General features: G+C 58.5%; 85 protein-coding genes, 3 tRNA genes and 1 pseudogene. 55 read left to right on the forward strand and 34 right to left on the reverse strand.

Annotated elements, in window-relative coordinates:
• Nucleotides 1–365 precede the first annotated feature (365 nt).
• Complete coding sequence (htpX, locus tag G1C94_RS02095) at nucleotides 366–1,313, forward strand: zinc metalloprotease HtpX (RefSeq protein ID WP_172144227.1); 948 nt, start codon at nucleotides 366–368, stop codon at nucleotides 1,311–1,313.
• 112 nt (nucleotides 1,314–1,425) lie between these two features.
• A tRNA-Gly gene (locus tag G1C94_RS02100) sits at nucleotides 1,426–1,499 on the forward strand.
• Between the two features lie 138 nt (nucleotides 1,500–1,637).
• Here the strand turns inward: G1C94_RS02100 and G1C94_RS02105 are convergent.
• Nucleotides 1,638–2,741: a site-specific integrase gene (locus tag G1C94_RS02105; RefSeq protein ID WP_163191188.1), complete on the reverse strand. Its 1,104-nt coding sequence runs from the start codon at nucleotides 2,739–2,741 to the stop codon at nucleotides 1,638–1,640.
• Between the two features lie 43 nt (nucleotides 2,742–2,784).
• Nucleotides 2,785–3,477 (reverse strand): hypothetical protein, encoded by a 693-nt coding sequence (locus G1C94_RS02110; protein ID WP_172144229.1) that lies wholly within the window; start codon nucleotides 3,475–3,477, stop codon nucleotides 2,785–2,787.
• A gap of 132 nt (nucleotides 3,478–3,609) precedes the next feature.
• On the opposite strand from G1C94_RS02110, the gene G1C94_RS02115 reads away from it, so the two are divergent.
• From G1C94_RS02115 to G1C94_RS02125, 3 genes are all read left to right on the forward strand, one after another.
• Nucleotides 3,610–3,819, forward strand: coding sequence for a helix-turn-helix transcriptional regulator (locus G1C94_RS02115; protein WP_003842966.1), 210 nt, complete (start codon nucleotides 3,610–3,612; stop codon nucleotides 3,817–3,819).
• Nucleotides 3,820–3,931: 112 nt separating this feature from the next.
• The gene (locus G1C94_RS02120; protein ID WP_003842965.1) at nucleotides 3,932–5,377 is read left to right on the forward strand and encodes a hypothetical protein; all 1,446 of its coding nucleotides are present in this window, start codon (nucleotides 3,932–3,934) and stop codon (nucleotides 5,375–5,377) included.
• A 404-nt stretch (nucleotides 5,378–5,781) separates the two neighbouring features.
• Nucleotides 5,782–6,723 (forward strand): Abi family protein, encoded by a 942-nt coding sequence (locus tag G1C94_RS02125; RefSeq protein WP_172144231.1) that lies wholly within the window; start codon nucleotides 5,782–5,784, stop codon nucleotides 6,721–6,723.
• A gap of 441 nt (nucleotides 6,724–7,164) precedes the next feature.
• On the opposite strand, the gene G1C94_RS02130 is transcribed toward G1C94_RS02125, so the two are convergent.
• The 3 genes from G1C94_RS02130 to G1C94_RS02140 form a co-directional block, all read right to left on the reverse strand.
• Complete coding sequence (locus G1C94_RS02130; RefSeq protein ID WP_172144233.1) at nucleotides 7,165–9,069, reverse strand: ABC transporter permease; 1,905 nt, start codon at nucleotides 9,067–9,069, stop codon at nucleotides 7,165–7,167.
• Between the two features lie 14 nt (nucleotides 9,070–9,083).
• Complete coding sequence (locus tag G1C94_RS02135; protein ID WP_253902276.1) at nucleotides 9,084–11,834, reverse strand: MMPL family transporter; 2,751 nt, start codon at nucleotides 11,832–11,834, stop codon at nucleotides 9,084–9,086.
• Nucleotides 11,835–12,024: 190 nt separating this feature from the next.
• Entirely contained in the window at nucleotides 12,025–13,305 is a 1,281-nt protein-coding gene (locus G1C94_RS02140) for an NADH:flavin oxidoreductase/NADH oxidase family protein (RefSeq protein ID WP_229059211.1), read from the reverse strand.
• 278 nt (nucleotides 13,306–13,583) lie between these two features.
• Between G1C94_RS02140 and G1C94_RS02145 the strand changes: the two genes are divergently transcribed.
• Together G1C94_RS02145 and G1C94_RS02150 are read left to right on the forward strand one after the other, a co-directional pair.
• Entirely contained in the window at nucleotides 13,584–14,351 is a 768-nt protein-coding gene (locus G1C94_RS02145) for an SDR family NAD(P)-dependent oxidoreductase (RefSeq protein ID WP_003842960.1), read from the forward strand.
• Nucleotides 14,352–14,411: 60 nt separating this feature from the next.
• On the forward strand, nucleotides 14,412–15,014 hold the full coding sequence (locus tag G1C94_RS02150; protein ID WP_003838009.1) for a TetR/AcrR family transcriptional regulator: 603 nt from the start codon (nucleotides 14,412–14,414) through the stop codon (nucleotides 15,012–15,014).
• Nucleotide 15,015: 1 nt separating this feature from the next.
• Here G1C94_RS02150 and G1C94_RS02155 read toward each other — a convergent pair whose 3' ends face one another.
• On the reverse strand, nucleotides 15,016–15,435 hold the full coding sequence (locus G1C94_RS02155; protein ID WP_003838007.1) for a DUF2442 domain-containing protein: 420 nt from the start codon (nucleotides 15,433–15,435) through the stop codon (nucleotides 15,016–15,018).
• A 25-nt stretch (nucleotides 15,436–15,460) separates the two neighbouring features.
• Complete coding sequence (locus tag G1C94_RS07950) at nucleotides 15,461–15,682, reverse strand: type II toxin-antitoxin system YafQ family toxin (protein WP_206689635.1); 222 nt, start codon at nucleotides 15,680–15,682, stop codon at nucleotides 15,461–15,463.
• Nucleotides 15,683–15,802: 120 nt separating this feature from the next.
• On the opposite strand from G1C94_RS07950, the gene G1C94_RS02165 reads away from it, so the two are divergent.
• From G1C94_RS02165 to G1C94_RS07740, 5 genes and pseudogenes are all read left to right on the forward strand, one after another.
• Nucleotides 15,803–15,964, forward strand: coding sequence for a hypothetical protein (locus G1C94_RS02165; protein WP_003838005.1), 162 nt, complete (start codon nucleotides 15,803–15,805; stop codon nucleotides 15,962–15,964).
• A gap of 518 nt (nucleotides 15,965–16,482) precedes the next feature.
• A complete protein-coding gene (mobC, locus tag G1C94_RS02170) occupies nucleotides 16,483–16,827 on the forward strand; it encodes a plasmid mobilization relaxosome protein MobC (RefSeq protein ID WP_172144237.1) in 345 nt (114 codons plus the stop codon).
• Entirely contained in the window at nucleotides 16,827–18,716 is a 1,890-nt protein-coding gene (locus G1C94_RS02175) for a relaxase/mobilization nuclease domain-containing protein (RefSeq protein WP_172144239.1), read from the forward strand. The genes mobC and G1C94_RS02175 overlap by 1 nt, the downstream gene beginning before the upstream one ends.
• On the forward strand, nucleotides 18,601–19,419 hold the full coding sequence (locus G1C94_RS07735) for a hypothetical protein (RefSeq protein WP_228369725.1): 819 nt from the start codon (nucleotides 18,601–18,603) through the stop codon (nucleotides 19,417–19,419). Before G1C94_RS02175 ends, G1C94_RS07735 begins: the two co-directional genes overlap by 116 nt.
• Nucleotides 19,420–19,640: 221 nt before the next feature.
• Nucleotides 19,641–19,811 (forward strand): annotated as a pseudogene (locus G1C94_RS07740) (restriction endonuclease subunit S); the annotation flags it as partial.
• A gap of 63 nt (nucleotides 19,812–19,874) precedes the next feature.
• On the opposite strand, the gene G1C94_RS02185 reads toward G1C94_RS07740, so the two are convergent.
• Nucleotides 19,875–20,447 (reverse strand): PIN domain-containing protein, encoded by a 573-nt coding sequence (locus G1C94_RS02185; protein WP_172144241.1) that lies wholly within the window; start codon nucleotides 20,445–20,447, stop codon nucleotides 19,875–19,877.
• A gap of 14 nt (nucleotides 20,448–20,461) precedes the next feature.
• Nucleotides 20,462–20,875: a helix-turn-helix domain-containing protein gene (locus tag G1C94_RS02190; RefSeq protein ID WP_172144243.1), complete on the reverse strand. Its 414-nt coding sequence runs from the start codon at nucleotides 20,873–20,875 to the stop codon at nucleotides 20,462–20,464.
• A 511-nt stretch (nucleotides 20,876–21,386) separates the two neighbouring features.
• Here G1C94_RS02190 and G1C94_RS02195 point away from each other — a divergent pair.
• From G1C94_RS02195 to G1C94_RS02220, 6 genes are all read left to right on the forward strand, one after another.
• The gene (locus G1C94_RS02195; RefSeq protein ID WP_172144334.1) at nucleotides 21,387–22,340 is read left to right on the forward strand and encodes an Abi family protein; all 954 of its coding nucleotides are present in this window, start codon (nucleotides 21,387–21,389) and stop codon (nucleotides 22,338–22,340) included.
• Nucleotides 22,341–22,558: 218 nt separating this feature from the next.
• Complete coding sequence (locus G1C94_RS02200) at nucleotides 22,559–23,653, forward strand: LacI family DNA-binding transcriptional regulator (protein WP_172144245.1); 1,095 nt, start codon at nucleotides 22,559–22,561, stop codon at nucleotides 23,651–23,653.
• 252 nt (nucleotides 23,654–23,905) lie between these two features.
• Nucleotides 23,906–24,862: a nucleoside hydrolase gene (locus G1C94_RS02205; RefSeq protein WP_172144247.1), complete on the forward strand. Its 957-nt coding sequence runs from the start codon at nucleotides 23,906–23,908 to the stop codon at nucleotides 24,860–24,862.
• Nucleotides 24,863–24,955: 93 nt separating this feature from the next.
• Entirely contained in the window at nucleotides 24,956–26,395 is a 1,440-nt protein-coding gene (locus tag G1C94_RS02210) for an MFS transporter (protein WP_172144249.1), read from the forward strand.
• 138 nt (nucleotides 26,396–26,533) lie between these two features.
• A complete protein-coding gene (locus G1C94_RS02215) occupies nucleotides 26,534–27,511 on the forward strand; it encodes a ribokinase (protein ID WP_172144251.1) in 978 nt (325 codons plus the stop codon).
• A 145-nt stretch (nucleotides 27,512–27,656) separates the two neighbouring features.
• Complete coding sequence (locus tag G1C94_RS02220; RefSeq protein WP_172144253.1) at nucleotides 27,657–28,313, forward strand: GntR family transcriptional regulator; 657 nt, start codon at nucleotides 27,657–27,659, stop codon at nucleotides 28,311–28,313.
• A gap of 14 nt (nucleotides 28,314–28,327) precedes the next feature.
• On the opposite strand, the gene G1C94_RS02225 is transcribed toward G1C94_RS02220, so the two are convergent.
• The gene (locus G1C94_RS02225) at nucleotides 28,328–29,305 is read right to left on the reverse strand and encodes a DUF4862 family protein (protein WP_335341201.1); all 978 of its coding nucleotides are present in this window, start codon (nucleotides 29,303–29,305) and stop codon (nucleotides 28,328–28,330) included.
• Between the two features lie 154 nt (nucleotides 29,306–29,459).
• Here G1C94_RS02225 and G1C94_RS02230 point away from each other — a divergent pair, with 154 nt between their 5' ends.
• The 6 genes from G1C94_RS02230 (at nucleotide 29,460) to rbsK (ending at nucleotide 35,123) form a co-directional block, all read left to right on the forward strand.
• The gene (locus G1C94_RS02230; RefSeq protein ID WP_172144257.1) at nucleotides 29,460–30,326 is read left to right on the forward strand and encodes a dihydrodipicolinate synthase family protein; all 867 of its coding nucleotides are present in this window, start codon (nucleotides 29,460–29,462) and stop codon (nucleotides 30,324–30,326) included.
• 81 nt (nucleotides 30,327–30,407) lie between these two features.
• Nucleotides 30,408–31,889, forward strand: coding sequence for an MFS transporter (locus G1C94_RS02235; RefSeq protein WP_172144259.1), 1,482 nt, complete (start codon nucleotides 30,408–30,410; stop codon nucleotides 31,887–31,889).
• Entirely contained in the window at nucleotides 31,890–33,020 is a 1,131-nt protein-coding gene (locus G1C94_RS02240; protein ID WP_172144261.1) for a sialidase family protein, read from the forward strand.
• Complete coding sequence (locus G1C94_RS02245) at nucleotides 33,014–33,433, forward strand: RbsD/FucU family protein (RefSeq protein WP_172144263.1); 420 nt, start codon at nucleotides 33,014–33,016, stop codon at nucleotides 33,431–33,433. Before G1C94_RS02240 ends, G1C94_RS02245 begins: the two co-directional genes overlap by 7 nt.
• Before the next feature lie 105 nt (nucleotides 33,434–33,538).
• The gene (locus tag G1C94_RS02250; protein ID WP_172144265.1) at nucleotides 33,539–34,174 is read left to right on the forward strand and encodes a KpsF/GutQ family sugar-phosphate isomerase; all 636 of its coding nucleotides are present in this window, start codon (nucleotides 33,539–33,541) and stop codon (nucleotides 34,172–34,174) included.
• A gap of 1 nt (nucleotide 34,175) precedes the next feature.
• Nucleotides 34,176–35,123 (forward strand): ribokinase, encoded by a 948-nt coding sequence (rbsK, locus tag G1C94_RS02255; protein WP_172144267.1) that lies wholly within the window; start codon nucleotides 34,176–34,178, stop codon nucleotides 35,121–35,123.
• Between the two features lie 309 nt (nucleotides 35,124–35,432).
• On the opposite strand, the gene G1C94_RS02260 is transcribed toward rbsK, so the two are convergent.
• Both G1C94_RS02260 and G1C94_RS07665 read right to left on the reverse strand, forming a co-directional pair.
• Nucleotides 35,433–35,711 (reverse strand): helix-turn-helix domain-containing protein, encoded by a 279-nt coding sequence (locus G1C94_RS02260; RefSeq protein WP_172144269.1) that lies wholly within the window; start codon nucleotides 35,709–35,711, stop codon nucleotides 35,433–35,435.
• 5 nt (nucleotides 35,712–35,716) lie between these two features.
• Complete coding sequence (locus G1C94_RS07665) at nucleotides 35,717–35,914, reverse strand: type II toxin-antitoxin system RelE/ParE family toxin (RefSeq protein ID WP_216656786.1); 198 nt, start codon at nucleotides 35,912–35,914, stop codon at nucleotides 35,717–35,719.
• A gap of 456 nt (nucleotides 35,915–36,370) precedes the next feature.
• On the opposite strand from G1C94_RS07665, the gene G1C94_RS02270 reads away from it, so the two are divergent.
• The 5 genes from G1C94_RS02270 to G1C94_RS02290 all read left to right on the forward strand — a co-directional run bounded on the left by G1C94_RS02270 (nucleotide 36,371) and on the right by G1C94_RS02290 (nucleotide 42,564).
• Nucleotides 36,371–37,423, forward strand: a complete 1,053-nt coding sequence (locus G1C94_RS02270; protein ID WP_172144271.1) for a LacI family DNA-binding transcriptional regulator — start codon at nucleotides 36,371–36,373, stop codon at nucleotides 37,421–37,423.
• A gap of 215 nt (nucleotides 37,424–37,638) precedes the next feature.
• Entirely contained in the window at nucleotides 37,639–38,853 is a 1,215-nt protein-coding gene (locus G1C94_RS02275) for an anhydro-N-acetylmuramic acid kinase (RefSeq protein WP_172144273.1), read from the forward strand.
• 81 nt (nucleotides 38,854–38,934) lie between these two features.
• Nucleotides 38,935–40,455 (forward strand): sugar ABC transporter ATP-binding protein, encoded by a 1,521-nt coding sequence (locus G1C94_RS02280; protein ID WP_172144275.1) that lies wholly within the window; start codon nucleotides 38,935–38,937, stop codon nucleotides 40,453–40,455.
• A 42-nt stretch (nucleotides 40,456–40,497) separates the two neighbouring features.
• Nucleotides 40,498–41,475, forward strand: a complete 978-nt coding sequence (locus G1C94_RS02285; RefSeq protein WP_253902277.1) for an ABC transporter permease — start codon at nucleotides 40,498–40,500, stop codon at nucleotides 41,473–41,475.
• A 105-nt stretch (nucleotides 41,476–41,580) separates the two neighbouring features.
• Entirely contained in the window at nucleotides 41,581–42,564 is a 984-nt protein-coding gene (locus G1C94_RS02290; RefSeq protein ID WP_172144279.1) for an ABC transporter substrate-binding protein, read from the forward strand.
• A 139-nt stretch (nucleotides 42,565–42,703) separates the two neighbouring features.
• Here G1C94_RS02290 and G1C94_RS02295 read toward each other — a convergent pair whose 3' ends face one another.
• The 3 genes from G1C94_RS02295 to G1C94_RS02305 form a co-directional block, all read right to left on the reverse strand.
• Nucleotides 42,704–43,915 carry a polysaccharide deacetylase family protein gene (locus tag G1C94_RS02295; protein ID WP_172144281.1) on the reverse strand — a complete coding sequence of 404 codons (1,212 nt, stop codon included), beginning with the start codon at nucleotides 43,913–43,915 and terminating at the stop codon, nucleotides 42,704–42,706.
• Between the two features lie 297 nt (nucleotides 43,916–44,212).
• Nucleotides 44,213–46,507 carry a YhgE/Pip domain-containing protein gene (locus G1C94_RS02300; protein WP_172144282.1) on the reverse strand — a complete coding sequence of 765 codons (2,295 nt, stop codon included), beginning with the start codon at nucleotides 46,505–46,507 and terminating at the stop codon, nucleotides 44,213–44,215.
• On the reverse strand, nucleotides 46,504–49,224 hold the full coding sequence (locus G1C94_RS02305) for a YhgE/Pip domain-containing protein (protein WP_172144283.1): 2,721 nt from the start codon (nucleotides 49,222–49,224) through the stop codon (nucleotides 46,504–46,506). The genes G1C94_RS02300 and G1C94_RS02305 overlap by 4 nt, the downstream gene beginning before the upstream one ends.
• Nucleotides 49,225–49,703: 479 nt before the next feature.
• On the opposite strand from G1C94_RS02305, the gene fbaA reads away from it, so the two are divergent.
• The 4 genes from fbaA (at nucleotide 49,704) to G1C94_RS02325 (ending at nucleotide 53,762) form a co-directional block, all read left to right on the forward strand.
• Entirely contained in the window at nucleotides 49,704–50,771 is a 1,068-nt protein-coding gene (fbaA, locus tag G1C94_RS02310; RefSeq protein WP_172144284.1) for a class II fructose-bisphosphate aldolase, read from the forward strand.
• Between the two features lie 73 nt (nucleotides 50,772–50,844).
• The gene (locus G1C94_RS02315; RefSeq protein WP_172144285.1) at nucleotides 50,845–52,131 is read left to right on the forward strand and encodes an adenylosuccinate synthase; all 1,287 of its coding nucleotides are present in this window, start codon (nucleotides 50,845–50,847) and stop codon (nucleotides 52,129–52,131) included.
• An 81-nt stretch (nucleotides 52,132–52,212) separates the two neighbouring features.
• On the forward strand, nucleotides 52,213–53,394 hold the full coding sequence (locus G1C94_RS02320) for a fluoride efflux transporter FluC (RefSeq protein ID WP_172144286.1): 1,182 nt from the start codon (nucleotides 52,213–52,215) through the stop codon (nucleotides 53,392–53,394).
• A complete protein-coding gene (locus G1C94_RS02325; protein WP_172144336.1) occupies nucleotides 53,394–53,762 on the forward strand; it encodes a fluoride efflux transporter FluC in 369 nt (122 codons plus the stop codon). Before G1C94_RS02320 ends, G1C94_RS02325 begins: the two co-directional genes overlap by 1 nt.
• Before the next feature lie 81 nt (nucleotides 53,763–53,843).
• Here G1C94_RS02325 and G1C94_RS02330 read toward each other — a convergent pair whose 3' ends face one another.
• From G1C94_RS02330 to G1C94_RS02355, 6 genes are all read right to left on the reverse strand, one after another.
• Nucleotides 53,844–57,062, reverse strand: coding sequence for a DUF3427 domain-containing protein (locus G1C94_RS02330; protein WP_417852143.1), 3,219 nt, complete (start codon nucleotides 57,060–57,062; stop codon nucleotides 53,844–53,846).
• A 7-nt stretch (nucleotides 57,063–57,069) separates the two neighbouring features.
• On the reverse strand, nucleotides 57,070–57,495 hold the full coding sequence (locus G1C94_RS02335; protein WP_172144287.1) for a (deoxy)nucleoside triphosphate pyrophosphohydrolase: 426 nt from the start codon (nucleotides 57,493–57,495) through the stop codon (nucleotides 57,070–57,072).
• Between the two features lie 318 nt (nucleotides 57,496–57,813).
• Nucleotides 57,814–59,100 carry an AbiH family protein gene (locus G1C94_RS02340; protein ID WP_172144288.1) on the reverse strand — a complete coding sequence of 429 codons (1,287 nt, stop codon included), beginning with the start codon at nucleotides 59,098–59,100 and terminating at the stop codon, nucleotides 57,814–57,816.
• A 357-nt stretch (nucleotides 59,101–59,457) separates the two neighbouring features.
• A complete protein-coding gene (locus tag G1C94_RS02345; protein WP_417852144.1) occupies nucleotides 59,458–59,844 on the reverse strand; it encodes a cupin domain-containing protein in 387 nt (128 codons plus the stop codon).
• 67 nt (nucleotides 59,845–59,911) lie between these two features.
• Nucleotides 59,912–60,832: a class I SAM-dependent methyltransferase gene (locus G1C94_RS02350; RefSeq protein ID WP_335341203.1), complete on the reverse strand. Its 921-nt coding sequence runs from the start codon at nucleotides 60,830–60,832 to the stop codon at nucleotides 59,912–59,914.
• 476 nt (nucleotides 60,833–61,308) lie between these two features.
• A tRNA-Ser gene (locus tag G1C94_RS02355) sits at nucleotides 61,309–61,396 on the reverse strand.
• A 284-nt stretch (nucleotides 61,397–61,680) separates the two neighbouring features.
• Here G1C94_RS02355 and G1C94_RS02360 point away from each other — a divergent pair.
• Both G1C94_RS02360 and G1C94_RS02365 read left to right on the forward strand, forming a co-directional pair.
• Nucleotides 61,681–63,822 (forward strand): DUF6541 family protein, encoded by a 2,142-nt coding sequence (locus tag G1C94_RS02360; protein ID WP_172144289.1) that lies wholly within the window; start codon nucleotides 61,681–61,683, stop codon nucleotides 63,820–63,822.
• Between the two features lie 94 nt (nucleotides 63,823–63,916).
• A complete protein-coding gene (locus G1C94_RS02365; RefSeq protein WP_172144290.1) occupies nucleotides 63,917–65,005 on the forward strand; it encodes a glycosyltransferase in 1,089 nt (362 codons plus the stop codon).
• Between the two features lie 225 nt (nucleotides 65,006–65,230).
• On the opposite strand, the gene dapD is transcribed toward G1C94_RS02365, so the two are convergent.
• Both dapD and G1C94_RS02375 read right to left on the reverse strand, forming a co-directional pair.
• Nucleotides 65,231–66,253: a 2,3,4,5-tetrahydropyridine-2,6-dicarboxylate N-succinyltransferase gene (gene dapD, locus G1C94_RS02370; RefSeq protein ID WP_172144291.1), complete on the reverse strand. Its 1,023-nt coding sequence runs from the start codon at nucleotides 66,251–66,253 to the stop codon at nucleotides 65,231–65,233.
• A gap of 90 nt (nucleotides 66,254–66,343) precedes the next feature.
• On the reverse strand, nucleotides 66,344–66,991 hold the full coding sequence (locus G1C94_RS02375; RefSeq protein ID WP_172144293.1) for an alpha/beta hydrolase: 648 nt from the start codon (nucleotides 66,989–66,991) through the stop codon (nucleotides 66,344–66,346).
• A gap of 197 nt (nucleotides 66,992–67,188) precedes the next feature.
• Between G1C94_RS02375 and G1C94_RS02380 the strand changes: the two genes are divergently transcribed.
• The 4 genes from G1C94_RS02380 (at nucleotide 67,189) to G1C94_RS02395 (ending at nucleotide 70,270) form a co-directional block, all read left to right on the forward strand.
• Nucleotides 67,189–67,845, forward strand: coding sequence for an amino acid ABC transporter permease (locus G1C94_RS02380; RefSeq protein WP_172144294.1), 657 nt, complete (start codon nucleotides 67,189–67,191; stop codon nucleotides 67,843–67,845).
• Nucleotides 67,832–68,506, forward strand: a complete 675-nt coding sequence (locus G1C94_RS02385; RefSeq protein ID WP_172144295.1) for an amino acid ABC transporter permease — start codon at nucleotides 67,832–67,834, stop codon at nucleotides 68,504–68,506. Before G1C94_RS02380 ends, G1C94_RS02385 begins: the two co-directional genes overlap by 14 nt.
• Entirely contained in the window at nucleotides 68,499–69,311 is an 813-nt protein-coding gene (locus G1C94_RS02390) for an amino acid ABC transporter ATP-binding protein (RefSeq protein WP_172144296.1), read from the forward strand. The genes G1C94_RS02385 and G1C94_RS02390 overlap by 8 nt, the downstream gene beginning before the upstream one ends.
• A 62-nt stretch (nucleotides 69,312–69,373) precedes the next feature.
• A complete protein-coding gene (locus G1C94_RS02395; protein ID WP_172144297.1) occupies nucleotides 69,374–70,270 on the forward strand; it encodes a cysteine ABC transporter substrate-binding protein in 897 nt (298 codons plus the stop codon).
• A gap of 82 nt (nucleotides 70,271–70,352) precedes the next feature.
• Here the strand turns inward: G1C94_RS02395 and lacZ are convergent, their stop codons facing one another.
• The 3 genes from lacZ to murI all read right to left on the reverse strand — a co-directional run bounded on the left by lacZ (nucleotide 70,353) and on the right by murI (nucleotide 75,375).
• Nucleotides 70,353–73,439: a beta-galactosidase, LacZ type gene (lacZ, locus tag G1C94_RS02400; RefSeq protein ID WP_253902278.1), complete on the reverse strand. Its 3,087-nt coding sequence runs from the start codon at nucleotides 73,437–73,439 to the stop codon at nucleotides 70,353–70,355.
• 224 nt (nucleotides 73,440–73,663) lie between these two features.
• Nucleotides 73,664–74,524: a patatin-like phospholipase family protein gene (locus G1C94_RS02405; protein WP_172144298.1), complete on the reverse strand. Its 861-nt coding sequence runs from the start codon at nucleotides 74,522–74,524 to the stop codon at nucleotides 73,664–73,666.
• Nucleotides 74,525–74,598: 74 nt separating this feature from the next.
• Nucleotides 74,599–75,375 carry a glutamate racemase gene (gene murI, locus G1C94_RS02410; protein ID WP_172144299.1) on the reverse strand — a complete coding sequence of 259 codons (777 nt, stop codon included), beginning with the start codon at nucleotides 75,373–75,375 and terminating at the stop codon, nucleotides 74,599–74,601.
• 206 nt (nucleotides 75,376–75,581) lie between these two features.
• On the opposite strand from murI, the gene dapF reads away from it, so the two are divergent.
• Nucleotides 75,582–76,487 (forward strand): diaminopimelate epimerase, encoded by a 906-nt coding sequence (dapF, locus tag G1C94_RS02415; RefSeq protein WP_172144300.1) that lies wholly within the window; start codon nucleotides 75,582–75,584, stop codon nucleotides 76,485–76,487.
• 2 nt (nucleotides 76,488–76,489) lie between these two features.
• Here the strand turns inward: dapF and G1C94_RS02420 are convergent, their stop codons facing one another.
• Nucleotides 76,490–77,140, reverse strand: coding sequence for a vitamin K epoxide reductase family protein (locus tag G1C94_RS02420; protein WP_172144301.1), 651 nt, complete (start codon nucleotides 77,138–77,140; stop codon nucleotides 76,490–76,492).
• Nucleotides 77,141–77,210: 70 nt separating this feature from the next.
• Between G1C94_RS02420 and G1C94_RS02425 the strand changes: the two genes are divergently transcribed.
• The gene (locus tag G1C94_RS02425; protein WP_172144302.1) at nucleotides 77,211–78,092 is read left to right on the forward strand and encodes a PHP domain-containing protein; all 882 of its coding nucleotides are present in this window, start codon (nucleotides 77,211–77,213) and stop codon (nucleotides 78,090–78,092) included.
• A gap of 43 nt (nucleotides 78,093–78,135) precedes the next feature.
• Here G1C94_RS02425 and G1C94_RS02430 read toward each other — a convergent pair whose 3' ends face one another.
• Complete coding sequence (locus G1C94_RS02430; RefSeq protein WP_172144303.1) at nucleotides 78,136–78,360, reverse strand: DUF3107 domain-containing protein; 225 nt, start codon at nucleotides 78,358–78,360, stop codon at nucleotides 78,136–78,138.
• A 70-nt stretch (nucleotides 78,361–78,430) separates the two neighbouring features.
• Nucleotides 78,431–79,882 (reverse strand): phosphotransferase, encoded by a 1,452-nt coding sequence (locus tag G1C94_RS02435; protein ID WP_172144346.1) that lies wholly within the window; start codon nucleotides 79,880–79,882, stop codon nucleotides 78,431–78,433.
• A gap of 120 nt (nucleotides 79,883–80,002) precedes the next feature.
• Here G1C94_RS02435 and G1C94_RS02440 point away from each other — a divergent pair, with 120 nt between their 5' ends.
• Nucleotides 80,003–81,514, forward strand: coding sequence for an ATP-dependent helicase (locus G1C94_RS02440; protein WP_172144304.1), 1,512 nt, complete (start codon nucleotides 80,003–80,005; stop codon nucleotides 81,512–81,514).
• Between the two features lie 12 nt (nucleotides 81,515–81,526).
• Here the strand turns inward: G1C94_RS02440 and G1C94_RS02445 are convergent, their stop codons facing one another.
• The gene (locus G1C94_RS02445) at nucleotides 81,527–83,107 is read right to left on the reverse strand and encodes a zinc-dependent metalloprotease (protein ID WP_172144306.1); all 1,581 of its coding nucleotides are present in this window, start codon (nucleotides 83,105–83,107) and stop codon (nucleotides 81,527–81,529) included.
• Nucleotides 83,108–83,224: 117 nt separating this feature from the next.
• On the opposite strand from G1C94_RS02445, the gene G1C94_RS02450 reads away from it, so the two are divergent.
• From G1C94_RS02450 to G1C94_RS02465, 4 genes are all read left to right on the forward strand, one after another.
• Nucleotides 83,225–84,070 carry a S16 family serine protease gene (locus G1C94_RS02450; RefSeq protein WP_253902279.1) on the forward strand — a complete coding sequence of 282 codons (846 nt, stop codon included), beginning with the start codon at nucleotides 83,225–83,227 and terminating at the stop codon, nucleotides 84,068–84,070.
• 81 nt (nucleotides 84,071–84,151) lie between these two features.
• Complete coding sequence (locus tag G1C94_RS02455) at nucleotides 84,152–84,352, forward strand: hypothetical protein (protein WP_172144310.1); 201 nt, start codon at nucleotides 84,152–84,154, stop codon at nucleotides 84,350–84,352.
• Nucleotides 84,324–84,494, forward strand: coding sequence for a hypothetical protein (locus G1C94_RS02460; RefSeq protein ID WP_172144312.1), 171 nt, complete (start codon nucleotides 84,324–84,326; stop codon nucleotides 84,492–84,494). The genes G1C94_RS02455 and G1C94_RS02460 overlap by 29 nt, the downstream gene beginning before the upstream one ends.
• 53 nt (nucleotides 84,495–84,547) lie before the next feature.
• Nucleotides 84,548–84,964, forward strand: coding sequence for a DUF3052 domain-containing protein (locus tag G1C94_RS02465; protein ID WP_172144314.1), 417 nt, complete (start codon nucleotides 84,548–84,550; stop codon nucleotides 84,962–84,964).
• Nucleotides 84,965–84,979: 15 nt separating this feature from the next.
• On the opposite strand, the gene G1C94_RS02470 is transcribed toward G1C94_RS02465, so the two are convergent.
• Nucleotides 84,980–85,053: transfer RNA gene (locus G1C94_RS02470), tRNA-Val, on the reverse strand.
• A 126-nt stretch (nucleotides 85,054–85,179) separates the two neighbouring features.
• Between G1C94_RS02470 and G1C94_RS02475 the strand changes: the two genes are divergently transcribed.
• From G1C94_RS02475 to G1C94_RS02510, 8 genes are all read left to right on the forward strand, one after another.
• Nucleotides 85,180–86,598: a DivIVA domain-containing protein gene (locus G1C94_RS02475; RefSeq protein ID WP_172144316.1), complete on the forward strand. Its 1,419-nt coding sequence runs from the start codon at nucleotides 85,180–85,182 to the stop codon at nucleotides 86,596–86,598.
• On the forward strand, nucleotides 86,595–87,782 hold the full coding sequence (dxr, locus tag G1C94_RS02480) for a 1-deoxy-D-xylulose-5-phosphate reductoisomerase (protein WP_172144318.1): 1,188 nt from the start codon (nucleotides 86,595–86,597) through the stop codon (nucleotides 87,780–87,782). Before G1C94_RS02475 ends, dxr begins: the two co-directional genes overlap by 4 nt.
• Before the next feature lie 70 nt (nucleotides 87,783–87,852).
• A complete protein-coding gene (ispG, locus tag G1C94_RS02485; RefSeq protein ID WP_172144320.1) occupies nucleotides 87,853–89,040 on the forward strand; it encodes a flavodoxin-dependent (E)-4-hydroxy-3-methylbut-2-enyl-diphosphate synthase in 1,188 nt (395 codons plus the stop codon).
• Nucleotides 89,041–89,252: 212 nt separating this feature from the next.
• On the forward strand, nucleotides 89,253–91,016 hold the full coding sequence (locus G1C94_RS02490; RefSeq protein WP_253902283.1) for an alpha/beta hydrolase family protein: 1,764 nt from the start codon (nucleotides 89,253–89,255) through the stop codon (nucleotides 91,014–91,016).
• A gap of 12 nt (nucleotides 91,017–91,028) precedes the next feature.
• Entirely contained in the window at nucleotides 91,029–91,745 is a 717-nt protein-coding gene (recO, locus tag G1C94_RS02495; protein WP_172144322.1) for a DNA repair protein RecO, read from the forward strand.
• 30 nt (nucleotides 91,746–91,775) lie between these two features.
• Complete coding sequence (locus G1C94_RS02500; protein WP_172144324.1) at nucleotides 91,776–92,561, forward strand: isoprenyl transferase; 786 nt, start codon at nucleotides 91,776–91,778, stop codon at nucleotides 92,559–92,561.
• An 83-nt stretch (nucleotides 92,562–92,644) separates the two neighbouring features.
• A complete protein-coding gene (locus G1C94_RS02505; protein ID WP_172144326.1) occupies nucleotides 92,645–93,025 on the forward strand; it encodes a type II toxin-antitoxin system RelB/DinJ family antitoxin in 381 nt (126 codons plus the stop codon).
• Nucleotides 92,961–93,515: a hypothetical protein gene (locus G1C94_RS02510; protein WP_172144328.1), complete on the forward strand. Its 555-nt coding sequence runs from the start codon at nucleotides 92,961–92,963 to the stop codon at nucleotides 93,513–93,515. The genes G1C94_RS02505 and G1C94_RS02510 overlap by 65 nt, the downstream gene beginning before the upstream one ends.
• A 14-nt stretch (nucleotides 93,516–93,529) precedes the next feature.
• Here the strand turns inward: G1C94_RS02510 and G1C94_RS02515 are convergent, their stop codons facing one another.
• The 3 genes from G1C94_RS02515 to G1C94_RS07745 all read right to left on the reverse strand — a co-directional run bounded on the left by G1C94_RS02515 (nucleotide 93,530) and on the right by G1C94_RS07745 (nucleotide 96,277).
• A complete protein-coding gene (locus tag G1C94_RS02515) occupies nucleotides 93,530–94,624 on the reverse strand; it encodes an ABC transporter substrate-binding protein (protein ID WP_172144330.1) in 1,095 nt (364 codons plus the stop codon).
• A gap of 192 nt (nucleotides 94,625–94,816) precedes the next feature.
• On the reverse strand, nucleotides 94,817–95,674 hold the full coding sequence (locus G1C94_RS02520; RefSeq protein ID WP_253902280.1) for an ABC transporter permease: 858 nt from the start codon (nucleotides 95,672–95,674) through the stop codon (nucleotides 94,817–94,819).
• Between the two features lie 204 nt (nucleotides 95,675–95,878).
• Nucleotides 95,879–96,277 carry a hypothetical protein gene (locus G1C94_RS07745; protein ID WP_253902281.1) on the reverse strand — a complete coding sequence of 133 codons (399 nt, stop codon included), beginning with the start codon at nucleotides 96,275–96,277 and terminating at the stop codon, nucleotides 95,879–95,881.
• 1,226 nt (nucleotides 96,278–97,503) lie between these two features.
• Between G1C94_RS07745 and G1C94_RS02530 the strand changes: the two genes are divergently transcribed.
• Nucleotides 97,504–102,745: InlB B-repeat-containing protein (locus tag G1C94_RS02530; protein ID WP_172144332.1), on the forward strand; the 5,242-nt coding region annotated here is incomplete at its 3' end.

The raw sequence follows: 102,745 nt of genomic DNA on the forward strand, positions 1-102,745 counted from the left end.
GATGTTGTTGCCTTGGCGCAATGGCACAGAGGCCACGGGAATGGCCTGTTTTCGTTATATGGCGTTGCCCTTTGATGTCGGTACGAACAGTCCACTGGACTGTTCGTCTGGAGGGTGTCGAACACGGCGACATCCGCTCCCAAGACACGTACATTGCTTATTTGACCTGCTTTCCCGTTGTCTTGGTTACCGGTATGCACCCGAGAACAGGTTGCTTTGGGCACTGTGCCAAATCCCGTGTTTGGGGTTGCGCGCTCGCGACGCTATCGCTGCTCGCTGTTACGAACAGACCACTGGGCTGTTTATCAACGCACCGCACTGTGCGTCCAGCAATTATTCAGAGTGAGACCTTAGGCTTGAGCTTCATGAATGCCAAAGTAAAGGTGCATGGCCACTTCAACGGTCTGAAAACAACGCTGCTGTTTGCGTTGATGTGGGGCATCGTCATGCTCATTTGGTGGGCCACAGGTGCCCAGCGCAGCACCCTGAGCATTTACATCGTCATCGGCCTGGCCACCACGTTTGGCTCCTATTGGTTCTCCGACAAACTCGCCATCGCCTCGATGGGAGCGCGTGAGGTGAGCGAGCAGGAAGCCCCGCAGATTTACCAGATCGTGCGCGAACTGTCGGCCAAGGCCGGCAAGCCCATGCCGCGCATCTACATCGCCCCCACCGAAAGCCCCAACGCTTTCGCCACCGGGCGCAACGAACGCCATGCCGCGGTGTGCTGCACGCAAGGAATCCTGCAAATCTTGAACGGCCGCGAGCTGCGAGGCGTGCTCGGCCACGAGCTCATGCATGTCTATAACCATGATATTCTCACCTCGGCCATCGCCTCCGCCATGGCCACCGTCATCACTTATCTGGGCTACTCGCTGATGTATTTCGGCGGCGGCAACTCGCGCAATCGCGACAGCGCTTCCAGCGGCCTCGGGCTGATCGGCGTGCTGCTGAGCATGGTGCTGGCACCCATCGGCGCCTCCCTGATACAGATGGCGATTTCCCGCACGCGCGAATACGACGCCGACGAGGACGGCAGCAGGCTCACCGAAGATCCGGAGGCACTCGCCTCCGCGCTCAACAAGATCACGGCCGGCGCCCAAGCCGCGCCTTTGGCGAAAACCGCCGGCACGCAGTCCGTCTCGTCCATGATGATCGCCAACCCGTTCTCGGCCGAGGGCTTCTCGCGCCTGTTCTCCACGCACCCTCCCACCGCCGACCGCATCTCCCGCCTGATGACGATGGCGCAGGAAATGCATGGCGCTCAAGTCGCTTCCGGGGCCGGCGCGCCCGCCCAAGTTCCCTTGGCATGAGCGCGCCGCCGTCGTTCGTCACTTATAGGCAGACCTGTGAAATGACCACGCCGGAACGCGAGGGCGGAGTTTCTGCTACACTGTTGCCTCGCGTCCAAAAGACGCAACCTTCGCGGATGTAGTTCATCGGTAGAACGACAGCTTCCCAAGCTGTAGAGGCGGGTTCGACTCCCGTCATCCGCTCCATTTGCCTCAACGGTGAGGTGCTAAAACCCAATCATTCCAACGTTTTTCAATTTTGTGGATACCTGCTCAATCACTGGTTTTTTCCTGAAATGTTGTCACCGTGTTGTCACGGAGGGGGTCTGAAGAGCGGTATTCAGCTCAGCGAACATTCCCGGAGTTCGAGGTCTTCGCGGCTGCGATCTTGCTGCTGATGGATGTAGCCACATCGTCAAGATCGGTGTCAAATAGGTCTGCATAGGTATCTAAGGTCATGGCCGCGTTCTTGTGCCCCAGCATGCGCTGGACAGCCTTGACATTGGCTCCGGAGCTGATGGCAATGGAAGCCGCCGTGTGGCGAAGATCGTGGCAGGTCAGTGTGGGAACACCGGAATCGCGCAATGCTCTTGCATACCAGCCGTGATTTTTCGCGGATTGCTCGCGGAGATGTCCTCCGGATGGTGCGGTAAACACTAAATCCTCAGGTCCCTTGCCTTCGCACTGTTCTTTGATGGCGGACATTACTTGATCGGGAACGGGAACGTCCCGTACCTCCCAAGTTTTGGGGGCACCTTCGAAGTGCTTCTTGCCGGAACGGACCCAGCTCAACCGCACCCTGAGGCGATTGTTCTGGGTGTCCACATGCTTGACGCGCAATGCTGCCGCTTCGCCCCATCGAAGGCCGCAGAAGCCCAGCGTCAAAATAAGGGCTTGGTAAGTACCCGCTGCATGGGCAAGGTCAATAACCTGTGCGGGCGTGAGGTAAGTGCGTTCCTTCCGTTGTTTCCTTGGGAGTTGGCATCCGTCTGCCGGATTGCGTCGTATACTGCCGTCTCGAACGGCAAGATCCAGCACTCCTTTGAGCACTCCGTGGGCGCGAATGGTGATTGTCGCTGATCGCTTTTTTGCAAGTTCGCTGACCCAAGTCTGTATCTCGCTGTGTCTGATGGATGCGATTTCCCGATTTCCCCAAGCGTTGCACACATGCACTCTCCATGAGCACTCAAGATCGGCGTAATACTTGGGTTTGACGACGTTTTTCTTGCCTTTGAGCCAGGTGTCTGCGAATTGGCAGACCAGCGTTTTGCCGGCGTTTGGGTCGATGTAATCGTTGTCTGCGATATACGTCGTCATGCGGGCCAGATAATCCTGCGCATCTTTCCGCCGTCGAAAGCCTCGTTTGGTGCGCTGGGAATGATCCGGATCGCGGTAGGTGACTCGGTACCGCTTATCGCCGGACTTGGTGTTATAGGGGTATATGGGCATGGTTGGGTTGTCTCCTCCGGCGATTACCGAAGGAGACAACCCCCTATTCCAAAAGCTTCTTCAAAGAGATGTCGGGGGTGGTGTCGATTTCGGTTTCGTCGTGAACGGTAATGGGGGATGGGAGCTTCGCGGAAACTGATTCTGGAACGCGCTCTTTCATGAGTGTCAGCCAGTGCGAGGCTGTACGCAGGGGTATGTCGAAGACCTCTGTCAATCGTTTCGTTGCGGGGCCCTTGTTGAGCTGGGTGACCGAATAAACACGCGAAGCCCATTTCAGGGTGTCGGGTGTGGGACCTTGCTTGCGGAGCGCCGGGAAGTTCACTTTGCGTAGCACTTCATCTTCCCAGCTCGGCAGCGGGCCGAAGATATCGGTTCCGTTTTCCGTGATCTCATAGGACCACAGTGGCGGATGGTAGGAGCGAATAATCTGCTCGATGGGCAGGCGCGCGATGTCCCTGATTTTGAGTTCTCGTGTGGTGCCGATTTCGCAGTTGCGCAGCACGATTCGCTGCTCTTCATCGCTGTATCCCATGTGCAGGCGGATGTCGTATTTTCCGATGCGATCCTCCATCGCGCGGATGCAGTAATCGGCTCTGACTGCGATCCCAGGGGCGATGGAGACGAACGCTGTCCGATCCATTCGATCGAAATCCGTGAAGACGATGAATTTCCATTTGTCTATATCGAGGGCATAAGTCGCGTCTTCGTATAACGGGTTTGCCTCTTCCATGCTCATGGCAGCAAGTATTACATGAGCGACAATCACCTTGCAATAGCAATATTGACAACATAGAGGCAATAATATGCTACAATCACAGCGTTGGCAAATATGTCAACAAATAGGCAAGTCAATTGAAGGGAATCTGTAATGAGCACAGCAGTAATTGGATCTGAGCCGTACATCAGCGATGATGATGTGGTGTCTCGTATGCCCGGCATGACCAAGGGGAACCTTGCGCAGCTCCGTTATACAGGTAAAGGGCCTAAGTTCTACAAGCCTTCACCGCGCGTAGTGCTCTACAAGTGGAGTGATGTACAGGCTTGGATCGAGGGTCACGCACAGATGAGAACACGATGAGAGCCGAGACGAATAAGGGTCGCGTCAATTCCGCTTGGCGCGACCCAAAGAATCCATATTCATACGCGCCGCTGCTTAAAACTGGCGCAAGATAAGGTTGAAGGACTCTTACATGCTTCATTATAGCGATCTGCGCCCAGAGAAGGGCGAATTCATTGGAGACGGGATAGCCAGAACGGCCGGTGGAATCCCCTACAATCCAGAAGCCGATGTCAATGCGTCATTCCCTGACGATGCGTTCTGGAATTCAAGGACGAGTCTGTGTGAAATCAAGGATTACGCGGTCAGCAGGCTTGTGTCTCCCATTGCGGTACTTGCCGTGACGATTGCCCGCATCATGGTGGCGGCACCTCCTCACATGGTTCTGCCGCCATTCGTCGGTGCGGATTACGGTTCGCTGAACTTCGGTGTGGTGATCCTCGGCAAGCCGGGTTCCGGCAAGGATGCGGCATTCGGAGCGGCGAGGAAGCTAGTGCCTGACATTCGGGACGCTCCGGTGACTAGTGTGGCGAGCGGCCAAGCCATCAGCGCGCTGTTCGGGCAGCGCGTGCAGGAGGGCAACAGATTCAAGCTGGAATGCAAGTCTCCCCGCGCCATGATCAGGTATTCCGAAGCATCCAATTTCAAGGCGTTGTCAAGCGCGAAGGAGAGCAATCTCCAAGCGGAGGTGCTGTCACTGTTCTCCGGCCAGCAAATCGGTGACTACACCAAAAACAAGGAGCTGGCAGTGACTATCCCGGAGCACGGATACAGGGCAGTCGTAGTGATTTCGGCACAGCCATCGATGATGGGCATGTTCGAGGCCGGTGTCGGCGTGGGATTCCAACAGCGGTTCCTTTACGTCTCCGCATATGATGACAGACTCAGCGTCCGTCCTATCGGCGAAGAGCCGGTGGAGCTTTCCTCGTTGACTAAGTTCCCGTACGATACGAAGGCGTTGCCCGCAGACTATCCCATCGAGCAAATGAACAGGCTCTACGAGTGCGGCAGCTACGTCAAGGCCAATGAGGCTACACCGGAATCCAGCCATCTGCGGATGTACCCCATGCGGATGCCTCCCATTGTGAGGAATGAGATCATCGCTGATAAGCAGCGGGTCAACAGGGAGCGCGGAGGTGACCCGCGCAGAGCGCACAGCATGTTTCTGCGCGAAAAGCTGGCGGTGGGGCTCCGTCTGCTTGAAGACCCGCGATCGTCCGAGACCACTCAGGAGGATTGGGAACTCGCGGGCAGAATGATGCAGTACTCGCGTGCATGCTACGAGGAGAATCTGCGGGAATTCGAAGACGAGAACCTTACTCGCCGTGCGGACTTCAAGGAGCAGGACGAACTGGCGCGCGAACGGGTTGACATTCGCTCCCGTTGCGCGACAGAGGAGCGCATTGTCGATATCCTGTCCGCTTCGAGCCAGCCATCTGTATCCAAAGGAGAATTAAGCCGAGCCCTGTCGAAACGGCAGAAAGTCTACATGGATGACGCGTTGGAAAATCTGATGACTTCAGGAAAGATCAAACATAGAAAAGGTGTGAAAGGCGGACACTGGTACTCGCTCATCTGACTCAACCAAGCAGCCTACCGACCTACCCGCCTACTCACTACTGCCATAAGGGTTTTCGTCGCCTACTCACGCAATCTACCAACCTACCTAAGAAAACCTCAAGTAGGTCGGTAGGCCAAGTTGGTAGGCGGTCGAATCCCAATGATTCCAAAGGGTAGGTCGGTAGGTTGGTAGGTTTTGGGGTATGAGTGACTTATTGATGAGCAATGTGTCTGGAATCGCAGCGGCGGTATTTCAAAGAGTCATGGGATGATTGTTTTCCAACAGCATCACGACACGCATCGTCGCACAATAGTCATTCCCGTGATAAACTTTTCATGCGATAAAGCTGGGCAGTGTCCAGTTCGTAAAAACCGCTTCCGGAATTCCGGGGCGGTTTTTGCGCATCTAGGCGGGAGAACACGATGCACAAGCCATTCATGCCAGTAGCCGATCAAGTGAGACTACTGGCGTCCCGTGACCTGGCAACGGATTCCCGCACCTCATGGGTGCTTGAACGAGAAGGCTACTATTCCGTCGTCAACGGATACAAGACACCTTTTCTGGATAAGGAAAAGACGGAAGCAGCTGGTGATGACCGCTATCGCGACGATGCTTCGTTCAATGACATCTACAAGCTATACGTGTTCGACCGCAATCTGCGGTTCCTGTTCTTCAGGATGACCACCTTGGCCGAGGCTATCCTGAAAACGGTTTGCTCACATGAGTTCACGAAACTGAACCCGAATGAAAAGAACCCCTACCTGAACATTGCGAACTACGCCAGCAGCGGGACAGCGCACGAAAAAGCAATAAAGCTTATACCCCGACTGGAGAAAATTCTGCACCTGAACATGCAATCGGGGTACGCGGACAAGAAGAACTATCTCCGTCATTGCCTGGAGCGGCATGATGGCGAAGTCCCGATGTGGGTGCTGGCCAACGATCTGACGCTCGGGCAGATGTATTGGTTCTTCCAATCCCAGAAGACAGAAGCGCGAGCCAACATCGCACGCAGCTTCACCGCATTGTACGCGGACTCGCACAAGCATGAAATAGAAATCACGTCTCAGCGGCTCGACAAAATCTACCGCAGAATCAAGGACTATCGCAACATCTGCGCGCATGACGAACGCCTGTACTGCGCCCACCCACACGACTCGAACATTACGGTCTTCCAGCTCGCCAAGGATTTGCAATTCGTGACGGACAAGCAACGGTACCTTGAATTCCTGCAAGGATTTGATTCACTGCTGATGCACCTACGAGAAGACATCCCCCATTACCTTGATGCCGTATGCGTTGAGATTGGACTGCACTATCCGGATGAACTGCACTTGTTCATGCAGCAAATACGCGAAAAATAAGCCAGCATGCCGCATATTGCAGTGATTCTACGCCAATTGCCCTGCCGATCATTCCTGAATTTTGCAGCCAAGCCAACCGAGGACATCTCCTGTAGCTGACGGATACCAATCCGTATCAGACCCTCGACCGCATTGCGCAATTGGCAAAATTGGTGGGAGCAATGACGCTCCCACCAGTCATGAATCAGCCTAATCGGCTACATCGTAGTATTGGACACTTGCTTTGGCCGTTGCGGCATCCACGTTGAAGAATGCTTCAAATTACACGGTTTCGCCTTTATTCCAGCTGTTGGCATAAGCGGAGGTCTCAGACTTGACGTTGTCGGCGTCACACTTACTTACGACAAACCTCGATAGTGAGACAGCTTGCTGTCAATTGTGTTTTCTATAGAGTCATGATGGAGTATCAGATCAATATTTCACGATTTGCGGTATCCATAGTCAGAAGGTCTGAGATGGCAATCGCAGCTGATTCGGATTCAGCGTGCGTCGTCGTGCAGTCAGGGCAACACAGGCAAGGAATCCGACGACCCACCATGTCAATAGGGTCAGCAGTGGCTGCGTGATGCTGCCACTTCCGGTTATGGCCGTTCGTAGCATCATGTTGGCGGCGTGTGTGGGCAGCATGGACGCCAAGGAGGCCAATGGTGCGGGGATAGTGGAGACGATACCCGTAAGCAGTGTCAGTGCCATCAGCATCATGGACAGCAATCGCCCGAGGCTGCCGAAACTGCCGATCAGCGCCTGGTTGATGGCATTGAATGCCATTGCGCACACCAGTGCCATGATCATCAGAAAAGCGCCATGCTGGATGTCGAGCCTCAAGCCTGCCCACGCAATGGCGCTTGCAAGCAAAGCGCCGATTGACGCTGCGGCCGTTCCAGGGAACATGCCTGTAGCCACTAGTTTCCATGTGGATTCCCTCGAAGTGAGTATGTCGGCGGAGATTGGGCGGGCAATCACATACACCGCAAGCGACAGGCCCCATAGGGCCAGTGCCAGCAGCAGGGTGGCGGCCAGCAATCCGGAAGGGATGCTGGAGATGATGGACCGGGTGGGTTGGGCGATAGTGGAGGCCAGCCGCTCGCGCGCCTCTTTGCTGAAGGTAGGCACCTGCTTCACTCCGTTAGTAAGACCTGAAGACAAGGTATCCGCGCCTTCCTGCAGTTTCTTTGTACCGTCGGAAAGCTGTGCTGCGCCATCGTTGATAGCGGTGGCTCCATCGGACAGCTGGACGATGCCTTGATTGAGTTGGCTTGCGCCATCGGCCACGGATTTCGCGCCGTCGGCCACTTGGCGTGAACCTTGCGCGAGTTGGTTGATGGAGCTTTGCGCATGCTGGATCTGTGCGATGGCTTGAGCTTTAGCCGCATCGATCCGTTCGGCTGGCTCCGTGGCCTGACTGAGGGCTTGGTCAAGTTTGTCGCAGTAGGCTTGCGGCGTGTTGTTGGCGGCGCATTGCCCGACCAATTCTTGCATCTGCTGGAGCGCTGCTACGGCCGAAGGGGCTTGTTCGAGCAGAGAGGATGCTTGCTGGGCTATCGGGGAGACGGTGCTTGCCAGCTGTTCGTTGCCTTGCGCCACTTGTTCCGCGCCCTGGGCGACCTGTTGTGCTCCCGATTCCAGTTGCGAACCGCCTTGCTTGAGCGTTGTCGTGCCATCAACCAATTGCTTGGTGGCATCATGCAACTGGTTCGCACCGTCATGCAACGTGTTGATACCGCTGCCGAGCTGGTTCGCGCCATCGGCGGCTGTTGACAGGGATTCGTGCATGGTGTTGGACCCATCGTAGACGCTGCCAAGATAGGTGCGAATAATCAGTTGATCCAGATTGTTTTTCGCGCGTTCGGCGGCCGCGCGCGCGAATTGCGGGTCGTTGACGCCGGTGGTGTTGAAGGTTTCCATATGCACCAAACCGTTGGAAACACTGCTGGTGTCTCCGGTGAGACTGGCCTGCATGGTGTCGACGATACGTTTGGAGAAATCATTCGGTATGGTCACCGTAATGGCATAGCTGCCGTTGTCTAAACCGTTTCGGGCATCATCGGCGTCGGTGAGTGTCCAGTCGTAGTCGGAGTCGTTGTTGTGAAGCAGTTCGGACGCAAGCTGCCTGCCAAGCGGCAGCGTTTGCCCGTTGAGTTCAACCGGTTCGTCATTGTTGACCACGGCCGCTTTGGCAGTAGCCGGATGATTGCTGGTGCCGTGGAAAGCGAAAAGCCCGAGCGAAAGCATGAACACGGGTATCAGGATGATTGCTGCCCAGAGTCGCCAGGTGATGGTGCGGGGCGTCCAGGTGCGTGCCGTCGGTGTGATGGAGTCTCGCAGGCGCTGTGTGAAGAAAAGCATGGGTGTCCTTGTGCTCATTGTTCGACGTGTGTGGAGGTGGTGATGGGTGAGTTGATGAACCGGGCGAAGCGCGTGATGTGGCTTTCCGGACGGTCAAATTGGTCGGTTCGCTCGCTGTCTCGGGTTCTAGAGGAAAGGCGCAATATTGTTAGCGGCATGCCATGCAGGATGTCGCCCAGCGTAGAAAGATTCCGGCAAGAGAGCACGTAGGTGGTCTCGCCACGCTTGCTGATTGCGTCGCGCAGCTGGGCCCGGGCGTCGGGCTGCAGCACCATATCGGCATCGTTCAACATGATCAACCGTGTGCCATCATTCGTGGCCTGTCGCATATCCTCCAATGGATCCGCCGCATTGGCACAGCTGATGAGTGCTACGTTGGAACGTATCTCGCGCATGTGCTGAGGCAAGGTGCATCCTATGACCTTCAGGTCGCCTCGGAACGTGGTGACCCTGCCCGCGAGAGTGTAAAGCAGTGCGGACTTGCCTGAAACGCCGGAATCCTCGACCACCAGCACTTCGCCGGGTTTGATATGCAAGTCGATGTGCTCATACAGAGCGTTTCCGTTCATATCATCCAGCGTGAGATCATGTGCGCTGAGCACCTCGGTACTGTCGGGAGTAGGCCAGTCACGCAGACGAAGCTCACGCTCCAATCCGTCGCCTTCCGCATCGAACACCGGTAGACGGCGGTCTACCCAAGCGGGCAGATGCCAGGCACGTTTGCCCAACAGAGCCAATACTGCGGGCACCAAGGTCAGACGGACAACGAACGCATCGACGAACACACCCACCGCAAGTGAAAAGGCGATAGGCTTGATGGTGGCGGACCCCTCGGGGATGAACGCCGCAAACACCGACAGCATGATGGTTGCCGCGGCCACGACCACGGTGCTTGCCGAAGCAAATCCTTCCTCGACGGCCGCCTTCGCATCACCATGATGGGCATAATGCTCTCGGATACGGGAGACGAGGAACACCTCATAATCCATGGCCAGGCCGAACAACACGCCCATAAGGATGATCGGCAGGAAGCTGATCACCGGTCCCACCCGCTGCACACGGATCAATTCCGCTCCATGGCCAAGTTGGAACACCCAGGTGGTGACACCGAAAGCGGCAAGCACGCTAAGCAGATAGCCTGCGGTCGCTTTCAGCGGCACCCATATCGAGCGGAACACCATAGCCAGCAATATCAGCGACAAGCCAACCACCAGCAGGCCGAATGGCAATAGAGCTGCCCCTAGTTTCGATGACACATCAATAGCAACGGCGGTGATGCCGGTCACCGCGGTTTCAGTGTCGTATGTGTCCAAGAAATACTGATATTTACCGCGTAACTCGCGCACAAGCTGTTCGGTTGCGGCGTCGGAGGGACCGGTTTCGGGAACGATCTGGATGATGCCGGTGTCGCCCTTCGGATTGGGAGTGGCCAACGGCACCGCTTTGACTCCGGGCAAGCGCCGAATATCGTCGGCGATGCGGTTGACCAAGCCGATTGGATCTGTGGATTGGATGATATCGGCCGTGAGAATCAACGGTCCGTTGAATCCCGGACCGAAATGCTCGGCCACGGCATCGTAGGCATCGCGTGCGGGAGTGCCGACCTCTTCCACGGAATTGTCAGGCAACGCCAAACGCAGGTTCGCTGCAGGCAGAGCCAGAGCACTCAAGGCCACGGTGATGACGACGACCACAGCCAGTGGCTTGGCGGTCACCAACCGTACCCACGTGCGCGCAATGCGATGGTCGTGGCTCTTACGATTCGTGAGGCTACGGCGGCTAGTCTTGACATTGGCACGCTTCCGTGGAATCAGGCGCTTGCCAGCGAAACCAAGTAGCGCAGGCACCAAGGTTTCGGCCACGGTCACTGCCACCAGCACGCCGAACGCGGCCGCGACACCCATGGTGGTCAGGAACGGTATCCCCGCCACGAACAAACCCAGCAGCGCGATAATCACCGTCAAACCGGCGAAAATCACCGCCGAACCTGCCGTGGCTACGGAACGGGCAATGGACTCCTCCACCTCCAGTCCATCGGAGAGCTGGTCACGGTGACGGGATATCAGGAACAAGGCGTAATCGATGCCTACGGCAAGGCCAATCATCACCGCCAGCATCGGTGCCGTGGACGAGATGGTGAACCACGAGGTCATTGTGTAGATGGTCGCGACGCCCACACCCACACCGACCACAGCAGTGAACAACGGCAATACCGCGGCGACCAGCGAGCCGAACATCATCAACAGCACGATAAGCGCGAACGCCAAACCCAACGCTTCAGTCGGTGACAACGACGGAATGGCATTGCTGTACGCGGCCCCGCCGCAATACGTGACCGCCCCATCCATAAGCGCATCCTGCAACGCTTTGGCATCACTGGCAATCTTCGACTTCACCTGCGAATCAAGCTCGTTGAACGGCACCTCGAACTGAATGGCGATGATCGCTGCACGTCCGTCCTCGGATACAGCGTCCTGCACCGTCTCCGAAAACGGATCGGCGGCAAGCGCCACCTGCCGATAACCGCCTATCCTCTTCGCCACAACGCCTATGGCATTGCGCGACTCAGTGGTGTCAATGCGTTGGCTTTCCGGCGCTACCGCTACGATTTGCGCCGAAGTGCCGGAAACTTCGGGAAACACATGGCCCAAGTGATCCAGCGCGTCCTGGGATTGCGAACCCGGTATGGAGAACTCGTCGTTGGTGCCATGCGCCAGCGTCGCCATACCGGCAACGGCCAACACCAACGCCAGTAGCCACGCCATCAATACGCGGCCACGTCGGCGCACCATTAATTGCCCAAGTTTGTACAGCGAAAACGACATGGTTTGGTGTTGCCCTCTCAAGTAGTGCAGAATCTACGGTTCCGAAGTGTTGAACGGTCTGGGTTTGGCGAATGATTGACGGTTATGAACAGGCTGATTTGAGTAGTATTGCCGACTGATCACGGTTGATTCAGTTGCGGTTCTTGCGGCGGCGTGGCGAGAGCGCGGCGGGCCCGTGTTGTTTGAGTGCGAACAGGAGCGCGCGCATGCCGCCGATATTCGGATCCGGGTTCTTGCCGGTGCCGATGCGGTTCATCTGCAGCTCGAACCAGCTGATGACCAGCACGCCGTTGAACGCCTTGTCGAGCGACTTGACGCCGGTGGTGATCCACGGCAGCTTGAAACGGTTGGTCGGCTCGATGTCGCCGTCGAGGATGTGCTGGGGCATGTCGGGCTGCAGGACCAGTGGCCGGGCGATGCCGATCATGTCGGTGATGCCCTGTTCGAGCGCGTCCTCCATATCTGCGGGCGTGCGGAAACCGCCGGTCAGGCACACGACGGTGCCGTGCAGATCGAGTTGCTTGACGCGGGTGGCGAAGTCGGAGAAGTACACGCCTCGGGCGCTGTCCTCCTTGTCACCGGTATTGGTGGAGAAGGTCGGTTTCTCCAGCGTGCCGCCGGAGATCTCGACCAGGTCGACACCGAGATCAGCGAGACGCTGGATGACGGTCAGGGATTCGTCCTCGGAGAAGCCTCCTTCTTGTCCATCCGACGAGTTGAGTTTGACCGCCACGGGGAAATCGCTTCCGACCGCTTCGCGCACGGCTTGGTAGGTTTCGACGAGGAACCGCATGCGGTTGTCGAGGCTGCCGCCGTACTCGTCGGTGCGCTGGTTGTCGAGCGGGGAAAGGAACTGGTTGATCAGGTAGCCGTGCGCGCCATGCAGCTGCACGCCGGTAAACCCGGCCTGCTTGGCCAATCGTGCGGCGGTGGCAAAGCGCTGCTGGATGTCGTGGATCTGCGCGCGGTCGAGTTCTCGTGGTTCGGCGAAGAACTTGCCGTATTCACCTTCCAACTTGCCCGCGCTGGGAGCCCATGGATGCGGGTTGATGGTGGCTGGGGACTGACGGCCGGGATGGTTGAGCTGCATCCAGCACTGCATGCCGTTCACCGTGCCTGCTTCGGCCCACGAGCGAAATGGGGCAAGGTTGCTATCGTCTTCCAATGCCACGTTGCCGGGTTCTCCCAACTGGGTGTGGTCGACCATCACGTTGCCGGTCATCAGCACGCCCGCGCCGCCCTCGGCCCACTGCCGGTACAAAGCGGCGAAACGCTCGGTCGGCGCGTGATCGCGGTCCGCCATGGCCTCGTGCATGGCGGACTTGAAGAAACGGTTCTTGATGTGAACGCCGCAACGCAGTTCGATCGGCTGTGCGAGATGGGTGGGGCGGGTGGTGTTCTGCTTGTCCATGACGGTTCCTTTACGCTGATGCTGCATAGTGTGATATCAGCGCGCATATGCGCTGCTTGCTCAAGGCTAAGCATGGACATCAGCCCATGACTGAGACGGTTTGCTGAAAATGTCCACCGATATGCAGGCGGCGATTTGTGTGTGATTTCGAGCTGCGAGTGTCCGTTATCGTGGACACCGATGGACAGCTGTCCACGCAGTGCCGGTGCTTGTCGAATAAGGCGGCGTTTTGTCGCGGACAGAGCATTCGGTGGTTTTGAAACAAGAAGGAGCATGCGATGACTGTGGCGGTAATCAGCGGCACGACGTCCGGGTTGGGGCGTGAGTTCGTGGATGCGGTGATGGGGGAATGCCCCGAGATTGACGAGATCTGGATGATCGCCAGACGGCAAGACCGGCTGGAGTCCATCGCCGCCGAATACCCGCGCATGCGGTTCGTATGCCTGCCGTTCGACCTGAGCCAGGACGACGGTTACGCAGGACTGGAGAAGGAGTTGGAGGCGCGCAAGCCGGACATCGGTGTGGTGGTCGCCAATGCGGGCGTCGCCAGCGCCGGATTGGTGGAGGAGTCCGAGCCGGACGCATTGGAGCGTATGATCCGCCTCAATGCCATTGGATCGACGATGCTGATCCGCCTGTGCCTGCCGTACATGCGTCGTGGCTCGTTCGTCATCCAGGTGTCGTCGGTGTCAGCGTTCGCGCCGAACCCGAACCTCACGGTGTATTCGGCCACCAAGGCGTATGCGTCGTTCTTCGCCGCTGGCCTGCGCGAGGAATTGAAGCCGCGCGGCATCAACGTGCTGCGGCTGAACCCGGGCAATATGCGCACCGGCATGCAATCCGGCGTGGCCTCTCACCCGGACGCGGCCCATGGCAGCACCGCCGCCAAGCTGCCGTTCGTCGACATGGCCAGGTTCGCTCGCATCGCGTTGCGCAAAGCCCGCGCCGGCTGCGCCTCATACACCATGCATCCTGTGTACAAGGCGTACCGGGTGCTCGCCAAACTGGTGCCGATGCGACTGCTGACGCCATTCTCATGGGGCTGACGGCAATCGGACTGTCGGAAAGAACTGTGAGACGACTAAGGGAACGGATAGGCTGGAATCATGAAGGCGGATGAACAACGTGCAGGCACTCGCGCGGGGCGGCGAATCCTCAACGGCATGGCGGACGCGCTGCTCGAACTGGTGGGCGAGCAGTCGTTCGAACAGGTCAGGGTGAACGCGATCTGCGAGCGAGCCGACTACCCGCGGGCAACGTTCTACAATTACTTCGCCGACAAATACGACCTGCTCAACCATTGCTGGGCGCGGTTCGCCGCCTCGATGGAACCCCGGGATTTCGAAGGGACCAGGGACGGGTTCCACACGCTGTTCGACAGGTTCGCGGATCTATTCGATCGTAACGCCGAACTGATGAGGAAGATATTCGCGCACAACGGACTCGACGGGGCGTTGATGCGCAGCCTGACCGCGTATTTCATCGCTCGCATACGTGAATCATTCCGTGCCAACCACTGCTACCACCTCGAAGTGGCTGGAGGGTTGCCGCAGGACCTGCTGGCCGATTTCTGCGCGAACACGATGCTGCTGATCGTGCGCTGGACATTCCTGAGCGCCACCCCCATCAGCCGCGACCAAGCGCATGCCCTGATCGACCAGCTCATCATCAACACCGAAACCAGCGGAACTGCCACAACGAAACAGTGAATCATGCTGCTGCAATCGGCAATGTCAGGCCTGTGATACAAGCGATTGCCGGGTCTTTGGAATGTTGTTGATCAGTGAACGAGTTCGCGTTGCATGGGCGTAGTTGTATGGGCGTATTGGCGGAGCTGGTGTCCGTGATGGTGTCGTAGGGGTAGGTCAGGTTGTAGAGGTTGTTGGTGTCGATGTCGATGCTGCTGTCCCATGTGAGGATGGCGTGGTCAATGGCGAAATCGTCGAAAACCGTTTGATCGCGCAGCGGTTCGTAGACGGGTTTTCCGAAGAGATTGGTGCCGTCGAAGACACGGGTCTCTCCGTTAGAGAAGGTGACGAGCATCATCCAGTCGTTGGTCGCTCGTGCGTTCACGACCTTGAGTTCGGGCGTTATCTCGCCTACGATCATGATTCCGTTGAGTTCATACATGCCGGTCCCCTTCCTTGAGCTGGTTTCAGGACAGCGGATCCACGCGATTGAATGGCTTGCTGGGGAGTGTGGGCCTATATTGTCTTGCGAGGCGTGCTCCTGTAGTTCCTGATGTTTTTGCATCGACTGTTTTGAAGAGAGCGTCATGACTGCCGGTGCGCATGAGCACTAGTGCGACGGTGTCGTTGTCGCGAAAATACACGACGAGACGGTCTGCTCGGACATGGAATTCGCAGATCCCTGCCATTGTCCGGTGAGAGTGTGGTCACGGTATTCACGTCTCCGTCTGGAATACGACGCCGAAAACCGCGTCAACACCGGACGAGACAACAAGTGAAATCGCAGGCATTGATCGCGCTCACCTTCAATGACGAACAAACAACGGTTTCGCGCTCACTTACTTACGACAAACCTCGGTTGGCCCGAATACGTCGAAGCGGCGTATGGCGTGACGCAGTCGTGCAGGACGGGCGACGAGCGCTTGCAGATTCTGTTCGACCGATACGCGGAGATGGCCGAACAGGAATAGGCAATCGCTTTCGGCTCTCACTCATTCAACCAGTCGGATAAGGGAAGCGCCACGGAAATTTTTCTCGTGGCGCTTCCCTTGTTTTTCAAGGCCTAATGTAACCTTTCGCCTGTTTCGTGGGTCTTGTCTAAATCAGTTTCCTCCAAATGGCCTTAGCGTCGATAGTGCGATGTGAACCAGCCTCACGCCAAGCCCGGAGCGGGTCCGCGTCGCAATCGTCATGCCGGATGAAACATGAAAGGACAGGCACATGAACAACATCGCCAAGAGTTTGCTCAAGGCCGTGCACGATGGCTCCCAGTTCGTGGATGCGAATATGGGAGTAGCAAGCGACGCATGTGTGGCCACACTTGCTCGCCCCGCGGGGCCGGGGCGGCTTGACGGGAGACCCGTTCCCCTTGGTCGGCGGAGCCTCCGGACCGCTTTCGCGGCTGGAAAAACGATGCGCTTCGCTTCTCGTGTGGAGGTGTCCGGTGGGTTGGCGTGACAATCGCAGGCGCAGCATCTGCAGGAAGATCATGTTCACGCCGGAGGAATGGGAGCAGGCCAGACGAGTCCACGAGCGCTGGTCGAGGAACATTCCGGTGTACAGGAGGTGGGGCGATTTCGCCCGGCAGACGCTCATGCACGGCGGGCTGATGAACGTTTCGGTGACGCTGGCGAGCGATCCGGAGGCGTTCAAGGCTGAGCTGCACCGCATCGGCGTGAACGTGAACCAGGTCGCCAGGATCGCGAACCTGACCGGCACGGTGGACGCGGAGCAGGTGCGTGAGCTGCGGGATCTGCTGGCCTCGATCGACAGGAGGGTGGCGGAGATGGAGCGCGAGAAGGCCCGGATCGACGCTGCGCAGGGGTTGTACTGATGGCCGTGGTCAAGCTTGGGAGCAAGGTCAAGACGAATCTTCCGGCTACGATCCGCTACGTCATCAACCCCGCGAAGAACGATGACGGCAGGCTCGTGTACGCGAGCTACAGCGGCGAGAAGCGTGACGCGGACGTGCTGGCGGAGCCGATGATCCACGACTTGGAGCGCTGCGCGAACGGGTTGCGGAGGGACGGCGTGCTCGCCCTGCACTTGAAGCATTCGTTCAGCCCGGACGAGCGGGTGACGGCGGGGCAGGTGCACGAGCTGGGCGTGATGCTGGCCGAGGCGATCACGGGCGGCGACTACAAGTACGTGGTCTGCACGCACGTGGACCGGCACCATTTGCACAACCACATCGTCATCTGCGCGGCGAACCGCAGGACGGGAAGGAAGATGCGCCTGACCCGCAGAAGCATCGACCGGTGGCGTGCGATCAGCGACGAACTGTGCCGCCGCGAGGGCCTGGGCATACTGGAGAACCCGAACGTGGAAACCGCCATGAAACATGCGGAACTGGTCGCGGCGATGCGGCATACGCCCGGCCAGGATGACAGTCCGCTGCCCGGAACCGGAGCGAGGACGGTTGCGTCCAACGGTCTTGGCGTGGGCATGAACGAGTTGTACGCGGCGGCGAAGGGCGGGGGAGTCAAGGAGCGGATGCGCATCCTGATCGACCTCGACGCCGCCAGGGCGGGCAACATCGCCGAACTGTCGCGCCTGCTCGACTCGCACGGCATAAGTTTGGCGATGCGCGGCGGCGAGGCGACGTTCATGGACCAGGCCACGGGGCGCAGGTTCCGCGGATCCCGTTTGGGTCCGGCGTACTCGCTCGACCAGATCGGGGCGAGGCTTTCGAATGGTGGGAGCATGCTGCACCTGACGTTCAACAACAAGCTCGTCGCCACCGAGAACGAGCGCACGGTAAGCGTGTGGCTGCCCGGTTCCAAACGCCAACGGAAGGTCAACCTGCCCGTGAATATGCTGCACCGGGACGGCGGCACGTGGCATCTGCTCGTGCCGGAAACGTTCACCGGCATGCTCACGGACAGGTCGAACAGGTATGCGGCACGCTTCACCGCGACCACGTTGGCGGATGCATTCGGCCGTCCGGAACGGCGCATCGAACCCCTGACGGCAACGCCCCGCACGCGGATTGTGCGCTACGCGTCCAGCGAGGCGCAGCGCCGCTACTACCAGTCGCAGGCCAGGAAACTCGACGAACTGGCGATGATGGTGGAGGGATTGAACGCGGCGTGCAGGATCCAACGCGCGGGCGGCTGCGACCTCGCCAAGGGATTGAGGGACCTGAACAACCGTGCGGACTGGGCGCGGGGCGAACTGCGCGCCGCCGTCATCGCGTTGAACGACGCGATCGACAACAACGACACCGACCTCATAGTCGAGACCCGCGAGGAGATCGAACGCCGCGAACAGGCATTGCTCGAATGCCAGCGCGAACTCGACAAGATTCGGATCGCGGCCCGTCTCGCCGGAATCACACCGCCCGAACAGACGAACAAGGAACAGCATCATGAACCAGACAGCAAGGAACACCAGTATGGAAACCGATCCGATGGGCGACATGTTCTCCCAAATGTTCGACCGGATGAAACCACAGGAACCAGCGAACACGACCCCGACCATGGGAACCGACATGATCCGGCTGGAAGCGGAGAACAGGGAACTCGAACGGCAGATCGCGGAGCTGCGGGACGGGAATTCGACGCTCTCATCCGAGAATCGAGAGCTTCGATCAACGAATCAGAGGCTCTTGTCAGCGAATCGGACGCTCAGGAAACAACTCTCCGAACTCAACGAGACGAGCAGGCTGCTCGAAGAAACCAAACGGAGGGAACACGATTGCGCAGAAAAGGAAGAGCATTGTAGGCGCATCCTCAACCGCGAAGCCACACTCAAGCAGGATGAAGCGCGCCTCGAAAGCGACCGGGCGAAACTCGACGGCGAACGGAAACGACTGCGGGAAAACATCGCCGAACAGGTCAGACAACAGGCCGAACAGGAACAGGAGCGACTCCGAAACGATGCCGACAGGCAGCGCGGGAAAGACAGGCGCGTCCTGTTCGCCCTGTGCGTGGGCGTGTGCGCGTCCGTGATTCCCCTGCTTGTCATCATCATGCAGGGCAGGTGGCATGCCCTCATGGCTTCGCTGCCGGAATGGGTCCATGCGCGCGGCCAACAGCTTTCCGCGATCGGGAAATGGTTCAACAGCACCGGCACGTGGATCGGTGGAATCATCCCGCAGGGTTGGTGGAACGGGCCGCTCACCCTTTTAGTCATGCTAGTGATCTTCGTCATCGTATGCGGCATACCGCTATTGGTCGTCATCGTCTACGCGGCGGCAAGCAAAGCGGCGGTCATGTACTGGTGGCGGGAACAGACGATGGGCGTGCACATCATCCTCTGGACGCTGCTCATGCTCATATGCCTCGTGGTCGCGGATCGCCTCGCCACGATCCCCGACAGCCCGATGCGATGGCCCACCTGGTGGATCCTGCTCGCCGCTATCACGCATCCGGTCTACCTGCTGGCAATCGCACCCAGAATCAGCCAATTCATCAAAGGTGACTAATAATGAGCGGCAACCATGAGTGTGCGGCAGCGTGTGTGTGCTGCATGTTGAGAGGGCGCAAAATGAGTTGTTCTTAAATTGTTGTCACCATGTTGTCATATAGGTCTGCGATAAGCCAGAGAAAGCCGCTAAATCACTGGAATTTAGCGGCTTTCTGGCTTTGGTCAGGTAGGGTTCGACTCCCGTCATCCGCTCCATTCCCCTCGCCGGCGAGGCCACGAATCCCAGTACCGCCTTTAGAAGAGCAATGAAGAATTGTCTCTATCCTCGATTGTTTCGACAAGCTCACTAACGACTTGTCTTCCGGCTTGCCCGCGGAGATTGAGGTGCGGCGTAAGCAGTACGAGTGCTACCGGGATTGGCTGCTGTCGTTCGACGAGCTTGTCGTATGACATTCTTCGGTTCCGGTTTCGTTGTTGGGTTCCTCGGGGATGTTTCCTATGTTGTAGAGCTCCTCAGTTGGCGTTCGTGGCGAGTAGGTTTTCCAGTTTGTCGGAGAACGTGCAGAGCCGCAGCGCTCTGAGGTGATCGATTTCTTCACGTATGGTGCGCGGCGGGTTGTCCTTGCTGGAAATAACATCGTCTATCGCGTCTAACATGCCGTTCTGGTTGTGTTCCAGCATGGTGCACAGAAAATCGTCTGGGTGGATAGCCTGGATCGAGTATTGGCGGAGATAATCCGATGGAAAATCCTTGAGGTTGTAGGTGACGATGTAGTCAGCATCAGCGACTAAGGCGGCGGCGAGCGCGTGCCTGTCGTCCGGGTCAGGCAGTTCAAGCAGTGCCTCGCGCGGTTCCCATCCGTATGCGCAGTGTGTGGGGTTCATGGAGCGTATCGCGTTCAGGAAGCGTTTCACTTGGATTGGGTTGCGGCGCTGACGTTCAACCAATGTGCGGTGTACCTCGTCGAGGATGCGTTCGGACCATACGGCGTCGATGAGATTATGCTCGTCCAATGTGAGCAGGATGTCAAGCAGCCAGACGGGCGGGAACACGTTGGCATCCAATAGGGCCACCGGTTTGGTCATGTTTCGCCTTTCCGTCAGTCGAACTGGGCGACGTAGGAGGCCAGCTCGTCGTCGTTCATCGCAATCTCCTGCGCCGCCTGCCGCATGGCGGACAGGGAGGCTTGCATGCGTTCGCGTTCCAGTCGTTGGTAGTCCATGACGTCGACCACGTCGACCATGCGTCGGCCGGTTTCGCCGTTGCGGGTGAAGGGCAATCGGCCGGAGTCGAGGATACGTGCAACGGTGCGGGGGGAGCAGTTCAGGAGTTTCGCTGCTTGCCCGGTGGTGACCATTCGATGGCGTCCCATGACACCCAGCGCCGCGTTCAATGCCGCCTCGAAGGCCTCACCGCTTAGTTCCGTCACCTCGCCGTCGGCGGCGACTAGGGCGCGGTTTCCCATCGTGACCGTGGTGCCCTTGGTGTGCGGATGCTCCAATACTGCGCTCATAGCTGCCTCCAAAGTTAGCGCTTGTTTCTCCTCATCGTACCAAAAACTGACAAAACCGACAAAGGAAGTTTTGTCAGCTTTATATATCGATTGGCTATTCTGTCCGAATCTATGGTTGTCTTCCCTGAATCTATGGTTGCGTTGTCTGAATCTGTTGTCTCGCCTGGGCCTCGTCCCTCTCTTGTCATTTCGACCGAGCGAAGCGAGTGGAGAAATCCTTTCGCCAATATGCGCCGTCACCGCCAAGATTTCTCGACTTTGGCCTTACGGCCTTCGCTCGAAATGACAGTGAACGGGACGACACTCGAAATAACGAAAGGGGCTGTCTTTCTGGGGCGTAACAGCCTCGGCATCCCCCGCAATCGTAGGTTTTCAAGGGTTTTCGCATGACATCATCTGGACTGGTGTGCAATATCTTGATATGGCTGCACTCAACGGGCTATGGACGCGAATAATATGGCTGGAAACAGGGCACGCCGCAGACTTTTCAAAACGGGAGGAAATGATTATTATGGCGGATAACAGCAGCTCCCTAAGCCTACTTACAGTGCTCAAACCTGGGGGCTCTTCTCATATCGGAGCGGAACTCAAGCCTGCGAAAACCATTGACCAGATGATTGACCTGATGGCGGATCGCGGTCTGATAATCACGGATGAAGCGAAACTGCGGCAGGCGCTCTTTGATTGCAATTACTACCGTCTCTCGGGCTATTTCCGTTCCTTCCAGCTAAACCCCGCAGGTGGTGATAACAGGTACAAGCCGGGAATACGAGATGTTGATTTCCTTGTTCCCTATGCAATGGATGAAGTATTGCGGAATATCATTCTCAAGGGAACCGCAAAGGTGGAACTTTCCATACGTTCAAGGTTTGCGTACTTGCTGGCATCCAATGGCGGTGCTTATACGTATATGAGTCCCGAATCCTACAAGAACGTGTGCAACAAACGCGGTGAGCTCCTGCGCGACAATCTGTTGCGCAGCATGAGCAAATGGATGGACATGTCCAACGAAGTGTGCATACGCCATTACCGGCGTAGCGGAAGGGCTGTGCCTGTGTGGGCAGCCGTTGAGACGTTTCCATTCGATACGCTTTCTCGAATGATCTCCCTGCATGCGGATGCCAAGACGCTCAGGGAATTGTACAAATCGGTTGGGTTGCATACCAATCTGCGTACTTCCTCCGAGGTTATTCATGCCATGGTCTATCTGCGCAATCTGTGTTCGCATCATGCCAGGCTGTGGCATAGGGAGATGGTTATCCCTTCACCTATGACGCGGGACATGCGAACCGCGTTTACTGATTTCAAATACGGGAAGAAATCCGTGGCATCGTCACTGCTCGCGCTCATGTACCTTGTGCAGAATATCGAAGGTGGAGATGAGTATGCCATGGAGATACAGCATTTCCTCGATGCGAACGATGCGTACGCAGCTGGAATCGCAACGGCTTTGCACTGGGAATAAATCACAGAGCATCGAAGACAAGACCCGACTGGTTCAGGAAGATGCCATCCAGGTGTTGCGACGATCACTGGAACCCGCGTACGCGTTGTCTGATTGGGAATGCAACATCCCCTCGGGCTGGTTTCTGGTTCATCTCCAATCTGGCGGGTGTCGCTCTTTCAATTAGACAATGCGCGCGATGATTTTATGCTAGAAGGGAGATGTTCTAAGGGGGTAGCATGGTACGGCGCGCAACGCTGAAAGATGTGGCGCAGGCCGCGGGAGTGTCGGTGGCCACTGTGTCGCTGGTGCTTAACGAGCGTCCGGCGCGCGTGTCGAAGGAAAAGCGCGAGCTGATTGCCAAAGCGGCCGCGGAGCTGCATTACGTGCCCAATCAGAGCGCGCGCAGCCTGGTGACCGAGCAATCGAAGCTCGTGGCGCTGATTGTGCCTGACATTGAGAATCTGTTCTTCGCCGCGCTGTCGAAATGTGTGGAAAACGAATGCGCCGCGCAAGGCTATTCGCTGGTCGTGGCCAATTCCGACGATTCGCGTGCCATTGAACATGATCTGATGGTTCGACTCGCTTCCCGAGGCATCGATGACATGATGCTGATTCCCGCGCGTGAATCCTGTGCTGCCGAAGATGAGTTGCGAGCCGACGTGGAACAGATGGTCTGCCCGGTGGTGCTCATCGACCGACTCGTGCAGAATGGTTGGTGCGATGCCGTCGGATTCGACAACTATATGGGCGGTCGTCTTGCCGCGCAGTATCTGTTGAAAGGCGGTCACCAACGCATCGGCATCGTGACGGGTGATATTGCGGAATCGAGTGCGCTTGACCGCAAACGCGGGTTTGTGGATGCCCTCGAGCAGGCTGGGAGGCATTTCGATTCCTCGCTGTGTGTTGCCGGCGATTACCGTTTCGATAGCGGTTATTATGCGGCTGATCACATCATCGATGGCGGTGCCACGGCTGTGTTCTGCTGTAACGATGTGATGGCTCTGGGGTTCCGTCAACGTCTTGTTGAGCGCGGGCTGCAGGTGCCGCAGGATATGCAGATGATCGGCTATGACAATATCCTCAAGCGATTCGGCCTTGCCTTGCACATGGCCACCGTCGAACAAAGCGTCGCCGATCTGGCAAGAGCCTGCTGGCAGACGTTCCTCTCCCGCACTGACGCCACCATTGGCCGCACCGGCGCAAAGAGCAAGAGCGATCCCGACTCCACGAGCGCTGAAAACGAGGGGGAGCGCCTTTGGCTGTGCCATCCGCGAGTCCAGTTGCTCACCCCGAAACTGGTTCAGGCCACTTGCGCCGAAGCTCGCGCGTAGCGCCTTCCTCTGGCGAGTTGGGCCGTGACGCAAACGCCGAAACTCCCACACAGGGAAGAGTCTTTCGTCAGTGGCAAGCCAAACGACACGCAAGTAGATCAGACGTTTTGACCTTTATGATAAAACGCTTTATCATAAACCTGACAGCAAGGTCGAGGATGTGCTCGATTGTTTGTGCGCAACAAAACTGACGATAATGGGACGTGTGGTGACGGACCGTCGGCAGGCCTGTCAATGAAGAAAGGCATAAGTATGAAGAAGTTGATTCTGGACCTGGACACCGGTGTTGACGACGCCCTGGCCATCTCTTACGCTCTGGGAAGCCCGGAGGTCGAACTCATCGGCATCACCGGCACCTATGGCAACGTGCTCGTCGAGCAGGGCGTGCGCAATGCGCTGGCCGTAACGGACCTGCTCGGCCACCCGGAAGTCAAGGTCTACCAAGGTCTGCCGCACTCCAGCACCACCGATCACTTCGAAGTGCTGCCGATCTCCGCGTTCATCCACGGCAACAACGGCATCGGCGATGTGGACATCCCCGACTCCAATCGTTCCATCGAAACCGAATCCGCGGTCGACTTCATCATCGACGCCGTCAAAACCTACGGCAAGGATCTCGTCTATGTGCCGACCGGCCCGATGACCAACATTGCGGCGGCTCTCAAGAAGGCGCCGGAAATCAAGGATGAGATCGGCGAAATCGTGCTCATGGGCGGTGCGCTGACAGTTCCGGGCAACGTGAACGCATGGACCGAAGCCAACATCTCGCAGGACCCGGATGCGGCGGATTATCTCTTCCGTTCCGGCGCGCCCGTGACCATGATCGGCCTCGATGTGACCCTGCAGACCCTGCTCACGTACAAGGAAACCCAGCAGTGGCGCGACCTCGGCACCAAGGCCGGCGCGTTCCTCGCCGACATGACCGACTACTACATCAAAGCCTACGAGACCACCGCGCCGCACCTCGGCGGTTGCGGTCTGCACGATCCGCTCGCCGTAGGCGTGGCGGTCGACCCGACGCTCGTGACCATGCTCGACATCAATATGAAGGTCGACGTCGAAGGCCCGACCCGCGGCCGCACCATCGGCGATGAAACCCGGCTCAACGACGCGAACAAGACCATGAAGGTGGCCGTGGGCGTGGACGTGCCGAGGTTCCTGAACGAGTTCATGACGCGTATTTCGGGGCTCGCCAAGAACGCGAAATGAGCATGCGCGCTCTAAGCGGCACGTTCTTTTCCATACTTTCCATATCGAATATGAAACATGAAATTTGAAATTTGAAATTTGAAAGAGATTGATATGACCAGTGACAACACAAAAGCGGCCATCGATCCATTCGACGATCCGGTCAGCAGCAACAAGATGGCCATCCGCGCCCTGATTCCGCTACTCATCACGTTCGTGCTCGGCACCCTGTGTCTGCAAGGGTTCAACCTTGTGTTCCAGCAGGTGGGCGCTGATGTGGGCGCGCCGAACCAGGCCTCCCTGATCACCGCATTCCCGAGCATTGTGCTCGGCATCGTGTGCTTCATCTACGGTTCGCTGGGCGACTTCGTCTCCTTGCGCCGCCTCGTGACGGTCGGCCTCGTCACCCTGTTCGTGGGCTCGCTGTTCGGCTTCATCGCCAACTTCTTCTTCACCGCCAATCTGTGGACCGTCATCATCGCGCGTGTGCTGCAGACCGCCGGCGAACAGGTGGCAGGCTCCGCCTTCCTGGTGGTCGCCACCAAATATCTGCGCAACGATTTGAAGGTGATCTTCTTCGGCCTGTTCACCGCCGCATACCAGCTGTCCGCTTCCATCGGCGTGTTCGCGGCCGGCATGCTGAGCTCCATCGCATGGCAGTATCTGTTCCTGATTCCGGCGGTGACCATCCTGTTCCTGCCGATTCTGCTCAAGACCCTGCCGGCCAAGAGCGGCAATGGCGAGAAGGTCGACGCGCTCGGCTTTGTGATTTTCGGCTTCGCCACCGCGTTCTTGACCCTGTTCTTCTCGTACATGGCATGGTGGATGCTCGTGGTGTCCATATTGCTGTATGTGGTGTTCGGCGTGTACATCAACAAGGCCGCCAACCCGTTCATCACCCCCGCATTCTTCAAGAACACCCGCTGGCTGCGCGCAATCAGTCTGATCCTCGTGTTCTACTTCGTGAACTATGCATTGTCGCCCATCTTCAACGCCATCGGCACCACACTGTATGGCATGTCCACCACGCAGGTGTCGCTGTACATCGTGTGGGCGTACGTGGTCGCCGCTGTCGTGGGCACTTGCTCCGGCTTGATCGTCGGTAAGATCGGCATCAGGAACGGGATTGTGACCGCCGGCGCTCTTATGTTCGTCGGCTGGACGGGCGCTGCATTCTGCGTGAACTCCGGCTTCCTGGTGCTCACCCTGTTCGCTTGCGTATTCTACGCCGGCTGCGGTTTGATGTATTCGCCGGTCGTCTCCACCGTATTGGGCACCATCGAAAAAGACGAGTCCGGCCGTGGCGTGGGCATGAACGATCTGGCCATGAACGTCTCGCCGTCCATCGGCATCGCCATCATCGGCAGTCTGCTCGGCTCCAACGCGATGGCCGGTTCCTCCATCGTCGGCACCACCGGCGATGCCGCGGGCTTCTCCAACCTGCTGCTCATCGGTTCCGCCGTCGCGCTGCTGGGCCTGATCGTGTTCTTCGCATTCAAGAAGAAGATCTACGAGGGCAACCACGCGCTGGAAGCCGAGAAGGCCGGGGAATAAGTTTCACGGAAGGTTTCACGGGCGGCTTGCCGCATCGACTGAGCGAGCCGCCCGTGGGCGCACTGGAATGTCAATAATCGAAAATCATTAGAAAACCATTGGAAAATCATGGAGCAACCACATCACAAGGAGGCAAAGGTGAGCGCGTCTGAAGTACTCTCTGCATTGGATCGAATCCACGGCACGGTGTCGGTGGTCGGCTCCATGAACGCGGACTACACCGTCACTGCGCAACGACTGCCCGGGCCGGGGGAGACCATCACCGGCGGCCCGCTGCAGTTGCTGCCGGGTGGCAAGTCAGGCAATCAGGCGGCTGCGGCCGCACGTATCGGTGCCGTTGTGCAGATGTTCGGCGCAGTCGGTTCCGACGCCAATGCCGAGTTCCTGCTCGGCGCGCTGGCCGAGGCGGGCGTGAACACCACGCATGTGCGCCGCGTGCTCGGGCCAAGCGGAACCACTGTGATCACCGTGGATGCAGCCGGCGAGAACGCCATCGTGTACTCTCCCGGGTCCAACGCGCAGGTGACCGTGGACTACGTGGAATCCGTGCGTGAGGCGCTGCTGCGTTCTTCCGTGCTCGGCCTGTGCCTTGAAAGCCCGATCGAGACGGTGACCGCCGCCGCGCGCATCTGCCATGAGGCGGGCGTGAAGGTACTGCTCAACGATTCGCCGTTCACGCCGTCGCTGCCGGCCGAGTTGGTGGCCGCCTGTGACATTCTGCTCGTCAACGAGCATGAAATGGCGCAGCTGCTCGGCATCGACGAGCCCGAAGACGATGACTGGGATACCCTCGACTGGGGTCATGTTCTGGCCGAAATGCGCTCGTTCGGTTTCGAGCAGGCGGTGGTGACGCTGGGAGGTGACGGTTCCGTGGTGCTTGACGCCACTGCCGAAGAGCCGATCCAGCGCATCGCGCCGGTTCATGTGAAGGCCGTCGACACTACTGGTTGTGGCGATTCCTTCATGGGCACCGTGTTGGCTGGTCTCGCTTCGAATATGTCGCTTTCCGAATCCGCGCAGCTTGCCGCGTACGTGTCCGCCTACGCGGCTATGGGCTACGGCGCGCAGGCGTCCTACGGTACCGCCGCGCAGATTCGCGAGGCGTTCGCCGGATAGGCGATTGGTGCCGTGGCACCACCATCTCCCAGTCAAGTGAGAGGAAACGCGGAACGAGGATCAGGTCACATCCGTATTCCTATAATTCAAGCAGAGATGTGAAGCGATTACCGAATATTGCTCAACTATGCTTAAAGGAGCGGATATGGCAACTCCACTGCGCATGCGTTTGCTGGGACAGCAAATCGTTGATGATTTGCGCCGACGAATCATCCACGGTGACATAGCACACGGGGCGCGTTTGGTGGAGACGGAAATAGCCGATGAATATGAAGTCAGTCGCGGGCCTGTGCGCGATGCTTTGACCCTGCTGGCAACTGAAGGCTTGGTGTATAAGGGGCGCCAAGGCTATATTGTTCGCGGGCTTGGCGAGCAGGATGTGCGCGATATGTATGAAGTGCGCGTAGCCTTCGAGGAAATCGCAGTCGAGCATATCGTCAGTAGCGACGCATCTGTGTCGTGGGAGGGCATGGAATCTGCTTTGGCTGGTATGGAATCGGCGCTGGGCCAAGATGATATCGGTGCGTATGCGCAGTCGGATTTGACTTTTCACGACGAGCTTATCAAAGACTCCGGCAATCAGCGCATGATTGGATTCTGGCATACGCTGATGCCCACATTTTCGGTGATGCTGGAAGTCACCAATGCGCAAGATGTTGATTTGACGCCGTCCTTTGACGACCATGTCGCCATCTTGCAATCCTTGCGCAAGGGCACGTCGGTGGATGTGCAAACGCTGGTGAACCGTCATCTCGATGGTTCATTGCGTCGCATGATGCGTGCGTTGCAGCAGCAAAACTAGCGCATTGCTTAGCATTACTCCTTGTGCTCTTTGCGCAGAGCACTGGCCGTTTGCAGCCCGCGCAATGCGTATTCAAGATAGGCATAACGGCGCTCCAAGGGGGCATCGTCAGGGCGTATCGCCATTTTGACACCGTCATATAGCAGAGGGTTATTCACTGCGCGACGGGTGAGCGAGAGCCGCTCGTTCGTCAGGGCGGAGGTGGGTTCTCCGAAGCGCTGTTCGGCTTGCATCGGCGCATGGGTGTCGCTCCATGCCGACCCGTACGGACCGCTGATGGCTGAGGTTCCTGAATACATCAGGCCACCAAGCACACCACGCTCGTCGCAATAACGTATGTGTTCGGGCACCGCATCGGGATCGCGTAATTCAATGGCGCTGCGAGCCCAATTAACGGTGAGGGCCAATGTGGTTGCAGTGGTGGCGCGCAGCTCATCGATCAGTCGGACTTCCTCATGCAGCGGCAAAAACCCCTTGACGGCTTTATGGTTTGGCACTGCGGCATCACAGTGTTCGATAACCAGTGCCGCGCCCGCCCAGTCCCATTGGACCATTGTCGCCATTGATTCATATAAAGCCTCGATGCTCCCTCCCGATGGAGCGCTGTGGATTTCCACAGCTGCGATGGTGAGCGGCGAGGAGCTATGCAACCAATAAATGGTTTCGGCCACGTGGCGCATCATCGTTAACGCTTCGCGCCGGCCTTGCGCGTTGGTGGAAGCCAGCCCGAACTCAGGGTTGGAGCCGATGCGTTCCATGGTTGCGGTAACCATAGTGAACACATGTCGGGAATCTGCGGGCAGCAACGGCCATAACCACGCGCAGTCGCCGTATTGCGCGGACAGGAAAGGAATCTCCAGCCCGGTGCATAATCCGGAGCGCATTATCGATGTGATTAGTGTCTGGCGATGCTCGTTGTTGCCGTCATCCATGGCATAGGTGCCAACCACTCGTGTGCCGGTAGGGGAGTCCAGTGGGGGTCGCTTCATCATGCTCCTTTGCAGTAAGAGGCTCAAGTCGCGAAGAGGCTCAAGCCGTGTCACTGATTTGTCAGTATAGCAAGTCTCATGCTATAGTGTTAAATGTTAACAGTAAACAATGTGGTTGTAATCAGGCATTGTTAACCAGAACAAAGGAGTTGCCAGAATGTCAGTCAGACCGGAAATTATCACCGCGTCCGTCACGGCGTTTGATGCCGATGGGGAATTAAGTCGCGAGGAAAACACGAAGTTTCTTCGCCGCATCGAGCCCTATGTGGACGGTGTGCTGTGCGCAGGCACCAATGGTGAGTTCCCCGCGCTAAGCGCCAAGGAACGAATTGCGCTGTTCGACTGGACTCTGCAGGTATTCGGTTGCGAACGCACCATTGTGCATGTTGGCGCTCCCTCGGCTTATCAAGCGTTGGAGCTGGCCAAGCAGGCTGCGGAATTGGGTGCCACGCGCTTTGCGGCCATCACGCCTTATTATCTGCGCGCTTCGGCTTACGGTGTGCTGGAGTATTATCGCAAGCTGCGCGATGCGGTGGAAGGCGAGCTGTATGCCTATATATTCCCCGATGTCGCTGGCACTGATGTGTCGGCCGTTACCCTGAGCAAGCTGGCCGAGCTGGGCATCGATGGAGTCAAATTGTCCGGAGCGGCCTCCACAAGGATAGAGGAATATCGCCAGGCGGCACCGAATATGCCCTTGTGGTCCGGCAATGACGCCGATTTGCCTCATGTGCTTGCCGCAGGTGGGCGCGGAGTGGTTTCCGGCGTATCCGGTGTGGCGCCCCAGGCGTGGGCCGCTTTGCGCGATGCCTTTATCGCTGACGACGAGGAGGCCCAAGAGGCGGCCCAGCGTAACGTGCAAGCCTTGGTAAAAGTGCTTGGGCCAAGTATCGCCAATCTCAAATATGCGCTGAACGAACTTGGCATTGCTATGGGAGCATGCCGCATGTCAATTGACGAACCTGACGAAACAGTAAAGGAGGCGATTGCGCATCTGCTGCACAACACGAACATCGAACGGTAAAACCGTATAAAATGCTCCATCCCGAAAGAACAGAGGCGGGATGGAGCGACTCACCATCGTCATTCGAATTAGGAGGATCGAATGAATAGGACAATAAGTGAAGCAACAGCTTCAAGCGATAAGCTTAGCCCCAGTCAAAGAAAATACCTATCCAAGGTTACGATTTCCAGCTTCATCGGCAATACCTTGGAGTACTACGACTACTTTGTATATGGCACGGCATCGGCTATTGCCTTCCCCAGCGTGTTCTTCGCGCACCAAAGTACATTTGTGGCCGCGCTGTCGTCGTTTGCCACTTTTGCGGTGGGATTCTTGGCCCGACCTCTTGGCGGTTTGTTCTTCGGCAGCCGCGGAGATAAAAGCGGCCGTAAATCCACGCTGATTTTGACTCTGCTGATTATGGGTACGGGCACTTTCCTTATTGGCTGTATTCCTTCAGTGGAAACCATTGGTATAGCGGCACCGATTTTGCTTATCGTGCTTAGACTGGTCCAAGGTTTCGCAGTCGGCGGCGAATGGGGCGGTTCGATGCTTATCGTGCTGGAGTCCGCACCCAAGAGATCACGCGGTTTCTGGTCAGCGTGGCCGCAAACCGGCGGCTTCTCTTCGCAGATTATCATCACCTTGATTTTCGCTTGGGTTTACACCCTGCCTGAGGACGCGATGTTGAGCTGGGGTTGGCGCGTGCCGTTCTGGGCTTCCGCATTGGTGATGGTTATGGGTCTGTGGATGCGTCGCTCCTTGGAAGAAAGCCCTGTGTTCACGCAGACCATGGCAGCCAAGGAGAAGGAAGGCCGCAATCGTTCGCTGACCGTTGAGAACCTGGAGGCCACGATGGCTGCGCGTGACGAGCAGGCTCAGACCGCCGCCAAGCCTGCTGCCCAACCTGCTGCCAAGTCCGCCGCCAAGCCCGCGGAGAAGGAACATGGCCCCCTCTACAAGGTGTTCGTTGAAGATTGGCGTGATCTGCTGCGCATTTTAGGACTGCGTTTTGCCGAGTCCCTGCCCTACTTCCTGCTGTGCACCTTCGCGTTGTCCTATGGTCCGCAACATTTGGGCATTCCGAAAGATTGGCTCAACTGGGCTATTCTCATCATGTCGGTGTTGGCATTCCCGGCGCACGGCTTCTTCTCCTGGCTGTCCGATCGCATTGGGCGTCGTCCGGTGTATATGATCGGCACCGTGGTGGTGTTCCTCACCGCGTTCCCATTCTTCCTGATACTGCAAACGGGATCTTTTGGGCTTATCGTATTGGGCTATATCATCGTGCTGAACTTGGGGCATAACGCCATCAACGCTGTGCAGCCGTCGTTCTTCTCCGAGCTGTTCCCCGCCGATCGCCGGTATTCCGGTGCTGCGAGTGGTCGTGAAATCGCCTCGATTCTCACGGGCGGCCTGACGCCGTTTATCGCCACATGGTTGGCCGGTGCCAACGGCGAGCATTGGTACTATGTTGCCGCATACGTGATGATCGGTGCCGTTATCACTGCTATCGCCGTTTGGCTCTCGCCTGAAACGTACCGCAGGGATCTGTATGCCATTGGCAAGGAAAGTGAGCGGTAAATGAGCTCTGTGTGTGATCGCTATATGGTGTCTGGCAGCGGGCAGCGCTGGAAGCAATGCCACGCCTCCACCCTAGTGCAGGACCCTTCCAGCGGCATTATCACTGTTGCTTGGTTCGCCGGTGAACGCGAAGGTGCGCAGGATAATGCAATCTGGATGACACGCGGTACGATCGGGGGATCGTGGGACGAGCCCAAGGTTGTGCTGCGCGGCTATCGACGTTCATGGTGGAACCCGGTGCTGTCGTATGCGCCTGACGGCAGCTTATGGCTGTTCGCCAAGAATGGCCCGCTGATTTCCCGTTGGACAACGTATGCCCGGGTGTCCCATGACGGTGGTGCAACTTGGGAGCCGGCTTTCGAACTGGTGCCTGATGATCAACAGGGCGGGCGCGGTCCGGTGAAAAACCCGCCGCTGGTCACTTCGCAGGGCACCTGGGTGGCGCCGAATTCCGTGGAATCGGGTGGTGACGAAGCCCGGTGGAACTGCAGGTTTGACATCAGCACTGATTCCGGGCGGCACTGGTCGCTATCGGAAGTGCCATTGGATCGCAGCTCACTGCGTGGCGCCGGTATCATCCAGCCCACGCTGTGGCAGTCTGGCGATGCACTGGTCGCAGTGTGCCGGTCTACGGAAGGCCGCGCGTTCAGAACGCAATCGCATGACGACGGGAAAACGTGGTCGCAGGCTGTTCCAGTGGCTTTGGAGCAAAATAACTCCGGTTTCTGCGCCTTGCGTCTGCCCGGCGCATCGGGGCGTGTGGTTATTGTGCACAACCCCGGGTCGGATTCCTGGGGGCCGCGCTGTCCGCTGGTGATTTCCGTCAGCGACGACGATGGCCTGACATGGAAGCAGCAGTTGGTTGTCGAAGACGGCACAACGCCGCCCCAGACGCCGTATGGTGTTCAGCTGCCCGCATTGGACGAGAGCCAAATGGTGGAAGGATATGAGGCTGGCGACGCTGGCATCGTGACCTCGGGGTTGCGCGAATACTCGTATCCGACCATGGTGCAAGGCTCGTCCAACGATGTGCTGGTCAGTTACACCTGGCAGCGCCGCGGCATTATTGTTGCGCGAATCGGCTTGGAGGCGTTGTGCGACTCTTCGCCAGCCGGGGAGACGCCATGCTGACCACAACATTGATTCACCCCGACCTGTTGCAGGCGCTCGCATCCTGTGGGCACGGAGACACAGTGCTGATCGCCGACGGCAATTATCCGCTGAGCACAGAAGTCAGCCAAACCGCTCGCATCGTGCGGTTGGGATATCGGCCAAGTGTTCCCAGTGTGACCGATGTGTTAGGTGCCGTCTCCGGGCACATTGCCATCGAGCATGCCGAAGTCATGTCTCCTGGCGCGGATCGCGATGAACCCCCGATATTCGCGCAGTTTCGCAAGTTGCTGGGCAGCGCGGATATCACGCCTATTGAGCGCTTCGCTTTCTATGACAGGGTGCGTAATGACGCTCATTTACGTCTCGCTATTGGCACTGGGGAATTGCAGCCGTTCGCCAACATTCTCCTGACTGTGGGAGCCAGACAATAGGCCATTCGTCGAAAAGGAGACTCGCCTCCTTTCGCTATAGAAGCGTGCGGCGTGGGTAATGCGCCGCACGCAATATCTCAATTTGTAAATTTGTAAGGAATGATTATGGTTGATCAACAATCTCTCGCATCCGTTGACGTGATGCAGTACCTTCATCAGATTATTGATTCCGAACTCGAAGCTGTAGGGCAAGTCGCGGAACATATTGATCATAGTTTCGCTGAGGCGGCCCGTCTGATTGCGCAATGCCAAGGCAAGGTTATTTTCACTGGCGTGGGCAAGTCAGGCCATATTGGCGAAAAGCTCGCCGCCACCTTTGCCAGCGTCGGCATCTCTTCGTTCTTTATGCACGCCACCGAAGCGGTGCATGGCGATTTGGGCATGGTCACCGAACGCGATGTAGTCATAGCCATTTCCAATAGCGGCGAAACGGCGGAAACCCTGCGCGTGCTTCCAGTGCTTAAGGTGAAGCGCGCCACGCTGATCGCCATCACGGGCAACAACGATTCAACGCTGGCCCAAGCGGCGGATGTGGCCTTGCAAGTGCATGTGCAGCGCGAAGCTGACGATTTCAACCTCGCTCCCACGAACAGCACCACTGCGGTGTTGGTGGTGGGAGACGCTTTGGGGCTGACGGCTTCCAAGCTGATTGGTTTCGACGATTATGGCTTTGGCCTCAACCACCCCGGTGGCGCGCTGGGCAAGCGATTGGTTGAGCAGGGTGTGCTCAAGGAGAATTAACATGACGGCTCAAAAGACGCCGCGCATCACTGTTATTGGCAGTCTGATGACGGATCTCGTGATTTCTTCGCAGGAGTTTGTCAAGGAAGGCGAAACGATCGTCGGTGATGCGTTTCATCAATATCCCGGGGGAAAAGGCGCCAATCAGGCGGTAACTGCCGCACGGCTGGGCGCGCAAGTAACCATGGTGGGCAAACTTGGTGATGATGCTTTTGGCCGCGCCATGCTTGCGGCCTTGCAGGAGAACCAGGTGGATTGCTCATACATGTTGCGTTCCCCTGATGTGTCAACAGGTGTGGGCAATCCCCAAGTGGACGCTCAAGGTCACAATCGCATTGTTGTGGTGCCGGGTGCCAATATGGATTTTCATCCGCAAGAGCTGGAGCGTTTGCGGCCGGTGGTGGAAGCCAGCGATGTGGTTGTGCTGCAATTGGAAATCCCCCTGGAAACGGTATATGCAGCTATTGATATGGCATATGAATGTTCAACTTGTGTGGTGCTCAATCCGGCACCTGCCACGGCTTTACAGCCAGAGATTGCCGGCAAGGTGGATTGGTTGATTCCCAACGAGCATGAGGCCGAGGTGCTTACCGGCATACCTATCGTCGATATGGACAGCGCGTGGAAAGCGGCTGAGCGTTTGGCTGCAATCGGATATCGCAATGCGGTTATTACCCTGGGGCATCAGGGTGCTATCTGCTATAACGATTCTGGTTGGAGTGCATCCGTGCCCGCATATCCTGTTGATGCCGTGGACACGGTGGCGGCTGGCGATTCGTACATTGGAGCATTTTCCTATGGGCTGGCTGCTGGATGGAGTCCGGAACGCGCCATGCGGTATGCCTCTGCCACAGCTGCGGTTACGGTGACGAGAGCAGGCGCCATCCCTTCATTGCCGCATGCCAGTGAAGTTGCAACGATGTTGGGAAAGGAAGGTTGCTGCTGTTAACTTAAGCCAGTTGTAACTGGTTGATGAGACCTTATCTTCTTCATCCACTGCCGGCACAGGCTCAATGCCAAAGTCGGCTATTGAAAAGCGTCGAGCATGTAGTTTAGAAAGGACTGTTGCAATGGATATCAATTCGGGCTTCACCCGCCAACAGCAGCCAGCAAAACCCCTCCCGCACAGCAAGGTGTTTTCGTCCTATGCGGTTGCGGTGGCATATATGGCATATATTGAGGCCGCAGAGCGCGTTCCAAAACTCATAAGATGGGGCCGCAACGGCTGGAGAGTAGTCTGCTAGCGTGCCGCATGGTGTCAGGAGAAACTTATCGAAAGTTTCTTCCCCATTGCGTCAGCCAAAATGCCAAGGGTGCGAAAGGAAGGACTAATCCGGCCTTTCTCTATGCGGCTGATGGTAACTCGGCTGATTTTAGATTTTTCCGCCAGTTGCTCTTGTGTCAGTCCGGCGTTTTCTCGGGCTTGCATAAGAGCCACGGCGGCATCAAGACGACGTTCCTCCTCTTCAAGCAGCCGCTTGTCTTCGGGATTGCGGTACTTGCTCTCAACGAACTGGTCAAAATTGATGGTGGGCATAGTGTTCAGCGTTCCTTCCTGTATCGCTTCATTATTTCTTTCGCGCGCTCAATTTCCTGAGGCGGTGTTTTCTGGGTTTTCTTTGTGAAGCCGTGGGTGATGACGTACTTCGCCCCGACTTTCTGGAAGTAACAGGCCCTCTGTATGTTGCCGGCCACCTGTGATCGAATTTCCCAGATCTCGCCGTCCAATTTTTCACCCATTGCATTTTCAGCGAGATGGGTATGCCATGTTCTTCTATGCGCCGGACCACGGCATCGAACTTTCGTGCGTCCTTGGGCGGAAGACTGTCGTGCCATTCGATGAATGGGCATTTGCCGTCCGTGGCGCGGAAGATCTCGAACTGTGGCCTCTCCATGCAGACGAGTGTAGCATATTTGCTACATGAGGGCAATGCGATTCGTTCGCCCGCGTGGCCATTGTGGTCGGAGCCGGGGCGATGACTGTGTCGGAGCAAGTATGCAAGTCGAAGAATCTTGCTCTTCTGGTTTTAAGGTCAGAGGAGCTCTTCGTTGAAATTCTGCCATCTTTAGGCGGTAGAACGGTGGAATTGGCGCAGTGAGACGAAAGAGGGAAGTCGTGCGACACGCTGATTCTTTGCATGCTAAACGTTTGTGTTATTCTATGATCATCACAAACGTTTAGCAAAGGAGCGAGCGATGAATGCAAGGCCGACACTCAAAGATGTGGGTGCTGCCGCTGGCGTCTCCGTATATGTTGCATCGCGTGCTCTGCGTGGTGAAAGCGGAGTGGCTGCATCCACGCGGATTCGTGTGGAACGCGCCGCTGCCGAGCTGGGCTATGTGCGTAATGAAATGGCCGCCGGCCTGCGCATGAAGAACAGTCACACCGTGGGCATTCTTACTGCAAGCGGCAGGAACCAGTACTACTCCATGCTTGCTCAGGTGATCGACAGCACCCTTCGCGAATATGGCTATTATGCCGTGGTCAGCGACATGTTGAAGGACCGCGCGGGTATGGGCGAGTCTGAAGAGCAATCTTTGCGTTTGTTGTTCGAACAACGTCCGGCGGCGATTGTGGCAACGTATGCCCTGAGTAAATCCGCTTTGAAAATCATCGAATCGTTCCACGTGCCGGTTATTTTCGTGGATTCTCCTTCGACTGTAGCCGGAGATTGGCCTTTTGTCGGGAGCGATAATCGGCAGGCGGGAAAACTCGTCGGTGATTATTTGGGGCGCTTGGGGCACAAGCGTATTGCGGCGGTCTCTTATCCGGCTTCCTGGCCCACCGGCAAGGCCCGTATCGAAGGGCTTCGTGAAGCCGCTGAGTCTTGCGAAGCCGATGTAACGGTGGTGGAGTGCGATAACACCCCTGAGTCCGCCTATGAAAACCTGTCCCGTGTACTTCAGGAAAGAAACGATTCAGCGTATCCAGATGCGGTGTTCGCCTTGAACACGATGATGGCTATGGGGTCCTTCCGGGGCCTGCAGGAGAACGGTTTCCACATTGGTCAGGATATCTCGTTGATTGCCATGGACGATTTCGACTGGGCTCCCATGCTTACCCCTCCGCTGACTGTCATCTCACAGAATATGGATGAAATTGGCCGTCAGGCGGGCCGGTTTGTGGTGGACGCCATTCGCGGCAATGCATTGGCCGGGCAAAATCTCATCATTCCGGTGAGACTGATTGAGCGTCGTTCATGCGTGAATTGGAATGAGAGTGCAGAGAGGAAAGGTGATAGCAATTAAGATTTGCCAATAGTATCAAAGGATTTCGGCCGCGAAGCTGCAGTTCGGAAATCCAATTGATCTAGTGAATTTTCCTCGTGAGGCGAAATGTGAACTGATACCGTCGGTTGGCGGATGCTCGTTCGCCCCTCCATCATCATTGGTGTGATGCGGCGTTTGCCGTATCTAAAAAATAAACGTTTAGCATAACAATCACTAACAAAGGAGTGTAAATCATGGCATATGCAATCGGTCTGAACAGCGGTTCCTCATTCGACGGTGTCGACGCTGTGCTCATTGAAATCAATCAGGCTGAAGACGGCAGTGTTTTGCCGCCGAAGTACATCGACGCCTTGTCCATCGACTGGCCAGAGGATATTCAGCAGCAGGTGCTTGCGGCATTTGACGATACTCTGGGCATCTTCAAGCTGACTCGTCTGAACTACGTATGCGGTGCGGTGTTCGCGCAGGCCGCCTTCGAACTGATGAAGAAGCATAATCTCACCGGCAAGGATATCGACGTCATCGGTTACGACGGTCAGACCATCTATCAAGAGCCGCCGGAGCATGACCAGATGAAGCAGTATGACGCATCCTCCCCGTTCTATGAGATGTGGACCAAGTATGGGTATCCCTGTGGCCTGCAGATCGGCGAGCCGGGTGTAGTCTCCGTGCTGACCGATGCCCCAGTCGTAACCCAGTTCCGCAGCGTCGACCACACGTTGCAGGGCACAGGCGCTCCGCTGATGCAGTACTTCGACTATGTGCTGTTCCGCGACGACAAGCCAACCGCGACCCTGAACATCGGCGGCATCTCCAACTGCCATGTCGCCTGCGCCGATCGTTCCAAGATGCGCGCCTTCGATTGCGGTCCGGGTAATGTCATGATCGATCAGGCCATGCGCGTGCTGTATGGCAAAGAATACGATGCCAACGGCGAAACCGCCGCGCAGGGTACCGTCAACGAAGCGATGCTCGCCGAGATGCTCGAACACCCGTTTTTCAAGCGTGAGATTCCGAGATGCGCATGGCGTCTTGATTTCGGCGCTGAATACACCCAGTCGATGCTTGACAAATACGCCGATCTATCCAATGAGGATAAGCTGACCACCATCACCGCATTCAGCGCCGAGGCCATCGCCCGCGCATTCAGCGAATTCATTCTGCCGACGGGCCTGGGCGTCGATCGTCTGATCGCCTCCGGTGGCGGCGTGCGCAACGACACATTGATGAAGATGATCGCCGAGCGCTTGCCGGAAGGCGTTCAGCTGGAGACCTCCGACATTATTGGCATTCCTCCGCAGTATAAGGAAGCCATCAAATTCGCTACCATCGCCTTTTCGACAAAGCGCAGCATCGCTGACAACATTCCGGCGGCATGCGGCGCGACGAAGTTCGGCGTGCTCGGCAAGTTGGTGCTTCCGCCAAGCCAGGCCAAGCTGACCGACTGACGAATCCTATATCCACCGGTAATTGGTCGGCGCAGAAGCGCAGGAATCCTGCGCCGTCCATATATCAAATCTGGAGCAAATATGATCGATTCCACTACTAAACGGACTTCTTTACTGCTGGAAGTGTCCAACGTTACCAAGAAATTTCCCGGAGTCCTCGCGCTTGATGGAGTGTCATTGAAAATTCATCCCGGCGAAGTCCATGCTTTGATGGGTGAGAACGGTGCCGGAAAGTCCACGTTGATGAAAATCATCGGAGGAATTTACAAAGCGGATGAAGGCACGATTACCTTCAAAGGCCAGCCCTACCAGCCGGATGGGCCCGCCGATGCGCAGTCCAAGGGTGTGAGTCTTATCCATCAGGAACTCAACTTGGTGCCGGATCTCACGGTAGCCCAGAACATTTTCCTCGGGCGTGAACCGATAGGTAAAACGGGCGTATTCCTCTCTGAAGAACAGGCTGTTGTTAAAGCGGATAAACTGCTCAAATCCATCGGCGTAACCTTCAGTTCCAAAACGCTGGTGCGTGATCTGCCGGTGGCCAGCCAGCAGATGGTGGAAATCGCCAAGGCGATTTCCTTTGATTCTCAGCTTTTGGTGATGGACGAACCGACTGCAGCCCTAACCGATCGCGAGGTGGAGGCACTATTTAAACTCATCCATGATTTCGTTTCTCCGACGACTGCGGTGATCTATATTTCGCATCGCATGGAAGAGCTGATGCGCATATCGAACCGTATTACCGTGTTCCGTGATGGATGCTTCGTCAAGGAAGTCAAGACGGAGGAAACCAGTCGAGATGAAATCGTCAAGCTGATGGTCGGCCGTGACATCGCTGCTTACTCCCGTCCGTCGGCCCGAGTCGAGGGTGCGCCTGTTGCGATGAGCGTGCGCAACATCACCAACACAATGGTCAAGGACGCATCATTCGATGTCTATCCTGGGGAAATCCTTGGATTCGGAGGTTTGGCTGGTGCCGGGCGAACCGAATTGGCTCGTGCCATCATCGGCGCGGATCCCCATAGTGCGGGGCAGGTGACGGTTGGCGGCAAAACCGTTAACATACGCAAGCCGTCCGATGCCGTGGAAGCCGGCATAGCGTATCTGTCCGAAGATCGCAAACAGTACGGCTTAGTACTCGACAAGACGATTGATGACAACGTCGCGCTCGCCTCGCTGAAGAACTACGTCAATGCGATTGGCTGGATTCGTGATACGAGAATCACAAAGACCTCAAAACAGTACATTGATGCGTTGAGTGTCAAAACCCCGAGCTCAAAACAGCTGGTGAAAAACCTGTCCGGCGGCAATCAGCAAAAGGTGGTCATCGCAAAATGGCTTGCGCGTGATTGCGATGTGTTGATTTTCGACGAGCCGACGCGAGGCATTGACGTGGGCGCCAAACAGGAAATCTATGAGCTGCTGGATGAGCTTGCGCGCGGTGGCCATGCCATCATCGTGATCTCATCCGAACTCGAGGAATTGCTTCGAGTCTCCGATCGCATTCTGGTGATGTGCAACGGATCCATCACCGGCGAACTCGACCATAGCGAGGCGACTCAGGAAAACATCATGGAGCTCGCCACCACGTTCCGTAAATAGACATAAGGAGTCAAAATGACGTCAACCAATGAAACCGCCAATATGACGAAGAATTCTTTGCTCAAGCGGTTCAACTCTAATTCGTTGCAACAGCTGCTGATTTTTGCTACATGGATTGTGCTTCTCATCGGATTTTCCATTGCCGATCCACACTTCATGCGTATGGGCAATATCGTGGCGTTGCTGCTGGCCTCCGCGGTGACGGGTATTCAGGCGCTTGGTGTGACGTTCACCATCGCCACGGGCGGCATTGACATCACCCCTGGTCTGGGCATGGCCATGACGGGTGTTATCACTGCCATGTGTATGACGGCATTTCATCTGCCTATCTGGCTTGCGGTATTGGCCGGTATTCTCTCCGGCGCGGTGCTTGGTTGGGTCAACGGTCTGCTCATTGCGGGTTTCGGTATTCAACCCATGATTGCCACATTGGCGATGATGCTGGTTGCGCAAGGCGTCGCGCTGATTTTGTCCGGCTCCAAGCCTGTATATACCACTGATGAAGTCGGATTCGATCAAATCGCCCGTGGCACGCAGATTTTAGGAATTCCTAACGCGGTGTGGATCTTCCTTGCCGTGGCCGTGATTTCATGGATTGTGCTGAATAAGACCCGACTGGGGCGTTACGCACTATCCATGGGATCCAATGAAGAAGCCACTCGTATGTCGGGTGTGAATGTCCGCCGTTGGAAGTGGGCCGTCTACGTTCTGGCGGGTTGCTTCACCGGTCTGTCCGGTGTGGTGATGACCTCGCGTTTGTCCGCGGCACAGCCTGCCACCGGTTCCGGATATGAGATGTACGCCATCGCGGCAGCCGTCATCGGCGGTGCTTCTCTTGCTGGTGGGCGCGCGTCCATTACAGGTACCGTCATCGGTGCGCTGATTATCACCACGATCAACAATGGCTTGCAGATCATGTCCGTGCCTGATCCATGGCAGAAGGTGTTCCTCGGCATTGTGGTGATCGCCGCTGTGCTGGTCGATATCTATCGGCAGCACAATGCCAAAAAAGTCAAATAGTTGATCGGGTCCATAGCATTCGTCAGTGTCCATAACTTAACGGCATCCATAACTGAACAACGATTATCAAGCAGATTCATCCAAACAATCACAAAGGAGCCTTCAATGAAGAAGAGCAAGTATATAGCCTTGGCTGCGGCCGCCGCCTTTATGGTCGCCCCTCTTGGTGCCTGCGGTGCGGGGCAGTCCAACGACAGCGGATCCAAGAATTATGAAATCGCCATGGTGGCCAAGGGCTTTTCACAAAGTTTCTGGGTCTCGGTGCATCAAGGCGCAGATGATGCGGCGGCGAAGTATGGCGCGACGGTCACTTTCAATGGTCCGGACAATGACAGCCAGGTGGATAAGCAGGCCGATATGGTGCAGAATGCGATCAATAAGTCGCCGGATGCCGTGGCCATTGCCCCGCTTGATGAGGCCGCCCTCACACCGGCCGTGCAAAGTGCGAAAAGTGCCGATATTCCCCTGTTCGCCTTCGACACCGCGTTTGAGGAGAATGCTGATGCCATTACTTCCACGGTGAAGACCAGCAATGAGGAAGTCGGCAAGGTTGCTGCCGAGAATCTGGTCAAACTATTGAATGGCAAGGGCAAGTATGCTGTGATTGCGCATAGCCAAACCGATGCGACATCCACGGAACGGCGTGACGGCTTCTTGGACTATATGAAGAAGAACGCTCCGGATATGGAAATGGCCGGTGAAGTGCAGTACAGCAATGCCGATCAGGCAAAGGCTCAGGACATCGCCAGCGCCATTCTGCAGGCGAATCCGGATCTTGATGCCATCTTTACCACCAATGAAGCCACTGTCGTAGGGGCCGCTACCCCTGTTGAATCCTCCCAGAAGTCAGGGCATGACGTACTGCTGATAGGTGTGGATTCCGGCAAGGCGCAGCAACAGTACATTCGTGATGGGGTGATTGTCGGTTCCGTGTCGCAGAACCCGTATCAGATCGGCTATAAGACCATTGAGAACGCGGTCAAGAGCCTCAAAGGTGAGCAGATCGACAAGGTCATTGATTCCGGGTGCTTCTGGTACAACGCCGACAACATCGATGATGACGATGTGCAACAGGCTATGTATGAATAAAGCGCGTGGATAAGGCGCACTTAGGTGTGACTCGTGCACGATTCGCCGAAACGATCATTTCGGCGAATCGTGCATTTATTTCCCTTGGAACTACTTGGAGCAGACCCGCTAAATTGCTACATGAGGGCAATGCGGTTTGTTACATCGCTTTGAGCTGGTCGATGGTGACGAAGGTGTAGCCTCGGGCTTTCAGGTCGTCGATGATGCGGGGCAGGGCTTCGATGTCCTGCGAGCGGTCGCCGCCGCCGTCATGCATGAGCACAATCGCACCGTTGTGCGCATTGTTCAGCACGGTGTCGTGAATGGCGTTCGCGCCCGGCCGTTTCCAATCCTCGGTGTCGATGTCCCACAACACATTCATGTCCACCAGCTCGGCCGCCGCCTTCCACTGATCCACGCCGAAAGACCCATATGGCGCGCGCAGCACTTTGGTGTCCGCGCCTGTCGCCGCCTTGAGATTGTCGAACCCGGCTTTGAGTTCCGCGAGCATCTCGTCGTTGCTCATCTTCGGCAGATACGGGTGCGTGTTGCTGTGACTGGCCACCTGATGCCCCTCGGAGAGCATGCGCTTCGTTGCGTTTGGGTATTGCGAGGCGGAGTTGCCCAAGTTGAAGAATGTCGCCTTCACGCCTTTGCTTTTCAAAATATCGAGAATCGCGCTGCTGTATTGGCTCGGCCCATCGTCGAAGGTCAACGCAATCACCTTGCCGCTGGCAGGTCGCGGCGTGCGCGACTGGACGATCAGCTTCTGCGGCTCCTGCGTGATGTCTTTGTCGACTTTCTTGTTCGAGCGCTCGCCCACCCACACTTCGCGTTCGCCGTCTTTGCCTTGTTGCTTGACCTCCTGCAACGGCCCGTGCGTCAGATCGATGTCAGTGTCATACGGCACGGTTTCATAACGCACGCTGTGGCCTTCCGTCAGGTCCTTGCCTGAAGTGACGGTAATGGCATCGTTTTCCTTGATCCCGGTCGCGTCGCGCTGCTCAGGGTTCACGGTCTGCCCATTGCGCTCGACCTGAACCGCTTCACCGCCGCTCTGGTCAATCACGTCGCCTGTGATGTCCAACAATCGCCCGGGCTTGGCGTCGAAATTGTCGTTATCCTTCAACAGCGAGGCGATGGTGCTGTCCACGCGCACCAAGCGCTCGCTCTTGTTCACGGTGATGGAAATGCGACGCCAATGGCACATCCACATATACCCGCCCGTGCCACCTCCACCCAGCACCAGCACGACGGCCAGCACGATGGCGAACACGCGCAACCCGACGTGAGGGGATTTCGGCGGTGTCGCGCTGTTGCCGAATGACAGTTCCTCCATGGCCCCCTGCAACTCGGTGTTGTTATCGCTCATTGCTGCTCTTCCGTCATGCCCGCTGTGCAGGCGCTATTCTCCAATTCTCAGGTTCCATTCTATGCGCTGCGCCCGTGGCCCCGCGCCGGGTGATGTCGTTTCGATCATTTGTCATTTCGAGCGAGGCGTATGTTGGTTTGGTTATTTGTCATTTCGAGCGAGGCATAGCCGAGTCGAGAAATCTTGTCGGCTGGGATGTAACGTTGGCAGGAAGATTTCTCGGCTTCGCTTCGCTCCGCTCGAAATGACAGTGATACGGTACGGCCTTCGGTCGAAATGACAGTGAGACGCCGCCCCTCACATGACTTTGGTGAGTTCCAAGTTGTGGCTGATCCAAGCGTTGAGGCGGATCACCGGTTTGCGCAACAGCAAGCCCAGCAGTAGCGAGGGGATGAGGAACAGCGCCAGCTCGCCCAAGTCGGTCCAATACTCGGTGCCATATGAGCCGGCCATCGCGGCGTGCATCGCATCGATGGCGTGTGGGAACGGCAGGAAAGGATAGAGCGCGCGGAAGAACGACGGCAACGTCTCGATGGGGAAGGTGCCGCCCGAACCGGCCACCTGCATCACCAGCAGCACCACGGCGATGGCCTTGCCGATGTCGCCGAACGAGACGGTGAGCGTATAGACGATGTTCGAAAACACCAGCGCCGCAACCCAGCCGACAACAATGAACTGCATCGCGTGGTTGGCCTGCACGCCAAGGAAGAACAGATCACCCAAGCACACCAGTGTGCCCTGCAACAGCGCGAGTAGCGCAAAGAAGGCATATCGCCCGAAGTACTCGTGCCGAAGATGCAGTCCCCACTTTGCGGCATTGCCCGGCCTATCGGGAACGACGCCCGCGCCCGACGGCAGTGTGTCGCCAAGCCCCAGCACACGCGCCTTCTGCCGGTCGGAGATGCCCACCTTCATCATGGCGCACAGGATGACCGCGCCCACCCAAATGGCCAGAATCGTATAGAACGGCGTCATGGCCGAACCGTAGTTCGCAATGGGATAGATCGCCACGCGATTCAGCTCCACCGGCGCGCTCAGCAGTGTGGCGATGGTGGAGCTGTCCGCATTGGTCAGGGTTTCCAGCTCGCTATTGTCCGAGGATGAGGCATCGTCGCCGTTCGCCTGTGCGTTGAGCCTGTCGATCAGGGCGTTGATGGTGTCGGCCGCCTTGGTGAGCGTGCCCGCCACGGTGTCGAGCGTGGAACGAATATCGGAAACGTCCAAACTCACGTTGCCCGTGGCGGAATCAATGCTGCCGGCTGTGTTGCTCAGCTCGTCGATCACACTGCTGGTTTGGTTGATCAGCGTGTCCACCGACTCACCCAGCGCGTCGAACTTCGGCTTGACGTTCGTCGCGTAGTCGTCGCGCACGGTGGTGATGGAGTTCTTGGCAGTGTCGATCTGACTGATGATGTCCGTGCGCGATTGGTTGGTGACTGTCGAGCTTTCGGTGATCTTTTTCGAGGCGGCATCGATTTTGTCCGCAAGCTGCTGGGTGTCGCTTTGCGCCGTCTGCAATGCTTTGATTTCGCGGTCGATGGCGTCGAGCAAAGGCTGCTTGGACACGTTGGAATCGGGCAGCTGCTCAACTGCCTGGCGCATCTTTTGCAGATCGGTGTTGTATTGCTCATATACGGACGTGCCGCTCGACACTTGGTCACGCAGCTTGTCCAACTGCTTGCTGGCCTCGCTGGAGTTCTTGTCGGGTGTGCTGAGTGCCTCATTAACCTTGGTTTTGAGGTCGTCGAATGACGCGGAGGCCTGTTCCAACGCCTCGTTGACACCGGCGGTTACGCTCTTGCATGCCTCGGATAGCGAGCTGGCACCTGACTTGCCCTGGTTCAGCGCCTCCTTCGCCTGATCTCCCACCGAGGAGGTGGATTTGAGCAGCTTGTTCGTGGATTCGATGATGTCGTTGGCTGAAGCGAGCAGATTGGAATAGGCCGTCGCTTGGGCCGCCGCACCGCTGAGCGCCTTGGACATCGTCGACAGGTTCTCGTTGGCGTTCGCCACATATTCCGACATCTGCGGGCTGTCGGAATAGTTCATCAGGCTGGAGGCCAGATCAAGCCCCACCTGCCCGATTGTTTTGGCGAATGTGGTGTTGATGGTGTCGGACACCGTCGATGCCCCTTTGTCGGTGATGTGCGGGGCGATGGGGTTGACTTTCTCGTTGAGGTAATATTCCAGCTTCGAGTGCTGGACTTTTGTGGAGAACAGCGTCATCATGTCTGCGCTGAACTCCTCCGGAATCACGATAGCCGCGTAATATTTACCGCTTTTGACGCCATCGACCGCGTCATCACGGCTGACGAACTGCCAATCGAGCTGATGATTGGAGCGCAAGGTGCTGACCACCGTCTCGCCTATGTTCACGCGCACGGGGATGAGGTCGGATTTGTATCCGGCGTCGGTGTTCGCCACGGCCACCTTCAACGCGGCGGTGTTGCCGTAGGGATCCCAGCTGGCGGCGATATTGAACCACGCATACAGCGCCGGCACGAGCACCAGGCCCATCGAAACGATTACGGCGATTACGTTGCGGGTGGCGTGGCGCACGTCGCGCTTGAAAATACCCCAGATGAACTTCATCGCTCACCTCCTTGCGCGCGATTCGTGTTATTCGTGTTATTCGCGCTGTCCGAGCCGTCCGCATCGTTCGAGTCGCCCATGTTGTCCGCGAAATCCTCAGGCCGCGCACTTTGCGCATTTTGCCCATTCTGAGAACATGTCACATGCAGCGGATGGAACCTCATGCCTTTATGAAACAGCAGGTTCTCGCGCAGAATGGCGTTGCGGAACTCCGCACCGCTCATCGTCTCTTCGCCCAAGATATTCGCGTAGCGCTCGCGTAAATACTCCACCACAATCAAATATGTGTCGATCACGATAATCGAAATGATCCACGCGCTCAGCATCGCAATCTTCAGCTGCGTGACGAACAAGAGCAACAGGAACGCGAACGGCAGCACCCCCAGAGTCAGGAAACCCCAGCGCACCAGGCGCGGATACAGGCGGAAGAAGCCGCGCGCCTGACGCGCCATCATTTCCGGATATTCCTTGGCGAGCTGTTGCGCCGCGACCGTCAGACGCAAGGGTTCTTCGAGCCCGGCGTTGTGTTCGGTGATCATCAGATCGGTGTCGGCCAGACGGTTGTCAAACAGGCGGTTGAGGTTCAGCGCGAGCTTGCGCACCACCAAGCCGACGAACAGCGAGACGGGCAAATACCAGAGCAGCGCGAACATGTTGAGCCAATAGTGGTTGCTATACAGCCCTGCGATCGGCTCGCGCATGGCGTTGATGCCATAAGTGAACGGCAGGAACGGCTTGAGCTTGCGGAAGAACTCGGGCATCATCTCGATGGGATACAGGCCCGCCGCGCCCGGAATCTGCACAATCACCAGAATCACCGCCAGGGCCTTGCCGATATGCCGGAAGGCGGCGGCCAGCGCGTAGATGATGTTCACATAGATGAACGATTCGAGCAAGCCCGCCAGAATGAACAGGAACGGCTGTTCGCACTGAATGCCCAGCGCGAGGTCTCCCACCGTGGCGATCAGCGCCTGCAGGAAACCGACGGTGACGAACAGCAGCCAGCGGCCCATATAGCCTTGGCGCGGCGTGTAGGCGCGAATCTTGTTGTCGCGGTCGACTTCCAGCTTGTAGATGGCGACGAGCACGAAACCGCCCACCCACAGCGCCAGATTCGTATAGAACGGCGTGACGGCGGAACCGTAGTTTTCGACCGCATAGAGCACTTTTTCTTCCAGTTGCACGGGTTCGCCCATGAACTCGCCGATTTCGCTCGGGTTGATGCCGAGCGCTTGAGAGAGATGTTCGAACAGTTGCGAACTGTCAAGCGCGGCCATGTCGGTGCGCGTGGTGTCGAGCTGCTTGACCAAATCGTCGATCTGCGTTTGGGTGGTGTCGAGCGTGTTGCCGGTCTGCTCGATGGTGCGTGCCAGCTGGTCAAGCAAATTGTTGCCTTGGCTCAGGCTGTTGCGCAGCGCTTCGAGGGTGCCGGACAGGGAGCCGCTGGCCGTGCCGAGGGCGTCGAGGCCGTTGTTGAGGTTCGGCAGGATGTTACCGGAAATATTCGCGCGCGCGTTTGTCAGGGAGGTGATGCCTGCGGCTGCTTTCTCGCCGACGGTGGTCTCGAGGGCGTTGGCCGTGCTCTTGCCCGATGAAATCAGCGCGGTTGTGCTGCTGGCGAAGGTGTCGAGTTGCTGTTGCTGGGTTTGCACTTGCTGGCGTGCGGTGGCGATCTGGCTCGAAAGGTTTTGGTAGGTTTTGCTGCTGTGATCGAGGCCGCTGGCGTCCAAGGCCTGTTGCACGGTGTCGAGCGTGTTGCTGGCTGTGGTGTTGGCTTTGCGCATGGCGCTGGAGACGCTGTCGCAAGCGTCTTGTGTCTTGTTCAGGCCGCTTGTCACATTGCCGGTGGCCGTGTTCACGGTGATTTGCAGTGAGGCCAGTCGGGTGCTGCCGTTGTCAAGCGCCGTGCCGAGGCTGGTGGCGAAGCTGCCGGCTTGCGTGCGCGCTTCGGCGAGTAGTCCGTTGGTGGTCGAGGCGGTGTCGATTGCGGCGGTGATCTGCTTGTCGAGGCTGGCGTTGGACTGTTTCGCCGCGTCGATGGTGTTGTTCGCCTCGTCGAGCGTGGTGCGCATATCGCGCAGCCGTTGTTGCGTATCGTTGAGCTGGTTGATGGTATCCGTCAAGTCGTTCACCACGTCGCGTTGCACGGTGTCGGCTTTGTCGGTCATCTGGCCGGCGGTTTTCTTGACCTGTTGCGCCACCGCGTCCGACACGCTGGATACGAATGTGGCGTTGATTTGCTTGTCGATGGTGCTTGCGCCGCTATCTGTGATCTTCGGCGCGATGGCGTTTTTCTTTTCGTTGACGTAATACGTGATCGTCGGGCGCGTTTCGTCGCCGCTGACAGCACCGATGAGGTTCTTGCTGAAGTCCTTCGGCAGCACGATGGCGGCGTAATATTTGCCCGAGTGCACTCCCTCGACAGCTTGGCTTTCGTTGACGAACTGCCAGCCGAGCTGCTGATTGGTCTTGAGCTTGGCCACGGTTTGCTCGCCGGCATTGAATTGGCCCACCAACGTGGAATCGGTGCCCGCATCTTCGTTGGCCACGGCCACTTGGATGTTGCCGGTGTTCGCATAAGGATCCCAGTTGGCGATGATGTTGCACCAGGCGTAGAGGGAGGGGATGATCGCCACGCCCAAGGTGACCACCAGAGCCACCGGGTTCTTGAGGATGCGCTTGAGGTCGCGGACATAGATGGCGAAAATCGTGCGCATCACACCTCCCTGAAAGCGAAGCCGTATCCCGTAAAATACGAAGCTTCTCAAAATACAACTCAGTAGGAACTATAGGGGAGCATGAGGTCATTTTTACTCTTTGAGATGGAAATAAGACACTCCTATCCGCAGTGTCGAATAGATGGTCGAATATCCGTTCGGTCATGGCAGCAGCCTCCCCATTACCAACCAGACGCCCCACTGTCCGTTTCGTCATGACAGACGGTCTCGCCTGTTACCAATCGGACGTTATCGTGTCCGTTTCGTCATGAGTGGAGTTGCTTCCCATTACTAACCGGACGTTATTGTGTCCGTTTCGTCATGTCTGGAGTTGTCTCCCGTTACTAACCGGACGTTATTGTGTCCGTTTCGTCATGTCTGGAGTTGCCTTCCGTTACCAATCGGACGGAATAGTGTCTGATTGGTAACGAGTGGTGATGAAATAAGTTGTGGGAAAGGGTGGCGCGATAATAGGAGCCATGACTATTGCAACTCCTGAACGCTATGCCGAAATGCTGGATGCCGCACGTCGCGGTGGATATGCCTATCCGGCCATCAATGTGACCAGCACGCAGACGCTGAACGCCGCTCTGCAAGGCTTCGCCGAAGCCGAGTCCGACGGCATCATCCAAGTATCGGTGGGAGGCGCGGCCTATCTCTCCGGCCAGCGCGTGAACGAGCGCGTGACCGGTTCGCTCGCCTTGGCCGCATTCGCGCATGAAGTCGCGGCGAAATACCCGAATGTCACCATTGCGTTGCACACCGACCATTGCGCCAAACAGTATTTGGACGAATGGGTGCGCCCGTTGCTTGCGCACGAGGCCGATCAGGTGGCGCATGGCCGCGAGCCGCTGTTCCAGTCGCATATGTGGGACGGTTCGACGGTGCCGCTGGCTGAAAATCTGGACATCGCCGAAGAGCTGCTCGACAAGTCCCAGGCCGCGCACACGGTGCTGGAAATCGAGATTGGCGCGGTTGGCGGCGAAGAGGACGGGCACAGCGCCGAAATCAACGACAAGCTGTATTCCACCCCGGCTGATGGTCTCGCCGTTGCGCGCCGGCTTGGGCTGGGCGAGCGGGGCCGATATATGGCCGCGTTCACGTTCGGCAACGTGCATGGTGCCTACAAGCCCGGTGTGGTCAAGCTGCGCCCGGCGCTGTTGGGGGAGATTCAAGCTGAGGTGGCGCGCGCGGTCGCTGACGGCGAGTTGCCGGACGCCTCCCATGCGCTTGATGTGGCCGAAGACAAGCCGTTCGCGCTCGTATTCCACGGCGGTTCCGGCTCCTCGCCTGAGGAAATCGCCGAAGCGGTGAGCCATGGCGTGGTCAAGATGAACATCGATACCGACACACAATATGCGTTCACGCGCGCCGTCGCCGGGCATATGTTTTCGCATTACGATGCCGTGCTCAAAATCGATGGCGAGGTCGGCGAAAAGAAACTCTATGACCCGCGCTCCTGGGGCCGCGAAGCCGAAACCGCCATGGCCGCCCGCGTGGTCGAAGCCTGCCAGCAGCTCGGTTCAGCCGGCAAAGCATTGAAATAGCATATATCCGCCGGTTTAGGCCAGGGGGTAACCTGCTTAAGGCGGAAAACGCACGCACGCTGGAGGTGCAATAATGCCAGGAATCGTTCTGATTGGTGCCCAATGGGGAGATGAAGGCAAAGGCAAGGCGACCGATTTGATCGGCACGAAGGTCGATTATGTCGCGCGTTTCAACGGCGGCAACAACGCGGGGCACACCGTGGTCGTCGGCGACGAATCATACGCGCTGCACCTGCTGCCCTCCGGTATCATCAACGCGAACGTCACCCCGGTGATCGGCAACGGTGTCGTCGTCGATATGGAAGTGCTCTTCGAGGAAATCGACGCGCTTGAAAGCCGTGGCGTGGATTGCTCGCGCCTGCTGGTCAGCGAAGCCGCGCATGTCATCACGCCGTATCACCGTATGCTCGACAAGGTGACCGAGCGTTTCCTCGGCAAACGCAAGATCGGCACCACCGGTCGCGGCATCGGCCCGACCTACGCGGACAAGATCAACCGCGTCGGCATCCGCGTGCACGACCTGTTCAACGCCGAGCATCTGCGCGACAAGGTGGAGGCCAGCCTGCACCAGAAGAACCTGATGCTCATCAAGCTGTATAACCGCCGCGCGGTGGATGTGGATCGCACCACCGACGAGCTGCTCACGCTTGGCGAACGACTGAAGCCTTATGTCGCCAATACTTCGCTGGTGCTCAACAGGGCGCTGGACGAAGGCAAGACCGTGCTGTTCGAGGGCGGCCAGGCCACCATGCTCGATGTGGATCACGGCACATATCCGTTCGTCACCTCCTCCAACCCCACCGCCGGCGGCGCATGTACCGGCACCGGCGTTGGCCCCACGCGCATCGACCGCGTAATCGGCGTGTCCAAGGCATACGTCACCCGCGTGGGCGAAGGGCCGTTCCCCACCGAACTCAACGACGAATCCGGCGAGTGGCTGCGCAAGCAAGGCCACGAGTTCGGCGTCACCACCGGCCGTCCGCGTCGTTGCGGTTGGGCAGACGCCGTGGTGAACCGTTACGCCGCGCGCGTCAACGGCCTAACCGACATCGTGCTCACCAAGCTCGACGTGCTCACCGGCCTGAAGGAGATCCCGATTTGCGTGGCTTACGACGTCGACGGTGTGCGTCACGACGACATGCCCACCGATCAGGTCGCGTTCGCCGCCTCCAAGCCGATTTACGAAACCATGCCTGGCTGGACTGAGGACATCTCCACTTGCCACAGCTTCGACGAGCTGCCGGCCACATGCCAGTCTTACGTAAAGCGCCTGGAGGAACTGAGCGGTTGCCGCATCTCCGCAATCGGCACCGGTCCCCAGCGCGACCATATCATCTCCGTGCACTCGCTGGTCGGCTGAGCGGTGAGCCAAGAGAATCAAAGGATTTCGGAGGATATAGGGGGTAATGCCGCCGGACTAGTCGGCGTGAGGCTTATTACGATGAACACTACGGAACAATTTCCTCAGACACCGGTCGCGGCTCCGCTGACTGATGTTGCGCAGGCTGATATCGCCGAACCGGCGCCTTCCACGCAGGAGATGAGCGTCGCGCATGCGAAGTTATACGCGCAACCCACCCCGCACCCCACGGGAGCCGCCGCAGTCGAACAGCCGCCGCAGATTCCGCTCGCGCCGATCAAGCGCGTGCGGGCGCAGTTCAATCCGCTGGCCGACGGCATGCTGTATCTGGTCGTGTTCCTCGGCGGTTGCCTCGGCACGGCCATGCGATACGGCATGACGCAACTGTTTCCGCAGCAGCAGCCGGCTTCGCAAGGAATGCTCAGCGCCTTTCACACCGCCACGTTCTGCTCGAATATGATCGCGTGCTTCATCTTCGCCGCACTCACCGAATACGTCTCGCAGGCTTCCTGGATTCGCAAGCGCACGCGCCAACTCACCTCGCGCGGCGTGGGCATGGGCATGTGCGGCGGCTTCTCCACGCTATCCGCCATGGTGATTGAGGAGTTGACCGCGATTCGCGGCGGTCAGATCGCCAGTTGCATATGCTATACGCTGGCCAGTTTCATTTGTGGTTTGCTCGTCGCCGCGGTGGGCGTCCGATTCGCGTCGGCGCTCGCGTTGCGCCATATGTCGCGGGTGATTGGTGCGGCCGAAGCTGCAAGTCGAATGGAGGCGGCTGTGCAGGGCGGCAACGTCGGTGCGCCAAGTGTTGATGTTTCGCATGCGGCTGGTGGTTCAGCTACATCTGGTATTCCAACCATGCCCAGTGTTTCAGCCGTGCCTGATATTTCAGCTATGACTGGTACGGCTGGCATTTCAGTCATATCCAGCGCTTCAGTCCTGCCTGATGTGTCTGGCGAATCTTCCGGCATTTCTTCAGATGTCTCCAACACTTTTGGTGCACTTAGCGCGGCGCGAGCCGAATCGTCGGCATCCCAAACCGGCAATGACGGGCAGTCGTTTGCCGAAGCCTCGGCAACCCGGATGCCAGGCGCAGGCGTGGTGGAGCTTCCCGCATTCGAGCCCACCCCCGTCACCGATGAGATCCCGTTGGTGGGAGATCTCTCCACCGGCGAAGCGGTCGAGGTTCAAGCGGTGGGCAGCGAGGGAGTCGAGCCACGCGGCGCGGCTTTGAAGACGCGGGAGGAGATGCCGCTGTGATGTTCCTTCTGGTATGTGTATTCGGTGGACTTGGTGCCGTGACGAGGTTCGTGGCGAATACGTCGGTGCAGCGTTGGTGGAATCGTGCGTTCCCTCTAGCGACGTTGGTGATTAACATTCTGGCCGCATTCTGTGCGGGCGTGGCCGCCGCGACCTATGCCTCGGGCGGCACGGCGCAAAGCACCTATCTGCTGTTCGTCACCGGCTTCCTCGGCGGCTTCTCCACCTTCTCCACCGCCATCAACGAAATGCTCTCCCTGGCCCGCAGCAAAAAATTCACCCTCGCCGCCGGCTATTTCGCCGCCACCATCGTAATCCCCTTCCTCTGCGCCGCCATCGGCTGGTACCTCGCCTCCCCAGGCCGCTGAGCGCGCGCCGATTGCTGTGCAATTTTTCAGCCCGCGAACCGGGGAAGGCATTCATTCAGTGGGATGATGTGCAGCAGTCGATTATATTGCCGCTTCTCCAGTCAGATGGCGGTACAGCTCGGTGTCCAGAGGCTGATCCAGCCGTAAATTGGTGATGGTGACTTTGACTGTTCCGGTGCCATCAGAATCAGGTTTGACAGTGGGCACTGGTTCACTAAGCGCCGTGATATGACCGACGTAATAGTACTGGGCTTCCTTGGCTTCTTCCTTACGCATGACGAATAACGGAATAAAATGGGAATCCCTCCAGCCAGAAGCACCGAATCCATCGTAAATCCACAGAAATTCAGGCGACTGCGGTGTTCGGCCGTTCTTACTGAACCATCGCATCTCTTGCGGATTAAGGAACCGGTCTTCATACTGACTTGTCGCATATTTGACGAAAATCGGCATGGTGCCGGTCTCACGATGAGTGAAATATCCGCCGACATTCTGGCCATTCATCTCTTTGCTCCAGCCGAGTAGACGTTGTACATCAGCCAGTGTGTATTTGCGTTCGTAGAGGAATCCGCGATCCAATTTGCGTTGTTTGGCCTTCGCCTCACTGAACAGATCCCTGCAATTGATGAGACCTGTGCGCAACGTATCCGCAAAAAAGACGCGGAACGTGCGGTTGCAAGCGAGCATCTCGGCGAACTGTGTGCTTAACCCCACTTTTCCATCATTGGATACGCTAATCAGCGGCGTTGCCCCGAAACGCTTATGATTCGCTGCGGTGAAATAGGAGAAGTCGAGCACACCAAGCGTTGATTTCAATTGTGAATGCGAATGATAGGCGGCAGGGAACCGTTGGACGATGGCGTCATTCAGCTCATCCATAGAGAACGACTCCGTGGGACGCCAGCTCACAGCATCGCCGGTCTGCTCGATATGTTCCTCTGCGAATTGGCAGAGACGATCGAGCGCCACCAGCTCATGCGGTCGCAAGCCCGGCAGCAGAATCTCGGTCGCCATTTTCAATATGCCGGCTTCTGTGGCCGTGATTGGTTCGAGTTGCTCCAGGAACGACGATCCATCAGTATGTTTGCCGCGGCTCAAGCTCTGCTCCCGAGAACGCACGAACGACAGATAATCACTGTTTTTGGATGCCATCGTAAGCGGCAGCGACGGATCATGTCTGTATATGTCAGTAAGCATGGGTATGCGCCCTAACTGGAACCTCAGCTGACGGTACTGCTCGCTGAGTTTCTTCATATCCGACCAGTCGGCTGTATCCAATGATTTGAGAATGCGCTCCTTGGCGATGGGGTCGAAGCTGATTGACGACAGTCCGATGGTCTGTCTCTGTAGGTTCTTGCGCGCGGCATCACGATCGCCCGTGTTGCCATAAAGAGCTACGGGAATTAGATAGTTGTTGTTATAGTTCCCGATGAAATCGATGACCGTAACGCTTTCCTTATGAGGGAACTTGCGCAAGCCTCGGCCAAGCTGCTGAGTGAAGATGATGCTGGATTGCGTGTTGCGCAGCATCACGATTTGGTTGACTGCGGGGATGTCGATGCCTTCATTGAACAGATCAACGGTGAAGATATAGTCCAAACCATCGGGATCGCTTTCATCCAATTGAAGACGACGAATGGCCTCGTCGCGTTTCCCCTCTGACGCCTTGCCTGTCAGCGCTATGGTCCGGTATTTGCGTTCTGCTTGTTGATTGGTTTGTTCATTGAACAGATCGGAGAGCTCCTGGGCTTCATCGACGCGACTGCAGAAGACCAGGCCGGTGACCTGCTGATGATACGGGCCGTACTGTTGCAATTTATCGATGATGTAACGCACGCGCTCGCGAGTGGCGAGCTGGCTGATCTCGTAATTTAGCTGGCCGGCATCGTTGGATGACAGACCTTGAGATATGTTGATCTGGTGCGTCGTCTCGTCGGGGTCGTCATCTGAGCCAAGATATTCGGCGACGCCGTAGTAATGGAACGGACAGAGCATATTCTCATCAAGCGCTTTTTGCAGTCGAATCTCATAGGCGATGTTGTGGCCGAACAGCTCGAAGATGTTGATACCATCAGTGCGTTCCGGAGTAGCGGTCATGCCGAGCATAAAGTTTGCGTCCTTAAAGTGCTCGATGACTCGCTGATAGCTCTCCGCGCCGGCATGGTGAACTTCGTCGATGAGGATGTAGTCGAACTCGTCGGAAGCAAATTGGTTCAGCGTTTCTGGCTGACTCATGGTTTGCACGGTGGCAAACACGTATTTGCGATCATGTTCCTTGCTGTTGCCAGTGAATAACCCAAGTTCCGCGCTCGGGCAGTCGAGCACTTTTTGGTAGGACTCCATTGCTTTGGTCAGGATCTGCTGTTGCTGTGCGATATACAACATGCGACGCGGTTTGACGGCGCGCACGTCAAATGCGGACAGATACGTCTTGCCGGTGCCGGTTGCCGAAATGATTATTGCGCGATGCTCACCTTTTTTGCGTAATTCTGCAAGATTCGTCAGAGCTTCCCGCTGCATGGCGTTCGGCTTGATTTCAAGGTTTTCAAGACCTTTCAGTATCTCGCGGCGTGGCGGCGCGTATTTCTTGAAGTCCTCTTCATATTGTTTGATCCACTCTTCTGTGAGCGGTATGGAATCCTCGATTTGCGAATCCAGCTCCTTACGGAACTGTTTGACTAATTCGCCGCCTTCCAGCGAGGAGACCTTGAGATTCCATTCACGTTGGTCTTTCAGCGCGGCGTGCGTGAGATTGGAGCTGCCGACGTATAGGTTGTAGTAGGTTTTGCCATCCTCCATGTGATGGGCGAAGACATATCCTTTCGGGTGGAAAGGCTGACCGCCACTGTTCCGCGACGAAGGTTCTTCCGCCTTCTCTGCCCATATACGCACGTCGACACCAGTCACGTTCTTCAGGCGCAACAGATCCCAGAATGCTGCAGGGGCGTTGAAATAGCTCTTTGTGGAAGTGATGAGCCGGCTTGGGGCGCCGATGCCTTTGCTTTCGTGGTCTTTGAAGTTCTCAAACAGCGTTCTGATTGTTTCTGCGGCAACGAAGGCTACGGAAATGTCGAAGGAGTCACTTCGTTCCAGTTCTTCGCCGAGCACTTTTCTCATCGTGTTGCCTCCCTGATTAGAGATCAATCGGGGCGCATAGATGCCAGGTGCGTTTGAACGTGACTGGATAAGACCGGATGTTACGTCTTCTAGGACTGATGAAGCATTGTCGTCGAGTGGTGGTTCCGTGGTCATGGTAGTAGATATTGTGTCGTTGCTGGTTGCTTCTTGCGAAATGGACATCTGAACCTTATCTGTTGCTGAAATGCATGTTTGAGAGAAGCTTGACGGCTTCGCGGTCTGCCGGAGCCCAGTTGAGTGATGGCATATCGGCTGGTGCTAGCCACTGGATTTTGTGATGTTCGGTCAGTCGCGGCATGCCGTTCAATAGATGACAGATAAACGTTGTAAGCTCGACTGTCCCGAAATCATATTGCTGCGTGGAAGTACACACTTCATCACCGACTTCAATCTCGCATAGCAGCTCTTCTTCAATCTCACGATGCAAAGCTTCTCGCGCCGTTTCGTGCGTTTCGATCTTGCCACCCGGGAACTCCCAGTATCCGGCCAAAGATTTGTCTTTACCGCGTTGTGCGCACAGTACCATGCCGTCGCGCACAATCGCAGCGCCGACAACTCGGATTATTTTACCTTCGCCGGTGTTTTCCTGTGCCATGAAGATACCCAATTCTCTAGCTTTCAGAGACAGACCCAGGATACAGCGATATGGTTCTCAACTGCGGCATTCCAACCCATTTCGAAGAGTTTTAAAGCCTACGTTCCAAAACAGCCCTGGCGAGTATCTGACTTCGACCAATCCATGACATGCCTTCGGCATAAGTCTTACCGCATAATAAGCGCGTGAAAATATGCCGCATGAATATGTCTTCGTGCGGAATGTCAAGTCGGATGGTAATCAAGCACCTATTCGCATTTCGTCTTGATCCCGGATGTGGCTTGCAACTGCGAATAATGCAACAAGGAGTGCGTGGAATCAGGAATGTCGTTCTCTCAATTTGCCCGTGTCCTTGGTGGGGATGGAAAAGAGGTTGAGTGGTTTTTCATCGTTGAAAGGAACAATGGCGACACGATCTTCTATCGATGTGGTAAGCTCTGCTTTTCCGGCAGCCTCGCAGAATTTCTCGATTTCATTTTTGCGACAAACCTTCATATCTTTGGTGAAAACATAGATAATCAGGCATACCTCCTTGTCCTTATTCATGCGCTCGCATATCTGCTTCCACCACCAGCTGTCACTTTTCCCTAGCGAAGTGCCGAAGATGACGAACAGATTTGTTTTGCCGAAATACCCTTTGTATCGTTGCGCATACTGGGCGTTTAGATCCTTCAGGAAAGGGGCATTGTTAGCATCCTCGCTGTAAATCAGTTCATCTTTATTAACGCCGAATAGCAATGAGCGTGGAATGGTATATTCCCCGTGCGGGTGTACAACATCAAGAAAGGCGTATGAGGAGAAAACTAGGTCATCCCTGTGTCGGCGCCTTGAATAGCAGCACTTGGGATCAGCATCGAACCTAAAGAATGTATCAATGCCTTTTGTTGTGTTCGGGTTGCGGTTCATCTGAAGCGGGTCCAGATACAGATAGTTGTCGAAAAGAGGGGTGAAATTAAAATTCACCACTAAATAGTTCAGCACGGAATAATTGCCTTTAAAGCGCTCTTTGCACTCATCTTTCTCTGGAGAATAAAACGACTCAACGAAGGGGATGATATGGTTAAATTCGTCTTCGCTGAGGTCTCCGAGAAAGCGTGAAATCGAGACAATGGAGCGTCCGTGTCCGCCATTCCAACGATTTTCGGAGCCATTGAGCTCATCAATCTTTTGACTGGCGAGATTGTCGAGATCAATTAGCAGATCATCGGTCACGATGAGCTGCAAAAAAGCGACGAATTGTTTGCGAATGTCAGTCAAATCCTCTGTCAGCTTATCGCATTCGTTTGGCCTATCCGCGGCAATTTTACCGATACCGATCTCGAAGTCGCACCAGTCGGTTTCCGTGGACGTTTGCTTTGCATCCTCTTCACGCTCCGACATCCAATTGTAAATAAGGTTGTCTTCGTTGAATCGCTTGAAACGCACTTCACGTTTCAGGAAGTCATAAAAGTCGGCATAACTAGTGTTCCATTTGCAAGCTGGTTGCAGGGCTTGGAGTATTCGGATGTCGAACCCGTTGCCCACCAGAAACATCACATTGTGATAGTTCTGTTTTGTAAATTGATGTAAGTCAGTATCGTTAAACGTCGGGTAAGTATACGGCATGATTTCCTTTGTGTTTGACGCAATGTCTCACTAACTTCCATGAAGACATGCGTCATAATAGCTGTTTTCTCCCGCGATGCCAAATGATGGTTGTCTGGTCATTTTTGGACGTGATGGAGGCTTTCCTTGCATGCAAAGAGGTCTGTCATGGTTCGACACTCACATGGTTGTGGTCATCAGCATCCACGCCATGCGTGTAACAGAGAACCATGGAAGAAGGCCTAACGTACCACGTTTAATTCCTGTAAGCCTTCTTTGGTGCACTTTGTTCTTGTATGGGGGAGCGCTTCAAACGGTTCGAGAGGAAATTGCTTGAGGTCTATGTTGCCGGTTTCAAGGAAATGCTCTACCGGACAATCATGCTTTGCGAGCGGGGGTGATCATGGTGAGCATCATCACGGAGGGCTCTTCGGCGTAGACGGTGTGCGGGATGCGGGTGGGGAAATACACCAGCCCGCCCGGCGTCAGCTCGGTCGTTTTGCCGTTGCCCGTAATCGTGAGCCGGCCCTTGAGCGTCTGCACGAACACCGGCATCGCGGCGGTATGCTCGCTCAGCTCCTGCCCCTTGTCGAAACTGAATAGCACCACATTGCCGCCTTCCTGGCTCATCACGGTGCGCGAGACGGTGGCATCAGGTTGAATGGAAATCAGCGAGTCGAGATCATCGATAACCCCGAGTTCCAGCGGCTCGGTTTCGGTTGTATTGGCCATATCGGCTGTATTATGCGTCGTTGCATCGCTCATGGTCATCTGCACTCCTTTAATTTTCTCGTTTAGTTTTCATTTCAATTATCTGCGGTTTTCGCGCCGCTTATCGTTTGCGCGCGATCAAAGAGACGCCGCATAATTCATCAGCATACTTGTTAAACGTGCGTTTCATGGTGAGTACACGTTGCCGTACGCCTTTGTCGCGGACAATATTGCGTAGGATGCGCAGTGCACCGTTGATGCCCTCATCCGCAAGATTGCGCTGCATGTCGAGCAGTGCCATGGGAGCGGTGCCGGACCATACCACCTCGAACCCATGATGTTCCAGCAGCGTCTTCCATTCGGCGACGGTGAGCGGCCGCGCGTTCACCTTGATGGCACGAGCCAGATCCCTGCTGATTTCGGTTTTCTTGTCCTCAGGCAGTTCGTCGGGGCGCAACCCGAGCTCATGAATGGCGTACCGCCCGCCGGAACGCAACAGGCGCGCGGCCTCCGAAACGATCGCATCCTTGCCTCGCTCGGTCTGCATGGTGAGCATGGCCTCGCAGACAACTACATCCGCACAAGCCCCCGCCAATCCGGTCGCGGCCGCATCGGCGTTGATGCATCGTCCTGACATCGAGGCCACCACTTTCTGAACGATGGCTTTGGCCTGCGGGTCGCGGTCCACGCCCACATATGATTTCGGCTGGGCCTTGACGATTTCCGCAGCCGTGCGCCCCAGCCCCGGCGCGAACTCCACCACATCGCAGCCAGACAGCCGAGCATGTGCAAGCATCGACAGCGAGAGCTTCAATCCTCCCGGCCGCAGCACACGTTTGCCGATGCGGGCAAGCAGCCAGTGCCCGGGCAAATGTGCCGAGTCGCGCTCAGCCAGCGGCAAGTCGGCATTGGTGATGCGGGCGGTGTCATGGTCGCCATGGTCAGCGTGGTCGTCGTGGTCATAAGTTGTAGCGGTTGCGGTCGTGCGCGTGTCGTCACCAATTTTCATGGTCGCCAACCATACCCACTTCACCCATGCCACGCCAGATCTTTCAAAAGTGACCTTATTCACATTCTCACTTGTGCCATGCCTGGCCATACGCGGATTATATTTTTCGAAACAGCTAACCTAGGAACTTTATTTAAGAACCTGGGAAGTAAATCTGGTAACCTAGGAAGTAGCCTGGGAACTTGAGAAGTTGGGGGGCTGGGTTCCCAGGCTACTTCCTAGGTCCGGGTCGGCAGCTCATTGCAGTATCTGGAAACCGCTATTGCTTCTGTTAGGCGTTAATCCGTGAACTCCTCACTGTACCAGCAATCTCCTTTCATGCTTCCTTACATGTCCAGGAAATCGTCCGGAGCCCCAACCCGATAAAACACCCGATATCCTAGCATGTTTTACGACGCTTCACGGCGCTTCAGACAAGAGCGGCCAGAAGGCAAAACCGCTGAAAATCGTTGAAATACCGCCATTTTGAGCATGAAAAAAGGGATTTGCAAAATCCTGCAAATCCCTGCTGGCGGAGGATACGAGATTCGAACTCGTGAGGCTGTTACACCAACACGCTTTCCAAGCGTGCGCCATAGACCACTAGGCGAATCCTCCATGCGCAACCATGCCCCCGACTAAGCGGGCTCGGCACGCAACTTGACTAGAATACCGCAGGGCGTTGATTAATGGCCGCTCGGCGTGGCGCGCCGGTCTGAACCCACGCAGGTGGTTGCATTAGCGAGTCCTGTCGGTTTGGATTTGGGCTGGCATATAGGATAATCAAGCAGTCGGCTGTTAAAGCCGTCGAATGCTGTCGCGGTCGCAGCCCGGCCTCGCCGTCCAACCCGCAGGCCAGCAGACCCGCAGCCCAGCCAACAATTCACGAAAGGTCAGCACACATGCAGCTCGCCACTTGGCTTGAAGTCGTGCCGATGATGCTGGTCATCGCCGCGGGTCTTTATGTACCCGGTGCGCTGATCGTCGCAGTCGCTGGCGGCAAGAGCCCGCTGCGTGTCGCCGCGCTCGCGCCTGTGGCGTCGATGGCTGTTGCGGGTGTGGGCGGCATTCTCGTCTATCAAGTTCATATTCGATGGGGTTGGGTTTGCTATCTGCTGTCCGCCCTGATTGTGCTGATGCTGATTGCGGCTGTTCGTTTTGCCATCGCGCGTCGTCGCGCCACAGCCGAAATCGCCGGTGCTGAAACCACCGGCACGAGCGAAACCATCAAAACCGATTCGGGCACCCATTCCAGTCCATCTAGGCGCCTCGCCACAAGTCGCAGCAACCCCAGCCAGCGCCGTCGCGACTGGAAACGCCTCGTCCCCGCGCTCGCGGGTGTCGTGATCGCCGCCGCGTCCGTCATCGTGCGCCTCGTGCACGCCATGCCATCACCCGACCAGATCACCCAGACCTACGACACCGTGTTCCACGACAACGTGGTGGCTCGCATCGTGCAAACAGGCGAAGCCTCGTCATTGCATGCCTTGCCGCCCATCCGCGACGTGTATCCCATCGCTTTCCAGCAGTTCGCCGCGCTCGGCAAAATGGCCATGCCCGCCGCCACCGCGCCCGCCGCGATCACCTGCGCCTGGCTGGTGTTCGCCGCGCTGGTATGGCCCATCTCCATCCTGTTCCTGACGCGCGAGGTGTGCGGCGACAGGGTGCTGCCCAGCTTCCTTGCGCCCGTACTGGCCGTCTGCGTGGCGGGCGGGCCGTTCGTGTTGCTCGATTGGGGCACGCTGTATTCGATGTACGCCGGCCAGACACTCCTTCCCGTGCTGCTCGCCCTGGCTTGGCGTTGGTGCCTGAAGGATTGGAACCGCGGCGCGCGAACCTGCGTGAGCGGCCTCGCATGGATCGCCGTTGCCGCCTTGGCCGTCTCGTTGGCGCATTTCCGCGTGATCATGACGTTCCTGCTCGTGGCCGTTCCGCTTGCGCTCGTCTGGCTGTGGGCCGTGGCTCAAACCCTGAAACGCGCCAAGGGCGTGCGTGCCATGCGTCTTGTCGTGGTCGCTTTCGTCGCTGTGGTGCTGGTGGTGTTCGCCGCCGGCTGCGCGGTGTTCGCAAGGATGTATATTTTCGATTCGACCCGCCCGATTTCCGACCATCTCAACGGCGGCCCGGCTCAGCCCACCGAGAACATCCCCTCGGCCATCGCCCGTTTCCTCACCGGCACGCCGATTACCTCCGCCAACCAGCGACTCGTCACCGATTGGGTTGTCGTCGTTCTGCTGTTGGTTGCCGTCATCGGCATCATCACGCTTGCGCGCAACACTGCGAAACGTAACGGCTTGCTTCTGCTTGCGGGCTTCCTATTGCTTGGCTTGGTATTCGTCAGTTGCGCCGGCACGCACGCCGACTGGGCGAAAGTGCTGACGGCACTGTGGTACAAGGATCAACGCCGTCCGTTCTCCGCCTGGCCCATGATGGCGGTGCCGATCATCTGCCTTGGCTGGCAAATGCTCTGTGATGGCATCGGTGCTCGCGCCGCGAAACCGAGCATGAAACCAAGCGCAGCACTTGCTTCCCAAGCCGCCCGGCTTCTCGCCGCCGCGTTGGCTGTGCTGGTGTGCGCCGCCAGCCCCCAGATGGCCGGCATGATGGGCTCGGTGGCCAACGTCACCCGCTTCGCCGCGAACGGGCAGGACACCCCCATGCTGACATCGGACGAATACCTGTTGCTCAAGCGTCTGAACAAAGACGTGCCCGCAGACGACGAGATCATCGCCGACCCGTGGAACGGCAGTGCGTTCTCGTTGGCTGTGGGCAACCGCACGCCCTATTACGCGCATCTGTCCATGGCGTGGGATCAGGATCATTTCTATCTGGCGAACAATTTGAAGAACATCGACACCGACCCGCAGGTGTGCCAGATTTTGAACCGCAACGATCTCAAATGGTATCTGTCGATGGGCGGGCCATATGTGAAAGGCGATCCGAACCAGAAGATGTTCGATGGGCTGAAGGTGGTCGAGGGTGCCATGCAAGAGGTCGACCGCCAAGGTGACGCCGCGCTGTATCGCATCACCGCGTGCGAATAGTGGACAGTAAATAACGAACGGCAGATAGCGCAACAAGCCGCCCTTGTGCCAATGTGCGATGGATGCATAACCTGCAACAGGTAAGATGAACCCTATGCAATACACAGTCACAGCCGTCGTGGTCTCCTACAACCGCGAAGCCCTACTGCGAGAATGCCTTGACGGCATCGCCACGCAAACCAGACCAGTCGACAACGTCGTCGTTGTCGACAACGCCAGCACAGATGGTTCGCGCGACGTGATTCGCGGCCATGAGCTGATCGCCGCGCATATGGCCGACGGCACCGCACATGTCGTTGAACTGAAGGAAAACACCGGTGGTGCCGGGGGATTCTGCGCAGGGATCGCCACAGCGCTCGCTGATTTCGACGCGGCGCACACCGCCGAGACGGATGTCGAAACGGCCGCGACTTCCCAATCGCGCCACTATCTGTGGCTGATGGACGACGACACCGTGCCCACATCCACCGCGCTCGAAGCGTTGCTCGCCGCCGTGGAACGCTGCGTGTACGAAAACCGCGCCATGCCGGCCGCGCTCGGTTCCAAAGCGCTGTGGACGGACGGGCGCGAACATCTGATGAACAAGCCGCGCGTGCGTGCGCACATCATCAAAGGCGACAAATACCTCGATATGTCGAGCTTCACTGCTGACGCCGCGTCGGGTGAGGCGGCGAACCCCAGTGAGACCAGCGCTTATCAAGCCCGCTCGCTCTCGTTTGTCTCCTGTCTGCTCAACGCCGGCGCGATTGTCAATCTGGGCAGGTTGCCGCGTGCCGCCTATTTCCTGTGGAACGACGATTTCGAGTTCACCACCGCGTTGTTGCGTCGGGGCATCGGCTACTATGTGCCCGCCAGCGAAGTGGTGCACAAGACCAAGGTGTTCGGTTCGTCCGACGCCGATCCGGGCGTGAGATTCTATGAGGAGGTGCGCAACAAGATTTGGCTGTGGCGCTTCTCGCGGCAGAACTTCACCCCTGTGGAACAGTTCGAGCTTTTGCTCAAAACCGTTCGCCGCTGGTTGCTCACTTGGCATCGCGCGGAGGACCACAAGCTCATCGCCGATTGCCTCGAACGCGGCTGGCGTGACGGATGGCACACCGACCCCCAGCCCAACGCCGACATTTTCGTCAGCAACCCCGAAGTCGCTTCCGCTGTTTGCTTATGTGACGAACAGTGTGCTTGAGCCGCGCGCCCCGATTGTTGGACTGGGAAATTCAGACGGGCTGTCCGTCGCGATTGCAACAGGCAACGCCACCCTGACGAAACCAGACCATCCCGTACGTTCCGCGGCATTCCGCCCCTTGCGGGGCGAGAATCCTCGGTTCCGCTACCATTTCGCTCGAAATGACGAAGAACGGGGCGCGCTCCGCTCAGGACGGCAAGGAAGGGCGCCCAGTGCGCTTTCGCTTTAGTTCTTGTGGAGCTTTTCGTTGAGTTCGATGCCGGTTTTACGATAGCGGGCTTCGATGCGGCCGTTGACCGAATTGCGGATGAACAGGATGTTGTCTTTGCCGCTCAGGTCCGCGCCCTTGACCACGTCCAACGCTTCGCCGGCGGTGGCCTTGGCCTTGTCCCAAATGGTGATCTTGGTGCCGGCCGTTACATAAAGACCCGCCTCCACCACGCAGTTGTCGCCCAGCGAGATGCCGATGCCGGCGTTTGCGCCGAGCAGGGAATGCTCGCCGATGGAGTTCTTGAGCTTGCCACCGCCTGACAGAGTGCCCATAATCGAGGCGCCGCCGCCGATGTCGGAGCCATCGCCCACCACAACGCCCTGCGAGACGCGCCCCTCCACCATAGAGACGCCGAGCGTACCCGCGTTGAAATTGACGAAACCGGCATGCATCACCGTGGTGCCTTCGGCCAAGTGAGCGCCCAGTCGCACACGGTCGGCGTCACCGATGCGCACGCCGGAGGGCACGACGTAATCGATCATGCGCGGGAACTTGTCGACCCCCAGCACGTTCACGGTGACGGCCGGCGCCGCGCAGGGCAGCCCCGCACCAGCAGCGGTGAGTGAACGCGCCGCGCGCAAGGCCGCGGCTTCCACATCAGCCTTGCGCCGGTTGAAATCCTCGACGGCGAACGGGCCGTAATTCGTCCACACCACATTGTTCAGCGCGCCGAAGATGCCATCGAGGTTCAACGTGTTCGGCTTGGCCAAGCGCATGCTCATCAGGTGCAGCTTCAGATAGGCGTCCGCCGCGTCCGCCACCGGCTCGTCAAGCTGGCTGACAGTGAACACCGGCACGCGCCTGACGCCGCGCGCGTCGGCCTCGTCGTGCGCCAACTCGGCAAAATCGTGATTCGGACGGCTGGCCTCGTCGGGCGCGGCACCCAAAGCCAACTGCGGGTACCACACGTCCAACGTGTTGCCGGCGGCATCCACGCTCGCCAAACCCCAGCCATAAGCGGTGCGTTCCTCAGTCATTGCTGCTCCTCAGATATCTCATGTATATATAAACAAATGCTCTTTCGCCACCATAGCGCGCGACTGGTATGAGCCAGGTGTCTTAAGAAGTCAAAACCGGGGGCGAATCAGGTTGTTGGACTCCAAAAAGCGCTGGATATCGCGCATTTCAGGCATGGCAATGGAGTGCGCCATGCCCGAATAAATATGCTCGCTCAACGTGCCGTGCGCCCGCCAGAACGCACTCATGGCTGACACTTCCTCGGCGGGGAAGATGGTGTCGAGTTCGCCGTGACCGTAGAACACAGGTGGTTGCGCATCGGCCAGCGTGCGGTCGCCGGGCATCGAGCCGGGCACCAGCCAGCCGGAGCAGCAGACGGCCGCCGCATAACGCGCGGGATTCAACCGCAGCAGATGCGCGGCCAGCAGTCCGCCCTGCGAGAAACCAAGCGTGATCACCGGGCGCGAGCCGTCGATGTTCGCCGCAATCCAGCGGTCAATCGCCCCAGCCGCCTCGTCCGCCTGCCGAGACAGCGACTCGCCTTTAGGCACGCCCTCATGCGCCCATTCGCCGAACCAGGTGTATCCCATGCCGTAGGGAATTGGCGCTTGCAACGAAGCATAATCAGCCGAGGCGCAACCGCAATAATTCAACAATTCCGGCAAATCCCGCTCGTCGGCTCCCCAACCGTGCAACAACACAAACACCGGCTCGTCGCCTGATGCGCCGAACCGCGTCAAAGCCTTCGTGATATCCATGGTTTCCCAGTTTATAGCCCTCCCGCGAACCTCATGGGCGTCACAACCCAATGCGCTAGCATCCCATAACCAATCCCTATAGCCACGCCGCCTCACCGCACCTGCCGCCGCCATAAGATGGCACCAGTTATGTCCTGTTTGCTTATCGAAACATTGAATCCGCTATGCTGAAGCAGACCGCGCGGGAAAGGAGCGTCATGTTCGACTGGTCATTCGTCCAGCGTTACGCGCCTTTTTTCGTCAACGGCGCGCTGATGACCCTGTTCATCTGCGCGATCGGCATTGCGCTCTCGCTCGTCGTGGGGCTGATTTGCGCCGGCATCGAACTGGCCCGCATTCCCGTGGCCAGGCAACTCGTGCGCGTCTATATCGAAATCAGCCGCAACACGCCGCTGCTCGTGCAACTGTATTTCCTGTTCTTCGGCCTGCCGAAGCTGGGCGTGGTGTGGTCGGCCGAAACCTGCGCCATCGTGGGGCTCGGCTTCCTCGGCGGCTCCTACATGGCCGAGGCGATGCGAGCGGGTCTTGAGGCTGTGCCCGAAGTGCAGCGCGAAACCGCGTATGTGCTGGGCTTAAGCCCATGGCAATCCATCGTGCGCGTGGTGCTGCCGCAAGCCGTTTCCAGCGCCATCCCAGGCGTGGTGGCCAACGTGATCTTCCTGATCAAGGAGTCGTCGGTGGTGTCCGCCATCGCGCTCGCGGACGTGATGTATATGGCCAAGGACCTGATCGGCATGTACTACAACACCTATGAATCGCTGTTCATGCTGGTGATAAGCTACCTGGTCATCCTGCTGCCGATTTCCCTGTTCGGCCTCTGGCTGGAGAGGAGGTTCGACTATGAGCGGCGCTGATATCCTCTTGCAACCGGGCGTCTTGCCTCGCTTGTTACAGGGCCTGTGGGTGACGGTGTGGATTGCGGCCGTGTCCGTGGGAGCCTGCATTCCCGTGGGATTGTTGGTCGGGTGGCTGATGACATTGCGCAACCCCGTGGTTCGCTTCCTGATGCGCATCTATCTCGATTTCATCCGCATCATGCCGCAACTGGCCTTGCTGTTCCTCGCCTACTATGGTTTCGCCCGCTGGTTCGATTGGAATCTGGATGCCACCGGCGCGTGCGTGCTGGTGTTCATCCTGTGGGGTGGGGCGGAACTTGGCGATCTGGTGAGAGGTGCCTTGCAGTCGATTCCCGAGATCCAATCCGAATCGGCGTATGTGCTGGGGCTGAGCGATTGGCAAAGCTTTGTGCATGTGATTCTGCCGCAGGCGTTGCGCCGCCTGTTGCCTGCTTCGGTGAATCTCGCCACGCGCATCGTGAAGACCACCTCGTTGGCCGTGTTGCTTGGTGTGGTCGAAGTGATTAAAGTGGGGCAGCAGATTATCGACGCGAATCGCTTTCAATACCCGAATGGAACCCTGTGGATTTACGGGGTGATTTTCTTCATGTATTTCATCGTGTGCTGGCCGTTGTCCATTGTGGCCCGACGATTGGAAAAGAGGTGGGCGAATGACTGAGCAAAATGGCGATGCCGCGGCTCTGTCCGTAAGGCATCTGGCCAAGCAATACGCCAACGCAAACAAGCGCGTGCTTGACGACGTGAGCTTCGAGGTGCCCAAAGGCCGTGTGCTGGTGGTGGTCGGGCCCTCTGGCTCCGGCAAATCGACGCTGTTGCGTGCCATCGCCGGTTTGGAGCCCATCCAAGGTGGCGACATTGCCTTGGGCGGCGAGGTGATTGAAACCGGGCGGCCCGGCAGCGAAAAAGCCGGGCGTTCGGCTCGTTCCAGCGAGCTGAGAACACGCATCGGCATGGTGTTCCAAAGCTACGACCTGTTCCCCAACAAGACGGTGCTGGGCAACATCATGATGGCACCGGTGCTGGTGTTGGGGCGTGACAAGGCCGAGGTTGAACGCGAGGCGATCGAGCTGCTCAAGCGGGTCGGTCTGGCCGACCGCAAGGACGCCTGGCCGCACGAGCTGTCCGGCGGGCAGCGCCAGCGCATCGCCATCTGTCGCGCGTTGATTCTGCACCCCGAGGTGCTGCTGTTCGACGAGATCACGGCGGCTCTCGACCCGGAGATGGTGCGCGAGGTGCTTGATGTGATGATCGGACTTGCCCGAGCCGGGCAGACCATGGTGATCGTCACGCACGAGATGAGGTTTGCCCGCGCCATCGCGGACGAGGTGATGCTGCTGGAGGACGGCCGCATTATCGAGCGTTGTGACGACCCCGAGCGTTTCTTCACCCAGCCGGAAACCGAACGCGCGCGGCAGTTCCTGCGCACCTTCGAGTTTGAACGTGCCGGGCATGACAAGCCGTAACCGCCGCCCAATCGAGAACTTGCCTCCCGCTCGCGGGGGTTTAGAGAGGAAAGGAAACAACAATGACTATCAGCTTCAAGCCTTTCAAGGCCATCGTCGCCGCTTCGGCGGCGCTGATCATGGGTGCATCCCTTGCCGCCTGCGGTCCGAGCGCCGGAACGCCGAGCGATTCGGCCTCGGGATCGTCCAGCTCGGCCAAGGCCAAAGCGCGCACGTTGGACGAGATCAAGGAATCCGGCGAGCTCAAGGTTGCCGTATTCTCCGACAAGGCACCATTCGGTTATATCGACAAGGACGGCAAGAACGCCGGCTACGACGTGTATTTCGCGCAGCGGCTGGCCAAGGATTTGGGCGTGGAGGTCAAATACACCTCTGTCGATCCAGCTGCCCGCGTGGACGTGCTCACCTCCAATAAGGTGGATGTGGTGCTCGCCAACTTCACCGTTACCGATGAGCGCGCGCAGAAGGTCGATTTTGCCAAGCCCTACATGAAGGTGGCACTTGGCGTCGTCTCTCCCGAGGATGCCCCGATCACCGATGTCAGCCAGCTGGACGGCAAGACCCTGATCATTGCCAAGGGCACCACTGCCGAGACTTGGTTCGAGAAGAACGCCCCGAATGTCAAGTTGCAGAAGTACGACCAGTATGCCGACGCCTACAATGCGCTGCTCGATGGCCGTGGAGACGCCTTCTCCACCGACAACACCGAGGTGCTCGCCTGGGCGAAGTCCAACAAGGGCTTCACGGTGGGCATCACCAAACTCGGCGACGAGGACACCATCGCCCCGGCCGTGCAGAAAGGCAACAAGGAGTTGCTCGACTTCATCAACGACGAGATCGTCAAGCTCGGTGAAGAGGATTTCTTCCACAAGGATTATGAGGAGACATTGGAGCCCGTGTACGGCAATGAGGCCAATCCCGACGACATCGTGGTGGAGGGCGGCGAGGTCGACGACTGAGTTGCCCCTTTGCTCGGGCCGGTTTGCCTTTTAGGCGGGCCGGCCCGTTTTTGTTTGGCTATTCGGCTGGCGTGCCGCCAGGTCAGATAAGTTCCAAATCGACGTCAAGCCGCAGCGGCTTATCGGCGGGAATCTGATGCTGCTCATGCACGGGCGAGCCCCACGAATCGTCGCCGCCGACACCCATCTGTGCGGCCAGCAGACGCAGGAACATGTGCCGTGGTGCGGGCAGCTCCTCCTGATGCGTCGCTTCCTCAATCATGAAACTGCTGTATGGCAACAGGCTCACATCGAAGGTTTGCTCACCGTGCCGCGAAACGCGCAAGCCGTGGCCCGCCTCGTCGGTGATTTCCGCCCAGCGCACATCAGCATGATTGCCGGTCTCCTGCGGCACCAGATACGGCGCGTGATCCGCATAGGCGCTGGTGCTCCAGACACCCAGCTTGCCGCCGCACTTGCGGTCGTGATAGGTCTCGGCCGGGCCCAATCCATAGAAACGTAAGTGAGAATAGGCCACAGGCAGCATCCATTCGATGCCGAACGCGGGCAGGGTCGGCAGGCCGCTGGCACCCGGGTAATCCACACTCAGATGCACGTGGCCCGAGGTGCTGGCCTCGTAGGCGACAGTGACCTTGGTGCGCTGGGGCGTGGCCAGTTCATAGGTGTATGTGGCTTTCAGCGTGGCCGCGTCGAGCTGTTCGATACGGGTGTCGACACACTTGGCGTAGCGCCCCGCCACCATCCACTGCGCGCGCTCGAAGCCGTGCCCGGCACCGCGGTCGTTGTCGGTGAGCGGGCGGAAGCACGTGATCTGCGGGTGGCGCAACACGAACTCGCACCCCTGGAAGGTATAGGAAACAATGCCGCCTTGCGGGTCGGACAACAGAATCTCGCGCCCTGCGCCCTTCACCCCGGCGTTCCAGCGGCCCAGCGTTATCGCGCCATCGCTCGGCGGAATCTCTGTCGCGGATTCAGCGGCGAGGGGAGCGGCGCTGGCCACGGTGTGCTGGCCGAAGCACAGTTCGTAGCCGGCTGGTGCCCAATTCGTCGGTGCGGCGAGGCACTGCGCCACTTCGTAGGTCACCTCCGCCCCACTCGGCGCGCCGGGCCATTCGACCGCGAACCGCTCGGTTTGCTTGGGCCCCACATCGAAACGCCGCTCGGCCTGCCAGATGCGCTCGCCGTCGGCCAGCATGCGCAGAACGAACGTAAAGTCGCTAGTGGAGACGAATAGATTGCGGTTCTCTATCGTCACGCCGGTTTCGTCAGGCGTAATGCGCACGTTCGCATACAATTGCTTGACTTCCTGCGCTTTCGGCGTTGCGGTGCGGTCGGCGAACAGCAGGCCGTTTCCCGAGAACTCGTAATCGCTGGGTCGGTCGTCGAAATCACCGCCGTAGCACAGCCGCTCGGTGCCATCGGCATCCTGCTTGAGCAGTGCCTGATCGATGAAATCCCAGATGAAGCCGCCTTGGTATTTCTCGTAGCGTTCCAGCGCAATGTATTCGTCCATATTGCCCACGGAGTTGCCCATCGCATGCATGTATTCGCAGGAGATATAAGGCTTCTTCGGGTCGTTTTTGAGGTATTCCTCGATTTCGTCGGCGTGCGCGTACATGCGGCTTTCGATGTCGGTGACATCGCTCCATTCGCGCGCGTGAACGATTCCCTCGTAATGCACCGGTCGGCGCGGGTCGAGTTCGTGCGCATGGCGGTACATCGCGCGGAACACGTCGCCGCCATACGATTCGTTGCCCAGCGACCAAATCAGCACCGACGGGTGGTTGTAATCGCGCTTCATCATGCTGTTGATGCGATCCACGCACGCGGCCTCCCACTCGGGCTTGCTGCCAGGGATGGCGGTGTCGGGAGTGGGCACGTCGCCGGGAAGCGACCAACTGCCGTGCGTTTCGATGTTCGTTTCGTCGATCAGATAGATGCCGTATTCGTCGCACAGGTCATACCAGCGCTGGTCGTTGGGATAGTGCGAGGTGCGCACGGCGTTGATATTGTGCCGCTTGCAGAACACGATGTCGTCGATCATGTCCTGCTCGGTGAGGGTGTGGCCTAGGCGCATGTCGAACTCGTGACGGTTGACGCCCTTGAACTCGATGCGCTTGCCGTTGAGGGTCATCACGCCGTTTTCGATGCCGAAGCGACGGAACCCGATGCGTTGCACCGCCGTTTCAAGCGCGGTGCCGGCTGTGTCGAGCAGGGTGAGGGTGAGTGTATAGAGGTTCGGTGATTCCGCGCTCCAAGGCGCGACACCGTGAAGTTGCTCGGAGGAGATCGTCGTTTGTGCGGCTGCGGGCTGCGTGCCTTCCCACACCGCCACGTCGTTCGCGTCGGTGAGTGTGGCGGCGATGGTGCAGGCTTGCTCTGCGTGGCGAATCTGCAAGGCGGCGTCAAGCGTGCCGGCGCCGCTGGTGTGGTCGAAATCGGCTTCGAGCTGCAGATTTTCGATATGCACATGCGGCTGGGCTGTCAGTTCCACCGAGCGGAACAGGCCGTGCAACCGCCAGAAATCCTGATCTTCCAGCCAACTGGCGCTTGAGAACTCGTAACAGGCCACGGCCACGGTGTTCTCGCCATCGTGCAGCAGCGCGGTTACGTCGAACTCGCTGGGGGTGAAGGCGTCTTCGCCAAAGCCCGCGAATTGGCCGTTGACCCACACGTAGATGGCGCAGGCCGCGCCGTGGAAGGTCATCGTGATGGTGCCCGCTTGTGCCGCCGTGCGCGCGAGGGTTTCGTTGACGCGGAAAGCTCTCCGATAGATGGCCACATGGTTGAGGCTCGGCACGTTCGGCGCGCTCAGATCCTCGTGGCCGTCCCACGGGTATTGGACGTTGACGTATTGCGGGTTGAGCAAGCCTTGTGTTTCCAGTTGACCGGGGACGTTGATGCACGCGAAGGCGCTGTCGTCGAAGTCTTCGACGACGAACGGCGTGTAGGCGAGGTTTACGTCGGCGGCGTTGGTGATGGCGACCTTCCATTCGCCGTCCAGGGGTTGCTTCAGGTCGCTGGTTTCGCCTGGCTGGGGTACGTGGGCGAAGAATGCGTGATTTGAGTGCGCGGTCATGCGGTTGACAGCGAACACTTCTGGATTGGTGATCCATGCGGGGGAGGGGACGATGGTGGACATCAGGCGACCTGCTTTCTTATGACTCATCGCTTCATTGAAGATGAGCGGTTCTCTTTAGTAAAGAGTAAAGCAAGTGTATGTGGAGTGCAAATAAGCTGTTTTATATGGTAATTATGGCGAACGGCGAAACGTTGGAATGGAATATGACACGCCGATTCATGCCTATAATTTAGTAAATATATTTACTTACGCTTATAAAGTCTCGTCACGCCACTGCAATACAGACGGGAGTGGCGTGCCCGCAAATGCATTCAGCTTGCAAGGAACTTGAGGATGGTTGCAGCGGCGGCATATCCCGCGCGATACATGCGCTCCAAACCTTCAAAGGACTTGCTCAACGTGCCAAGGCCATACAGGCTCTCCGGCGCAAGAATGAGCACGCGGCCGTCCCTCTCGTATTCCTTGGCCAAGGCGACCTCGTCGTTATAGGTTTGATAACGATTGAGCAGCCGCTCGGCAGCGGCGGGGTAGCGGCGTTCGAGAATCTTCGCCGGAGCCACATCCTTCTTCTGCTCGCGCAACACGTCCTTCGGGCGAGTGAGCACCACCACTATGCGCTCATAGCCGTCGTCCACAGCCTTGCGCACGGGAATGGGGTCGGCGATGCCGCCGTCGTAATAGGGCACCCCGTCGATCACATACGGCTCGCACGCCACCGGCACGGCGCTGGAAGCCTTCATGATGTCGAAATCGTCGAAACTCACGTCCGACTTGTCGAAATACTTCGTCGAGCCGTCCTCGGCATTGCATGCCACCACCGTGAAGCCGGTGGGGTTGGCCTCGAACGCCTCGAAATCCACCGGATACTCGCCGTCATGGTTGCTCAGCGTGCCATAGACGTAATCGAGATCCGCGAAATTGTGTTTCCTGATGAAATTGTCGACGCTGGCGTATTCCTTGCGGAAGGCGTATTCGGTATAGAACTTGTGATTGCGCCCATGCTGGCCCGCGATGAAGGACACCATGTTCGCGCTGCCGGCTGAGACGCCGTAGCAGTGGTCGAAGGTGATGCCGTCTTCAAGGCAGCGGTCCATCACGCCCGCGCCGTAAATCGCGCGAAAGCCCCCGCCCACGTCAATCAGTGCGGTGCGATGCTGGTTGTTCATGCTCATATCCTTTCCCTGTACTGTTCACGAGCTTACGCGCCATGAGAGGACAATGGAAAAGTTGCGCCGTCGGCCAAGCGTTATCGGCTGAGCAGATCGCGCGAAAGCCGTGCGATGCGCTCGCTGGAATCGGAATTGTCCAGCTCGACGGAACCGACTTGGCCTTCCGGTGCGAGTTGTCCCAGCGATTCCAGCACGAGAGAAAGATGATGCACCGTGCCTTCGTTGCCGTCGATGATCGTCGCCGAATCGGGCAGCAACTCGCCAAAATAGTCACGATAGAACACGAAATGAGTGCAACCGAGCACCACCGAATCGATCGTCTCCAAATCGTAACGGTCGAAATGGGCATGCAGCGCTTTCATCGCCAAATCGTGGTCGTCAAGTCGCCCCGATTCGACAATTTGGACCAAATCAGGGCACGGCTCCTTGAAAATCGTGTGTTCGGCGTCGAAGCGTTCCATCAGCTTGGCGAACTTGCGCTCGCGCAACGTCAGCTCGGTGGCCGCGACGATCACCCGCTGACGCTGGCCGCGCCCGCGATCGCACGCGAGCTTCAGCGCCGGTTCCATGCCGATGATCGGGATGTTGCATGCTTCGCGCAAGTCCTCTATCGCGGCGGAAGTGGCGGTGTTGCAGGCAACGACTATGGCTTTGGCGCCTTGGCTGATCAGACGTTCGGCGACGGCGAAACTCAAAGCGCGCACTTGTTCCGGGGTTTTGGTGCCATAGGGTGCGTTGGCCGAATCGCCGAAATACAGCACTCGCTCGTGCGGCATATCCGCCACGATTTGGCGAACCACCGACAGGCCGCCAAGACCCGAGTCGAATACGCCGATTGGCACCGTTGAACTCATGCGATTCCTCCTTGGGACTTGCCGGATTGCGTGCGTTCGACTATTTCTTACCCTAGCTTAAGTCGTTGTCCCGCGCCCCTTGTCATTTCGAGCGCTGTGCTGCGTCCTTTGTCATTTCGACCGGAGCGGCGTAGCCGCGTAGTGGAGAAATCTTTTGACGACGTTATATGGGGAGTGAGGCGCGGTAGGCGAGTAAGGTGGAGCGCATGAGCATTCCCCAGCAAGTCACCAAAGTGCACGCCACCGGCAACGATTTCGTGGTCTATGCCGACCCGGATGGGCGCTTCGAGCCGACCGCCGACGAAGTGCGGCGGTTGACGGATCGTCATTTCGGCATCGGCGGCGACGGGGTGATTCGCCTCGCTCACCCACACGATGTTTCGGATTTGTCCTCTGCTCAGATGGACAAATGCCGCACCGGTGGTGCCGAATGGTTTATGGACTATCGCAACGCCGACGGCAGCCTCGCGCAGATGTGCGGCAATGGCACGCGCGCCATCACCTTGTTCGCGCAATCGCGCGGCTACGCCGATTCCGGCGAAGGCGCCGAGTTCCGTCTGGGCACCAGGGCCGGGGTGAAAACGCTGGTTGCGCTGGGGGACGTGGACGGCTTGGGGCGAGGCGTGTTTCGGGTCGAGATGGGGCAGTTCAAGCGCGGTGAGCTTGACGCCTACGAGGTGAGCATTCCGGCCACCATCGGCTCGGCTCGCGGCACCTTCGTCGATATGGGCAACCCGCATGTTGTGGCGGTGCTTTCCGATGGGACGTCGAATCTGCCTGATGTCGATGCGTTGGATTTGAACACCAAACCGGTGGTTGCTCCGGTGCTGCAATCCGATCAGAATGTGGAGTTCGTGCGCGTCGACAAGGTGGACGCGTCAACCGGTCAAGGCAAGGCGACCATGCGCGTGCACGAGCGCGGCTGTGGTGAGACGCTGTCGTGCGGCACCGGGCTGTGCGCCACGGCGGTCACATTGTGCGCCAAAACCGGCGTCGAGTGTTGGACCATCAGTGTGCGCGGCGGTGTGTTGCGCGTCGAGGTGAATGAAGCGGTATCGACGGTGCGGCTCACCGGCTCGGCCACCCTAGTCGGCGATATCACCTTGTTGTAGCCTCAGCGGAACAGCGCCGGCCCGTCTTTGGCGAGGATGATCACAATCAGCACCAGCACCCACACCACGTCGATCATCAGGTCGTAATTGAGGCGATAATACGTGTCGAGCCCGCGTCGTTTGCCGTTCTTGCGCCCCGGCAATTCCTGCACCACAGCAGTGGCGTGGCTCAGCGCCATGAACTGAACGGTGGTGGCGAACATCAGCACCAGGCACCACGGGCACAGCGCGTTGATGACGAACAGCGACTGCGAGCTGAGCCAATAGGAATAGGCCAGCGCCGCCAACCCGCCGAACCAGGTGCATGTGGCGAACCAGCGCGGCACAGCCACGCGCGCCAAGCCGATGACGGCAATAGTGACGAACACCGATTCGGCGGCAATGCCGAAGAAAGCGTTCGGATAGCTCAACCCACCGAACTTCACGATTTCCGACTGCCAAGACTCGGCCACCGTCGAACATGACAGCACGGCGTTGACATCGCAGCTCAATTGCTGATCGGGGTGCCGGGCAAGCTCCAGCGTTTCGGCGCTCAGGACGAACGAGACGAACAGCGCCACTGCGGAGGCCACCAGCATCACCAGATAAATCCACGCCGGACCGTGCCGCCAGCCACGCGGTTTGCGTTCGAATGCGGCTTCTTGCTCGCTCATGGTCGTCTCCTTTCAACGGCTCGTCACCACTGTAACGTGTGTCATGGCCGGTTGCGGCTACGATGGGGACATGACGCATTTTCAGATGCCGACCGAGCCGCCCCTCGTTGGCTGGGATATTCATTGCCACACCGTGTTTTCGGACGGCACCCAAACCCCGGCGAGCTTGGTGGACGAGGCCAAGCGGCGCGGGTTGCGCGGCGTGGGGATCAGCGATCACGACACCAGCGCAGGTTGGCCTGATGCCCGGCAGGCGGCGCTTGAAGCTTCAATGCCGCTGTTGCGAGGCACGGAGATCACCGCGGTTGATGGCGATGTGAGCGTGCATGTGCTGGGATTGCAGTACGACCCGCATAACGCGCATATCACCAAACTGTTCGACGACACCCGCGCCGCCAGACTCAAACGCACGCAGCGCATGGTTCAGCGCTTGGCCGAGGATTATCCGATCAGTTGGCAATCCGTGCTCGCCCAGGTCAAGGAAGGCGAGCGCACAACGGTTGGGCGGCCGCATATCGCCGACGCACTGGTCGCCGCGGGGGTCTATCGCACGCGCGGCGAAGCTTTCGCGGGGGAGGTGAGCGCGAGTTCGAAATACTACATTCCCACGCCTTCGCCCAGCACACGCGAAGTGGTGCGCGCGGTGAGCGAGGCTGGAGGGGTCTCAATCATCGCCCATGCCGGTGATGCCAGTCGCAATCGGCTGCTGCTGTCGGACGAGCGGATTGCGGCACTGGCCGATGAGGGGCTTGCCGGGCTGGAGGTGTGGCATCGCGGCAATTCGCCCGAGCAACGCGCGCGATTGCTCGATTTGGCGCGGCGTTTCGGGCTGCTGGTCACCGGCGGCTCGGACTGGCATGGTGCAGGCAAGCCGAACGAACTGGGGGAAAACCTCACCGACGAGGCCACAATCGCCGAAATCGTGCGCCGCGGCGCGTTGCCGCTGGACTAGTTGCTGGACTAACTGTCGCTGGACTAGCTGTGCACGCGAAGAATCACAGCGCGCCGAAGCCGACGGCGTGTTTGGTCTCGGAACCGATGATCGCATAACCGAGCATGCTGGCCGGAACGATGATCTGACGCCCCTTGTCGTCGGTAAGCGCAATCGATTTATTGGCGTCGAGCGCTTCAGTGATGGTCTTATTGACGTTTTCCGCCGAATCCTCGGTGCTGAACGTGACGGCGCGCGGCACGTTCTGAATGCCCAACTCGATGTTCATAGATTCTCCTTCACAAACAGTGATGGTCGTTTCTGCCATTGTGCCGTATGCGCCCGAACGGACGCGCGGATTACGCTTGCGGCGTGGTGCTTGCCTCGCCGGTGTCGTCGTCGGGTTCAAGGCCGGTCTGCGCGTCACGCAGGGCACGTTCGTCGCGTTCCAGCAACGGGATGATTTCGGTGACCGAGGTGTTGGCACTTGGCTCGACGGTTCCCCTTGCCGGTTGCGCAATGATATCGTGCTCGCTGGTATCGTCCGCGTTCGCAACGCTTGCCGCGTCGCCGGTGTCGTCGTCGAGTTCGTCCAAGATAATCGTGGCTGAAGTTCGGGGAACATCGACGTGTCGGGAATGGGTAAGCGTGGTGCCGGCACCCGCCATGTTGTTGCTCTCCTCGGCATTGCGGCTTGGCATATCGACATGCCCGGCGGCTGCGATCTGCGAGGAACTCGTGCGATCGGGATCCATCGTGTCGTCCGATTCTTGGGGCTGCTGGTTGTCGCTTTCAGCTCGTCCGCGCGTGTCGTCTTTCATCAACAGCGTGCCCACGGTGATTGTCGAAGGCATATCGCCGCGTTTCGTCGCGGAGTTTTCCTTCGGTTCCGTGGCATCATGCGCGCTGACGCCAAGCTGGTGCGCCAGTCTGTCAACCTGCGCCTTGAACTGGATGATGGCGCTATTATCCGCCCGGTTCAGCGCGCGGATGAAATCGCCAACCTGTGCCATCTGCACCCACAGGTTGGAGCGAAGCATAATCAAATCGTCAAGGCGGTTGCCCATCATGCGACCATACGAGGTGAGTACCGCGTTGCGATGTTCTTCGTCGAGCTTGGAGAAAATCCACGCCAGGTCTCGCGCCGGGTCGTTGACTTGCATGTTCTGCCAGTTGTTGATGGCGGTGATTGTCGAGCCGTCGAATTTCACATCGCCATCCTCGAAACCGCCGTGCACCATCGTGGTGCTGAACGACCACAATCCTTCCGTTTCGATGATGCGCGCCCAGCTGGAGGTGATTTCGTTCGGCACATGGCCGGCGTTGCGCAGTTGCTTGATCCACGCCGTCAGTTGCGCGCGAATCTGACCCGTGGTGAACACCGGATAGCCGGCTTCTTTGAGAAATCCCGGTTGCAGGCGGTGGATCGCGCCGATTGCGGTGCCCATCGAGGAGCATTCGTCCAACGACAGCTGGTCGAGCGCTCGTTCGCGCCCCTCCTGATGCATATTCACCAACACCGCCGTGTTTCCGGTCGGCCCCGTGCCGTCGCCGGGTGTGAAGGCGAGTGGGCGTCCGAGTGAGAAACCAAGCCCGCCGGGTTCCCGCGCCTGCATAAGCGTGCGGGCGGCTTTCACGCGCGCGGCGAGCAGCTTGCGCCCACGCTCGCTTTCGCAGGCATACACGTCATACAGCGTGCCCGCCGCGTCACGCACCTGCGCTTGGTCGATGTCGTGCATATGCGTCGCGCCCGCGAAGACTCCGGCCACCACGATGGACGGCATGGCCGCGGAAGTCAAAGCGGCCAGCATCAGTTCGTTTCGTTCACTCACACCTCCACCCTAATACATGCAAACGCCGAAAACGGGCGGACACGGCACTCGACTTGATATGTCGGGTCTGCTGGGCAGGGCGCTTGTCACAATGGGGTTATGGATGCGCTGCTCGATGGTTTGGATGAGGCGCAACTGGCCGCAGCGACGACGCTGGATGGCCCGGTGCGCATCATTGCCGGTGCCGGCGCGGGCAAAACCCGCACGGTGACCCGGCGCATCGCGCATGCCTGCACGAGCGGCGCGTGGGACGCCTCGCGCGTGCTTGCCGTCACCTTTTCAGTCAAAGCCGCCGCCGAAATGCGCGTGCGTCTGTCCTCGCTCGGCGTGGGCGATCAGGTGAGGGCCGCCACGTTCCATTCCGCAGCCTTGCACCAGCTGCGCCGTGTGTGGCTCGACGTATGCGACGCGCCCTTTCCCCGTCTGATCGAAGACTCCCACGACACCACAGTCCGCGCCATGCGCCGCGTGGGTCTCATTGATGAATTGGACGATGTGACAGTGGGGGCGGTGCGCGACGAGATCAACTGGGCAAAGATTTCCCTAGTGGCTCCCAGCGAAGTCCAGCGCGTGGCCGCTGCCAGTGAGCGTTGCCGTCCAGCCGGCATGGAACCCGCGCGTTTCGCCAATGTGTACGAGGCGTACGAGCTGGAGAAAACCGCGTGTGGCGAGATGGATTTCGATGACATCCTGCTGATGATGTGCCATGTGTTGAGCGACTTCGAGGAGGCGGCGGCGCAGGTTCGCCATTCCATCGGGTGGCTCACCGTGGATGAATACCAGGATGTTTCCCCATTGCAACACCGGCTCATGCGCCTGTGGCTGGGGGACAACCGCAATGTGTGCGTGGTGGGTGACCCGGCGCAGACCATTTATTCTTTTGCGGGGGCATCGAGCTACGACCTGCTCGCCTTTGCCGATGAGTTCAAGCCGCTGGCGGCTGACATCAGCTTGGACACGGATTACCGTTCCAGCCCGCAAATCGTCAGATACGCCAACAAAGTGCTTGCCGCTTCGCCCGTGCGCCACGAGTATCTGCGGCTCCAATCCGCGCGTCAAAATGGCCAACGGATTGCGCGCACGGTCTATGACACCGATGCCGAAGAGGCGCGGGGGGTGGCTTTACGCATCGCGCGGTTGGTGCAAGCCGGTGAAGATCCGGCCGATTGTGCGATCCTGACCCGCATCAATGCGCAGCAGGCCATATATTGCAGTGCATTGCGGGCGCAGGGGCTTCACTATCGCGTGCGCGGCGACTCGTCTCCCGCTCCCATGGCGGATCTTGACGCGGCGCAGAACATCGCCATGGTCGAGATGTTGCGTCAGCGCTCGCAAGCCGAGGACAACGCGACGGCGCGTAAATTAGGGCGCGTCACCGTGTCCACGATTCACGCGGCGAAGGGGCTGGAATTCAAGCACGTCTTCGTCATCGGTTGCTCCGAGGGGCTGATTCCCTACGGCTCGTCGCAGGACCACGATGCGTTGGAGGAGGAGCGGCGGCTGATGTATGTGGCCATCACCCGCGCCGAGACCACCTTGCACATGTCATACGCGCGCTCCAAGGACGGCATCGGCGCCCAGCGGCGCTTCTTGAGCCGCTTCCTGAGCTAAGTGCGACGAAGCCTACTTGTCTTCGCCCGGCGTGGGGTCCGCACCTTGGGAACCGTCGTCACCCAGCAGTTTGGAAAGCTCCGCATCCCAATCGTTGCCGGAAGTGGCTTCGGGCGAAACCGGCGCAACGGCACTCCCGCCTTCAGCCAAAGAAGGCAGCAGATCGGGGTGTGCCCATTTCGCGTCGCGCCCTTGTGTGCCTTGGTCCGCAGTGATCATCGACCACAGATCGGCGGCCTCACGCATGCGCTTGGGGCGCAACTGCAATCCCAACAGACTCTCAAACGTGCGCTCGGCCGGCCCTCCGATGGCCCGCTCCCGTCGTGCCATTTCGCTCAACTGCTCGATATGCTCGATATGCGCCATACCCGCGCGCCACACCACGCAATCCACCCAGCCTTCGACCAGAGCGAGCAGCAATTCGATGGAGGCCATCGCCTGACGCTGCTCCTCGGTGTCGGGAATGCCCACTTTGGTGAGGTTGACAGCATCGGATATGGAATCGGGGTCGAAACCGTTCGCGTCGCGCAGCTGTTCTTCCATCGCGTCCAAGTCGATTGCGATACCGCGCGCGTATTTGCCAATCAGCGCTTCGAAACGCGGCATCAGCCACGGCACGCCGGCGAACAGGCGGGCGTGTGCGGCTTCGCGTAACGCGAGGAACGCCATCACCTCGCCCTCGTCAATGGGCTCGCTGTGTGTGATTTCGTTGAACAGTGCCTCGGTTTGCGCATCGATGCCGGCGCGCTCGGGGGAACTTTCAGTGTTCTGCTCCCCAATCTCAACGTCGTGCTCAACGTCGTGCAGCGAATCGTCCATCTCCCCATTAAGCGACTTCGCGTAATCCTGAATGTTCTGCGCCACCAATGCACCCGCAGGATTGGACAGCAGCGCAATGCCCTGATCGAAGCCGCCATGCACTTCCCGGCTGAGCACCCCGGCCGCATGCCCCAGCTGCATGGCGAAAGACGTATTGCCCAAAATCTTGATAATCTGAACCGGGTCTTTCATGCCATCGGGAACCGGAATCGGTACGGGGCCGGCGAACACGCCCGCGATTTCCCCTTGGAAGGAATCGCCAAGCCGTTCCGAAAGCACCGAGGACAGCGCCTCACCCATGGATGTCGCTATCGGCCCGGCGAACTTGGCCCAAGCGTCCAGCGTCTCCTCAACCCATTCGGCCCGCGTGAGCGCTTGCGGTTGGCCGGCCGGCGGCGCGAACTCGCACGCGGTGTCAAGCCACAGGTTCGCCTCGCTCATCGCCCGCCTGACAGCCGCGCCTTCTTCGGCGCTCACCGTGGTGCGCGAGCCGTCCGCATTGGCGCGTTGCAACGCCAGTGATTTCGCGAGTTTGACGTTGATGGGCCCCTCTTGGGACGCCTGCTGCAGGTCGTCCGGGGTGTTCAATCCCCCCATCGTGAACGCATTCATCAGCTGTTGCACTTCGGCTGGGTTCGGCAGGGTGCTGGGATCTTGGTTCAGCAACTGCTCGCGAACCGGCTTGGGTAGTTGGGATAGCTGCTGCCAGGCAAGCTCGCCTTGCGTGGGGCCGAAGCAGGTGATCAGCCATTCGCGAAATGCGTTTTCATCCATATCGGTTTGTCCTTACAAATCCCTGTGTCCTGCGGATGCTTCCATCTTAGAGCGCCCTGCCCACGTTTTCGCGCTGAGCTTGGCTGACTGCCATGATGCGTGTGTAGTATGCACGGTATGTCGTTGCATCTTTCATCGCTCAAGCGTTGGCCTATGCGCCTGCGTCGGTATGTACGCGCCCGCTCTTTGCGCTATATGGCCGGCCTGATCGCCGTCGTGCTGTCCGTGGTGGTGTTGTGCTTGCCTAGTGCCTATTCGGTGCAATGGCCCGGCCCCACCCTGAACGTGCTGGGCGACAGCGGGGGGCAGCCGGTGGTGAAGGTTTCCGGAGCGAACACCTATCAGGACACGGGCAAGCTACTGCTCACCACCGTTTCCGCCAACGGCGTGCCTGGCTATCCGGTGAGCAATGCGGAAGTGATATGGGCCCTGCTCGATTCCGCGCGAGTCGTCAAGCCGCGCGAGGCGGTGGTGCCGGTGGGACAGACCACGAAGGAATATCAAGCCGAAACGCTCAAAGATATGACCTCTTCGCAAGACAAGGCAGTCAAAGCGGCGACAAGCGTGCTGGAGGAGCAAGGCGTCGATGTTTCAAAACTGGAAGTTTCAATGCACGTCGATGACATCGGCGGCCCCTCGGCAGGTATGATGTATGCGCTCGGCCTGATCGACGAACTGACCCCCCAAAACGAGTCCGGAGGCAAAACCATAGCCGGCACGGGCACCATCAACGACAAAGGGGAAGTCGGTGCCATCGGCGGTATCAAGCTGAAAATGCTTGGCGCGAAACGTGACGGTGCGACATGGTTCCTCGCTCCGAAAGGCAATTGCGACGATGTGGTGGGGCATGTTCCCTCGGGGTTGCGTGACGTTCAGGTTTCGAATCTGAACGAAGCGTATGACGCCTTGGTCGCCATCGGCGAGGGGCGCGGCGATGAGCTCCCCCATTGTACTGTTGACTGAAGGATATGCAGATACTTAGCGAATGAAAACCTCGAACTGGCTGACTGAGGGGTTCCGCAACAAAGTAAGGAGAGGCAGACGATGAATGAGGACATGAGGTACATCGCGGACGACGGCACCGTGCTCACCGACGAACTCGTCGAGGAGCTCGCCGCCGAGGCCGAGAACGGGTTCGCCAACAGCATCCTGACACCAGTCGACGGCAGGCCGTGGGAAAAGGAAACCAGCACCGGTTCATCGAAAGGAGGCAATGATGACCGATTACCGAATCCTCTCGTTTGACGACTTCGACGAAACCGAGCGCAGGATGCTGAGCGAGGCAATCGCTCAAGCCGAACGCGGCTACACTGACGACCAGCTCGCCCGCGCCCGTCGCCGTGGGCCAAGCACGGATTCCGATTCATCGATAAAACCTAATGCATAGGGGGCGTGTGCCGTTAACGTATCTGTTCGTTGCATATTGCTATTGTTGGGGTCGTGGATCAGACTGCATCACAGAACGCCGAAGAATTCGGCTTTACGTCCGGCGACATCGTGCAGGAATGGCTGTGGGATGACGACGTTGATGATTCCATCCGAGCCAAGATCGAGGAGTTGACGGGCGAGGAGCTTGTCGACGAGGATTACGATTCGGCTGTGGACGGTGTGATTTTGTGGTGGCGCGACGGCGACGATGAAGACGAGCTGAGCGACACAATTGTGGATGCCTATGCGGTGATCGGCGACGACGGCCCGCTGTGGGTGCTCACGCCCAAACCCGGGCGCCCCGGTGCCGCGAGTTCCAGCACGGTACAGTCCGCAGCCAAGACCGCGGGTATGAACGCGGCCACCCCGCTGACGGCCAGCCCCGATTGGAACGGCATCCGTCTGCGCGCCTACGGCAAAGGCAGGTAAGCCACTTCGCCGCAGTGGGCGATGAGGGACTCGAACCCCCGACATCCACCGTGTAAAGGTGGCGCTCTAACCAACTGAGCTAATCGCCCGCACATCACACCATAGCAAACCCTGCAAGCGAATGGTGAATAAGCCGTGAGATTTCGGCACAATTCCCCGAGCGTCGCAATAATCACGTAGAGTAGCTGACAGTATGTTTGTAGGAGGTATGACCCATGGCTCAACAGTCTGAAGCTTCAATTCCTAGGGTTGGCAAGCGCAAGTGGGGGTACGACGCCGAGCAGGTGGATGAGTTCCTCGATCACGCGCATGCGCTGTATGACAGCGACAATGTGCAACTGACTCAGCGGGACATTCAGAAGGCCTCTTTCAAGCTGACTCGAGGAGGCTACGACATCGCGCAGGTGGATGCGGCGCTTATGCGTTTGGAGCGCGCGGTGGTCGATAAGCAGACCACGTGGGAGATTTCCCAGCATGGGCGCGTCGCATGGAAGGCGCAGACCGAAGACTTGTATCGTCAAATCGCGCGGCATGCGAGCCGTACGGAGCGTGAGCGTTTCGGCGAAGGCAAGAAGGGCGAGCCTTCCTATGACCGCAAGCAGGTCGACAAGCTTACGGATGATATCGTGAGCAAGTGCGCCGCCGAACTTGGTTTGGAAGGCGCCGAGGTGGGCAATGCGCGTGATTTGGACAAGATCACAGCGGCGCACGTGGCGAACATCGTATTCACCCAGCGTAATGGCAAAAAGGGGTACAGCGAACGGCAAGTCGATTATTTCCTAGGTGCCTGTATTCAGTTGCTTAGCCGCCTTGAATCCTATGAGCGTCTCACCGGCTACGTTGCCGCAGACGACGCCGACACCGCCGCCGCGGAACCAGTCGCGGCACCGGCTCCTGCCGAAACTGGTGTGACACCACTGTTCTCCCAAGGCATGCAGGCTCATCCCCGTGCTGACGAGTCCATCGAAACGCCGCACTCATTCGCACCGGGTGGCGACGCGCAGAGTTTCGAGGCGTTGAGCCAAGCCGAGCAGAGTCTGTTCACGCCGAAAGCGCCGGCTGTCCAGCGGGAGGTGCAGGTTGCGCCGGTCGAGCAGCCTGAGCAACAGCCTGAGCGATATGCGAAGTTAGAGCAGTATGCGCGGCCTGTGAAGTCTGTGGAGTCCGAGTTGCCTGTGCAATCTGTGCAGTCTGTCCAGTCTGACCTGCCTATGCAGCATGTACGGTCTGTGCAGCCGGAGCGGTATGCGCAGTCTGAACAATCTGCGCAACCTGTACAATTTGCGCAATCTGTGCAGCCTGTACAGCCTGTGCAACCCATGCAACCTGTACAACCTGCGCAACCCGAAAAGAGTGCGCCGGCCTCCTTTGCCCCCACGTCCAAACCGGAGGAGAGACCTGCCAGCGCGTCCGCGTCGCTCGCTTCTCTCGCGGACATGGTCGAGGCCACTTCGCAAGAGATGCCCGCGATTGATATCCCGAGCTTGCCGCAGATGCCGAACCTTGACGCGCCCAATCCTTTCGTGTCAAGTTCCTTGCCTCCCTCCTTCGTGCCCACCGGGCAGGAGAATGCCGATGGGGCAACGTACGATCCGGCTTCCTCAGCCGCTGATGACGAAAAGAAAGAGCAGTGAGCCACAACAACACGGTTGTCATTCTCGGTTCCACCGGATCCATCGGCACCCAGGGGCTTGATGTCATCGCGCGTCACCCCGAGCGGTTCACTGTTGCGGGGCTTGCGGCCGGGGGCGCGCATGTCGATTTGCTGGCGCGGCAAGCGGCGCGTTTCCATGTGCCCACGGTCGCGGTGTTCGATGTTGCTGCCGCCAAGCCGCTGCGCGAGGCTCTTGACCAAGCCGGTGCCACCGGCACGGCGGTCGAGGCGGGTGCCCAGGCCGTCGTCGCTTTGTCCGGAACGGGTGCGGATGTCGTGCTCAACGGCATCACCGGTTCGATTGGTTTGGAACCGTCCATCGCCGCGCTCAAGGCCGGTTCCCAACTGGCTTTGGCCAATAAGGAATCCGTGGTGGCAGGTGGCCATCTGCTGTTCGGCGCGCAGGTGCGTTCAAGTCAGATCAATCCGGTTGATTCCGAACATTCCGCCATATGGCAGTCGTTGCGTTCCGGCTCCCATGCGGAAGTCGCCAAGCTCATCGTCACCGCGTCCGGCGGGCCGTTCAGGGGGCGCAAGCGCGATCAGATGGCTGATATCACACCCGAACAGGCGTTGAACCATCCAACATGGAATATGGGCCCGGTGGTGACCATCAACTCATCCACCTTGATGAACAAGGGGCTTGAGGTCATCGAGGCTTCGCGTCTGTTCGATATTCCCCCTGAACGCGTCGAGGTGACGGTGCACCCGCAATCCATCGTGCATTCGATGGTCGAATTCGTCGACGGTGCCACCATCTGCCAGGCTTCCCCGCCGGATATGCGCCTGCCGATCGCGCTTGGCCTGTCCGCGCCGGAGCGGCTTGGGGACGTGGCCGCCGCCTGTGACTGGACGAAGGCGGCCGAATGGACGTTCGAGCCGCTGGACGACGAGGCATTTCCTGCCGTTGCCCTGGCGCGTCACTGTCTTGCCGCATCCGAAAAACATACCGCCGTGCTCAACGCGGCCAACGAACAGGCCGTGCATGCCTTCCTGGAACACCGGTTGCCGTATCTGGGCATTGTGGACACGGTCAAGGCCGTGCTCGACCGCATGGATGCCGAGTTGCGTGGTGCCCCATTGTTCGCAGACGTGGAGGAAATGAGCCAAATCGAATATGAGGCGCGCAGCTTAGCCGACGCTCTGATAAACCGGCAACAGTAGTCGACCCCCGCAAGCGGGAGGTGTCGGCGGATCCAAGCCAAGTAAGCCATGAGAATTGCGAGTGAGAACCATGCCAGACGCGCCAAAACCATTCCGTAAGACAGGCGATCCCGCCGTATTGGCCAGCGAAAGCCCGCTGCATCCGCGTCGACCTTCACGCCGCATTATGGTCGGCCCGGTGCCGGTTGGTGCTGGTGCGCCGATTTCCGTGCAGTCAATGACGAATACCCTCACAGCCGACATCAACGCCACACTGCAGCAGATCGCCGAACTGGCCGCCGCCGGCTGCGATATCGTGCGCGTGGCGGTGCCCAGCCAGGATGATGCCGACGCGCTGCCCGCCATTTGCGCCAAATCGCCGATTCCGGTGATTGCGGACATCCACTTCCAAAGCAAATACGTGTTCCAGGCCATCGACGCGGGGTGCGCCGCCGTGCGCGTCAACCCGGGCAACATCCGCAAGTTCAGCGAGGTCGGGCCGTCCATCTGCAAGGCCGCCACCGATGCGGGCATCTCCCTGCGCATCGGCGTGAACGCCGGTTCGCTCGACAAGGAGCTGTACGCCAAATACGGCGGGCCCACGCCCGAGGCGCTGGTCGCCTCCGCGCTCAAGGAAGCGCACATGTTCGAGGATGTGGGCTTTAAGGATTTCAAAATCTCCGTCAAGCACCATGATGTGATCACGATGGTCGAAACCTACCGTCTGCTCGCTTCCAAAGGCGACTGGCCGCTGCATCTGGGCGTCACCGAGGCCGGCCCGGCGTGGCAGGGCACCATCAAGTCATGTCTCGCGTTCGGGGCGTTGCTGGCCGAGGGCATCGGCGACACGATTCGCGTCTCGCTGTCCGCACCGCCCGTCGAAGAGGTGAAGGTGGGCTGCAAACTGTTGGAGTATATGGGTCTTCGCCCGCGCAAGTTCGACATCATTTCCTGCCCGAGCTGCGGGCGCGCGCAGGTGGACGTGATTGAGCTGGCCGCCGCGGTGACCGAAGGGTTGAAGGACGTGACCGCGCCGATTCGCGTGGCTGTGATGGGTTGCATCGTCAACGGCCCGGGCGAGGCGCGCGAGGCCGATTTGGGTGTTGCGTCCGGCAACGGCAAAGGGCAGATCATTGTCAAGGGCAAGGTCGTCGAAACGGTCCCCGAAGATCGTATCGTGGAAACGCTGCTCGCCAGGGCGCAAGTCATTGCCGCCCAAATGGAATCCGAAGGCCAAATCCCCGAAACCTCCACCGGCCCCATCGTCGTTCCGGTCTAGCCATTTTCCATGGCGCGGTGTTTTCCCCGTGGCGCAATATCATAAAACGTTGAAATAGCAACAAAACCGCGCCATGAAAACACCGCGCCATGGGAGCTGGCGGGGTGAAACGTAGAATGGCGGTTGTGTCGAATTCAGGAGCAAGCGCCGACGGGCGGTCGCAGTGGTCCGCAGGGCGCAGGCTTGCGGTGAGTCTGCCGATTTTTATTGTCATGGTTGGGCTGCTGGTCTCCATTTCCAATCTCACTACTGTTCCGTGGGATAACAATCCCACCGGGCAGACTATTGAGACGCTCACCTCCGATACGGCCGTCACTTTCGCCGCCGACGAAACGAAGGGTGTGTCGGCCGATACAGCCGGCAATGCCGCACTTGATCAGGCGGGAACATACGAGGTTTCCAAGCGCGCGGTTGTGCTTGAGGTGGCGCGTGACGGCACGCTGGTCGGTTCCCCGCACGAAGTGGCGGTTGACGAGAACGGCGATGTTTCGCAGCAAACACCCGATAACAGCACCGACACCGGCAGCGGCACTGGCGACAGCGACGGCGTGACGCAACACATCACCGTGCTCATCCGTGAACCGGTCGGAGCCCAAGGCAAGCACCCCGGCATGGTGTTCCTGCACGGCGCCGGATATGGCACCGCCTACAACTCCTTCGGCGATGTGGCCGAAACCCTCGCTTCCGCCGGCTTCGTCACCGCCGTGCCCGACAAGCCCGTGTGGAACACCTCGGATGTGACGCGTGACTATCCGGCCTCCGCCCGCGCTTATGATGCGGTGGTCGGATTGCTGCGCGACAGCGGCAACGTGGACGCGGACAAGGTCGGCCTGTACGCCACGTCCGAATCCTCATGGATCGCGCAATATGTGGTGGACAGCGATCGGCGCATCGCATTCCAGGTGCTCCTAAGCCCCATGGTGTTCACCCCGCGCCAATCGCTCGGCTTCTTCGTCTCGCAGGACTTCGCGCTGGTCGGAGCGAATGAAGGCTATCAATCCATCGTGCGGCGTGTGTTCAACAGCGATGCCGCATTGGTCGGCTTGCATAATTTCGATCTCGATCTGCCCGAAACGACGGCGTATCGCGTGCCCACCCTCGTGGCGTATGGTTCCAAAGACGTGATGACCGCGCAGGTCGAGGGAGCCAAACGCATCCTGACCAAAGCGCACGAGGCGGGCAACTGGGACGTGACCATACGCAGCTATCCGATAGCCAACCATGTGCTGCGTCTCGGTGACGAATCGCAAAGTGGCACACAGTTCGCGGACGACTATCTGAAAGATTTGACGGCCTGGGCTTCAGGCACCGCGCTGGGACTGCAGCAAACCAGCGAGCGGGTGGCCGGCAGCACCATCTACCAGTCGATCGCCGTGCCCGACGAGTTGCGGCCGCGCACCGCAATGACGGCGTATGGGTTGATCCTGCACGTCGACACGGTGCTGTTGCTCGTCATTACCGCGGTGATGTGGTTGGTGGCGCTCGGGCGGCGGGTGCGCTGGCGGTGGGGCGGGCGGTCGCGCGGCGCTTCAGGCCGGAGAAGCGGCAATGACCCCCTGGGCTTCACGCATGGGTTCGGCAATGCGCTCGTGACCTTGAGCATCACCACCTTGGCGACGTTGCTGCTGTTCGGCGCAGGCCTCGCCCAAGTGATTCTGGCCGTGATGCGCCTAGATTGGGGTGCCGCCCCCGACGAGGAACCCGGTATGATCTGGTGGAGCTGGCCCGTCATCCAAGTGGTGTGCACTGTGGTGGTGTGGGCATGGTCGCGCGTGTTCGCCCGGCTGATCGAAGTGGCTGTGGACCGCGGAATCCTAGCGTGGCCGCCGCGTGCGGGCGCGATTCGTTCGGTGGTCAGTGGCTCCAAACCGGTGCTCGCCTCGACACGCTTCGCGCGAGTGCTGTTCTGGCTCACGTTCGCGGCCATGCTGCATGTGCTATTCGTCTTCGCCTTCTGGGGGCTGTTCATATACTGAGGGAAGTGAGCGATGGCGTTATATCGCGATGAAGGCGTGGTGCTGCGCACGGCCAAACTCGGCGAGGCCGACCGCATCATCACCCTGCTCACGCGCTCGCACGGCAAGGTTCGCGCGGTCGCCAAAGGGGTGCGACGTTCCAAATCGCGTTTCGGCGGGCGGCTTGAGCCGTTCATGCGCGCCGATCTGCTGATAGCGCAAGGGCGCTCGCTGGACGTGATCTCGCAAGCGGAATCGCTGGCCGCCTATGCCGCGCCGATCAGCGCCGATTTCGAGGCGTATTCGGCGGCGAACGTCATCGCCGAAACCGCCGACAAGCTGGTTGCCGCCGAAAACGAACGTACGGGCGCGCAATACCGCTTGCTGGTCGGGGCCTTGAACGCGCTGGCGAAGCATGCCCACGCGCCCCGGCTCATCTCGGCATCGTATGTGATGCGCGCCCTGTCGCTCGCCGGCTGGACGCCCAGACTCTCCTCATGCGTGGTGTGCGGCGGGACAGATGCGGCGTTTTTCTCCGTGCCCGATGGCGGCGCGATGTGCGCGAACGACCATACCACGCAATCGCATCGTGTCGCCCAACCGACGTTGTGCCAGCTGGAGGCGCTGCTGAACGGCGATTGGGCGGCGCTTCAAGGCGTCACGGAGCCGTTGCCTGAAACCTCGCGCATCGTTGAGGATTGGGCTGAATACTATCTCGAACGCCCCTTACGTTCGTTGCGCATTTCGTAGTCGTTCGGCGTGGTTGCTAGATTGTGACATATGGCTTTTGAACACGTGGACTATACGTCGCTGAGCGTTCCCGATGCCCCCTTCTCGGATCCCTCGCGTATCCCCGATTTCCCCAAAGGCAAGGTGCCGCGCCATGTGGGTGTGATCATGGACGGCAACGGGCGTTGGGCCAAGGAGCGCGGCTTGGTGCGCACCAACGGCCATCAGGCCGCCGAACCCGTGGTGTTCGACACCATCGCTGGTGCCATCGAAGCGGGCGTGCGCTACTTAAGCCTCTATACCTTCTCCACCGAGAATTGGAAGCGCAGCCCTCAGGAGGTGCGTTTCCTGATGGGCTTCTCGCGCGACATCATTCACCGCCGCGTGGCGCAGATGGACGAATGGGGCGTGCGCGTGCGCTGGTCGGGCCGCCGCCCGAAGCTGTGGAAGTCGGTGATCGACGAGCTTGAGGTGGCGATGGAGCGTACCAAGCGCAACAAGACCATTGACGTGGTGTTCTGCATCAACTACGGCGGGCGCGCCGAAATCGCCGACGCCTGCGCCGCCATCGCGCGTGAGGTGCGCGAGGGGCGCATCAGCGGTGAGCGCGTCACCGAGAAGATGGTGGCCGAGCATCTGTACAACCCCGACATTCCCGATTGCGATTTGGTGATCCGCACCTCGGGCGAACAGCGCACGTCCAACTTCCTGCCGTGGCAGGCCGCCTATGCCGAACTCGATTTCGTACCCGAACTCTTCCCCGACTGCGGCCGCGAGGTGCTGTGGCGCTCCATCGACCACTACATCCACCGCGACCGTCGCTTCGGCACCGCGTGAGTAACTGCCGCGCCTTCGACACCTGCTATACTGTATAGCAGTATGGCATATATAGTATATGGGATGGCACACGAGGGGGCGCTATGGCAACAGTGCAGATGAACAGCCGCATTGATGAAGGCCTGAAGGAACGATACGAGCGTGTGCTCTCCGAACATGGGTGGCAGCATAGTCAGGTGATGCGTCAGCTGTGCGAATACGTTGCTGACGAAGGCGATCTGCCGGCTCTGCGGACCACCTCCCAGCGCGACGAGCAGGCTCGGGTGCGTGCGCGTCGGCTGAAAGCGCTGAGCAACTTTTCCGGGTGCGTCAAACGCGAACTTGCCAAGGCCGGGTTGATGACATCGTCGCAAGCATTGCTGCCTGATATGACTGATGCCGAATTGAAGGAATGGAGGCGTGATTCGCTGGGTGAGGATTATCTCGCCGATCTGCAGCGGCGCCGGCTTGCGGCAGGGGAGTAGCGTTATGCAACGAGAAACGATTGTGCTGTGTGATAGCAACATTTTGATTGATCAGGCGCTGGACTGTGGGCCGTGGAGTTCCCGCATCGCGGCTTTCATGGAGCGGGCCGTCGCCAACGACGTGACCATTGCGGCCACGTCATTGGCGATAAAGGATTTGTCATACGCCGTGCATTGCGTGATGAAACGCCGGTGGCTTCATTCCGAGTCCGTCGTGGAATCAGCCACGGCCAAGAAGGTGATTCCGGGCGTTCTGCGACATACGCTGCACAGCGCGATTGAGCTATACAAAATCGTGCCAATTGGCGAGTCGGAATGTCAGCGCGCAATGGCTCTGGAAAGCCGGCACAGTGATTTTGAAGACAATCTCATCATTGCCGCCGGCGAAAGCATCGGGGCGGTGCGTATAGCGACATACGATGAGCAGTTGATCAAACACTTTCCCGACCTGTGCGCCAAACCGGAAGACATCGCATTGCCCGGAGATTGATAGCTGAGCCGAGCTCACCCCTCGCTCAAGAACTCGTTGGTGGCGAGATCTTTGGACTGCGGGGCGGTGTGCACCGTCTTGCCGTCAGCGTCGCTATAGGCGTCCTCTTGGGCCAGGAAGTCGAAATAGGCCTGTGTGCCGCTGAAATCGACGGTGCCGAGTGTGAACGAGCCGTCCTCGATCTTGGCCGGGTCGCCCCAATACTGCCCATCGACGATGAAGCGCATGCTCTTCTTGACGAAATCAGTTTCGAGATTCGCGTCAGGAGCCTCCTCCACAAGCATTTCAGAAGCCTCGTCGGGGTGCTCATAGGCGAACTGATAGCCCTTCTGCGCAACGGCCACGAACTTCTTCACCAAAGCGGGGTCGCTTTCGATCAGCTTGTCGCTGGTGATGATGCCGATGGAATCCGCGTTGCCGGGCACGCCGTAATCAGGCTCCGCGAAGCAGGTGAGAGCCGGCCCTTCCATATCGGCCTGCACGCCCTCCCATGTCGAATAGAACCCGCCGAAATCGGCTTTGCCGCTGGAAAGCGTCTGGAACGTGGACGTGCCCACGGTCACCTTGTCGAACTCGCCTTTGCCGCCGTCGGTCTGGATCATGCGGCGCACCACCGCGTCCGATTCGTTGGAACCGAACGTGGCGAAGGTCTTGCCATCGAAGTCTTTCGGGGATTTGATGGCGGTGTTGGAAGCCAGCGAGCACCAGATCGCGCTGGGCTTCTGCTGTACCTGCATGACTTCCTTGAGTTTCGCGCCTTTGATGGCGTAAGTGCTCACATTGGTCAGTGTGGTCAGCGCGAAATCGGCCTGTCCGTTGTTGACGGCCTGCTCGCCGCCTGCTTGGGCCACGGGCACGATGTCGATGTCAATGCCGGCGTTCTCGAACCAGCCTTGGTGTTTGGCCACGTAGATGCCGATGTGATTGGTGTCCGGCGTCCAATACAGCATAAAGGTCACCTTTTTTAAGGCACCTGTATCGGAGGTGTCGTTGCTCTGACCACAAGCGGCCGCGGTGAACATCATGGCTATGGCACTGGCGGCGGCGAGCGCTTTGGTCGCGAATGCGGTCAGTGGGTTGCGCGGGTGGCTGATATGTCGAATATGCATGGCGATTTCCCTTGAATCCAAGCTTCATTATCGTTTTCTAGGGATGCGCTGCGAGTAGGATTCAGGCAGAAAACGATATGCAAGGGCCAGCCCCGCTCGTCCAATGCCCCCGGCGTGCAGGCCGCCGGTTTGCCACACATTGGCTTCAAACAGCGATTGCCATTATATGCGGGCGCGTGACGAACCGCGGCGTCACTGGCCGGCGTCGGGATCGTCGTCGTCCCGCGCGGGCCCCAACATCAGCCGCTCGACCAAGCTTATCGCCAGCAAGAGCAGTCCCGTCATGACGATGATCACCAACGTGGCGGCGAACACCAGTCGCGTGTTAAACGAGTTGTAGGCGGACTGCAGCCAGATGCCCAAGCCGCCCCGCGCACCGAGGTATTCGGCGGTGGCAGCCGTGGCGAAAACATAGGCGGCGCTGATGCGAAGACCACCGAAGATCTGTCGCGCGGCCACGCGCAGTTTGACATGCCATAGCGTCCATACGCGCGTCGCGCCGCAGGTCAGCGCCACATCGGAATAGAACTCGGGCACCGCGTCGAGCCCGCGCATCGTCTGTACGGCAATGGGGAACAGGCCGAACAGCGCCACAATCGCGATCTTGCCCTCCGGCTCGAAACCGAACCAGATCAGAAACAGTGGCGCGATGGCGATCAGCGGCAGGGTTTGCGCGGCGGCCAACAGCGGGGAGAAAGCGGCACCGAGCGTGCGCGAGCAGTGGAACAGCATGCCGAACGCCACTCCCAGCACCGCGGCGATTGCGAATCCGACGAACCCCTCATAAGTCGTGGCTTTGGCGGCGGGCCAGAGCGTGGGCCATGTGCGCACGGTGGCTGCGAGAATCTCGCTGGGGCTTGCGGGCTTGACGCTAGGGTTGTCCGCCACCGCGGGCGAATTGGCGGCAAGGCGCGCCCACACCTCCCAAACCGCAAGCAGCACGACGACAGCGACGACGGTGGGCAGGCAGCGGCGAAGCGCGGCTCTGGCGGTGGAATATTCCTGCCGAATCGCAGGAGCCGATGTCCGCTTGTTTGCGCTCGCCATCATCACCTTTCTTCCTTACGTACAGACAGACAGCGCAAGTTGAATTGCGCCCCGTTTGTTGGATTGCGTTTATTAGGATACATGGCTAGCTTGCGAGGAGCATATTCCGGTATCCTTCCGGGTGTGCCCCCTGGGTTTTTCCTGGCGGCGTCAGCTACTGGTGTATTGGCGATCGATGTATCGCACATCGGTGCGGGGTTGCGTGATCTAGTGAATCGTCAAGTCATCGGCTACGAGTAGGTCAGAGCCCCATCGCCTGCCCCGGATCGTTGGTTGCGTCCGTCGCGCCCTGTTGCGTGTTGGGTTTGGGCGATGGTGCCCGTTCGCCCCAGAGCATGTCGTCGTATCGTCCTGCAGGGATGCGAGCCGTTCCTTCGCCCTGACGGTGATGTCCCGTTTGAACGCGTTGTCCACGCGCACCCGTTCTGTGCCGTCGAGAGCGATGGTGTCCGCGGCGAAGATTTGGGCGGTTTGCTCGGGTGTGAGCGTGGAGCCTTCCATGTGATTGGAATTCCATGCGAACCATACCTGGGTTGCCGCGTAGATGCCATTGGAATAGCCGGCGTCGCGTTCCCGGATCAGCCGTTCGACGATTCTCTCGCCCATGATGCCCGTTTCCTTCGCCTGCTTTCCTGCCCTTAATCCCTACTATTCGCGATGCCTCCATTGATGGCGTAAGTGCTCACACTGGTCAGCGTGGTCTAAATTTCCCAGTCCAACAATCGTGGTGCGGTTCAAGTGGGCTGTTCGTGTCGATATCAACGGACGGCGTCATTTTGCGATGGTAGGTCATTCCCGTGTCCTCTGTAGACCCGTGCCGATGTAGTGAACTCGTTCCCTGTCTGCTGTGAGTCACAGTGTGCGTTGGTATCATTCTCGGTCTGTCTTAAGTTGCAGTGCCCATTGCTATCGTTCTTGGTTTGTCTTAAGTTGCGGCGCGCTCGCTGTCGTTCTTGGTTTATTTTGGGTTGCGGTGCTCGTTGTCTTCGTTCTTAGTGGGTTCCGTTCAGTTTTCGTGTTGTTTGATCGGCTCCGGTGTCTGCGGCGGATGTTGCCGTGTTCGACACCCCGGACGAACAGCCCAGTGGGCTGTTCGTGTCGATATCAACGGACGGCGTCATTTTGCGGTAGTAGATCGTTCCCGTGTCCTCTGTAGACCCATGCCGACGCGGCGAACTCGTTCCCTGTGTGTTTGAGTCGCAGTGTGCGTTGCTATTGTTCTTGGTCTGTTTTGAGTCGCAGTGCTCGTTTTTCCGTTCTCAGTGTGTCTCGGATTGCAGTGCTCATTGTCTCCGTTCCCAGTGTGCATATCGCCACTTGTGTGCATAACAGCGTCCATCTTTCCCGTTCTCAGTGTGCGTTTCGTTAGGCTTTCGTGTTGTTTGACTAGTCCGGTGTCGGGCGGCGGATGTTGCCGTGTTCGACACCCTCCGGGCCGGTAGGCCAAGTCTTACGTCTCACACGGCAACATCCGCCTGGGGCATTCTGGCGTAGCCGGTTCGTTCCTCGTCTCTGCCGTGTTGGGTGTTTGTGGCGTGTCTTTTTTCTGGGGTTTGGTTTTTGGCGGGACTGGTGGTTTTCGGGGGTTTATGTCGATTGCTGGGAGGCGAGTTTCGTGATCTCGCTGTCGCGGGGGGGGGTAGCTTTCAGGGCTATTGGTGACCCCCGTCCCACCGGGACGGCCGGATATTCCGGTTGGCCAGTGTGCGTGGGGTTTCCTCCTCCCCCGATTCGGGAGGGCGCTTTTCGCGCGCGGGATTCCGCGCGGGAAAGCGTCGTCTTGTGTTGGGGGAGGGTTGGTTGAAGAATAAAGGAATTTTTAGGAGTTTCTTATGGTGAGATTTTCATCTCAAAGCGGCCTGAGGCGCGGGTTGTCGCGTTGGCTGGTTGCCGTAGTGGCGGCCGGTTTGGCTGCGTTGATGGTGCTGGCGGTGGCTGTGCCCGCGGTGTGGGCTGCCGACAAGCCGTCGGTGACGCTCAACGAGAACAGGAAGACCAATGTCCAGGCCGGTAGCGATACCGAGGACGCGTCGTACCAGTTGGGCAACGCCAGCGTGACGGGCGGCAATAGCTCGTATGTCGTGGTGCAGGTCGACTCCGGCTACTTCACTCCGGCTGCTGCTGCGCCGGGCACTGCGGAGGCGCAGGGTGCGTTGAGCGGCGAGTCGGGTCAGGATGAGTCCGGTAACGACAAGTACGGTTCGTACGTGGACGGCGTTGATGTGAAGGCTGGCGGGAAGTACACGTATGTGACGTTCAAAATGGGTGACGGCAGTGCGAATATCACGGCGAACGACCTGCAGACGTATCTGCAGGGTCTGAAGTTCACCATGGACGGCGACACGGAACAGAACGTGACCGTCACCGTCGTCGGCGACTCGCTGCAGGCCGAGTACAACGGCAAGAAGTATAAGGCGATCCTGTACAACGGCCACGCATACGCACTCATCGACGATCAGCCGATGAACTGGAGCGACGCGTATGCTGCGGCGAAGTCCACGACACTCTTGGCTCAGAAGGGTCATTTGCTGACCATTGAGTCGGCCGGCGAGCACAACCTTATCTATAAGTCGTTCGGCAACGCGTATGGTTGGTTTGGTGCGACCCGTTTCACGACTGCGGAGCGTGCCAAGATGGACGGCAATACGTTCAGTGTCACCCAGCAGGACGGGGATATTGGTTGGGGTGAGGCTTGGTATTGGGTGACGGGCCCGAGCGCCGGAACAATGCTCTGGACCACCAACAAAGCGTCGACCGGTGAAGCCCCCGAAGGCGTATACACCAATTGGAACCCCGGTCAACCTGATGCTTCTGGCGGTGCTGAAGGTTGTGGCGAGTATGGTAGGGGAGATTCGGGTCAGTGGAATGATATTCGTCCTGGCCCCACTATGAATACTTATGTTGAGTTTGAGAATGTTTCGATCCCGGATGGCACTACTGTTTCTGCTACAGTGCAGCGTGTTGATGTGTCGTATGATTTGGACGATGTGACGAGTAGTAATACGGCGTCGAAGGCGTTGGTGGGTGAGGCGTTTTCGACGACGTTGACTGCTACCAAGGCTGCTGATGGTCGTTCGTTGGATGTGTCGTCGGTGTCGGTGTCTGTTGGCGGCAAGAAGCTGACGAAGGATACGGATTACACGTTCGATACGGCTACCGGCGAGCTGGCGATCAAGGCCGAGAATGTGACGGGTAATGTGTCGGTCTCGGCGAAGGTGTTGCGTCAGGTGGCGTTTGTGCTTGGCGGGGATGCTACGGCGAAGACGTACGGCGAGATGAAGAACGCCACGCCCGACTCCTTGTCGGTGGAGAACGGCAAGGCGGTTTCCGCTGCGACGGGTTACAAGCAGCCTGATGTGAGTATGACTGCTGCCGGTACTGGGGCTGGTAAGAAGTTTGCCGGTTGGAAGTCGAGTGTGGATGGTTCGGTGTATTCGCCGGAGGATGTGGGTAAGCTGACGCCGAGTGTGGATGTGACGTTTACTGCTCAGTATGAGGATACGGATAAGATGACGGTCCGGTTCGACTACGCCGGCGGTGTGGATGCGGATAAGGCGTCGTCGAAGACGTTGACGGGTCGTGAGGGCACTTCGTATGATGTGCCGGTTCCGTCTCGTGCGGGTTACGCGTTCGCTGGTTGGACCGCGGACCCGGCGACCGTGACCCCTCCGGCCGTGGGCGATGCGACGGCGTCGTATACGGCGGATGTGACGTTCACGGCCACGTGGACCGCGAAGCCCACCACGGTTACGTTCTCCGCGGGCGAGGGCGATAACAAGCACGGCGAGCTGACCGCTACCACGCCGAGCTCGTTGTTGGTGACGACTGAGCAGAAGTTGAGCACGGATACGAATCTTCCGGATGATGGTCCGACTGTGGATGCTGATGCTGGTTGGAGGTTCCTGTACTGGCAGTCCAGTGTGACCGATGCGGATAACAATGAGACGTTGGGTCCGGTGTATCAGCCGTCGCAGGTTGGTGATTTGAAGGCTCAGGCTGGTTTGAAGTTCACTGCGGTGTACGAGCAGCTGCCTGAGGTGAGTGTGGTGTATAACTTCAATGGCGGCCATGACGCTGATAACAACACGTCCGTGACGCTTAAGGGCGTGGATGGCACCGAGTACACCGACGAGGCCAAGGCCAAGGTTCCGGATACGACGAAGTTGACCCGTACGGGTTACACGTTCAAGGAGTGGAGCCCGGCTGTTACGGGTAAGTATGCGTCGGTGACGTATACGGCCCAGTGGAAGCAGAACACCAATAACGTGAATTTCGTGGTGTCCGACGAGGATAAGCACGGCAGTCTGACGGGCAACACGACGTATCAGGTGCTGACCGGTGAGAAGGTCGGCGGCAAGCCCACGGTGACGGCTGATGGCGGGTATCGTTTTGTTGGCTGGGTGTCCAGCGAGAACGGCAAGGTGTATTCGCAGGACAGCGTGGACGCGTATGTCGTGTCTGGTGCGAACAAGGATATTACGTTTACGGCGAAGTTTGTGCCGGAGTCGAGTGTGGAGGTGCATTACAACTACGCCGGCGGCTACAACAAGAACAATGATTCGTCCCTGGTGTTGACCGGCCTGGAGGGCGCGGAGTATTCCGACGCCGACAAGACCGCCGCGGCCGAGGAGCCGACGCGTACGGGTTACACGTTCAAGCAGTGGGACAAGACCCTGTCCACGACGTACCAGTCGGTGACCTACACGGCCGAGTGGACGGTGAACCCGAACACGGTGACGTTCGACAAGGGCGATGGCGTGTCGCTGGAGGGTGAGTCGACCTACACGGTGGAGTCCGGTAATAAGGTCACCGGCGAGCCGACCGCGACGCCTCAGGCCGGGTACACGTTCGTGGGCTGGAAGTCCAGCGAGGACGACCTGCTGTACGGCAAGGACGGCGTGAAGGATAAGTACGTCGTCTCCGGCCTGAACCGGAATGTCACGTTCACCGCTCAGTACGAGCCGAACAACGGCGCGAAGGCGGTGTTCAACGCGAACGGCGGCCTGATCGACGGCAAGGACTCCAGCGTGACCCGCGAGGGCAAGCAGGGCGAGGCCTATGCCAAGCCCTCGGACCCGACGCGTGATGGTTACACGTTCGTCAAGTGGCAGGACGCGGATGGCAATGAGCCGTCCGGCACGTACGCCACGGATGGCACGACCGTGTACACGGCCCAGTGGGAGGCGGACTCGTATGCCGTGTCGTTCAAGCAGGGCGATCACGGCGCGCTGACGGGCACCACGGACTATCAGGTTGCCACGGACGCGAAACTGGGCGACGCCGGCGTCACCGTTCCGACGGTTGAGGCCGAGGCCGGTTGGTCTCTGGTTGGCTGGCAGTCCGAGGAGTTCGGCCTGGTGACTTCCGACCAATTGTCCAGCCTGGTCATGCCCGCCAAGAGCGTGGAGTTCACGGCGCAGTATGCGCAGAACGCGACGGCCACGGTGATGTTCAACTTCAATGGCGGCACGGATGCGGCTGGTAATGCGTGGACGAGCCTGTCGGGCCCGTTGGGCACGAAGTATGAGGTTCCCGCGAATCCGACGAAGGACGGGTACACGTTCAAGCAGTGGCTTGCGGATGGTAAGAAGGTTGATCCTTCGGGTACGTTCGATGCGGCGTCGCTGGTGCTGACGGCCGATTGGACCGCGAACGAGAACACGCTCACGTTCAATAAGGGTGATCACGGCACGCTGACGGGCACCACCGGCTACACGGTGGCGACCGACGCGAGCCTGAAGGACGCGAAGGTCACCGCCCCGGAGGTCGCTTCCGAGGCCGGCTGGTCGTTCGTCGGCTGGCTGAGCGACGAGTTTGGTCTGGTCACCAGTGACGAGCTGGCGAACCTGACCATGCCGGGCAAGGACGTGACGCTGACGGCGCAGTATGTGCAGAATTCGACCGGTGTGGTGGTGTTCGCCTACAACGGCGGCACCGATGCGGACGGCAACGCGTCCAATATCCAGTCCGGCGCTTTGGGCACCACGTACACTACGCCTGCGAACCCGACGCGCACGGGTTACACGTTCACCGGCTGGGACAGGAACGTGTCGGGTAAGTTCGAGCAGTCGATGCTGCAGGTGAACGCCACGTGGAAGGCCAACATGTACAAGATCACGTACAAGCTCGACGGCGGCACGGACCCGAAGAACCCGAGCACGTACACGTATGGTGTGGGTGTCGCCAGCCTGAAGAACCCGACTCGCGAGGGTTACACGTTCGCCGGCTGGGCCGATGCGAAGGGCAACCTCGTCAGTGGTATCAGCGCCTCCGACACGGGTGACAAGACCCTGACGGCCAAGTGGACGAAGAACGCGAGCACCGACGGGTTGAACCCGGACGGCGGCACGATCCCGTCCGACTGGACGGGTTCGGACGGCCAGTTGCCGATTCCGACCCGCGACGGCTATAAGTTCGATGGCTGGTTCGACGAGGACGGCAACCAGGTGACCACCCTGAAGGATGCGGTGGGCAAGAACCTGACGGCCAAGTGGACGAAGATCGACGACGCGTTCGACCCCGGCGACGGCCAGCTCCCCGACGACTGGACCGGTGCGGACGGCGAGCTTCCCACCCCGACGCTGCCGGGTTACAAGTTCGACGGCTGGTATGACGAGGACGGCAACCAGGTCACCACGGTCAAGGACGCTGTCGGCAAGAAGCTGCATGCGAAGTGGACGAAGATCGACGACGCGTTCGACCCCGACGGCGGTCAGCTGCCGGACGATTGGACGGGCGAGGACGGCGAGCTGCCGACCCCGAGTCGTGACGGTTACCGTTTCGACGGCTGGTATGACGAGGACGGCAACAAGGTCACCACGTTGAAGGACGCGGCCGGCAAGAAGCTGACCGCCCACTGGACCAAGCTGCCGACCACGTTCGACGTGGACGGCGACGTGACCCTGCCCGACGATTGGACGGGCGAGGACGGCAAGCTGCCCGTGCCGACCAAGCCGGGTTACAAGTTCGACGGCTGGTACGACGAGGACGGCAACCCCGTGACCAACGCGGAGGACGCTGCCGGCAAGAAGCTGCACCCCAAGTGGACCCCGATCGACGAGGCGTTCGACCCGG

The sequence above is a fragment of the Bifidobacterium panos genome (assembly GCF_012932445.1).
GTDB classification, from domain to species: Bacteria; Actinomycetota; Actinomycetes; order Actinomycetales; family Bifidobacteriaceae; genus Bifidobacterium; species Bifidobacterium panos.

What these genes read in the sequence shown, in the direction of transcription:
- G1C94_RS02455 (WP_172144310.1), top strand. Translation starts at nt 84,152, where the DNA reads ATGAATGAGGACATGAGGTACATCGCGGACGACGGCACCGTGCTCACC.
- G1C94_RS02175 (WP_172144239.1), top strand. Translation starts at nt 16,827, where the DNA reads ATGGCCGTGGTCAAGCTTGGGAGCAAGGTCAAGACGAATCTTCCGGCT.
- G1C94_RS02115 (WP_003842966.1), top strand. Translation starts at nt 3,610, where the DNA reads ATGAGCACAGCAGTAATTGGATCTGAGCCGTACATCAGCGATGATGAT.
- G1C94_RS02185 (WP_172144241.1), bottom strand. Translation starts at nt 20,447, where the DNA reads ATGACCAAACCGGTGGCCCTATTGGATGCCAACGTGTTCCCGCCCGTC.
- G1C94_RS07950 (WP_206689635.1), bottom strand. Translation starts at nt 15,682, where the DNA reads ATGGCAGGGATCTGCGAATTCCATGTCCGAGCAGACCGTCTCGTCGTG.
- G1C94_RS02285 (WP_253902277.1), top strand. Translation starts at nt 40,498, where the DNA reads ATGACGAAGAATTCTTTGCTCAAGCGGTTCAACTCTAATTCGTTGCAA.
- G1C94_RS02220 (WP_172144253.1), top strand. Translation starts at nt 27,657, where the DNA reads ATGGCAACTCCACTGCGCATGCGTTTGCTGGGACAGCAAATCGTTGAT.
- dapF (WP_172144300.1), top strand. Translation starts at nt 75,582, where the DNA reads ATGAGCATTCCCCAGCAAGTCACCAAAGTGCACGCCACCGGCAACGAT.
- G1C94_RS02295 (WP_172144281.1), bottom strand. Translation starts at nt 43,915, where the DNA reads ATGAGCGATAACAACACCGAGTTGCAGGGGGCCATGGAGGAACTGTCA.
- G1C94_RS02120 (WP_003842965.1), top strand. Translation starts at nt 3,932, where the DNA reads ATGCTTCATTATAGCGATCTGCGCCCAGAGAAGGGCGAATTCATTGGA.
- G1C94_RS02475 (WP_172144316.1), top strand. Translation starts at nt 85,180, where the DNA reads ATGGCTCAACAGTCTGAAGCTTCAATTCCTAGGGTTGGCAAGCGCAAG.
- G1C94_RS02435 (WP_172144346.1), bottom strand. Translation starts at nt 79,882, where the DNA reads ATGCTGGCCGCTTTGACTTCCGCGGCCATGCCGTCCATCGTGGTGGCC.
- G1C94_RS02420 (WP_172144301.1), bottom strand. Translation starts at nt 77,140, where the DNA reads ATGAGCGAGCAAGAAGCCGCATTCGAACGCAAACCGCGTGGCTGGCGG.
- G1C94_RS02270 (WP_172144271.1), top strand. Translation starts at nt 36,371, where the DNA reads ATGAATGCAAGGCCGACACTCAAAGATGTGGGTGCTGCCGCTGGCGTC.
- mobC (WP_172144237.1), top strand. Translation starts at nt 16,483, where the DNA reads ATGTTCACGCCGGAGGAATGGGAGCAGGCCAGACGAGTCCACGAGCGC.
- recO (WP_172144322.1), top strand. Translation starts at nt 91,029, where the DNA reads ATGGCGTTATATCGCGATGAAGGCGTGGTGCTGCGCACGGCCAAACTC.
- rbsK (WP_172144267.1), top strand. Translation starts at nt 34,176, where the DNA reads ATGACGGCTCAAAAGACGCCGCGCATCACTGTTATTGGCAGTCTGATG.
- G1C94_RS02440 (WP_172144304.1), top strand. Translation starts at nt 80,003, where the DNA reads ATGGATGCGCTGCTCGATGGTTTGGATGAGGCGCAACTGGCCGCAGCG.
- G1C94_RS02105 (WP_163191188.1), bottom strand. Translation starts at nt 2,741, where the DNA reads ATGCCCATATACCCCTATAACACCAAGTCCGGCGATAAGCGGTACCGA.
- G1C94_RS02520 (WP_253902280.1), bottom strand. Translation starts at nt 95,674, where the DNA reads ATGATGGCGAGCGCAAACAAGCGGACATCGGCTCCTGCGATTCGGCAG.
- G1C94_RS02155 (WP_003838007.1), bottom strand. Translation starts at nt 15,435, where the DNA reads ATGTATGAACTCAACGGAATCATGATCGTAGGCGAGATAACGCCCGAA.
- G1C94_RS02320 (WP_172144286.1), top strand. Translation starts at nt 52,213, where the DNA reads ATGAACACTACGGAACAATTTCCTCAGACACCGGTCGCGGCTCCGCTG.
- G1C94_RS02200 (WP_172144245.1), top strand. Translation starts at nt 22,559, where the DNA reads ATGGTACGGCGCGCAACGCTGAAAGATGTGGCGCAGGCCGCGGGAGTG.
- G1C94_RS02505 (WP_172144326.1), top strand. Translation starts at nt 92,645, where the DNA reads ATGGCAACAGTGCAGATGAACAGCCGCATTGATGAAGGCCTGAAGGAA.
- G1C94_RS02210 (WP_172144249.1), top strand. Translation starts at nt 24,956, where the DNA reads ATGACCAGTGACAACACAAAAGCGGCCATCGATCCATTCGACGATCCG.
- htpX (WP_172144227.1), top strand. Translation starts at nt 366, where the DNA reads ATGAATGCCAAAGTAAAGGTGCATGGCCACTTCAACGGTCTGAAAACA.
- G1C94_RS02365 (WP_172144290.1), top strand. Translation starts at nt 63,917, where the DNA reads ATGCAATACACAGTCACAGCCGTCGTGGTCTCCTACAACCGCGAAGCC.
- ispG (WP_172144320.1), top strand. Translation starts at nt 87,853, where the DNA reads ATGCCAGACGCGCCAAAACCATTCCGTAAGACAGGCGATCCCGCCGTA.
- G1C94_RS02375 (WP_172144293.1), bottom strand. Translation starts at nt 66,991, where the DNA reads ATGGATATCACGAAGGCTTTGACGCGGTTCGGCGCATCAGGCGACGAG.
- G1C94_RS02130 (WP_172144233.1), bottom strand. Translation starts at nt 9,069, where the DNA reads ATGCTTTTCTTCACACAGCGCCTGCGAGACTCCATCACACCGACGGCA.
- G1C94_RS02230 (WP_172144257.1), top strand. Translation starts at nt 29,460, where the DNA reads ATGTCAGTCAGACCGGAAATTATCACCGCGTCCGTCACGGCGTTTGAT.
- G1C94_RS02515 (WP_172144330.1), bottom strand. Translation starts at nt 94,624, where the DNA reads ATGCATATTCGACATATCAGCCACCCGCGCAACCCACTGACCGCATTC.
- G1C94_RS02165 (WP_003838005.1), top strand. Translation starts at nt 15,803, where the DNA reads ATGACGAACAAACAACGGTTTCGCGCTCACTTACTTACGACAAACCTC.
- G1C94_RS02340 (WP_172144288.1), bottom strand. Translation starts at nt 59,100, where the DNA reads ATGCCGTATACTTACCCGACGTTTAACGATACTGACTTACATCAATTT.
- fbaA (WP_172144284.1), top strand. Translation starts at nt 49,704, where the DNA reads ATGACTATTGCAACTCCTGAACGCTATGCCGAAATGCTGGATGCCGCA.
- G1C94_RS02395 (WP_172144297.1), top strand. Translation starts at nt 69,374, where the DNA reads ATGACTATCAGCTTCAAGCCTTTCAAGGCCATCGTCGCCGCTTCGGCG.
- G1C94_RS02260 (WP_172144269.1), bottom strand. Translation starts at nt 35,711, where the DNA reads ATGCCCACCATCAATTTTGACCAGTTCGTTGAGAGCAAGTACCGCAAT.
- G1C94_RS02325 (WP_172144336.1), top strand. Translation starts at nt 53,394, where the DNA reads ATGTTCCTTCTGGTATGTGTATTCGGTGGACTTGGTGCCGTGACGAGG.
- G1C94_RS02245 (WP_172144263.1), top strand. Translation starts at nt 33,014, where the DNA reads ATGCTGACCACAACATTGATTCACCCCGACCTGTTGCAGGCGCTCGCA.
- G1C94_RS02150 (WP_003838009.1), top strand. Translation starts at nt 14,412, where the DNA reads ATGAAGGCGGATGAACAACGTGCAGGCACTCGCGCGGGGCGGCGAATC.
- G1C94_RS02140 (WP_229059211.1), bottom strand. Translation starts at nt 13,305, where the DNA reads ATGGACAAGCAGAACACCACCCGCCCCACCCATCTCGCACAGCCGATC.
- G1C94_RS02335 (WP_172144287.1), bottom strand. Translation starts at nt 57,495, where the DNA reads ATGGCACAGGAAAACACCGGCGAAGGTAAAATAATCCGAGTTGTCGGC.
- G1C94_RS02425 (WP_172144302.1), top strand. Translation starts at nt 77,211, where the DNA reads ATGACGCATTTTCAGATGCCGACCGAGCCGCCCCTCGTTGGCTGGGAT.
- G1C94_RS02360 (WP_172144289.1), top strand. Translation starts at nt 61,681, where the DNA reads ATGCAGCTCGCCACTTGGCTTGAAGTCGTGCCGATGATGCTGGTCATC.
- G1C94_RS02390 (WP_172144296.1), top strand. Translation starts at nt 68,499, where the DNA reads ATGACTGAGCAAAATGGCGATGCCGCGGCTCTGTCCGTAAGGCATCTG.
- G1C94_RS02300 (WP_172144282.1), bottom strand. Translation starts at nt 46,507, where the DNA reads ATGAAGTTCATCTGGGGTATTTTCAAGCGCGACGTGCGCCACGCCACC.
- G1C94_RS02145 (WP_003842960.1), top strand. Translation starts at nt 13,584, where the DNA reads ATGACTGTGGCGGTAATCAGCGGCACGACGTCCGGGTTGGGGCGTGAG.
- G1C94_RS02315 (WP_172144285.1), top strand. Translation starts at nt 50,845, where the DNA reads ATGCCAGGAATCGTTCTGATTGGTGCCCAATGGGGAGATGAAGGCAAA.
- G1C94_RS02305 (WP_172144283.1), bottom strand. Translation starts at nt 49,224, where the DNA reads ATGCGCACGATTTTCGCCATCTATGTCCGCGACCTCAAGCGCATCCTC.
- lacZ (WP_253902278.1), bottom strand. Translation starts at nt 73,439, where the DNA reads ATGAGTCATAAGAAAGCAGGTCGCCTGATGTCCACCATCGTCCCCTCC.
- G1C94_RS02275 (WP_172144273.1), top strand. Translation starts at nt 37,639, where the DNA reads ATGGCATATGCAATCGGTCTGAACAGCGGTTCCTCATTCGACGGTGTC.
- G1C94_RS02385 (WP_172144295.1), top strand. Translation starts at nt 67,832, where the DNA reads ATGAGCGGCGCTGATATCCTCTTGCAACCGGGCGTCTTGCCTCGCTTG.
- G1C94_RS02290 (WP_172144279.1), top strand. Translation starts at nt 41,581, where the DNA reads ATGAAGAAGAGCAAGTATATAGCCTTGGCTGCGGCCGCCGCCTTTATG.
- G1C94_RS02345 (WP_417852144.1), bottom strand. Translation starts at nt 59,844, where the DNA reads ATGAGCGATGCAACGACGCATAATACAGCCGATATGGCCAATACAACC.
- G1C94_RS02250 (WP_172144265.1), top strand. Translation starts at nt 33,539, where the DNA reads ATGGTTGATCAACAATCTCTCGCATCCGTTGACGTGATGCAGTACCTT.
- G1C94_RS02235 (WP_172144259.1), top strand. Translation starts at nt 30,408, where the DNA reads ATGAATAGGACAATAAGTGAAGCAACAGCTTCAAGCGATAAGCTTAGC.
- G1C94_RS02330 (WP_417852143.1), bottom strand. Translation starts at nt 57,062, where the DNA reads ATGTCCATTTCGCAAGAAGCAACCAGCAACGACACAATATCTACTACC.
- G1C94_RS02490 (WP_253902283.1), top strand. Translation starts at nt 89,253, where the DNA reads ATGGTTGGGCTGCTGGTCTCCATTTCCAATCTCACTACTGTTCCGTGG.
- G1C94_RS02135 (WP_253902276.1), bottom strand. Translation starts at nt 11,834, where the DNA reads ATGGCGTGGCTACTGGCGTTGGTGTTGGCCGTTGCCGGTATGGCGACG.
- G1C94_RS02190 (WP_172144243.1), bottom strand. Translation starts at nt 20,875, where the DNA reads ATGAGCGCAGTATTGGAGCATCCGCACACCAAGGGCACCACGGTCACG.
- G1C94_RS07745 (WP_253902281.1), bottom strand. Translation starts at nt 96,277, where the DNA reads ATGGGCGAGAGAATCGTCGAACGGCTGATCCGGGAACGCGACGCCGGC.
- murI (WP_172144299.1), bottom strand. Translation starts at nt 75,375, where the DNA reads ATGAGTTCAACGGTGCCAATCGGCGTATTCGACTCGGGTCTTGGCGGC.
- G1C94_RS02405 (WP_172144298.1), bottom strand. Translation starts at nt 74,524, where the DNA reads ATGAGCATGAACAACCAGCATCGCACCGCACTGATTGACGTGGGCGGG.
- G1C94_RS02280 (WP_172144275.1), top strand. Translation starts at nt 38,935, where the DNA reads ATGATCGATTCCACTACTAAACGGACTTCTTTACTGCTGGAAGTGTCC.
- G1C94_RS02450 (WP_253902279.1), top strand. Translation starts at nt 83,225, where the DNA reads ATGTCGTTGCATCTTTCATCGCTCAAGCGTTGGCCTATGCGCCTGCGT.
- G1C94_RS07665 (WP_216656786.1), bottom strand. Translation starts at nt 35,914, where the DNA reads ATGGGTGAAAAATTGGACGGCGAGATCTGGGAAATTCGATCACAGGTG.
- G1C94_RS02445 (WP_172144306.1), bottom strand. Translation starts at nt 83,107, where the DNA reads ATGGATGAAAACGCATTTCGCGAATGGCTGATCACCTGCTTCGGCCCC.
- G1C94_RS02240 (WP_172144261.1), top strand. Translation starts at nt 31,890, where the DNA reads ATGAGCTCTGTGTGTGATCGCTATATGGTGTCTGGCAGCGGGCAGCGC.
- G1C94_RS02125 (WP_172144231.1), top strand. Translation starts at nt 5,782, where the DNA reads ATGCACAAGCCATTCATGCCAGTAGCCGATCAAGTGAGACTACTGGCG.
- G1C94_RS02195 (WP_172144334.1), top strand. Translation starts at nt 21,387, where the DNA reads ATGGCGGATAACAGCAGCTCCCTAAGCCTACTTACAGTGCTCAAACCT.
- G1C94_RS02110 (WP_172144229.1), bottom strand. Translation starts at nt 3,477, where the DNA reads ATGAGCATGGAAGAGGCAAACCCGTTATACGAAGACGCGACTTATGCC.
- dapD (WP_172144291.1), bottom strand. Translation starts at nt 66,253, where the DNA reads ATGACTGAGGAACGCACCGCTTATGGCTGGGGTTTGGCGAGCGTGGAT.
- G1C94_RS02500 (WP_172144324.1), top strand. Translation starts at nt 91,776, where the DNA reads ATGGCTTTTGAACACGTGGACTATACGTCGCTGAGCGTTCCCGATGCC.
- G1C94_RS02430 (WP_172144303.1), bottom strand. Translation starts at nt 78,360, where the DNA reads ATGAACATCGAGTTGGGCATTCAGAACGTGCCGCGCGCCGTCACGTTC.
- G1C94_RS02460 (WP_172144312.1), top strand. Translation starts at nt 84,324, where the DNA reads ATGACCGATTACCGAATCCTCTCGTTTGACGACTTCGACGAAACCGAG.
- G1C94_RS02205 (WP_172144247.1), top strand. Translation starts at nt 23,906, where the DNA reads ATGAAGAAGTTGATTCTGGACCTGGACACCGGTGTTGACGACGCCCTG.
- G1C94_RS02380 (WP_172144294.1), top strand. Translation starts at nt 67,189, where the DNA reads ATGTTCGACTGGTCATTCGTCCAGCGTTACGCGCCTTTTTTCGTCAAC.
- G1C94_RS02225 (WP_335341201.1), bottom strand. Translation starts at nt 29,305, where the DNA reads ATGATGAAGCGACCCCCACTGGACTCCCCTACCGGCACACGAGTGGTT.